Origin of the sequence: Lysinibacillus canaveralius (genome assembly GCF_047301505.1) — a bacterium.
In the GTDB taxonomy this organism is placed as follows: domain Bacteria; phylum Bacillota; class Bacilli; order Bacillales_A; family Planococcaceae; genus Lysinibacillus_B.
This window is the reverse complement of sequence record NZ_CP154840.1, coordinates 4,243,871-4,359,213: the sequence shown is the minus strand read 5'-3', so window position 1 is coordinate 4,359,213 and position 115,343 is coordinate 4,243,871. Positions and strand designations below refer to the sequence as shown.

General features: G+C 41.0%; 112 protein-coding genes, 6 tRNA genes, 3 rRNA genes, 4 pseudogenes and 2 other annotated features (2 of these 127 running past the window's edge). Of the genes and pseudogenes, 110 read left to right on the top strand and 15 right to left on the bottom strand.

The features are described from left to right. The 75 genes and pseudogenes from AA0Y26_RS21970 to AA0Y26_RS21600 all read left to right on the top strand — a co-directional run. Positions 1 to 944, top strand: partial view of an ATP-dependent Clp protease ATP-binding subunit gene (locus AA0Y26_RS21970; protein WP_413364102.1) — the final stretch only. The gene continues 1,513 nt to the left of window position 1, outside the view; the window shows 944 of its 2,457 coding nt (coding positions 1,514-2,457); the start codon falls outside the window, past its left edge; it ends in the stop codon at positions 942 to 944. 274 nt (positions 945 to 1,218) lie between these two features. Next, positions 1,219 to 2,595, top strand: coding sequence for a DNA repair protein RadA (gene radA / locus AA0Y26_RS21965; protein ID WP_413364101.1), 1,377 nt, complete (start codon positions 1,219 to 1,221; stop codon positions 2,593 to 2,595). 310 nt (positions 2,596 to 2,905) lie between these two features. Beyond that, positions 2,906 to 3,985 (top strand): PIN/TRAM domain-containing protein, encoded by a 1,080-nt coding sequence (locus AA0Y26_RS21960; RefSeq protein ID WP_413364100.1) that lies wholly within the window; start codon positions 2,906 to 2,908, stop codon positions 3,983 to 3,985. A gap of 16 nt (positions 3,986 to 4,001) precedes the next feature. Beyond that, positions 4,002 to 4,685: a 2-C-methyl-D-erythritol 4-phosphate cytidylyltransferase gene (gene ispD, locus AA0Y26_RS21955; RefSeq protein WP_413368349.1), complete on the top strand. Its 684-nt coding sequence runs from the start codon at positions 4,002 to 4,004 to the stop codon at positions 4,683 to 4,685. A gap of 10 nt (positions 4,686 to 4,695) precedes the next feature. Further along, positions 4,696 to 5,172 (top strand): 2-C-methyl-D-erythritol 2,4-cyclodiphosphate synthase, encoded by a 477-nt coding sequence (gene ispF, locus AA0Y26_RS21950; protein ID WP_413364099.1) that lies wholly within the window; start codon positions 4,696 to 4,698, stop codon positions 5,170 to 5,172. A gap of 120 nt (positions 5,173 to 5,292) precedes the next feature. Beyond that, positions 5,293 to 6,753 (top strand): glutamate--tRNA ligase, encoded by a 1,461-nt coding sequence (gene gltX, locus AA0Y26_RS21945; RefSeq protein WP_413364098.1) that lies wholly within the window; start codon positions 5,293 to 5,295, stop codon positions 6,751 to 6,753. An 87-nt stretch (positions 6,754 to 6,840) separates the two neighbouring features. After that, positions 6,841 to 7,056: a binding site (T-box leader), on the top strand. Positions 7,057 to 7,329: 273 nt separating this feature from the next. Further along, the gene (cysS, locus tag AA0Y26_RS21940) at positions 7,330 to 8,730 is read left to right on the top strand and encodes a cysteine--tRNA ligase (RefSeq protein ID WP_413364097.1); all 1,401 of its coding nucleotides are present in this window, start codon (positions 7,330 to 7,332) and stop codon (positions 8,728 to 8,730) included. A gap of 4 nt (positions 8,731 to 8,734) precedes the next feature. Further along, entirely contained in the window at positions 8,735 to 9,148 is a 414-nt protein-coding gene (locus AA0Y26_RS21935; protein WP_413364096.1) for a Mini-ribonuclease 3, read from the top strand. 3 nt (positions 9,149 to 9,151) lie between these two features. Beyond that, on the top strand, positions 9,152 to 9,904 hold the full coding sequence (rlmB, locus tag AA0Y26_RS21930) for a 23S rRNA (guanosine(2251)-2'-O)-methyltransferase RlmB (protein ID WP_413364095.1): 753 nt from the start codon (positions 9,152 to 9,154) through the stop codon (positions 9,902 to 9,904). Between the two features lie 5 nt (positions 9,905 to 9,909). Then, positions 9,910 to 10,422 carry an NYN domain-containing protein gene (locus tag AA0Y26_RS21925; RefSeq protein WP_413364094.1) on the top strand — a complete coding sequence of 171 codons (513 nt, stop codon included), beginning with the start codon at positions 9,910 to 9,912 and terminating at the stop codon, positions 10,420 to 10,422. Positions 10,423 to 10,491: 69 nt separating this feature from the next. Continuing rightward, entirely contained in the window at positions 10,492 to 11,139 is a 648-nt protein-coding gene (gene sigH, locus AA0Y26_RS21920) for an RNA polymerase sporulation sigma factor SigH (RefSeq protein ID WP_413364093.1), read from the top strand. Between the two features lie 198 nt (positions 11,140 to 11,337). After that, a complete protein-coding gene (gene rpmG, locus AA0Y26_RS21915) occupies positions 11,338 to 11,487 on the top strand; it encodes a 50S ribosomal protein L33 (protein ID WP_413364092.1) in 150 nt (49 codons plus the stop codon). A gap of 49 nt (positions 11,488 to 11,536) precedes the next feature. Beyond that, positions 11,537 to 11,722, top strand: coding sequence for a preprotein translocase subunit SecE (gene secE, locus AA0Y26_RS21910; RefSeq protein WP_413364091.1), 186 nt, complete (start codon positions 11,537 to 11,539; stop codon positions 11,720 to 11,722). A gap of 125 nt (positions 11,723 to 11,847) precedes the next feature. Beyond that, the gene (nusG, locus tag AA0Y26_RS21905) at positions 11,848 to 12,387 is read left to right on the top strand and encodes a transcription termination/antitermination protein NusG (protein ID WP_413364090.1); all 540 of its coding nucleotides are present in this window, start codon (positions 11,848 to 11,850) and stop codon (positions 12,385 to 12,387) included. 174 nt (positions 12,388 to 12,561) lie between these two features. Further along, complete coding sequence (rplK, locus tag AA0Y26_RS21900; RefSeq protein ID WP_413364089.1) at positions 12,562 to 12,987, top strand: 50S ribosomal protein L11; 426 nt, start codon at positions 12,562 to 12,564, stop codon at positions 12,985 to 12,987. 120 nt (positions 12,988 to 13,107) lie between these two features. Beyond that, positions 13,108 to 13,806, top strand: a complete 699-nt coding sequence (gene rplA, locus AA0Y26_RS21895) for a 50S ribosomal protein L1 (protein WP_413364088.1) — start codon at positions 13,108 to 13,110, stop codon at positions 13,804 to 13,806. A 61-nt stretch (positions 13,807 to 13,867) separates the two neighbouring features. Next, positions 13,868 to 14,010: a sequence feature (ribosomal protein L10 leader region), on the top strand. 32 nt (positions 14,011 to 14,042) lie between these two features. Then, positions 14,043 to 14,543: a 50S ribosomal protein L10 gene (rplJ, locus tag AA0Y26_RS21890; RefSeq protein WP_036151992.1), complete on the top strand. Its 501-nt coding sequence runs from the start codon at positions 14,043 to 14,045 to the stop codon at positions 14,541 to 14,543. A 72-nt stretch (positions 14,544 to 14,615) separates the two neighbouring features. Continuing rightward, positions 14,616 to 14,975 carry a 50S ribosomal protein L7/L12 gene (gene rplL, locus AA0Y26_RS21885; RefSeq protein WP_413364087.1) on the top strand — a complete coding sequence of 120 codons (360 nt, stop codon included), beginning with the start codon at positions 14,616 to 14,618 and terminating at the stop codon, positions 14,973 to 14,975. 266 nt (positions 14,976 to 15,241) lie between these two features. Beyond that, positions 15,242 to 15,841, top strand: coding sequence for a class I SAM-dependent methyltransferase (locus AA0Y26_RS21880; protein ID WP_413364086.1), 600 nt, complete (start codon positions 15,242 to 15,244; stop codon positions 15,839 to 15,841). A 244-nt stretch (positions 15,842 to 16,085) separates the two neighbouring features. Continuing rightward, positions 16,086 to 19,646, top strand: coding sequence for a DNA-directed RNA polymerase subunit beta (rpoB, locus tag AA0Y26_RS21875; RefSeq protein ID WP_413364085.1), 3,561 nt, complete (start codon positions 16,086 to 16,088; stop codon positions 19,644 to 19,646). Positions 19,647 to 19,878: 232 nt separating this feature from the next. Beyond that, on the top strand, positions 19,879 to 23,568 hold the full coding sequence (gene rpoC, locus AA0Y26_RS21870) for a DNA-directed RNA polymerase subunit beta' (protein WP_413364084.1): 3,690 nt from the start codon (positions 19,879 to 19,881) through the stop codon (positions 23,566 to 23,568). A 228-nt stretch (positions 23,569 to 23,796) separates the two neighbouring features. Continuing rightward, entirely contained in the window at positions 23,797 to 24,048 is a 252-nt protein-coding gene (locus AA0Y26_RS21865; RefSeq protein ID WP_413364083.1) for a ribosomal L7Ae/L30e/S12e/Gadd45 family protein, read from the top strand. Positions 24,049 to 24,146: 98 nt separating this feature from the next. Next, a complete protein-coding gene (gene rpsL / locus AA0Y26_RS21860) occupies positions 24,147 to 24,566 on the top strand; it encodes a 30S ribosomal protein S12 (protein WP_004233609.1) in 420 nt (139 codons plus the stop codon). Positions 24,567 to 24,616: 50 nt separating this feature from the next. Then, complete coding sequence (gene rpsG, locus AA0Y26_RS21855; RefSeq protein WP_036151980.1) at positions 24,617 to 25,087, top strand: 30S ribosomal protein S7; 471 nt, start codon at positions 24,617 to 24,619, stop codon at positions 25,085 to 25,087. Between the two features lie 77 nt (positions 25,088 to 25,164). Beyond that, positions 25,165 to 27,246, top strand: coding sequence for an elongation factor G (fusA, locus tag AA0Y26_RS21850; RefSeq protein WP_413364082.1), 2,082 nt, complete (start codon positions 25,165 to 25,167; stop codon positions 27,244 to 27,246). 126 nt (positions 27,247 to 27,372) lie between these two features. Further along, positions 27,373 to 28,560, top strand: a complete 1,188-nt coding sequence (gene tuf / locus AA0Y26_RS21845) for an elongation factor Tu (RefSeq protein WP_413364081.1) — start codon at positions 27,373 to 27,375, stop codon at positions 28,558 to 28,560. Positions 28,561 to 28,681: 121 nt separating this feature from the next. Continuing rightward, the gene (locus tag AA0Y26_RS21840; RefSeq protein ID WP_413364080.1) at positions 28,682 to 29,359 is read left to right on the top strand and encodes a response regulator transcription factor; all 678 of its coding nucleotides are present in this window, start codon (positions 28,682 to 28,684) and stop codon (positions 29,357 to 29,359) included. Next, positions 29,359 to 30,363 carry a sensor histidine kinase gene (locus tag AA0Y26_RS21835; protein ID WP_413364079.1) on the top strand — a complete coding sequence of 335 codons (1,005 nt, stop codon included), beginning with the start codon at positions 29,359 to 29,361 and terminating at the stop codon, positions 30,361 to 30,363. Before AA0Y26_RS21840 ends, AA0Y26_RS21835 begins: the two co-directional genes overlap by 1 nt. 104 nt (positions 30,364 to 30,467) lie before the next feature. After that, positions 30,468 to 31,229, top strand: coding sequence for an ABC transporter ATP-binding protein (locus tag AA0Y26_RS21830; protein ID WP_413364078.1), 762 nt, complete (start codon positions 30,468 to 30,470; stop codon positions 31,227 to 31,229). Beyond that, entirely contained in the window at positions 31,219 to 33,180 is a 1,962-nt protein-coding gene (locus AA0Y26_RS21825; protein WP_413364077.1) for an FtsX-like permease family protein, read from the top strand. Before AA0Y26_RS21830 ends, AA0Y26_RS21825 begins: the two co-directional genes overlap by 11 nt. Positions 33,181 to 33,301: 121 nt before the next feature. Beyond that, positions 33,302 to 34,621 (top strand): Na+/H+ antiporter family protein, encoded by a 1,320-nt coding sequence (locus AA0Y26_RS21820; protein ID WP_413364076.1) that lies wholly within the window; start codon positions 33,302 to 33,304, stop codon positions 34,619 to 34,621. A gap of 358 nt (positions 34,622 to 34,979) precedes the next feature. Then, positions 34,980 to 35,288 carry a 30S ribosomal protein S10 gene (rpsJ, locus tag AA0Y26_RS21815; RefSeq protein ID WP_004233624.1) on the top strand — a complete coding sequence of 103 codons (309 nt, stop codon included), beginning with the start codon at positions 34,980 to 34,982 and terminating at the stop codon, positions 35,286 to 35,288. 47 nt (positions 35,289 to 35,335) lie between these two features. Continuing rightward, positions 35,336 to 35,965 carry a 50S ribosomal protein L3 gene (gene rplC, locus AA0Y26_RS21810; RefSeq protein ID WP_413364075.1) on the top strand — a complete coding sequence of 210 codons (630 nt, stop codon included), beginning with the start codon at positions 35,336 to 35,338 and terminating at the stop codon, positions 35,963 to 35,965. Between the two features lie 26 nt (positions 35,966 to 35,991). Next, positions 35,992 to 36,615 (top strand): 50S ribosomal protein L4, encoded by a 624-nt coding sequence (gene rplD, locus AA0Y26_RS21805; RefSeq protein ID WP_413364074.1) that lies wholly within the window; start codon positions 35,992 to 35,994, stop codon positions 36,613 to 36,615. Then, positions 36,615 to 36,899, top strand: coding sequence for a 50S ribosomal protein L23 (gene rplW, locus AA0Y26_RS21800; RefSeq protein ID WP_413364073.1), 285 nt, complete (start codon positions 36,615 to 36,617; stop codon positions 36,897 to 36,899). The genes rplD and rplW overlap by 1 nt, the downstream gene beginning before the upstream one ends. Positions 36,900 to 36,944: 45 nt before the next feature. Continuing rightward, the gene (gene rplB, locus AA0Y26_RS21795; protein WP_413364072.1) at positions 36,945 to 37,775 is read left to right on the top strand and encodes a 50S ribosomal protein L2; all 831 of its coding nucleotides are present in this window, start codon (positions 36,945 to 36,947) and stop codon (positions 37,773 to 37,775) included. A 60-nt stretch (positions 37,776 to 37,835) separates the two neighbouring features. Then, positions 37,836 to 38,114, top strand: a complete 279-nt coding sequence (gene rpsS / locus AA0Y26_RS21790) for a 30S ribosomal protein S19 (RefSeq protein WP_036151954.1) — start codon at positions 37,836 to 37,838, stop codon at positions 38,112 to 38,114. Between the two features lie 22 nt (positions 38,115 to 38,136). Continuing rightward, positions 38,137 to 38,481, top strand: coding sequence for a 50S ribosomal protein L22 (gene rplV, locus AA0Y26_RS21785; protein WP_036151952.1), 345 nt, complete (start codon positions 38,137 to 38,139; stop codon positions 38,479 to 38,481). Positions 38,482 to 38,484: 3 nt separating this feature from the next. After that, positions 38,485 to 39,141 (top strand): 30S ribosomal protein S3, encoded by a 657-nt coding sequence (gene rpsC, locus AA0Y26_RS21780; protein ID WP_413364071.1) that lies wholly within the window; start codon positions 38,485 to 38,487, stop codon positions 39,139 to 39,141. Between the two features lie 2 nt (positions 39,142 to 39,143). Then, positions 39,144 to 39,578 (top strand): 50S ribosomal protein L16, encoded by a 435-nt coding sequence (gene rplP / locus AA0Y26_RS21775; RefSeq protein ID WP_004233644.1) that lies wholly within the window; start codon positions 39,144 to 39,146, stop codon positions 39,576 to 39,578. Beyond that, positions 39,568 to 39,765, top strand: coding sequence for a 50S ribosomal protein L29 (gene rpmC / locus AA0Y26_RS21770; protein WP_042478642.1), 198 nt, complete (start codon positions 39,568 to 39,570; stop codon positions 39,763 to 39,765). Before rplP ends, rpmC begins: the two co-directional genes overlap by 11 nt. Positions 39,766 to 39,789: 24 nt before the next feature. Continuing rightward, entirely contained in the window at positions 39,790 to 40,053 is a 264-nt protein-coding gene (rpsQ, locus tag AA0Y26_RS21765) for a 30S ribosomal protein S17 (protein ID WP_036151945.1), read from the top strand. Positions 40,054 to 40,106: 53 nt separating this feature from the next. Then, positions 40,107 to 40,475 (top strand): 50S ribosomal protein L14, encoded by a 369-nt coding sequence (gene rplN, locus AA0Y26_RS21760; protein WP_042478646.1) that lies wholly within the window; start codon positions 40,107 to 40,109, stop codon positions 40,473 to 40,475. A 37-nt stretch (positions 40,476 to 40,512) separates the two neighbouring features. Beyond that, positions 40,513 to 40,821, top strand: a complete 309-nt coding sequence (rplX, locus tag AA0Y26_RS21755) for a 50S ribosomal protein L24 (protein WP_413364070.1) — start codon at positions 40,513 to 40,515, stop codon at positions 40,819 to 40,821. A gap of 30 nt (positions 40,822 to 40,851) precedes the next feature. After that, complete coding sequence (gene rplE, locus AA0Y26_RS21750) at positions 40,852 to 41,391, top strand: 50S ribosomal protein L5 (protein WP_413364069.1); 540 nt, start codon at positions 40,852 to 40,854, stop codon at positions 41,389 to 41,391. 22 nt (positions 41,392 to 41,413) lie between these two features. Then, positions 41,414 to 41,599, top strand: coding sequence for a type Z 30S ribosomal protein S14 (locus tag AA0Y26_RS21745; RefSeq protein WP_004233656.1), 186 nt, complete (start codon positions 41,414 to 41,416; stop codon positions 41,597 to 41,599). 31 nt (positions 41,600 to 41,630) lie between these two features. Further along, positions 41,631 to 42,029 carry a 30S ribosomal protein S8 gene (gene rpsH, locus AA0Y26_RS21740; RefSeq protein WP_004233658.1) on the top strand — a complete coding sequence of 133 codons (399 nt, stop codon included), beginning with the start codon at positions 41,631 to 41,633 and terminating at the stop codon, positions 42,027 to 42,029. A gap of 31 nt (positions 42,030 to 42,060) precedes the next feature. Beyond that, a complete protein-coding gene (gene rplF, locus AA0Y26_RS21735; RefSeq protein ID WP_413364068.1) occupies positions 42,061 to 42,600 on the top strand; it encodes a 50S ribosomal protein L6 in 540 nt (179 codons plus the stop codon). Positions 42,601 to 42,632: 32 nt separating this feature from the next. After that, positions 42,633 to 42,992 carry a 50S ribosomal protein L18 gene (rplR, locus tag AA0Y26_RS21730; RefSeq protein ID WP_413364067.1) on the top strand — a complete coding sequence of 120 codons (360 nt, stop codon included), beginning with the start codon at positions 42,633 to 42,635 and terminating at the stop codon, positions 42,990 to 42,992. Positions 42,993 to 43,013: 21 nt separating this feature from the next. Beyond that, positions 43,014 to 43,514, top strand: coding sequence for a 30S ribosomal protein S5 (rpsE, locus tag AA0Y26_RS21725; RefSeq protein WP_036151930.1), 501 nt, complete (start codon positions 43,014 to 43,016; stop codon positions 43,512 to 43,514). Positions 43,515 to 43,524: 10 nt separating this feature from the next. Next, the gene (gene rpmD / locus AA0Y26_RS21720; RefSeq protein ID WP_413368347.1) at positions 43,525 to 43,707 is read left to right on the top strand and encodes a 50S ribosomal protein L30; all 183 of its coding nucleotides are present in this window, start codon (positions 43,525 to 43,527) and stop codon (positions 43,705 to 43,707) included. 34 nt (positions 43,708 to 43,741) lie between these two features. Further along, a complete protein-coding gene (gene rplO, locus AA0Y26_RS21715; protein ID WP_036151926.1) occupies positions 43,742 to 44,182 on the top strand; it encodes a 50S ribosomal protein L15 in 441 nt (146 codons plus the stop codon). Beyond that, entirely contained in the window at positions 44,182 to 45,477 is a 1,296-nt protein-coding gene (gene secY / locus AA0Y26_RS21710; RefSeq protein ID WP_413364066.1) for a preprotein translocase subunit SecY, read from the top strand. The genes rplO and secY overlap by 1 nt, the downstream gene beginning before the upstream one ends. A 77-nt stretch (positions 45,478 to 45,554) precedes the next feature. Continuing rightward, the gene (locus AA0Y26_RS21705; protein ID WP_413364065.1) at positions 45,555 to 46,208 is read left to right on the top strand and encodes an adenylate kinase; all 654 of its coding nucleotides are present in this window, start codon (positions 45,555 to 45,557) and stop codon (positions 46,206 to 46,208) included. Positions 46,209 to 46,473: 265 nt separating this feature from the next. Further along, positions 46,474 to 46,560: pseudogene (locus AA0Y26_RS21700) on the top strand (type I methionyl aminopeptidase); the annotation flags it as partial. 71 nt (positions 46,561 to 46,631) lie between these two features. Beyond that, positions 46,632 to 46,850: a translation initiation factor IF-1 gene (gene infA, locus AA0Y26_RS21695; RefSeq protein ID WP_016839390.1), complete on the top strand. Its 219-nt coding sequence runs from the start codon at positions 46,632 to 46,634 to the stop codon at positions 46,848 to 46,850. Positions 46,851 to 46,887: 37 nt separating this feature from the next. Beyond that, positions 46,888 to 47,001, top strand: coding sequence for a 50S ribosomal protein L36 (gene rpmJ / locus AA0Y26_RS21690; protein ID WP_000868344.1), 114 nt, complete (start codon positions 46,888 to 46,890; stop codon positions 46,999 to 47,001). Between the two features lie 22 nt (positions 47,002 to 47,023). Continuing rightward, positions 47,024 to 47,389, top strand: coding sequence for a 30S ribosomal protein S13 (gene rpsM, locus AA0Y26_RS21685; RefSeq protein WP_036151914.1), 366 nt, complete (start codon positions 47,024 to 47,026; stop codon positions 47,387 to 47,389). Between the two features lie 26 nt (positions 47,390 to 47,415). Next, a complete protein-coding gene (gene rpsK, locus AA0Y26_RS21680) occupies positions 47,416 to 47,805 on the top strand; it encodes a 30S ribosomal protein S11 (protein WP_036151912.1) in 390 nt (129 codons plus the stop codon). A 139-nt stretch (positions 47,806 to 47,944) separates the two neighbouring features. After that, positions 47,945 to 48,883 (top strand): DNA-directed RNA polymerase subunit alpha, encoded by a 939-nt coding sequence (locus AA0Y26_RS21675; RefSeq protein WP_036151910.1) that lies wholly within the window; start codon positions 47,945 to 47,947, stop codon positions 48,881 to 48,883. Positions 48,884 to 48,938: 55 nt separating this feature from the next. Continuing rightward, entirely contained in the window at positions 48,939 to 49,319 is a 381-nt protein-coding gene (gene rplQ, locus AA0Y26_RS21670) for a 50S ribosomal protein L17 (RefSeq protein WP_036151908.1), read from the top strand. Between the two features lie 530 nt (positions 49,320 to 49,849). Beyond that, a complete protein-coding gene (locus AA0Y26_RS21665) occupies positions 49,850 to 50,695 on the top strand; it encodes an energy-coupling factor ABC transporter ATP-binding protein (RefSeq protein ID WP_413364064.1) in 846 nt (281 codons plus the stop codon). Further along, entirely contained in the window at positions 50,671 to 51,540 is an 870-nt protein-coding gene (locus tag AA0Y26_RS21660; protein ID WP_413364063.1) for an energy-coupling factor ABC transporter ATP-binding protein, read from the top strand. The genes AA0Y26_RS21665 and AA0Y26_RS21660 overlap by 25 nt, the downstream gene beginning before the upstream one ends. Then, the gene (locus AA0Y26_RS21655) at positions 51,537 to 52,334 is read left to right on the top strand and encodes an energy-coupling factor transporter transmembrane component T family protein (RefSeq protein ID WP_413364062.1); all 798 of its coding nucleotides are present in this window, start codon (positions 51,537 to 51,539) and stop codon (positions 52,332 to 52,334) included. The genes AA0Y26_RS21660 and AA0Y26_RS21655 overlap by 4 nt, the downstream gene beginning before the upstream one ends. A 9-nt stretch (positions 52,335 to 52,343) precedes the next feature. Beyond that, the gene (gene truA / locus AA0Y26_RS21650) at positions 52,344 to 53,090 is read left to right on the top strand and encodes a tRNA pseudouridine(38-40) synthase TruA (protein ID WP_413364061.1); all 747 of its coding nucleotides are present in this window, start codon (positions 52,344 to 52,346) and stop codon (positions 53,088 to 53,090) included. A 161-nt stretch (positions 53,091 to 53,251) separates the two neighbouring features. Continuing rightward, on the top strand, positions 53,252 to 53,689 hold the full coding sequence (gene rplM, locus AA0Y26_RS21645; protein WP_036151899.1) for a 50S ribosomal protein L13: 438 nt from the start codon (positions 53,252 to 53,254) through the stop codon (positions 53,687 to 53,689). Between the two features lie 24 nt (positions 53,690 to 53,713). Continuing rightward, a complete protein-coding gene (rpsI, locus tag AA0Y26_RS21640; RefSeq protein ID WP_036151898.1) occupies positions 53,714 to 54,106 on the top strand; it encodes a 30S ribosomal protein S9 in 393 nt (130 codons plus the stop codon). 287 nt (positions 54,107 to 54,393) lie between these two features. Further along, positions 54,394 to 55,149 (top strand): hypothetical protein, encoded by a 756-nt coding sequence (locus tag AA0Y26_RS21635; RefSeq protein ID WP_413364060.1) that lies wholly within the window; start codon positions 54,394 to 54,396, stop codon positions 55,147 to 55,149. A gap of 34 nt (positions 55,150 to 55,183) precedes the next feature. Next, the gene (locus AA0Y26_RS21630) at positions 55,184 to 55,756 is read left to right on the top strand and encodes a YdhK family protein (protein ID WP_413364059.1); all 573 of its coding nucleotides are present in this window, start codon (positions 55,184 to 55,186) and stop codon (positions 55,754 to 55,756) included. 224 nt (positions 55,757 to 55,980) lie between these two features. Further along, complete coding sequence (locus AA0Y26_RS21625; RefSeq protein ID WP_413364058.1) at positions 55,981 to 56,130, top strand: hypothetical protein; 150 nt, start codon at positions 55,981 to 55,983, stop codon at positions 56,128 to 56,130. A gap of 170 nt (positions 56,131 to 56,300) precedes the next feature. Next, on the top strand, positions 56,301 to 56,582 hold the full coding sequence (locus tag AA0Y26_RS21620; protein ID WP_413364057.1) for a 2-keto-3-deoxygluconate kinase: 282 nt from the start codon (positions 56,301 to 56,303) through the stop codon (positions 56,580 to 56,582). Between the two features lie 121 nt (positions 56,583 to 56,703). After that, complete coding sequence (locus tag AA0Y26_RS21615; RefSeq protein WP_413364056.1) at positions 56,704 to 58,443, top strand: ABC transporter ATP-binding protein; 1,740 nt, start codon at positions 56,704 to 56,706, stop codon at positions 58,441 to 58,443. Between the two features lie 28 nt (positions 58,444 to 58,471). Continuing rightward, the gene (locus AA0Y26_RS21610) at positions 58,472 to 60,247 is read left to right on the top strand and encodes an ABC transporter ATP-binding protein (RefSeq protein ID WP_413368345.1); all 1,776 of its coding nucleotides are present in this window, start codon (positions 58,472 to 58,474) and stop codon (positions 60,245 to 60,247) included. Between the two features lie 51 nt (positions 60,248 to 60,298). Continuing rightward, the gene (locus AA0Y26_RS21605; protein ID WP_413364055.1) at positions 60,299 to 61,012 is read left to right on the top strand and encodes an N-acetylmuramoyl-L-alanine amidase; all 714 of its coding nucleotides are present in this window, start codon (positions 60,299 to 60,301) and stop codon (positions 61,010 to 61,012) included. A 75-nt stretch (positions 61,013 to 61,087) separates the two neighbouring features. Then, positions 61,088 to 62,149 carry a P-loop NTPase gene (locus AA0Y26_RS21600; RefSeq protein WP_413364054.1) on the top strand — a complete coding sequence of 354 codons (1,062 nt, stop codon included), beginning with the start codon at positions 61,088 to 61,090 and terminating at the stop codon, positions 62,147 to 62,149. Positions 62,150 to 62,226: 77 nt separating this feature from the next. On the opposite strand, the gene gerD is transcribed toward AA0Y26_RS21600, so the two are convergent. Continuing rightward, a complete protein-coding gene (gene gerD, locus AA0Y26_RS21595; RefSeq protein ID WP_413364053.1) occupies positions 62,227 to 62,838 on the bottom strand; it encodes a spore germination lipoprotein GerD in 612 nt (203 codons plus the stop codon). A gap of 146 nt (positions 62,839 to 62,984) precedes the next feature. On the opposite strand from gerD, the gene AA0Y26_RS21590 reads away from it, so the two are divergent. Beyond that, positions 62,985 to 63,659: a KinB-signaling pathway activation protein gene (locus tag AA0Y26_RS21590; RefSeq protein WP_413364052.1), complete on the top strand. Its 675-nt coding sequence runs from the start codon at positions 62,985 to 62,987 to the stop codon at positions 63,657 to 63,659. A 30-nt stretch (positions 63,660 to 63,689) separates the two neighbouring features. Here AA0Y26_RS21590 and AA0Y26_RS21585 read toward each other — a convergent pair whose 3' ends face one another. Continuing rightward, on the bottom strand, positions 63,690 to 64,322 hold the full coding sequence (locus AA0Y26_RS21585) for a hypothetical protein (RefSeq protein ID WP_413364051.1): 633 nt from the start codon (positions 64,320 to 64,322) through the stop codon (positions 63,690 to 63,692). A gap of 255 nt (positions 64,323 to 64,577) precedes the next feature. Between AA0Y26_RS21585 and AA0Y26_RS21580 the strand changes: the two genes are divergently transcribed. From AA0Y26_RS21580 to AA0Y26_RS21495, 18 genes and pseudogenes are all read left to right on the top strand, one after another. Beyond that, positions 64,578 to 66,132: ribosomal RNA gene (locus AA0Y26_RS21580) — 16S ribosomal RNA — on the top strand. A 277-nt stretch (positions 66,133 to 66,409) separates the two neighbouring features. Next, positions 66,410 to 69,338, top strand: a 23S ribosomal RNA gene (locus AA0Y26_RS21575). A 131-nt stretch (positions 69,339 to 69,469) separates the two neighbouring features. After that, a 5S ribosomal RNA gene (rrf, locus tag AA0Y26_RS21570) occupies positions 69,470 to 69,585 on the top strand. Together the 16S, 23S and 5S rRNA genes form the textbook arrangement of a ribosomal RNA operon. Before the next feature lie 1,015 nt (positions 69,586 to 70,600). Then, positions 70,601 to 70,675, top strand: a tRNA-Asn gene (locus AA0Y26_RS21565). Positions 70,676 to 70,840: 165 nt separating this feature from the next. Beyond that, positions 70,841 to 70,915 (top strand) — tRNA-Glu (locus tag AA0Y26_RS21560). Between the two features lie 41 nt (positions 70,916 to 70,956). Beyond that, positions 70,957 to 71,032 (top strand) — tRNA-Val (locus tag AA0Y26_RS21555). A 15-nt stretch (positions 71,033 to 71,047) separates the two neighbouring features. Further along, positions 71,048 to 71,131, top strand: a tRNA-Tyr gene (locus AA0Y26_RS21550). A gap of 16 nt (positions 71,132 to 71,147) precedes the next feature. Continuing rightward, positions 71,148 to 71,222 (top strand) — tRNA-Gln (locus AA0Y26_RS21545). 16 nt (positions 71,223 to 71,238) lie between these two features. After that, positions 71,239 to 71,311: transfer RNA gene (locus AA0Y26_RS21540), tRNA-Lys, on the top strand. 322 nt (positions 71,312 to 71,633) lie between these two features. After that, on the top strand, positions 71,634 to 72,197 hold the full coding sequence (gene sigW, locus AA0Y26_RS21535) for an RNA polymerase sigma factor SigW (protein WP_036152990.1): 564 nt from the start codon (positions 71,634 to 71,636) through the stop codon (positions 72,195 to 72,197). 12 nt (positions 72,198 to 72,209) lie between these two features. Next, positions 72,210 to 72,833: a zf-HC2 domain-containing protein gene (locus tag AA0Y26_RS21530; protein WP_413364050.1), complete on the top strand. Its 624-nt coding sequence runs from the start codon at positions 72,210 to 72,212 to the stop codon at positions 72,831 to 72,833. 477 nt (positions 72,834 to 73,310) lie between these two features. Next, the gene (gene cdaA, locus AA0Y26_RS21525) at positions 73,311 to 74,147 is read left to right on the top strand and encodes a diadenylate cyclase CdaA (protein ID WP_413364049.1); all 837 of its coding nucleotides are present in this window, start codon (positions 73,311 to 73,313) and stop codon (positions 74,145 to 74,147) included. Continuing rightward, the gene (locus AA0Y26_RS21520) at positions 74,140 to 75,132 is read left to right on the top strand and encodes a YbbR-like domain-containing protein (RefSeq protein WP_413364048.1); all 993 of its coding nucleotides are present in this window, start codon (positions 74,140 to 74,142) and stop codon (positions 75,130 to 75,132) included. Before cdaA ends, AA0Y26_RS21520 begins: the two co-directional genes overlap by 8 nt. Positions 75,133 to 75,232: 100 nt before the next feature. Next, positions 75,233 to 76,585 (top strand): phosphoglucosamine mutase, encoded by a 1,353-nt coding sequence (glmM, locus tag AA0Y26_RS21515; RefSeq protein WP_413364047.1) that lies wholly within the window; start codon positions 75,233 to 75,235, stop codon positions 76,583 to 76,585. Between the two features lie 220 nt (positions 76,586 to 76,805). Continuing rightward, on the top strand, positions 76,806 to 77,330 hold the full coding sequence (locus tag AA0Y26_RS21510) for a type 1 glutamine amidotransferase domain-containing protein (RefSeq protein ID WP_413364046.1): 525 nt from the start codon (positions 76,806 to 76,808) through the stop codon (positions 77,328 to 77,330). Between the two features lie 495 nt (positions 77,331 to 77,825). Beyond that, positions 77,826 to 79,625, top strand: a complete 1,800-nt coding sequence (gene glmS, locus AA0Y26_RS21505) for a glutamine--fructose-6-phosphate transaminase (isomerizing) (RefSeq protein WP_413364045.1) — start codon at positions 77,826 to 77,828, stop codon at positions 79,623 to 79,625. Positions 79,626 to 79,911: 286 nt separating this feature from the next. Continuing rightward, positions 79,912 to 81,062: pseudogene (locus tag AA0Y26_RS21500) on the top strand (IS3 family transposase). A 123-nt stretch (positions 81,063 to 81,185) separates the two neighbouring features. Next, on the top strand, positions 81,186 to 81,602 hold the full coding sequence (locus AA0Y26_RS21495) for a hypothetical protein (protein ID WP_413364044.1): 417 nt from the start codon (positions 81,186 to 81,188) through the stop codon (positions 81,600 to 81,602). Between the two features lie 500 nt (positions 81,603 to 82,102). Here the strand turns inward: AA0Y26_RS21495 and AA0Y26_RS21490 are convergent. Beyond that, positions 82,103 to 82,654, bottom strand: a pseudogene (locus AA0Y26_RS21490) (IS110 family transposase); the annotation flags it as partial. A gap of 379 nt (positions 82,655 to 83,033) precedes the next feature. Here AA0Y26_RS21490 and AA0Y26_RS21485 point away from each other — a divergent pair. From AA0Y26_RS21485 to AA0Y26_RS21475, 3 genes and pseudogenes are all read left to right on the top strand, one after another. Then, positions 83,034 to 83,443 (top strand): annotated as a pseudogene (locus AA0Y26_RS21485) (NUDIX hydrolase). 153 nt (positions 83,444 to 83,596) lie between these two features. After that, positions 83,597 to 84,067: a peptide-methionine (S)-S-oxide reductase gene (locus AA0Y26_RS21480; protein ID WP_413364043.1), complete on the top strand. Its 471-nt coding sequence runs from the start codon at positions 83,597 to 83,599 to the stop codon at positions 84,065 to 84,067. Between the two features lie 528 nt (positions 84,068 to 84,595). Continuing rightward, positions 84,596 to 85,054: a YtxH domain-containing protein gene (locus AA0Y26_RS21475; RefSeq protein WP_413364042.1), complete on the top strand. Its 459-nt coding sequence runs from the start codon at positions 84,596 to 84,598 to the stop codon at positions 85,052 to 85,054. 410 nt (positions 85,055 to 85,464) lie between these two features. On the opposite strand, the gene AA0Y26_RS21470 is transcribed toward AA0Y26_RS21475, so the two are convergent. Next, a complete protein-coding gene (locus AA0Y26_RS21470) occupies positions 85,465 to 85,821 on the bottom strand; it encodes a hypothetical protein (RefSeq protein WP_413364041.1) in 357 nt (118 codons plus the stop codon). Positions 85,822 to 86,396: 575 nt separating this feature from the next. Here AA0Y26_RS21470 and AA0Y26_RS21465 point away from each other — a divergent pair. Next, a complete protein-coding gene (locus AA0Y26_RS21465) occupies positions 86,397 to 87,860 on the top strand; it encodes a methyl-accepting chemotaxis protein (protein WP_413364040.1) in 1,464 nt (487 codons plus the stop codon). A gap of 178 nt (positions 87,861 to 88,038) precedes the next feature. On the opposite strand, the gene AA0Y26_RS21460 is transcribed toward AA0Y26_RS21465, so the two are convergent. After that, entirely contained in the window at positions 88,039 to 89,496 is a 1,458-nt protein-coding gene (locus AA0Y26_RS21460; protein ID WP_413364039.1) for an aldehyde dehydrogenase family protein, read from the bottom strand. Between the two features lie 331 nt (positions 89,497 to 89,827). Between AA0Y26_RS21460 and AA0Y26_RS21455 the strand changes: the two genes are divergently transcribed. Then, positions 89,828 to 90,124 carry a hypothetical protein gene (locus tag AA0Y26_RS21455; RefSeq protein ID WP_413364038.1) on the top strand — a complete coding sequence of 99 codons (297 nt, stop codon included), beginning with the start codon at positions 89,828 to 89,830 and terminating at the stop codon, positions 90,122 to 90,124. A gap of 161 nt (positions 90,125 to 90,285) precedes the next feature. Beyond that, entirely contained in the window at positions 90,286 to 90,555 is a 270-nt protein-coding gene (locus AA0Y26_RS21450; protein WP_413364037.1) for a hypothetical protein, read from the top strand. A 260-nt stretch (positions 90,556 to 90,815) separates the two neighbouring features. On the opposite strand, the gene AA0Y26_RS21445 is transcribed toward AA0Y26_RS21450, so the two are convergent. From AA0Y26_RS21445 to fdhF, 3 genes are read right to left on the bottom strand one after another with little or no spacing between them, the layout of a single operon-like run. Next, a complete protein-coding gene (locus AA0Y26_RS21445; protein ID WP_413364036.1) occupies positions 90,816 to 91,865 on the bottom strand; it encodes a P-loop NTPase in 1,050 nt (349 codons plus the stop codon). A 15-nt stretch (positions 91,866 to 91,880) separates the two neighbouring features. Then, positions 91,881 to 92,357 carry a DUF1641 domain-containing protein gene (locus AA0Y26_RS21440; RefSeq protein ID WP_413364035.1) on the bottom strand — a complete coding sequence of 159 codons (477 nt, stop codon included), beginning with the start codon at positions 92,355 to 92,357 and terminating at the stop codon, positions 91,881 to 91,883. 18 nt (positions 92,358 to 92,375) lie between these two features. Then, positions 92,376 to 95,300 carry a formate dehydrogenase subunit alpha gene (gene fdhF, locus AA0Y26_RS21435; RefSeq protein WP_413364034.1) on the bottom strand — a complete coding sequence of 975 codons (2,925 nt, stop codon included), beginning with the start codon at positions 95,298 to 95,300 and terminating at the stop codon, positions 92,376 to 92,378. Positions 95,301 to 95,923: 623 nt separating this feature from the next. Between fdhF and AA0Y26_RS21430 the strand changes: the two genes are divergently transcribed. From AA0Y26_RS21430 to moaA, 3 genes are read left to right on the top strand one after another with little or no spacing between them, the layout of a single operon-like run. Next, on the top strand, positions 95,924 to 96,271 hold the full coding sequence (locus tag AA0Y26_RS21430; protein WP_413364033.1) for a DUF2294 domain-containing protein: 348 nt from the start codon (positions 95,924 to 95,926) through the stop codon (positions 96,269 to 96,271). A gap of 12 nt (positions 96,272 to 96,283) precedes the next feature. Further along, positions 96,284 to 97,093 (top strand): formate dehydrogenase accessory sulfurtransferase FdhD, encoded by an 810-nt coding sequence (gene fdhD / locus AA0Y26_RS21425; protein ID WP_413364032.1) that lies wholly within the window; start codon positions 96,284 to 96,286, stop codon positions 97,091 to 97,093. An 18-nt stretch (positions 97,094 to 97,111) separates the two neighbouring features. Beyond that, on the top strand, positions 97,112 to 98,128 hold the full coding sequence (moaA, locus tag AA0Y26_RS21420) for a GTP 3',8-cyclase MoaA (protein WP_413368344.1): 1,017 nt from the start codon (positions 97,112 to 97,114) through the stop codon (positions 98,126 to 98,128). 48 nt (positions 98,129 to 98,176) lie between these two features. Here moaA and moaC read toward each other — a convergent pair whose 3' ends face one another. Genes moaC through AA0Y26_RS21405 form a run of 3 tightly spaced genes read right to left on the bottom strand, consistent with a single transcriptional unit; the run spans position 98,177 to position 99,733 of the window. After that, complete coding sequence (gene moaC, locus AA0Y26_RS21415) at positions 98,177 to 98,659, bottom strand: cyclic pyranopterin monophosphate synthase MoaC (RefSeq protein ID WP_413364031.1); 483 nt, start codon at positions 98,657 to 98,659, stop codon at positions 98,177 to 98,179. Beyond that, positions 98,652 to 99,242 (bottom strand): molybdenum cofactor guanylyltransferase, encoded by a 591-nt coding sequence (locus AA0Y26_RS21410; protein ID WP_413364030.1) that lies wholly within the window; start codon positions 99,240 to 99,242, stop codon positions 98,652 to 98,654. The genes moaC and AA0Y26_RS21410 overlap by 8 nt, the downstream gene beginning before the upstream one ends. Then, positions 99,239 to 99,733: a MogA/MoaB family molybdenum cofactor biosynthesis protein gene (locus AA0Y26_RS21405; protein WP_413364029.1), complete on the bottom strand. Its 495-nt coding sequence runs from the start codon at positions 99,731 to 99,733 to the stop codon at positions 99,239 to 99,241. Before AA0Y26_RS21405 ends, AA0Y26_RS21410 begins: the two co-directional genes overlap by 4 nt. A 119-nt stretch (positions 99,734 to 99,852) precedes the next feature. On the opposite strand from AA0Y26_RS21405, the gene AA0Y26_RS21400 reads away from it, so the two are divergent. Genes AA0Y26_RS21400 through moaD form a run of 5 tightly spaced genes read left to right on the top strand, consistent with a single transcriptional unit; the run spans position 99,853 to position 103,363 of the window. After that, complete coding sequence (locus tag AA0Y26_RS21400; protein ID WP_413364028.1) at positions 99,853 to 100,869, top strand: thiazole biosynthesis adenylyltransferase ThiF; 1,017 nt, start codon at positions 99,853 to 99,855, stop codon at positions 100,867 to 100,869. Between the two features lie 13 nt (positions 100,870 to 100,882). Next, the gene (glp, locus tag AA0Y26_RS21395; protein ID WP_413364027.1) at positions 100,883 to 102,172 is read left to right on the top strand and encodes a gephyrin-like molybdotransferase Glp; all 1,290 of its coding nucleotides are present in this window, start codon (positions 100,883 to 100,885) and stop codon (positions 102,170 to 102,172) included. Beyond that, the gene (gene mobB, locus AA0Y26_RS21390; RefSeq protein ID WP_413364026.1) at positions 102,136 to 102,660 is read left to right on the top strand and encodes a molybdopterin-guanine dinucleotide biosynthesis protein B; all 525 of its coding nucleotides are present in this window, start codon (positions 102,136 to 102,138) and stop codon (positions 102,658 to 102,660) included. Before glp ends, mobB begins: the two co-directional genes overlap by 37 nt. Next, complete coding sequence (locus tag AA0Y26_RS21385; RefSeq protein WP_413364025.1) at positions 102,657 to 103,133, top strand: molybdenum cofactor biosynthesis protein MoaE; 477 nt, start codon at positions 102,657 to 102,659, stop codon at positions 103,131 to 103,133. The genes mobB and AA0Y26_RS21385 overlap by 4 nt, the downstream gene beginning before the upstream one ends. Continuing rightward, positions 103,130 to 103,363: a molybdopterin converting factor subunit 1 gene (moaD, locus tag AA0Y26_RS21380; protein ID WP_413364024.1), complete on the top strand. Its 234-nt coding sequence runs from the start codon at positions 103,130 to 103,132 to the stop codon at positions 103,361 to 103,363. The genes AA0Y26_RS21385 and moaD overlap by 4 nt, the downstream gene beginning before the upstream one ends. A 142-nt stretch (positions 103,364 to 103,505) precedes the next feature. Here moaD and modA read toward each other — a convergent pair whose 3' ends face one another. From modA to AA0Y26_RS21365, 3 genes are all read right to left on the bottom strand, one after another. Beyond that, the gene (gene modA, locus AA0Y26_RS21375) at positions 103,506 to 104,294 is read right to left on the bottom strand and encodes a molybdate ABC transporter substrate-binding protein (protein WP_413364023.1); all 789 of its coding nucleotides are present in this window, start codon (positions 104,292 to 104,294) and stop codon (positions 103,506 to 103,508) included. 208 nt (positions 104,295 to 104,502) lie between these two features. After that, positions 104,503 to 105,183 carry a molybdate ABC transporter permease subunit gene (modB, locus tag AA0Y26_RS21370; protein WP_413364022.1) on the bottom strand — a complete coding sequence of 227 codons (681 nt, stop codon included), beginning with the start codon at positions 105,181 to 105,183 and terminating at the stop codon, positions 104,503 to 104,505. 354 nt (positions 105,184 to 105,537) lie between these two features. Further along, the gene (locus AA0Y26_RS21365; protein WP_413364021.1) at positions 105,538 to 106,647 is read right to left on the bottom strand and encodes an ABC transporter ATP-binding protein; all 1,110 of its coding nucleotides are present in this window, start codon (positions 106,645 to 106,647) and stop codon (positions 105,538 to 105,540) included. Between the two features lie 565 nt (positions 106,648 to 107,212). On the opposite strand from AA0Y26_RS21365, the gene AA0Y26_RS21360 reads away from it, so the two are divergent. Next, positions 107,213 to 107,881 carry a class A sortase gene (locus AA0Y26_RS21360; RefSeq protein ID WP_413364020.1) on the top strand — a complete coding sequence of 223 codons (669 nt, stop codon included), beginning with the start codon at positions 107,213 to 107,215 and terminating at the stop codon, positions 107,879 to 107,881. Positions 107,882 to 107,929: 48 nt separating this feature from the next. Here AA0Y26_RS21360 and AA0Y26_RS21355 read toward each other — a convergent pair whose 3' ends face one another. Beyond that, complete coding sequence (locus AA0Y26_RS21355) at positions 107,930 to 113,842, bottom strand: collagen binding domain-containing protein (protein WP_413364019.1); 5,913 nt, start codon at positions 113,840 to 113,842, stop codon at positions 107,930 to 107,932. A 474-nt stretch (positions 113,843 to 114,316) separates the two neighbouring features. On the opposite strand from AA0Y26_RS21355, the gene AA0Y26_RS21350 reads away from it, so the two are divergent. Next, positions 114,317 to 115,343 carry the 5' end (the start) of an S-layer homology domain-containing protein gene (locus AA0Y26_RS21350; protein WP_413364018.1) on the top strand. The gene runs 4,004 nt beyond the window's last position, so 1,027 of the gene's 5,031 nt are visible here — the first part of the coding sequence; the start codon lies at positions 114,317 to 114,319; the stop codon falls past the right edge of the window.

Here is a 115,343-nt window from a genome sequence, read left to right as displayed (position 1 = left end):
AAGAACATCTTCATAAGCGTGTAGTAGGGCAAGGCGAGGCAGTAGAGGCTATTTCCCGGGCAATACGCCGTGCACGTGCAGGGCTTAAAGATCCGAAGCGTCCAATCGGTTCATTCATCTTCCTAGGACCGACTGGTGTTGGTAAAACAGAACTTGCTAGAGCACTCGCTGAATCAATGTTTGGTGATGAAGATGCGATGATCCGTATTGACATGTCAGAATATATGGAGAAACATGCAACTTCACGTCTAGTTGGTGCACCTCCAGGCTACGTAGGGTTCGAGGAAGGTGGTCAGCTGACAGAAAAAGTACGCCGTAAGCCATATTCTGTTGTTCTTCTTGATGAAATTGAAAAGGCACATCCGGATGTCTTTAACATCCTGTTACAAGTGCTTGATGACGGGCGTCTAACTGATTCAAAAGGACGTGTTGTTGACTTCCGTAACACAGTGGTCATCATGACGTCTAATGTCGGTGCAGATGCGCTGAAATACCAAAAGAATTTAGGTTTCAGCCTAGGTGATACGGATTCGAAATACAAAGATATGAAAGGAACAATGCTTGAGGAACTGAAAAAAGCATTCCGTCCTGAATTCTTAAACCGTATTGATGAAATGATCGTGTTCCACTCATTGGAGAAAGAACACTTAAAAGAAATCGTTTCGTTCATGGCAAATACGCTAACAAAACGTCTGAGAGAACAAAATATCGAACTGGAACTTACAGAAGCAGCGCTTGAGAAGATTGCACAGGAAGGATATGATCCACAATATGGAGCACGTCCAATCCGCCGCGCACTTCAAAAGCATGTGGAAGACCGCCTGTCAGAAGAGTTATTAAAAGGTACTGTCCTGACAGGTCAAAAGGTTGTTTTTGATTACAAGGACGGCGAGTTTATTGTTCGTGGGAAAGATGAAAAAGTAGAGGAACAGGCTGAAGTATAATAGTCTATAGGGACTGCCCGGAAAGTCGAAACTTTCTGGGCAGTTTTATTTTTATTGAGACATATCCGGGCTTTTGAGGTGGCCGCTCTAAAATGATGAAACTCAAAAAGGGTAAATACTTTAATCAATATTTTCTTCTATGGATTACATGATAGATAATGGTAACTACCAATACCTCAATATGTAAGCAGTATTCGAAATGAACGTTTTGTGTTAGAAGATCTTAGCTGTTTCCTGTACAATAAAAATAAGAACAAACATTTGGGGGAACGATATGGCAAAGAAGAAAACAAAATTTATGTGTAATGACTGCGGCTATGAATCGGCAAAATGGATGGGCCGCTGTCCGGGCTGCGGCAACTGGAATACGATGGTAGAAGAAGTTGAGATTGTAGCAAAAGGACCGCGTGGAGCATTCCAGCACTCTACTTCTACGACGCAGAAAGCAACCCCTCTTATCAATGTAGAAACGATGGAAGAGACGCGTATCACAACAGAAATGGGTGAGCTGAACAGAGTGCTCGGGGGAGGTATTGTCCAAGGGTCCCTTGTACTGATTGGCGGAGATCCAGGGATCGGAAAATCAACGCTTTTATTACAAGTATCTGCCCTGCTTTCAAACAAAGGTCACCGTGTTCTTTATATTTCGGGGGAGGAGTCTGTCCGTCAGACAAAACTGAGGGCAGAGCGGCTTGGGGTTAAATCACCCGAGCTATATATATATTCTGAAACGAATATGGAGTTCCTGCATCAGACTATTGAAGAAGTACAGCCGAAATTTGTGATTGTTGACTCCATTCAAACAGTCCACCACCCAGAGGTGACGAGTGCACCAGGAAGCGTCTCGCAAGTACGCGAATGTACGGCAGAACTGATGCGTATTGCTAAAACAAAAAATATTGCGATTTTCCTTGTTGGTCACGTGACAAAAGAAGGGCAAATAGCGGGTCCGCGTATTTTGGAGCATATGGTGGATACAGTTCTTTATTTTGAAGGAGAACGTCATCACAATCATCGTATTTTAAGAAGTCAGAAAAACCGTTTCGGCTCAACGAATGAGATTGCTATTTTTGAGATGCTTCATGGCGGGTTAAAGGAAGTATTGAATCCTTCTGAAATGTTCCTTCAAGAGCGTTCGCAAGGAGCGCCGGGATCTACGATTGTTGCTTCGATGGAGGGGACACGTCCTATTTTGGTAGAAGTTCAATCACTTGTAACGCCTACAAGCTTCAACTATCCAAAGCGTATGGCAACCGGTGTTGATCAAAATCGGGTCCAGCTGCTGATGGCCGTTCTTGAAAAGCGGATGGGAATGCTGCTGCAGGCACAAGATGCCTATATCAAAGTGGCTGGAGGCGTGAAATTAGACGAGCCTGCTATTGATTTAGCTGTGTTGACGTCCATCGTATCGAGTTTCAAAGACCAAACTGTTCGTGCTACGGACTGCTTCATCGGTGAGGTAGGTTTGACGGGCGAGGTCCGGCGTGTAAGCCGGATTGAGCAAAGGGTCCAGGAGGCCGCTAAACTTGGGTTCAAGCGGGCGTTTATTCCAGCCTCCAATTTAGGGGGCTGGGATTTCCCGGCGGGTATTCAGGTTGTCGGAGTAGAAACAATTGCTGAGAGCCTGCGAGCCTGTTTCAATGATTTGTAGAATGAGTCACAAAAATGCCCAACCTTTCTAAAAAGGCCGGGCATTTTTTCTAACATCAAGGGTATTAACTTGTAGATGCAGAGGTTCTTTCTAAAGAACCTGAACCATTTAGTGAAGATATATTTGGAGGATTTCACAAGACCCTATGTAAAGGGAATCATATCTTTGATAAAAAACAACTGCAATATCATATTGTTATTGTGTTTCGAATGTAAAAAAGTGATCTATTGTAACGTAAATCCCGATTGCTTACCGTCGCTATCATTGGCACAACTATGTATAATGAAAGAAAGGGAGGTGTAGAAAGACAATGTTAAAAAGAATTATTCAAATCGCATTCTTATTTATCGGAGGGGCGTTAGGTCTTGTTTTTTTACCGCCATTATACGAATTCATTAATTTATCATCCAATCCATGGATCAATAATGCCTATGTCTCTGTATTATTAGGTGCACTGCTGCTATTTGTTTTATCATTTGTGCTTTCCGATTATTTTGTCAGACTAATTACTTGGATGGAGGAAGTGTTGTTCAAGCTGCCTGTCGGGGACTTGCTGTTTGGGACAATTGGCTTGATTATTGGGCTGAGTGTAGCATCGCTCATAGGCTTTGCTTTTAATAAAATCCAATTACCGCTTATCTCGGAAATACTTGAAGTACTTCCAATCATTCTTTCGATTGTTTTAGGTTATTTAGGTTTCCGAGTCGGGTTTAATAAACGAGACGAACTGCTGCAATTATTTACACGCACAGGATCGGCCTCAAAGAAGAAGCAAGGTGAGCAGGAAATAAAATTATCTCAGAAGCTGCTCGATACAAGTGTAATTATTGATGGACGCATAGCAGATATTTCAGAAACAGGTTTTGTGGAAGGGATATTAGTAGTCCCTCAATTTGTCCTAACAGAACTGCAGCATATTGCCGATTCTTCGGATACATTGAAGCGTACAAGAGGAAGAAGAGGGCTAGATATCCTAAAAAGGCTGCAGGATGAACGGCAGTCTAAAGTGCTCATTGTCGAGGATGATTTTGATGATGTGGCGGAGGTCGATTTAAAGCTGGTACGGCTTGCTAAACAGATGGATGCACAGATTTTAACAAATGATTTTAATCTTAATAAAGTATGTGAGCTTCATCGAGTAGAGGTATTAAATATTAACGATTTAGCGAATGCAGTCAAGCCTGTAGTTATTCCTGGCGAAGATATGCAGGTCGTGGTAATTAAAGATGGAAAAGAGCACAATCAAGGAGTAGCTTATCTTGATGATGGTACAATGATTGTGGTAGAGGGCGGTCGAGCTTACATTGGTCAAGCAATTACCGTAACAGTTACAAGTGTCTTGCAAACATCTGCCGGGCGTATGATTTTTGCAAAGCCGAAAGAGGAATAGAGTGGGAAGTGAAAAGGTGCAGTATGAAGTAGTATTACCGGCGGCCGGGAGTGGCAAACGTATGGGGGCAGGGCAGAACAAACTGTTTTTACAATTGATGGATAAGCCCATCCTCATTCATACATTGCTTGTTTTCGAGCAGGATGAAGCGTGTTCGGGAATTTGGCTTGCTGTAAAAGATTCAGAACGTGATTATATAAAATCAATGATTACAAAATACAATATTACAAAAATTAAAGGCTTACCTACAGGTGGGGCAGAGCGTCAACATTCTGTTCATTCCTGTATAAAGGAAATGAAAGATGTAGAGATCGTTCTTGTCCATGATGCGGCGCGGCCGTTCATTACCAAGCCGATTATCGCTGAACTTGCGAACACAGCCTACGAAAAAGGGGCTGCTATTGCAGGTGTGCGGGCTAAGGATACGATGAAAATTGTACGAAAAGGAATCATTAAAGAAACTATCGACCGAGATAGCCTTTGGATGATTCAAACCCCGCAGGCATTTCGTTTTGATCTTTTGGTAGAAGCAGAAGATGTGGCGGAGAAGGTTGGCTTTCTAGGCACAGATGAAGCCATGCTCGTAGAGCGCCTTGGTCATGAGGTGCGCATTGTCGAAAGCAATTATGAAAATGTTAAAATGACGACACAGGAAGATTTAATTTTTGGTGAGGCCATTCTAAAGGCAAGAGCCAAGTAGGAGGATATGTATGTTTCGTGTAGGACAAGGATATGACGTCCATGCTTTTGCAGAGGGGCGTAAATTAATTTTAGGTGGAATTGAGATTCCGCATGATCGCGGATTGCTTGGTCACTCGGATGCGGATGTATTGCTACATACAATTACGGATGCAGCGTTAGGCGCGATTGGTGAAGGTGATATCGGCCGGCACTTCCCGGATACAGACCCGGAGTGGAAGGATGCTGACTCAGCAAAGCTTTTACAATATATTTGGAAGATAGTAGAGGATAAAGGGTATGTACTTGGAAATGTAGATGCGACAATCATTGCACAGCGCCCTAAAATGGCTCCTTACATCGAACCAATAAAAAATCGTATTGCTGAATTATTAAATGCAGATCCATCTCAAGTAAATGTGAAAGCTACAACTACAGAAAAGCTTGGCTTTACTGGCCGCGAAGAAGGGATTGCCTCGTTGGCAACAATTTTATTGATCAAGAAGTAATGAAGCAAGCGTGTGTTGGGAAGAATTTCGGCACACGCTACTTTTATTTAATAAATTGCAGTGGTAAAATGGACAAAGTAAATTTTAAGGTCGTCAAGACAGTATTTAGGAGGCAATTTTATGGTAACAGAAGTTCGCGTTCGTTATGCGCCATCCCCAACAGGTTTCTTGCACATTGGTGGAGCCCGCACAGCGTTATTCAACTATTTATATGCAAAACATCATGATGGGAAATTCATTGTACGTATTGAGGATACGGATATTGAGCGTAATGTGGAGGGCGGCGAGGCATCTCAGCTTGATAATTTACGCTGGCTTGGCATCATTCCGGATGAATCAATTGATATCGGTGGCCCTTATGCACCGTATCGTCAAATGGAGCGCCTGGACATCTATAAAAAACATGCAGAAGAATTGCTTGAGCGCGGAGCTGCATATAAATGTTTCTGTACACCTGAAGAGCTTGAGGCTTCACGTGAAGCACAGAAGGCGAAAGGCGTAGCGGCGCCGACTTATGATGGGAAATGCCGTCATTTAACAGCAGAAGAGGTAGCAGCGAAGGAAGCAGAGGGAACTCCTTATACAATTCGAATCCGTGTACCTGAAGGCGTCACATATAAATTTAATGATCTTGTACGCGGTGAGGTATCATTCGAGTCAAAAGATATTGGTGACTGGGTGCTTGTAAAGGCAAATGGTATCCCGACATATAATTACGCAGTTGTGCTTGATGATCACTTTATGGATATTACACATGTATTCCGTGGGGAAGAGCATTTATCAAATACACCAAAACAAATGATGATTTTTGATGCGTTTAACTGGGAATATCCACAATACGGCCACATGACATTAATCGTAAATGAAGAGCGTAAAAAATTATCAAAACGTGATGAGTCAATCATCCAGTTCGTTACACAATACAAGGAACTTGGCTATTTACCAGAAGCAATGTTTAACTTCTTTGCATTGCTCGGCTGGTCTCCTGAAGGTGAAGAAGAAATCTTCTCTCCGGAAGAGCTTGTCAAACTGTTTGATGAAAAACGACTATCTAAATCACCATCTATGTTTGATAAAACAAAGCTTACATGGATGAATAACCAATATATTAAAAAGTTATCGCGTGAGGAAGTAGTAGAGCTGGCTTTACCACACCTTCAAAAAGCGGGACTGCTTCCTGAGGAATTAACAGAAGAGCAGCATGCATGGGCAGCTGATTTAATTGCTCTTTACCATGAGCAAATGAGTTATGGTGCTGAAATTGTTGAGCTATCAAGCCTATTCTTCGCAGACGAAATTGAATACAATGACGAAGCAAAGGAAGTATTAGCAGGAGAACAAGTACCAGCTGTTATGGCAGCGTTTAAAGCTCAGCTTGAAGCATTAGAAACATTTGATGCTGATTCTATTAAGGCGGCGATCAAGGCAGTGCAAAAGGAAACGGGTGCGAAAGGTAAAAACCTATTCATGCCAATCCGTGTTGTGACAACGGGTCAAACACATGGTCCTGAGCTTCCAAATGCGATTGCTTTGATTGGAAAAGAAAAAGTAATTGCCCGCGTAGAAAAGTTTGCTGGTTAAGCAGCAAAACGGTTGATTTTTGAATAATCTTATGTAAAATGAATGTAAATTGAACTGAAATGAATAAACGGGGGATAATCCCCGGTTGAAAAAGCGTAGAAAAGGAGAAGTACACAAAAGAGAAGGGTTTAGTAGAGAGGACTATCACCGGCTGAAAGTAGTCTAACCCTCCTTTGTGGAATGCACCTTTGAGCACTTTGCTGAACATAAGTAGGCAAGTCGAGTTGTTCTCGTTACCGGACAGGAAAGTGGAAGGGCAACCTTCAAGTCAGAGTGGAACCGCGCTATAGAAGCGTCTCTGTCATCAAAAGATGGCAGAGGCGTTTTTTTATTTAGGCATCGTTATCAGGGCTTCACATGGGATTGATCTGGTTCCACTGTGCAAAGCATTCCTTTAGGCGTGCCGCATAAGAAAAAAGAAAATAGCACCTTTTGCTGTATCAAAATTTCCCGAAAAGTGAAAGAGGTAAAAGTACTTGATTCCATACTCTTTGTTCGGACACTTTGCTATGTTAGAAAACCCATGAAAGGTTTACTTAGGATAAGAAATATCATTATAAAAAAGGAGCAGAAACAATGAGTATTCAAATTTTTAACTCGTTAACCCGGCAGAAGGAAGAATTCATCCCCTTAGAAGAGGGAAAAGTGAAAATGTATGTATGTGGTCCAACTGTCTATAATTATATTCATATAGGCAATTCGCGTCCGGTTATCGTTTACGATACGGTCCGACGTTACCTGCAATATGCAGGCTACGAGGTGAAATTCGTTTCCAACTTCACGGATGTGGATGATAAAATTATTAAAGCAGCCAATGAGCTAGGTGAAGAAGTATTTGAATTGACGGAGCGGTTCATTACTGCTTATTTTGAAGATATTACGGCTCTTGGGTGCAAAAAAGCTGATGCTCATCCCCGAGTAACGGATCACATGGATGATATTATTGAGTTTATTCAGGTTCTAATCAATAAAGGCTATGCATATGAATCTCAAGGCGACGTATACTACCGTACACGTAAGTTCGACGGTTATGGGAAGCTTAGTCATCAATCGATTGACGATCTAAAGGTAGGAGCCCGTATTGAGGCGGGAGAGAAAAAAGAAGATCCGCTAGATTTTGCGCTATGGAAAGCGGCTAAACCAGGCGAGATCAAATGGGTAAGCCCATGGGGTGAAGGACGGCCAGGCTGGCATATTGAATGTTCGGTAATGGCCCGGGAGCATCTAGGCGATACAATCGATATTCATGCAGGTGGTCAAGACTTGACTTTCCCGCATCATGAAAACGAAATTGCCCAATCTGAGGCTCATACAGAAAAAACATTTGCCCGATACTGGATGCATAACGGCTATATTAATATTGATAATGAAAAAATGTCTAAATCCCTTGGGAACTTTGTGCTGGTGAATGATATACGTAAACAGATTGACCCGCAAGTGCTGCGTTTCTTCATGTTAAGCGTTCATTATCGTCATCCGATTAACTTTGCTCAAGATTTGGTGGAAGCAGCGCAGGCAGGGCTAGAACGATTACGCACAGCTTATTCTAATGTGCAGCATCGTCTAACGGCGACAGCTGGATTGGGAGAAGTAAGCGACGAATGGCTGTCAAAGATTGCAGAGGTAAGAGAGCAATTTGAAGCAGCAATGAATGATGACTTCAACACAGCGAATGCTATCTCTGCTTTATTTGAACTAGCACGCCTGGCAAACACATATTTGAATGAAAGCAATACAGAAGCCGTTGTCCTTCAGGAATTTATCAATACATTTGATAAACTAGGGGATGTGCTTGGCATTGTACTTGCTTCTGAAGCGGAATTGCTGGATGAAGAAATTGAGGCGCTAATTGAAGAGCGAAACCAAGCGCGGAAAAATCGCGACTTTGCCCGTTCAGATGAAATCCGTGACCAGCTGTTAAGTATGAATATCATACTGGAAGATACTCGTCAGGGAACACGTTGGAAACGAGGATGACAGCATGATGAAACTTCGATCTGAAGATGTAAAGCAATTAAATGCTTTAGCGCTTGCTTATATGGGGGATGCCGTACTCGAACAAAAAATCCGTGAGCATCTTTTATTGGCAGGACGTGTAAAGCCGAATACACTCCATAAAGAAGCAACAAAATATGTATCAGCAAAAGCCCAATCAATCGTCGTCCATCAAATGGTGGAGGAAGGATTTTTGTCGGAGGAAGAGCTGTCTGTCTTCCGGCGTGGGCGTAATGCCAAGTCAGGAACAGTGCCCAAAAACACAGATGTCCAAACATACCGTAACAGTTCTGGGTTTGAAGCGGTATTAGGGTATTTATATTTACTAAAACATATAGAGCGTGCAGAACAAATCATTGATTACGCAATAAATATTATTGAGCAGCAGAAGGGAGTGTAGGAGATGGCGGAACAAAATGGCGAAATGATCGCAGGGAAAAATCCGGTATTAGAAGCGCTTCGTTCAGGTCGTGAAATAAATAAATTATGGGTTGCAGAGGGTGTAAAGAAGGCAGGTATTAATGAACTGCTGGATTTGGCCAGAGAACGTGGTGTTCTTGTGCAGTTCGTGCCAAAGAAAAAGGTTGAACAGCTGACAGATGCAAATCATCAAGGAATTGTTGCGTCAGTTGCAGCCTATCAATACGCTGAATTGGAAGATTTATTTACAGCAGCACAAAAGAAAAAGGAAGACCCTTTCTTCTTAATTTTAGATGAATTGGAGGATCCTCATAATCTAGGATCTATTATGAGGACAGCTGATGCAATTGGGGTACACGGCATTATCATTCCGAAGCGACGTGCAGTCGGCTTGACTGCGGTAGTGGCAAAAGCATCTACAGGCGCCATTGAGCATGTTCCGGTTGTAAGGGTGACAAATTTATCTCAGACGGTGGATGAGCTAAAAGAGCGCGGAGTATGGATTGCAGGTACAGATGCGAAGGGATCAGCCGACTATCGAAAAATGGATGCAACTTTACCTCTTGCCATCATTATTGGAAGTGAAGGGAAAGGAATGAGTTCGCTGCTGAAAAAGAAATGCGATTTCCTTTACCACCTTCCGATGATCGGACATGTGACCTCGCTAAACGCTTCCGTAGCTGCGGCACTCCTAATGTATGAGGTATACCGCAAGCGTCAAGAACAGAACGGATAACGGATATGCAAAATATTTTGCTGGTAGATGGCTACAACATGATCGGGGCGTGGAAGGAGCTGCGCCCTCTGCGAGATGAACATTTCGAGGATGCACGTGACCGATTGGTAGAGCTAATGGCCGAATATAAAGCAGTGAAGGGCTGGCGTGTCATCGTTGTATTTGATGCCCACCTCGTACCTGGTACTGAGCAGTTATACTTACAGCATGAGGTAGAAGTCATTTATACACGGAAAAACGAGACGGCGGACGAGCGTATTGAGAAGCTTTCAAATGAATTAAAGGGCCGTAAAATCCAAGTTCATGTTGCGACTTCAGACATGACCGAACAAAATGTTGTCTTTGGACATGGTGCATTACGGAAATCTGCAAGAGAGCTTGAAATTGAACTTGATATTATTCAGACAAATATTTCTCAAAAGGTTAAAGAAACACAAAGCGGTAGGCCATCCAGCCGTATTCAGCTGCCGGATGATATCGCTTTAACACTAGAAAAGTGGCGTAGAGGTTTAAAATAATTTATTGACCGTTATTTTCCAATTCTATTATACTATTTCTAATGATTCTGGCGTACTGGGGTGAGAATATTGCTTAAAAGCGAAAAATTGCAAGTCGTACAGCACTTTGAAGAACTGTCAGATGAGGAACTTGTGGAACAGGTTCATTTAGGCAATACAGATGCGTTAGATTATTTAATTACGAAATATCGTCTATTTGTGAAAGTGAAGGCACGGTCCTACTTCTTAATCGGAGCGGACAAGGAGGACATTATCCAGGAGGGAATGATTGGGCTTTATAAATCTATCCGGGATTTCCGGGGGGACAAGCTTGCATCATTCCGGGCATTTGCTGAATTGTGCATAACTCGCCAAATTATTACAGCTATTAAGACAGCTACCCGTCAAAAACATATACCGTTAAATTCATATATTTCGCTTGATAAGCCGATTTATGATGAAGAGTCAGAGCGGACGCTGATGGATATTATTATCAGTCCGCTATCTGATAATCCTGAGCATTTGATGATTAATAGAGAAGAGTATAGCAGATTGGAAGGAAAGATGGGCGAGGTACTAAGCGAACTCGAACAGCAGGTACTGGCCCTTTATCTAGAAGGACGTTCCTATAATGAAATCTCTGAACTATTGAACCGTCATGTAAAGTCGATTGACAATGCACTTCAGCGCGTAAAGCGCAAGCTAGAGCGTCATTTGGAATATGGCGAATTGTTTTAACTGCCTTCAGCAGACTCAGACTCTTATAGACAGCTAGATAAATAGCCGTGTAAGTTGCGTATGATTGAGTGTTTGAACAGTTGGTGAAGGAATTAGAAACCTCTGGAGGATGTCGCAGGTTCGGCTTTATGCTTGTTGACAGTACGTATATTAGGTGGTAGTCTTGACTAGACATAATGCCGAAAATAGGTGGTTTAAATGGCTAAGAAAGTCATTTTAAGTTGTGAGAAATGCGGTACTCGAAATTATTCGATGCCGGCGAAATCGAGCAATGAAGCACAGCGTCTGGAACTGAAAAAGTTTTGTTCGCATTGTAATGAGCATACCGTGCACAAGCAAACGTTATAAATTGATTGATAACTTAAAGAAACGATTTGTTCGGAGGTTAAGCTAGAAGATGAGCAAGATTACAAACTTTTTAAGTGAAGTTGGCTCAGAAATGCGTAAAACGAGCTGGCCGAAAAGTAAAGAGTTAACAAAGTATACAGTTGTCGTAATTGTCACTGTTATTTTTGCTGCTTTATACTTTACGGTAGTGGATTTAGGTGTTTCCGAGGCGTTACGTTGGTTCTTGGAACTATAATAATAGTATATTGATGAAATAGCCCGTCTTCGTGAAATAACGGGTTTTTTCATTTGGCGAAAAATTTGTGTGGCAAATGGCATCACAAGGAATAGAGGGAGGGACGGACGAGTAGTCCAGAGTCTATGGAGAAAAATTGGTATGTAGTGCATACTTATTCGGGTTACGAAAACCGAGTGAAGGCGAATCTTGAAAAGCGTGTAGAAACAATGGGCATGCAGGATAAAATCTTCCGTGTGATCGTACCAGAGCATGAAGAAATTGATATTAAAGAAGACGGCAAGAAAAAAAAGGTCATGCGTAAAGTGTTCCCGGGTTATGTTCTAGTGGAGCTGATCATGACTGATGATTCTTGGTATGTAGTACGTAATACGCCGGGTGTAACAGGGTTTATCGGTTCATCAGGCGGAGGTGCAAAACCGACACCGCTTCTTCCGGAAGAGGCAGAGCGCTTACTTGCACAAATGGGCATGAACGAGACTGCAATCGGTGATATTGCTGTAACAGTCGGCGAGGTCGTGGAAGTACTAGAAGGGCCTTTTGCGCACTTCCAAGGTAGAGTAGAGGAAATTGATATTGAAAAAGGCAAAGTGAAAGTAACGGTTGATATGTTTGGCCGTGAAACAAAGATGGAACTTGATTTTGCACAAATTCGCAAAATATAGAATCATTCCTACTTGCATGAATGAAATAAAAGTGTTATCATTTCATAGGTCAGACTGTCAATTTATTCAGTGTGATAGATAAATGTTTAATGTTATCGGATTTAAGCCGACAGACAGATATGAGTGGGAGGGGCAACCCTAAGACCACATCACGGACTTAAGGAGGTGTGTCTCGTGGCTAAAAAAGTAATTAAGGTTGTAAAACTTCAAATTCCCGCTGGTAAAGCTAATCCAGCTCCACCGGTTGGTCCTGCACTAGGTCAAGCAGGTGTAAACATCATGGGATTCTGTAAAGAGTTCAACGCACGTACTGCTGATCAAGCTGGTCTAATCATTCCGGTTGAAATTTCAGTATTCGAAGACCGTTCATTCACTTTCATTACGAAAACTCCACCGGCTGCGGTTTTACTTAAAGTAGCTGCTGGTATCCAATCTGGATCTGGTGAACCAAACCGTAAAAAAGTTGCAACGGTTAAACGTGATAAAGTTCGCGAAATCGCTGAACAAAAAATGCCTGACCTAAACGCTGCATCTGTAGAAGCTGCAATGGCGATGGTTGAAGGTACTGCACGAAGCATGGGTATCGTTATCGAAGACTAATCCCATCTTCAAAGACTTGATGATGCATTTGTTTTTGGAAGGTTGCTGCACTCTTGGGTGCGCAACCTTTATTCGTGGGAGGTTCATTCCGTTACAACCACAATCAAGGAGGAAATTACAATGGCTAAAAAAGGTAAAAAGTTACAAGATGCGGCTAAATTAGTAGACCGTTCTAAATTATACGAAGCGGCAGAAGCAATCGCTCTTGCACAAAAAACAAGCACAGTAAACTTCGATGCAACTGTAGAAGTAGCTTTCAAATTAGGAATCGATACTCGTAAAAATGACCAACAAATCCGTGGCGCAGTTGTGCTTCCAAACGGTACTGGTAAAACACAACGCGTATTAGTATTCGCTAAAGGCGAAAAGCTAAAAGAAGCAGAAGCTGCTGGTGCTGATTATGTAGGCGATGCAGAGTATATCCAAAAAATCCAACAAGGCTGGTTTGACTTCGATGTAATCGTAGCAACTCCAGACATGATGGGTGAAGTTGGTAAGCTTGGTCGTGTATTAGGACCTAAAGGTTTAATGCCAAACCCTAAAACTGGTACAGTTACTTTCGACGTAACAAAAGCAATCGAAGAAATCAAAGCTGGTAAAGTAGAATACCGTGCTGACAAAGCTGGTATCATCCACGCACCTATCGGTAAAGTTTCTTTCGAAGCAGAAAAATTAGTTGAAAACTTCTTGACAGTATTCGATGTAATCCAAAAAGCTAAGCCAGCGGCAGCTAAAGGTACTTACATGAAATCTGTAAACGTTACTACTACAATGGGTCCAGCTGTTAAAGTTGACGCTCAATCTGTAGTTATTAAATAATATAGCTTTTTAAAAAAAGTAGTTGACAACAATCCGCTTACTTGGTAAGATGGATGCTGTTGTGAATCATCCATTTGTACCGTAGACAGTAGGAGTGACTTGTCACTTAATGATCCTACCGAGGACATAGGAGTTCGGATTCTTTTAAGATGATGACTTTCTGCCCTTGTGTCTACCAGACATAAGGGCTTTTCTTTTGTCGGTATAAATGACTCATTCTAATAGGAGGTGTCATCATGAGCAAAGCAATCGAAACTAAATCAGTTCAAGTTCAAGAAATCGCTGGTAAATTCCAAGCAGCTAGCTCTGTAGTAGTTGTTGACTATCGTGGATTAACTGTAGCTCAAGTTACAGAATTACGTAAACAACTACGTGAAGCTGGTGTTGAGTTCAAAGTTTACAAAAACACTTTAACTCGCCGTGCTACTGAAATCGCGGGTGTGGATGGACTTAATGAATTCTTGACTGGACCAAACGCTGTTGCGTTCTCAAATGAAGACGTAGTAGCTCCAGCAAAAATTATCAACGAATTCGCTAAGAAAAACGAAGCGTTGGAAATCAAAGCTGGTATTATCGAAGGTACAATCGCATCTGTTGAAGACGTTAAAGCTCTTGCAGAACTTCCATCACGCGAAGGTCTATTATCAATGCTTTTATCTGTACTTCAAGCTCCAGTGCGCAACTTCGCACTTGCAACAAAAGCTGTTGCAGAACAAAAAGAAGAGCAAGGTGCTTAATAGTAGCCCCGAAACTTCAAAAATTGGCGTAGCCGCCTAAAAATATAAAACATCCAATAGGAGGAAATTAAAATGAACAATGAGCAAATCTTAGAAGCTATCAAATCTATGACAGTTCTTGAATTAAACGATTTAGTAAAAGCAATCGAAGAAGAATTCGGTGTAACAGCAGCAGCTCCTGTAGCTGTAGTTGCTGGCGGTGCTGCAGCAGCTGAAGAAAAAACTGAGTTTGACGTAGTATTAGCATCTGCTGGTGCTGAGAAAATCAAAGTTATCAAAGTGGTACGCGAAATCACTGGTCTTGGCTTAAAAGAAGCTAAAGAAGTAGTAGACAACGCTCCTAAAGCTCTTAAAGAAGGCGCTTCTAAAGAAGAAGCTGAAGCAATCAAAGCTAAACTTGAAGAAGTTGGCGCATCTGTAGAAGTTAAATAATTTAATTTCTATGACATAAGAAAAAGCTCGTCAATGTGACGGGCTTTTCTTTTTAGCGAATAGAAAACGAATTTTTTTGTAATTATATGTATAAGAGAGTGCAAATTTTTGAGTGATAGAAATGTACAGGCATCTGTGCCTGCTAAGAAGACCGCGCAGACTGCAATGTATAAACGTGCCGCAGTTTCTTCTTAAATACCTTTCTAATCAGCGATGACGCATGGAAATGCTTCCTCTAATTCAGAAAGTAAGGGGCGTGTTGTGCTATGTCTGATCATTATTATTCGAATAAACCTCAAACGGAAAGTAAACCACGCCAATGGAAATTTACTTTGCTTGGACACAGTTTTACATTTGAAACAGATGCTGGAGTGTTCAGTAAAAGCGAAGTAGATTTTGGGTCCCGTGTATTAATCGATGCCTTTGACATGCCTGAAGCAGCCGGTGACGTATTAGACGTTGGCTGTGGTTATGGCCCGATTGGGTTGTCGATTGCCAAGGCGAATCCTGAGCGATTTGTCCATATGATGGATATCAATACAAGAGCGATTACGCTTGCAGAGAAGAATGCAAAGTTGAACGGGATTCAAAATGTACGTATTTTTGAAAGTGATGGTCTTGCTGCGGTAGGAGATATACAGGCGGCAGCCATTTTGACAAATCCGCCAATCCGCGCGGGGAAAGAAACGATTTTTAGGTTTTATGATGAGTCTTATGAAAAGCTAGTCGAGGGCGGCGAGCTGTGGATAGTTATCCAGAAAAAACAGGGAGCCCCATCAACAGTCAGTCATCTAGAAGAATTGTTTTCTGAAGTAGAAGTAGTCGAGAAGAAAAAAGGCTACTGGATTATAAAAGCAAAAAAATAATCAACCTCATTAGAAAAGATTGACTTGACAAATCGACTATGATAACATAATAAAATGCAAAATTATTATTTTGAGGAAGTATGCCCTTTTGTATTAAAATGTAATTTGGTAGGGCAGACTGTTCAAAAATAAGTTTAGTTTAACCGAAAATGAGATCAAATGAGCGTCTCGTTTTCTTTTTGTCTTTCGAAATCATACACCATTTGGTTGATTTTGCAAAGACCTATTATCGCTTTATTGAGGGGTGAATGAGTTGACAGGTCAACTAGTTCAGTACGGACAACACCGCCAGCGTAGAAGCTTTGCGCGTATTAACGAGGTGCTGGAGCTTCCGAACTTAATCGAAATCCAAACAGCATCTTATGAGTGGTTCCTTGAAGAAGGATTGCGCGAGATGTTCCACGACATTTCTCCAATCGAAGATTTTACAGGTAATCTTTCACTTGAGTTCGTCGACTATACATTAGGCGATCCGAAGTATGATGTCGATGAGTGTAAAGAACGTGACGTAACGTATGCTGCGCCATTACGCGTAAAAGTACGTTTACACAACAAAGAAACAGACGAGGTAAAAGAGCAAGACGTCTTCATGGGTGACTTCCCATTAATGACGGAAACAGGCACATTTATCATCAATGGTGCTGAGCGTGTTATCGTTTCTCAGTTAGTTCGTTCTCCAAGTGTTTACTTCCATGATAAAACTGACAAAAACGGTAAAAAAGGCTTTGGCGCTACAGTTATTCCTAACCGTGGTGCATGGCTTGAATATGAAACGGATGCAAAGGATGTTGTCTACGTTCGTATCGATCGTACACGTAAACTTCCTGTAACAGTATTGTTACGTGCATTAGGCTTTGGCTCTGACCAAGAAATCATCGATATTATCGGTGATAACGAGTATCTGCGTAATACGCTTGAAAAGGACAACACAGAAAGCACTGAAAAAGCGCTTCTTGAAATCTACGAGCGTCTACGTCCAGGCGAGCCGCCAACAGTTGAAAGTGCGAAAAGCTTACTTTACTCTCGTTTCTTCGACGCAAAACGCTATGATTTAGCGAATGTTGGTCGTTATAAAATGAATAAAAAGCTGCATATCAAGAACCGTTTGTTTAACCAAACGATTGCAGAAACACTGGCAGATCCAGAGACTGGTGAAATTTTAGTTGAAAAGGGCGCGTTAATTGACCGCCGTACATTGGATAAATTAATTCCTTATTTAGAGAAGGGTATTGGCTTCCGTACGCTATCACAAGTTGGCGGCGTATTAGAGGATGATATTACAGTCCAATCAATTAAAATCTATGCACCTAACGATGAATCTCAAAAAGAAATTAATGTTATTTCAAATGCTTATATTGATGAAGAAGTGAAGAATATTACGCCAGCTGACGTATTAGCTTCTGTATCTTACTTCTTCAACTTATTATATGGTGTTGGTAACACGGATGATATTGACCATTTAGGTAACCGTCGTCTACGTTCAGTTGGGGAGCTTCTGCAAAACCAATTCCGTATCGGTTTATCTCGTATGGAACGTGTTGTGCGTGAGCGTATGTCAATCAACGACACTGCTGCCATCGTACCACAGCAATTAATCAACATCCGTCCTGTTATTGCTTCTATTAAGGAGTTCTTCGGTTCTTCTCAGTTGTCGCAATTCATGGACCAAACAAACCCGCTTGCAGAATTAACGCACAAACGTCGTCTTTCTGCATTAGGACCTGGTGGTTTAACACGTGAACGTGCTGGTATGGAAGTACGTGACGTTCACTATTCTCACTATGGTCGTATGTGTCCGATTGAAACGCCAGAGGGACCGAACATCGGTCTGATTAACTCGCTTTCATCGTTCGCCAAAGTAAATAAATTTGGTTTCATTGAAACGCCGTACCGTCGTGTTGATCCTGAAACAGGTCGCGTAACGGATCAAATCGACTACTTAACTGCCGATGAGGAAGATAACTATGTAGTAGCGCAAGCGAACTCGATTCTAAATGCAGATGGCACATTTGCAAATGAAGAAGTTGTAGGCCGCTTCCGTGGTGATAACACTGTATTCAAACGCGATGTGATCGATTACATGGACGTATCTCCGAAGCAAGTAGTATCTGCTGCCACAGCATGTATCCCGTTCTTGGAAAATGACGACTCAAACCGTGCATTAATGGGAGCGAACATGCAACGTCAAGCAGTTCCGTTATTAAATCCTGAATCACCATTTGTTGGTACAGGTATGGAACACGTTGACGCGCGTGACTCAGGTGCTGCCGTAGTTGCAAAATACGATGGAATTGTCGAACATGTTGAAGCACGTTCGATCCACGTACGCCGCATTGAAGTAGTAGACGGCAAGGAAGTTAAAGGCGATTTAACAAAATACAAGTTACAAAAATTCATTCGTTCTAACCAAGGTACTTCTTATAACCAGCGTCCAATCGTAAAGGTTGGCGACCGTGTAAAACCTCGTGATATTTTAGCAGATGGTCCATCAATGGAGCGCGGCGAATTAGCGCTTGGTCGTAACGTACTTGTTGCGTTCATGACATGGGACGGCTTTAACTATGAGGATGCTGTTATTATGAGCGAACGCCTTGTAAAAGACGATGTATATACTTCTGTTCATATTGAAGAATACGAGTCAGAGTCTCGTGATACAAAATTAGGACCTGAAGAAATTACGCGTGATATTCCAAACGTAGGGGAAGATGCGCTTCGTAATCTAGACGAACGCGGAATCATCCGTATCGGTGCGGAAGTTCGTGATGGTGATATTCTAGTAGGTAAAGTAACACCTAAAGGAGTTACAGAGCTTACAGCTGAAGAACGCCTATTACATGCAATCTTTGGTGAAAAAGCACGAGAAGTACGTGATACATCATTAAAAGTACCTCACGGAGCTGGCGGTATCGTTCTTGATGTAAAAGTATTCAACCGCGAAGATGGCGATGAGCTGCCACCAGGTGTTAACCAATTAGTTCGTGTCTACATTGTTCAAAAACGTAAAATCCGCGTTGGTGACAAAATGGCCGGACGTCACGGTAACAAAGGGGTTATCTCTCGTATCTTACCGGAAGAAGATATGCCATTCATGCCAGACGGCACACCGGTAGATATCATGCTTAACCCACTTGGGGTACCATCTCGTATGAACATCGGACAAGTTTTAGAGCTTCATTTAGGTATGGCTTCACGCTACCTAGGCGTACACATGGCTACTCCTGTATTTGACGGCGCTAACGAGGAAGATGTTTGGGAGACAATGGAAGAAGCTGGTATGAACCGTGATGGTAAAACAATACTGTATGATGGACGTTCAGGTGAGCCATTTGATAACCGTGTATCAGTTGGGATCATGTATATGATCAAACTTGCCCACATGGTAGATGATAAGCTTCACGCACGTTCAACTGGTCCTTACTCATTGGTAACGCAACAGCCGCTTGGTGGTAAAGCACAATTCGGTGGTCAGCGTTTTGGTGAGATGGAGGTTTGGGCACTTGAAGCATACGGTGCTGCATATACGTTACAAGAGATTTTAACTGTAAAATCCGATGACGTTGTCGGCCGTGTGAAAACATACGAGGCAATCGTTAAGGGTGAAAGTGTTCCAGAACCAGGAGTACCAGAGTCATTCAAAGTATTAATCAAAGAGCTTCAATCTTTAGGTATGGATGTTAAGATGTTAACAATCAACGATGAAGAAGTAGAGCTTCGCGATTTAGATGATGAAGATGATCTTCAGCCTGCAGATGCATTAAATATTGCACCGATGACAGATGAAGAGCCTGCAGAGTCATTCGAATAAGTAGTATTTCCACGGGCAGGTATTGCCTGCCCGTTTTTTATAATCATTATTTTTTCTGTACAAAAGTTTAATCGGTTTTCGGTTTAAACTTTTTTTGGTGGATAGGTATGAAACTTATCCTTATCTACACAGCGAGGGCGTCATCACAAGTTATGATGCATCTTGCAACCGTTAAATTGTCGAGCTTCGGAAAGAGTCATTAGAGGACTTATACTAAAGGGAGGTAGGCTCCTTGATAGACGTTAATGAATTTGAATATATGAAAATTGGTTTAGCTTCTCCGGACAAAATTCGTTCTTGGTCTTATGGTGAGGTTAAGAAGCCTGAAACAATCAACTACCGTACATTAAAACCAGAAAAAGATGGTCTTTTCTGTGAACGAATCTTTGGACCAACAAAAGACTGGGAATGTCACTGCGGTAAGTATAAACGTGTACGCTATAAAGGTGTAGTTTGTGACCGTTGTGGTGTGGAAGTGACACGTGCAAAAGTTCGTCGTGAGCGTATGGGACACATCGAATTAGCTGCTCCTGTATCACATATTTGGTACTTTAAAGGGATTCCAAGCCGCATGGGTCTTATCTTAGATATGTCTCCACGTGCACTTGAGGAAGTGATTTACTTCGCATCTTACGTAGTAATCGACCCTGCAGGTACAAACTTAGAACATAAACAACTTCTTTCTGAGAAGGAATATCGTGCATACCGTGAAAAGTTCGGCAGCTCGTTTGAAGCAGCGATGGGTGCAGAAGCCATCAAAAAACTTTTAGAGCAAATCGATCTAGAAGTAGAAACAACTACATTGAAGGAAGAGTTGAAAACAGCTCAAGGCCAACGACGCACACGTGCGATTAAACGCCTTGAAGTAGTAGAATCATTCCGTAACTCAGGCAACAAGCCTTCTTGGATGATTTTAGATGTACTACCGGTTATTCCACCAGAGCTTCGTCCAATGGTGCAATTAGATGGTGGGCGTTTTGCAACTTCTGATTTGAATGATCTTTATCGTCGAGTAATTAACCGTAACAATCGTTTAAAACGTTTATTGGACCTTGGTGCACCAAGCATTATCGTACAAAACGAAAAACGTATGTTACAAGAAGCAGTAGATGCACTGATTGATAACGGTCGTCGCGGCCGTCCTGTAACAGGTCCTGGTAACCGTCCGTTAAAATCACTTTCGCACATGCTGAAAGGGAAACAAGGTCGTTTCCGTCAAAACTTACTTGGTAAACGTGTTGACTACTCTGGTCGTTCGGTTATCGTAGTAGGTCCAAACTTAAAAATGTACCAATGTGGTCTGCCAAAAGAAATGGCAATTGAGCTATTCAAGCCTTTCGTTATGAAAGAATTGGTAGAGCGAGGTCTAGCACATAATATTAAATCGGCAAAACGCAAAATTGAGCGCATGCACAATGAAGTATGGGACGTTCTTGAAGATGTCATTCGTGAGCATCCAGTATTGCTGAACCGTGCCCCAACGCTTCACCGTCTTGGTATCCAAGCATTTGAGCCTACATTAGTAGAAGGCCGTGCAATTCGTCTACACCCACTAGTATGTACAGCTTATAACGCTGACTTCGATGGTGACCAAATGGCGGTTCACGTACCTTTATCTGCTGAAGCACAAGCTGAAGCACGTTTACTAATGCTAGCTGCACAAAATATCTTGAACCCGAAAGATGGTAAGCCGGTAGTAACTCCATCTCAAGATATGGTATTAGGTAACTACTACTTAACTCTTGAGCGTGAAGGTGCTCGTGGTGAAGGCTCTATTTTCTACGGCTCAGATGAGGTGTTAATTGCATATCAAACTGGTCATGTACACTTACACACTCGTATTGCTATCCAAGCAGCTTCTTTAAACAACCAGACGTTTACAGAAGAGCAAAACAAAATGTTCTTATTAACTACTGTTGGTAAGGTAATCTTCAATGAAATTTTACCTGAATCATTCCCTTACATTAATGAGCCAACAGATACAAACTTAGAAGACAAAACACCTGAGAAATACTTCGTGAATTTATCAATTGATGAAGAAACACTTGCAGAGCTAGAGGCATCGGAAGAGTATAAAGCTCTATCAGAAGCTGAAAAGATTGAGGCGCAGCGTCAAGCAGTTTTACGTAAGCACTTTGAGTCTATTCCAGCTGTGCCGCCGTTCCGTAAGAAATTCTTAGGAAATGTCATCGCACAAGTATTCAAGATGTTCAAAATTACTGAGACTTCTAAAATGCTTGACCGTATGAAGGATCTAGGATTTAAATATTCAACTCGTGCAGGGATTACAGTAGGGGTTTCTGACATTGAAGTATTACCTGAAAAAGGTGAGATCCTTGAAGATGCACAGGCAAAAGTAGATAAAGTCATGAAGCAATTCCGTCGTGGTTTAATCACTGAGGAAGAGCGTTATGACCGCGTAATCGAGATCTGGTCAAAAGCGAAGGATACAATCCAAGGCAAGCTGATGGACTCATTACAAAAAACAAACCCAATCTTCATGATGTCTGACTCTGGTGCACGTGGTAACGCATCTAACTTTACGCAGCTTGCTGGTATGCGTGGTCTGATGGCCAACCCGGCTGGTCGTATCATTGAGTTACCAATCAAATCTTCATTCCGTGAAGGTTTAACAGTATTAGAGTACTTCATCTCGACTCACGGTGCGCGTAAAGGTCTTGCCGATACAGCGTTAAAAACGGCTGACTCAGGTTACCTGACTCGTCGTCTAGTAGACGTAGCACAAGACGTAATTGTTCGTGAGGATGATTGTGGTACTGACCGTGGTTTAACAATCGGTGCGCTGATGGAAGGCAATGAGATTATCGAAATGCTTGATGAGCGTATCATCGGTCGTTATACGAAGAAAACAATTCTTCACCCAGAAACAGGTGCAGTTATTTTAGAGCGTGACGGCCTAATCACTCAAGACGTAGCAAAAGCTATTGATGAAGCTGGCATTGATCAAGTAACAATCCGCTCTGCATTCACATGTAATACAAAACATGGTGTATGTAAAAAATGTTACGGTATGAACTTGGCAACTGGTGACGAAGTTGAGGTTGGGGAAGCGGTTGGTATTATCGCAGCTCAATCCATCGGGGAACCAGGTACACAGTTAACAATGCGTACATTCCATACAGGCGGGGTAGCCGGAAACGATATTACACAAGGTCTTCCACGTATCCAAGAGATCTTCGAGGCGCGTAATCCGAAAGGGCAAGCGGTTATCTCTGAGATTACAGGTAAAGTAGTGGAAATCGAAGAAATCCGTGAAGGCTTAAAAGAAATTACGATCCAAGGTGACGTAGAAACTCGTAAGTATCAAGCGCCTTACAATGCTCGTCTGAAAGTTCAATTAGATGACATGATTAGACCAGGTCAAATCCTTACTGAAGGTTCTATCGATCCAAAGCAATTACTGAAAGTAAAAGATGTAGCAACAGTTCAAGAGTATCTGTTGAAAGAAGTACAAAAAGTATACCGTATGCAAGGGGTAGAAATTGGTGACAAGCACATCGAAGTAATGGTTCGCCAAATGCTTCGTAAAGTACGTGTAATCGAAGCAGGTGACACAGAATTACTGCCTGGTTCATTACTAGACATTCACCAATTCCTTGAAGCGAATACAGAAGCGGTGTTGAATAGTAAAAACCCTGCAACTTGCCGTCCTGTAATTCTAGGTATTACAAAAGCATCTCTTGAAACAGAATCATTCTTATCTGCTGCATCATTCCAAGAAACAACGCGTGTGTTAACAGACGCTGCAATCAAAGGTAAGCGTGATGAGCTTCTAGGACTGAAAGAAAACGTAATTATCGGTAAACTTGTTCCGGCAGGTACTGGTATGCAACGTTACCGTCAAATCCGTATTGCAGACGATGAGCCTGCAACAGAAGCAGAATTAACGTCATTCGAATAAAATGCAAGGGAAAAGGGCGGCTTTCCCGCTTCCCTCTCCCTGTATAAAGAAGATAAATCCTTGTGGGACTTTCTAGCAGTGGTATGAGCTGCTGCAGAGAAATACATCACCTCGATCCAAGAGGGTCGGGGTATGTTTTTCTGAAGATATTAGTTGACAGTTGGAATTAGGAATGATAATATATTCAAGGTTGATAGTTAACTGTCTGTGCTTTTGGAGGATATGAAAATGTCTTATGAAAAGATTAAACAGGCCAGTCAAACAATCATAGGTACAAAGCAGGCAGTGAAAGCAATGCGTGCTGGACAAGTACTCGAAGTTTTTGTCGCACTTGATGCAGACAGTTGGGTAACCGATCCGGCCATTCTTCTCGCGAAAGAAATCGGGATACCAGTTCATCTCGTCGAGTCAAAGAAAGAACTCGGAAATGCTTGCGGCATTCATGTTGGAGCTGCGATTGTTGCGATTACTGCGATGTAGTTTTTGTGTAGTTGTACACAAAGACTTTGTTTTTACCCAAAAAATGAACCACCTGGATGTGTGGTATTAAAAGGACTCAATGAAGGGAGGAAAAATCGATGCCTACAATTAACCAATTGGTACGTAAGCCTCGTAAATCTAAAATCACGAAATCAAACTCACCAGCGTTAAACAAAGGTTATAACTCATTTAAAAAATCTTTAACTGATGTTAAATCTCCACAAAAACGTGGTGTTTGTACTCGTGTAGGTACTATGACGCCTAAAAAACCTAACTCAGCGTTACGTAAATACGCTCGTGTACGTTTAACTAACCAAATCGAGGTTACAGCGTACATCCCAGGTGAAGGCCACAACTTACAAGAGCACAGTGTTGTTCTTATCCGTGGCGGTCGTGTAAAAGACTTACCGGGTGTTCGTTACCATATCGTACGTGGTGCTCTTGATACTGCTGGTGTAAACGGTCGTATGCAATCACGTTCTCTATACGGTACAAAACGCCCTAAAGAAAAGAAATAATTAAAACGAAAAACTCTTAAATAGATATTTATCTGAAAGGAGGAAAACACATGCCTCGTAAAGGTCCTGTTTCCAAACGTGACGTGTTACCAGATCCACTTTATAACTCAAAGCTAGTAACTCGTTTAATCAATAAAATGATGATTGATGGTAAAAGAGGTACTTCTCAAAAGATTTTATACGGTGCGTTCGAACTTGTTAAAGAACGTTCTGGTCAAGATCCACTAGAAGTATTTGAAGCTGCATTAAACAATGTAATGCCAGTTCTTGAAGTACGCGCTCGCCGTGTTGGTGGTTCTAACTACCAAGTACCGGTTGAAGTTCGTCCAGAACGCCGTACTACTTTAGGTCTTCGTTACCTAGTTAACTATGCTCGTCTTCGTGGTGAAAAAACTATGGAAGAGCGTTTAGCTAACGAAATCCTAGATGCATCTAACAACACAGGTGCTTCAGTTAAGAAACGTGAAGACATGCACAAAATGGCAGAAGCAAACAAAGCATTTGCTCACTACCGCTGGTAATTTCATTCATGCTCTAGCTTGCTAGAGCATGAATTATACTTAACAGTTTTAACCCAATATGGAAGGAGAAATTTCCTATGAAACGCGAATTCTCATTAGAGAATACACGTAATATTGGGATCATGGCTCACATTGATGCTGGTAAAACAACAACAACTGAGCGTATCCTTTATTACACTGGTAAGATTCATAAAATCGGTGAAACTCACGAAGGCGCTTCTCAAATGGACTGGATGGAGCAAGAGCAAGAACGTGGTATTACAATCACTTCTGCAGCGACAACAGCTCAATGGAAAGGGCACCGCGTAAACATCATCGATACTCCAGGACACGTAGACTTCACTGTAGAGGTAGAACGTTCTCTACGTGTACTTGATGGTGCGGTAACAGTCCTTGATGCTCAATCAGGTGTTGAGCCTCAAACTGAAACTGTATGGCGTCAAGCTACAACTTACGGCGTACCTCGTATCGTATTCATCAACAAAATGGATAAAATGGGTGCAGACTTCTTATACTCTGTAGGCACTTTACATGACCGCCTGCAAGCGAATGCACACCCAATCCAATTACCAATCGGTGCTGAAGATGAGTTCAAAGCAATCATCGACTTAGTGGAAATGGATGTAACTTACTACGACAACGAAGAAGGTACAGCATTACGCGAAGGTCAACCAATTCCTGAAGAATATCAAGCACAAGCTGAAGAATACCGTGAAAAATTAATCGAAGCAATTGCTGAAGTTAATGAAGATATCATGGAGAAATACTTCGCTGGTGAAGAAATTACGAAGGAAGAGTTAAAAGCTGCTATTCGTAAAGCTACAATCGCAGTAGAATTCTACCCAGTAATCTGCGGTACAGCATTCAAACACAAAGGTGTACGTAAAATGCTTGACGCAGTAATCGATTACCTACCATCTCCAGTTGATGTACCTGCAATTAAAGGTACTGATGTGGATGGTGAAGAGGAATTAGTACGTAATTCTTCTGATGAAGAGCCATTTGCAGCTCTTGCATTCAAAGTTATGACTGATCCATTCGTAGGTAAATTAACATTCTTCCGTGTGTACTCTGGAACATTAGATTCAGGTTCATACGTACAAAACTCTACTAAAGGTAAACGTGAACGTGTAGGTCGTATCCTTCAAATGCACGCGAACAGCCGTGAAGAAATTTCAAAAGTTTACGCTGGTGATATCGCTGCTGCTGTAGGTCTTAAAGATACTACTACTGGTGACACTCTATGTGATGAGAAAAATCTTGTTATCCTAGAGTCTATGGAATTCCCAGAGCCAGTTATCTCTTTATCAGTAGAACCAAAATCAAAAGCTGACCAAGATAAAATGGGTCAAGCTTTACAAAAACTTCAAGAAGAAGATCCAACATTCCGTGCACATACAGACCAAGAGACTGGTCAAACGATTATCTCTGGTATGGGTGAGCTTCACCTTGACATCCTAGTTGACCGTATGAAGCGTGAATTTAAAGTAGAAGCTAACGTTGGTGCTCCAATGGTATCTTACCGTGAAACATTCCGCGGTTCTGCTCAAGTTCAAGGTAAATTCACTCGTCAATCTGGTGGTCGTGGTCAATACGGTGACGTATGGATCGAGTTCTCTCCAAATGAAGAGGGCGCAGGTTTTGAATTCGAAAACGCTATCGTTGGTGGTGTAGTTCCACGTGAATACATCCCTGCAGTAGAAGCTGGACTTCGTGATTCTTTAGACCGCGGTGTTGTTGCTGGTTACCCATTAATCGACATCAAAGCTAAATTATTCGATGGTTCATACCATGACGTTGACTCCAACGAAATGGCGTTCAAAATCGCTGCTTCTATGGCTTTAAAAGCTGCTGCATCTAAATGTAGCCCAGTAATCTTAGAGCCAATGATGAAAGTAGAAGTTGTAATTCCAGAAGAGTACCTTGGTGATATCATGGGTAACATTACTGCTCGTCGCGGTCGCGTAGAGGGTATGGAAGCTCGCGGTAACTCACAAGTAGTACGTGCAATGGTTCCACTATCTGAAATGTTCGGATATGCAACAACTTTACGTTCAGCAACTCAAGGTCGCGGTGTATTCTCAATGGTGTTTGATCACTATGAAGAAGTACCAAAATCAATTGCTGAAGAAATCATCAAAAAAAATAAAGGTGAATAATTGAATTTTCATCTTGTATCAAGTATAAATAACTTGTAAGCTATGATTGCATGGCTGATAAGGGCCCTTATCGGCCAGCAGTTATAACATAAAAAACTAAAACACATATTTAGGAGGCTTTCTCTAATGGCTAAAGAAAAATTTGACCGTTCGAAAACGCATGCTAACATTGGTACAATCGGACACGTTGACCATGGTAAAACAACTTTAACTGCTGCTATCGCAACAGTTCTTTCTAAAAAAATGGGTGGCGAAGCTAAATCTTACGCTGACATCGATAACGCTCCAGAAGAAAAAGAGCGTGGAATCACAATCAACACTTCTCACGTTGAGTATGAAACTGAAACTCGTCACTATGCACACGTTGACTGCCCAGGACACGCTGACTATGTTAAAAACATGATCACTGGTGCTGCTCAAATGGACGGCGGTATCTTAGTAGTATCTGCTGCTGATGGCCCAATGCCACAAACTCGTGAGCACATTCTTTTATCTCGTCAAGTAGGTGTTCCTTACTTAGTAGTATTCATGAACAAATGTGATATGGTAGACGACGAAGAATTATTAGAATTAGTAGAAATGGAAATCCGTGACCTACTATCTGAATATGACTTCCCAGGTGATGACCTACCAGTAATCAAAGGTTCTGCTCTTAAAGCTCTTGAAGGTGAGCCAGAGTGGGAAGAAAAAATCGTTGAATTAATGAACGCAGTTGATGAGTACATCCCAACTCCAGAACGTCAAACTGACAAACCATTCATGATGCCAGTAGAGGACGTATTCTCTATCACTGGTCGTGGTACAGTAGCAACTGGCCGTGTTGAACGTGGTCAAGTTAAAGTTGGTGACGTAGTAGAAATCATCGGTATCCAAGAAGAAGCTAAATCAACTACTGTAACTGGTGTTGAAATGTTCCGTAAATTATTAGACTATGCTGAAGCTGGTGACAACATCGGTGCATTACTTCGTGGTGTAGCTCGTGAAGATATCCAACGTGGTCAAGTATTGGCTAAACCAGGTTCAATCACTCCACACACAAACTTCAAAGCTGAAGTTTACGTTTTATCAAAAGAAGAGGGTGGACGTCATACTCCATTCTTCTCTAACTACCGTCCTCAGTTCTACTTCCGTACAACTGACGTAACAGGTATTTGTATGTTACCAGAAGGCGTTGAAATGGTAATGCCTGGCGATAACATCGAAATGACTGTAGAATTAATCGCTCCAATCGCTCTTGAAGAAGGTACTAAATTCTCTATCCGTGAGGGTGGACGTACTGTAGGCGCTGGCGTTGTAGCTTCTATCCAAAAATAATTTTAGCTGATGCTAATTTAAAAAACCTTGAGGGGACGCTCTCAAGGTTTTTTTGTGTTTTTGGCCAAAATTAACAATAAAAGGTTTTTTTATAGTATTCTTATTGAGAGGAGGCGAAAAAATGAAAGTATTATTAATAGAAGATGATCCATCAATTTTTGAGCAAATACAGGAGCGTTTTGCCCAATGGTCGATTTTGGTGGTTGCTCCCAGCAGTTTTCAAAAAGTGATGGATGACTTTCTAGCAGAGCAGCCGCAGTTAGTAATTATTGATATTCAACTGCCTGCATTTGATGGTTTCCACTGGTGCCGTGAAATACGCGCCATCTCAAAAGTGCCGATTCTCTTCCTCTCCTCTCGTGATCATCCGATGGATATGGTGATGGCGATGCAGATGGGAGCAGATGATTTTGTACAAAAGCCTTTCCATATGGATGTGCTAATTGCAAAGGTTCAAGCGGTTCTTCGTCGTACATATGACTATAAAGAGCAGCCTACTGAGATCATTCGCTGGAATGAAGCAACCCTTGATTATGACCGAGCGCTTGTTACCTATAATGAGGAACAGATTGAACTGACCAAAAACGAATTGTTTATATTGAAGATTCTTGTGAAGGCGAGTAATCAAATTGTTTCACGAGATGAATTGATGCGAAAATTATGGGATGATGAGAGATTTGTAAACGACAATACGTTAACAGTGAATGTCAACCGTTTGCGTCAGCGGCTTGGAGAGATCGGGCTGGAAGATGTAATTGTGACGAAGAAAGGCCTCGGTTACATGGCGGTGGAGAAATAATGTGGTGGCTATTCCTAAAAGAACACGCAGCTTGGATTGGTTTCTTTCTTATCTCCCTTGTTTGGTCAAATGTAGCCTTTACCCTAGATGCCGGTTTTTCAGGTGTTTCTATTGTTTACTTTAATATCATTCAGTTTGTGATATTGGTTATATTTTTAGGATGGCGCTTTTTCGCTGATCGAAAGGCTATTCGAACGTTGTTAGACAGTACAGTCATGGAGGACATTGAACCAATCGGACTGACAGCTTTCCAGTGCCTGTATATGGAACGGTTTTTGAAAGAGCTGGAAGAAAAAGCACAAATCATTAATGAATTAAGTATCCAAAGGCAGGAGGAATCGGATGATTTGCTTGCATGGGTACATGAGATGAAAGCACCCCTTACTGCTATTAAATTGATGATTGAACAAGTGAAAGAGGATAAGCTGCGTTCTAAGCTGGAGCAGGAGTGGCTTCGGATCTATTTACTGCTCGATCAGCAGCTTCATCAAACACGGCTGCTGACAATCGAGCAGGATAATCGCTTAGAGCAGGTAGAAATCCGGCAAATCGTATACAAAGAGATTCGAGATTTCCAATCTTGGTGTATGGAGAAAGGAATCGGCTTTGAGGTGGAAGAGCTCGATCAAGTTGTCAAAACAGATGCCAAATGGCTGGGATTCATTGTAAGGCAAGTACTATCGAATGCTATTAAATATAGTCCTGCTAATGAAATGATTCATATAATGAGTTATGAAGATAGTGATGGCCATCCGGTTCTGCAAATCCAGGATTTTGGACCAGGTATCAAAGCAGAAGATCTCCCGCGTATCTTTAAGAAGTCTTATACAGGGACCGTTGGGAGAGAATCATCAGCCGCTACGGGTATGGGCTTGTACTTGGCCAAAAGTGTAGCAACCAAATTAGGCATTAGCCTAAAGGTAGATTCCATGGTAGGGAAAGGGACAAGTGTCACCATCCAATTTCCTTGTGAAAATGCATATGATCAATCTTACGGTATGTGACGAAATTGTCATGTACCGTTTGTTTTTGTCATGTAAAACGCACGAAATCAAACAGATGTCCTTGTAAAATGAAGATACAAGTTATGAAAGAGAGGGGTTTTTAGATGAGCATTTTAACAGCGCGGAAAGTGCGTAAAGTATATGGCAAGAAGTCAACAGCCCAAGAAGTATTAAAGGGTATAGACTTAGATGTAGAAAAAGGTGAGTTTGTAGGAATTATGGGAGCATCAGGTTCCGGTAAGACAACACTGCTTAATGTGCTGTGTTCGATTGATCAGGTGACGGAAGGTATTGTAGAAATCAATGGGCAGCACCTTCAAAGAATGAAAGAGAGAGAGCTGGCAAACTTCCGAAGAGACGAACTAGGGTTTATTTTTCAAGAGTATAATTTACTTGATACATTGACAGTAAAGGAAAATATCCTGCTGCCGTTATCAATTAAAAAAATTCCGAGAGCAGCTGCAGAATCGAGATTCCGGGAGCTTGTTCGTATTTTGGATATTGAGGGAATTGCAAATAAGTATCCGAACGAAATATCAGGCGGTCAGAAGCAGCGTACTTCTGCTGCCAGGGCATTAATTACAAAGCCGTCCATCGTCTTTGCCGATGAACCAACAGGAGCGCTAGATTCAAAGGCAGCTACAGCGCTGCTGAAAAATCTGGAGGATATCAATAACCAACAGCAGGTAACGATCATGATGGTAACGCATGATGCGGTTGCAGCGAGCTTCTGCTCTCGGGTTCTGTTTTTAAAGGATGGAGCGTTGTATACGGAGCTTTACCGCGGGGATAAGGCGCGTAATGAGTTTTTCCAGCAAATTTTAAGTACGCAAAGTGTGCTGGGTGGTGACGGCTATGAGTCTTAGCCAATTAGTTTTCCGAAGCATGCTAAAAAATATGAAGCAATACTTTTTGTATTTCTTTGCGCTTATTTTCAGCGTTACACTGTATTTCTCATTCGTTACCCTGCAGTACAATCAAGCAGTAATCGAACAGACTTCCAATAGCGGGACCGCTTCTGCGGGCTTTGAGGCAGCTACTTATATGCTGTACTTCATCGTCCTGTTCTTTGTACTATACGCAAATCATTTATTTATAAAGCGCCGCAGTAAAGAAATTGGTATGTATCAGCTGATCGGGATGACAAAGACCCTGATCTTCCGTTTAATTGGGCTTGAAAATATCGTGTTATTTGCAGGAGCGGTATTAAGTGGGATGGTCTTTGGCTTTTTGAGCTCTAGACTATTCGCTATGATCCTGCTGAAATTGCTAGAACAAAATGTAGTAGTGGAAATGACATTCAGCAAGGAAGCTGTAATTAAAACAGCTGTTGTGTTTACTATTTTGCTGCTGATCATTCTAATCCAAATGGCTTGGATGATTCGACGAGTCACACTGCTTAACTTATTCACTGCTTCAAAACAGGCGGACGAGCGTGTTAAACGGTTTAGCCCTGTTAAAATGGTTATTGGAGTAATTGGCATTGGGCTGATTGCATATGGTTACTATGCATCGACAAGGTTGTTTGATATTGAAAGTAGCAATAACTTATTTTTAAACATGTTAATCATTTTAGCGACAACGATTGGAGGAACATTCCTCGTCTTCCGTTTCTCTGTTTCATTTGTAATGAATTTAATTCGTTTAAAGAGAAATGGACATTTAAATATAGTTGATGTTCTGGCGGTTACACCGATTATGCACCGAATGAAGGGGAATGCAAAATCGCTGACACTCATCACTGTGTTAACGGCAGTATCATTAGGGGTTACAACACTTTCTTATATTTCCTATTACTCAACGGATAGCGCTGTCCAGCAGAAAGTACCGGCAGATTATATATTGACGAATTCGAAAATGGATGAGTTTTTAACAGCGCTAGAGGAAGAAAATATCGAATATGAAATGGACTTTTATAATGTTTCCTATGTAGAGGTGCCAATGAAGGAAGTCGTAGCAATTCCTGCAGCGGGTGATGTATATACAAAGATATTCATTATTCCATTAAGTGATTATCGACAAATCGATGAGGCAATTACATTGCAGGAAAATGAGGTAATGATCGAGAGTCATGCCGGCTATCTAGCTGAGATGTTCCCGATAGAAAAAGGAAAAGAACTTACTGTAAAGCTCGGAACAGAAGAAAAGCAAGCAACAGACAAAGTTAAAGTGAAAGAAGTTAGGGAAGAGCCGATCCTAAGTTGGGCGACAACAACAGGAGGCGGACCGATTTTTGTAGTGAGTGATGAGAAGTTTAAGGAGTATAAACAATACGCTGCTGATCCGTATAGAGAGTATCAAAAATCCATCTTCCTAAAAAATAAAAATGATATCGAACGTGCAGAGCAGCTTCATAAAGAATATGGACAGGAAACGAAAGATGGAACTGCCCATTATTTCGCAAATCCTACACAAGAAGAGACTCGCCAGGATTATTTAGGAACGCTTGGTGTTACAATTTTCACGACTGCCTTTTTAGGACTGGCGTTTTTACTGGCAACTTGCAGCATTTTATATTTCAAGCAGACAGCAGAAGCAGACGATCAGAAAGATTCATTTACGATTATGCGTAAAATTGGCTTCTCTGAACAGGAATTAATGCGTGGGATTTATGCGAAGCAGCTTTTCAACTTCGGTGTTCCTCTATTAATTGGTTTACTGCATAGTTATTTTGCGGTGAAATCAGGCTGGTTCCTATTCGGTTCAGAGCTAGTAGCGCCAATGATAATTACGATGGCTTTATATATCGCTATGTATATCGTATTCGCGCTTCTATCCATCAGTTATTACAGAAAAGTGATTCGGGGTACATTATAAATCATATTAAAATCAGACCATCAATTTTTTTAAAATTGATGGTTTTCTTATTGACTTCACTATCTCAATATAGTAACTTTAACACATTAGTAATTTAGCATATGAAAGTGAAGTGTCATAGATGAATGCAGTATTAGTAGCCGTAGGTATTATGCTAGTGTTAAGCCTACTTCGAATAAATGTAGTACTATCTCTAACAATCGGAGCCATTCTCGGTGGACTTGCCGGCGGACTTCCAATTATAGAGACAATTGATGCGTTTGTCGGCGGCCTGGGTGGCGGTGCGACAATTGCCCTTAGTTATGGTTTACTTGGCGGATTTGCACTAGCTATCTCGCGTACAGGTATCCCGGAAATATTAGTCGGTGCAATTTTAAAGCTGGTACAGCGGGAGGGAGATTCTCAGAAAAAAGGGCTGGCGAAGGTATTGATCTTTTTTGTACTGCTGACATTGGCAGTTATGTCGCAAAACTTGATCCCGGTACACATTGCATTTATTCCGTTAATCGTTCCACCGATGATTAAAGTAATGAACATGCTGCAAATCGACCGTCGCTTAATTGCATGTATTTTAACGTTTGGGCTGATTACGCCATATATGTTTCTGCCATATGGCTTTGGTCTAATCTATCAGGATATCATTGTTACTCAAATGGATTTAGCGGGCCTTACAGTAGAGCTGAGTGATGTTCCTAAGGCAATGGCTATCGTAGCGTTAGGAATGGTGGTAGGGCTTGCAGCAGCGTTTATCACGTATCGCAAACCAAGAAAATATGAAATGGTAGAAATAGAAGGTACACAGCAGCTGGAAAAGGAGATTAAGCCTCGTAATATTGTTTTTGCGGCATTGGCGCTGATTGCTTCTTTAGCAGTGCAAATTCCAACTGAATCAATGATTATTGGTTCGCTTGTCGGGATTGCTATTCTATATATAACGGGTGCTTTAAAGGTGAAGGAAGCAGATGCAGTGTTGACAGAGGGGATGCGCATGATGGCATTCGTCGGCTTTGTTATGATTTCTGCTAATGGCTTTTCAGCAGTCATTAATGCAACAGGAGATGTGGAGCCGCTAGTAGCAAATGCCATGGACCTTTTTGGGGGCAGCGTTAGTATTACTGTTTTTGTAATGCTTGTCGTGGGATTGATCGTGACGATGGGGATAGGTTCTTCCTTTGCAACCATTCCAATTATTGCAGCGATTTTTGTTCCACTTGCTGTAGAGCTGGGCTTGAGTGAACTAGCGATCATTTGTTTAATAGGTACAGCAGGTGTATTGGGGGATGCCGGATCACCAGCATCAGATTCCACACTGGGACCGACTGCAGGGTTAAATGTAGATGGACAGCACAATCATATTTGGGATACTTGTGTGCCGACTTTTATTTTCTATAATATTCCGCAGATAATTTTCGGATGGTTGGCCGTAGTTTTCTTCTTATAATAATAGTAGTAGTCACCTTCAGCAATGAGGGTGGCTTATTTTAATGGAATAGTATTCTGAATATTTGATTTTACAATATTTAAGCCCTTTAGGGTTGCTTTCCCCTACACTCTCTTATATACTAGAAAACGGCTCAGAAAGAGCGAATGTATCCAAAGATATAACATTATAGTCCTGGGAAAAAGAATTTTGCTGAAATACTTGCGAACTTCTTTTTTATTGTATATAATGTTGAATGTTGGTCTTTGACTGCGATGAAGCGAGAGGTTGCCGACACACACGGCCGCTTTGCCATGGCGAGTGTGTGGGAAATTTTCGTGGAGAATGTCTAGAAAATAGGCGAGAAGGAGGGAAAATTATGGCAAAACAAAAGATTCGTATCCGTTTAAAAGCGTATGATCACCGTATCCTTGATCAATCTGCTGAGAAAATCGTGGAAACAGCTAAACGTTCAGGTGCAAGTGTGTCAGGTCCGATTCCACTTCCAACTGAGAAGTCTGTGTACACAATCTTACGTGCTGTTCACAAGTACAAAGATTCTCGTGAACAATTCGAAATGCGTACGCATAAACGTTTAATCGATATCGTTAACCCAACACCACAAACTGTTGATGCGTTAATGAAACTTGACTTACCATCTGGCGTTGATATTGAAATCAAACTTTAATGGTAAAAACAAATATAACTTTTTAAAACTTATAGGAGGTGTGACGAATGGCTAAAGGAATCTTAGGTAGAAAAATTGGCATGACTCAAGTTTTCGCTGAAAATGGCGACCTAATCCCAGTAACAGTTATTGAAGCTTCTCAAAACGTAGTACTTCAAAAGAAAACTGTTGAAACTGACGGTTACGAAGCGATTCAAGTTGGTTTCGAAGACAAGCGTGTAAAACTTGCTAACAAACCGGAACAAGGTCATGTAGCAAAAGCAAATACTGCTCCTAAGCGCTTCATTCGTGAGTTCCGCAATGTAAACGTGGAAGAGTACGAAGTTGGTCAAGAAGTCAAAGTAGAGATTTTCGCAGAAGGCGATGTAGTTGATGTAACAGGTGTTACAAAAGGTAAAGGTTTCCAAGGTGTTATTAAACGCCACGGACAATCTCGTGGTCCTATGGCCCACGGTTCTCGTTACCACCGTCGTCCTGGTTCAATGGGTCCAGTTGCTCCGAACCGCGTATTCAAACAAAAGAAATTACCTGGTCAAATGGGTGGTCATGTTGTGACAATCCAAAACCTTGAAATCGTTAAGGTTGATACAGACCGCAACTTATTACTAGTTAAAGGTAATGTTCCTGGTTCTAAAAAAGCTCTTGTTGCAGTAAAAACTGCAATCAAATCTAAATAATTCTCTGAAGAAAGGAGGACACAGGAATGACAAAGGTATCTGTACTTAGTCAAACAGGTGCTTCAGTTGGTGAAATCGAATTAAACGATGCGATCTTCGGAATCGAGCCAAATGAAGCTGTATTATTCGACGCTGTAATCGCTCAACGCGCTTCACTACGTCAAGGTAATCATAAAGTAAAAAACCGTTCTGAAGTTGCTGGTGGTGGTCGTAAGCCATGGCGTCAAAAAGGAACTGGTCGTGCACGTCAAGGTTCGATCCGCTCTCCACAATGGCGCGGTGGTGGTGTCGTATTCGGTCCAACTCCACGTAGCTATTCTTACAAATTACCGAAGAAAGTTCGTCGCTTAGCTCTTAAATCAGCTTTATCAGCAAAAGTTGTAGAACAAAACTTCGTAGTTCTTGATGCATTAACTCTAGATGCACCAAAAACAAAAGATTTCGCTGCTATTTTAAAAGCATTAGAAATCAACAAAAAAGCTCTTTTCGTAACAGCTGAGCTTAACGAAAACGCAGCTTTATCTGCACGTAACATCCCTGGTGTTACTGTTCTAACTGCAAACGGAATCAACGTTCTTGATCTTTTAGGTCACGATAAAGTTGTATTCACACAAGATGCAGTAAAAAAAGTTGAGGAGGTGCTTGGATAATGGAAGCACGTGATATCATCAAACGTCCGGTCATTACTGAGCGTTCTTCTGAAATTATGGCAGAGAAAAAGTATACTTTCGAAGTAGACACTCGCGCTAACAAAACACAAGTGAAGCAAGCAGTAGAAGAAATCTTTGGTGTTCAAGTTGAGAAAGTAAACATCATGAACTACAAAGGTAAATTCAAACGCGTTGGTAAATTCGGTGGTTTCACTAACAAACGCCGTAAAGCAATCGTGAAATTAACTGCTGATTCAAAAGAAATCGAATTATTCGAAATCTAATCCGATTCGGATTTAACTTGAACAATACAAAAGGAGGGAAAACACATGGCGATTAAAAAGTATAAACCAACCTCAAATGGTCGTCGTAACATGACGTCATCTGACTTTGCGGAAATCACAACTAATAAACCTGAAAAGTCTTTATTAGAGCCAACGAAACGCAAAGCTGGTCGTAACAACCAAGGTAAAATTACTGTTCGTCATCATGGTGGTGGTCATAAGAAGCAATACCGCGTAATCGACTTCAAACGTCTTAAAGACGGCATTCCAGGACGCGTTGCTACTATCGAATATGATCCAAACCGCTCTGCGAATATCGCATTAATTAACTACGCTGACGGTGAAAAGCGTTATATCCTAGCTCCGAAAGGTCTTGAAGTAGGTCAAACGATCGTTTCTGGTCCAGAGGCTGACATCAAAGTAGGTAACGCATTACCATTAGCAAACATTCCAATGGGTACAACAATCCACAACATCGAGTTGAAACCTGGTAAAGGTGGACAATTAGTACGTTCTGCTGGTACTTCTGCTCAAGTACTTGGCCGTGAAGGTAAATACGTAATCGTTCGTCTTCAATCTGGTGAAGTTCGCCTAGTATTAGCTACTTGCCGTGCTACAATCGGTCAAGTTGGTAACGAACAGCACGAACTAATCAACATCGGTAAAGCTGGTCGTTCTCGTTGGTTAGGTAAACGCCCAACTGTTCGTGGTTCTGTAATGAACCCTAACGATCACCCACACGGTGGTGGTGAAGGACGTTCTCCAATCGGACGTAAATCTCCAATGACACCATGGGGTAAACCAGCTCTTGGTTATAAAACACGCAAAAAGAAAAATAAAACTTCTAAGTTTATTATTCGTAGTCGTAAAAAATAATGTGATTGAACTACGGTTCGTATCGAGAGCCGTGGTCGAATCACGGAGGGAGGTTCCTAAATGGGTCGCAGCTTAAAGAAAGGACCTTTTGTAGATGACCACTTAATGAAAAAAGTGGAAGCACAAGAGGCTTCTGAGAAAAAACAAGTTATCAAGACTTGGTCTCGCCGTTCAACTATCTTCCCGAACTTCATCGGTTTAACGATCGCTGTATACGATGGACGTAAACATGTTCCTGTATACGTGACAGAAGATATGGTAGGTCACAAGCTTGGTGAGTTCGCACCGACACGTGCTTATAAAGGTCACGGTGCAGATGACAAGAAAACAAGACGCTAATTTTGAGAGGAGGTAAATCCTAATGACACAAGCTAAAGCTATCGCTCGTACAGTTCGTATCGCTCCTCGTAAAGTACGTCTAGTTGTAGACTTAATCCGAGGTAAGCAGGTTGGTGAAGCAGTTGCAATTTTACGTCATACTCCAAAAGCGGCGTCTCCAGTCGTTGAAAAAGTATTAAAATCTGCAGTTGCTAACGCTGAACACAACTATGAGTTAGACATCAACAACCTAGTTGTTTCTGAAGTTTTTGTTGACGAAGGTCCAACATTAAAACGTTTCCGTCCACGTGCTCAAGGACGTGCAAGCGCAATTAACAAACGCACAAGCCACATCACTGTAGTGGTATCTGAGAAGAAGGAGGGTTAATCCGTGGGTCAAAAAGTACATCCAATAGGACTACGCGTTGGTGTTATTCGTGACTGGGAGTCAAAATGGTACGCTGAAAAAGACTATGCTGATCTTTTACACGAAGACATCAAAGTTCGTAAATATATCGAGACTTCACTGAAAGATGCATCTGTATCTAAAGTTGAAATCGAACGCGCTGCAAACCGCGTAAACATCACAATTCACACTGCGAAACCAGGTATGGTAATCGGTAAAGGCGGTACGGAAGTTGAAAACTTACGTAAATACCTTGGCGAGTTAACTGGCAAGCGTGTACACATCAACATCGTTGAAATTAAGAAAGCGGATTTAGACGCTCGTCTAGTAGCTGAAAATATCGCTCGTCAACTTGAGAACCGCGTATCATTCCGCCGTGCTCAAAAACAAGCAATCCAACGCACAATCCGCGCTGGTGCAAAAGGAATCAAAACACAAGTATCTGGTCGTTTAGGTGGCGCTGATATCGCGCGTGCTGAACACTATTCAGAAGGAACTGTTCCACTTCATACTTTACGTGCTGACATCGATTATGCACACGCTGAAGCTGACACTACTTACGGTAAGTTAGGTGTTAAAGTATGGATCTATCGTGGTGAAGTCCTTCCTACTAAGAAGAACTCTGTGGAAGGAGGCAAATAATAATGTTATTACCTAAACGCGTAAAATATCGTCGTGAACACCGTGGTAACATGCGTGGCGAAGCGAAAGGCGGTAAAGAAGTAACTTTCGGTGAGTGGGGTCTACAAGCTCAAACTGCATCTTGGATTACTAACCGTCAAATCGAATCTGCCCGTATCGCTATGACTCGTTACATGAAACGTGGCGGTAAAGTTTGGATCAAAATCTTCCCGCATAAGCCTTATACGAAAAAGCCTCTAGAAGTCCGCATGGGTTCTGGTAAAGGTTCTCCAGAAGGCTGGGTAGCAGTAGTAAAACCAGGAAAAGTAATGTTCGAAATCGCTGGCGTATCTGAAGAGGTAGCACGTGAAGCACTTCGTTTAGCATCACACAAACTTCCTGTTAAATGTAAGATCGTAAAACGTCAAGAAACTGGTGGTGAATCTAATGAAAGCTAATGAAATCCGTGACCTTGCCACTTCTGAAATTGAATTAAAAGTGAAATCACTGAAAGAAGAGCTTTTCAACCTTCGCTTCCAATTGGCGACTGGTCAATTAGAAAACACAGCTCGCATCCGCGAAGTTCGTAAAGCGATTGCGCGTATGAAAACTGTGATTCGCGAAAGAGAAATCAGTGCACAATAATACTGATAAAGGAGGTTTTCAGGCATGACTGAGCGTAACCAACGCAAAGTTTACACTGGCCGTGTTGTTTCTGACAAAATGGACAAAACTGTTACAGTTTTAGTTGAAACTTATAAGAAGCACAAATTATACGGTAAGCGTGTAAAGTACTCTAAAAAGTTCAAAGCTCATGATGAGCTAAACACAGCGAAAATCGGTGATATGGTTCGTATCATGGAAACTCGCCCGCTATCAGCTACTAAACGCTTCCGCGTAGTGGAAGTTGTAGAAAAAGCGGTTATTATCTAATAACTATTTCGGAAATTTCGTAAGTAGCCAAATTCCGAAGGGAGGTAACCTAAGTGATCCAACAAGAAAGTCGTATGAAAGTTGCTGACAACTCAGGTGCACGTGAAGTATTAACAATTAAAGTACTTGGTGGTTCTGGTCGTAAGACTGCTAACATCGGCGATATCGTCGTATGTACAGTTAAGAAAGCAACACCAGGTGGCGTTGTCAAGAAAGGTGACGTTGTTAAGGCTGTTATCGTTCGCACTAAATCTGGTGTACGCCGTAAAGACGGTACTTATATCAAATTTGACGAGAACGCTTGCGTAATCATCAAAGATGATAAGTCTCCACGCGGAACTCGTATTTTCGGACCTGTTGCACGTGAATTACGTGATAGCAACTTCATGAAGATCGTTTCTCTAGCTCCAGAAGTTCTTTAATTTCATGACAGTACCAATCAAGGAGGTGCGACACATAATGCATGTTAAAAAGGGCGACAAAGTAAAAGTAATTACTGGTAAAGATAAAGGTAAAGAGGGCGTAATCTTAGCTGCTTTCCCAAAACAAGACCGCGTTCTTGTTGAAGGTGTAAACATCGTTAAGAAACACGTTAAACCTAACCAACTTAACCCACAGGGTGGTATTGTATCTCAAGAAGCTGCAATCCACGTTTCGAACGTAATGCTAATCGATCCAAAATCTGGCGAGCCGACTCGCGTAGGTTATAAAATCGAAGACGGCAAAAAAGTTCGTGTTGCAAAAAAATCAGGTGTAGTAATCGACTAATAGCAAATAGAAGAAGGGAGGTAAAACTACATGAGCCGCCTAAAAGAAAAATATTTAAATGAAGTTTCTCCTGCTCTTATGAGCAAGTTTGAATATAAATCAGTTATGCAATTGCCAAAAGTTGAGAAAATCGTAATCAACATGGGTGTTGGTGACGCAGTTCAAAACTCTAAAGCTTTAGATGCAGCTGTAGAAGAATTAACTATTATCACTGGTCAAAAACCAGTAGTAACAAAAGCGAAAAAATCGATCGCAGGTTTCCGTCTACGTGAAGGTATGCCTATCGGTGCTAAAGTTACACTACGCGGTGAGCGTATGTATGAATTCTTGGATAAATTAATCTCAATCGCACTTCCACGTGTACGTGACTTCCGCGGTGTTTCTAAAAAAGCATTCGACGGTCGCGGTAACTACACATTAGGTGTGAAAGAACAATTGATTTTCCCTGAAATCGATTACGATAAAGTTTCGAAAGTACGCGGTATGGACATCGTGATCGTAACGACTGCGAATTCTGATGAAGAAGCTCGCGAGTTATTGACACAATTCGGTATGCCGTTCCAGAAGTAATTAAAACAAGGAGGGCGAAAACGTGGCTAAAAAATCAATGATCGTTAAACAACAACGTAAGCAAAAGTTTAAAGTACAAGAATATACACGTTGTGAACGCTGTGGCCGTCCACACTCTGTATATCGCAAATTTAAACTTTGCCGTATTTGTTTCCGTGAACTTGCATATAAGGGACAAATTCCTGGCGTTAAAAAAGCCAGCTGGTAATCCCCTAAATTTGGGAAGGAGGTAAATTTTCATGACAATGACTGATCCGATTGCAGATATGCTTACTCGCATCCGTAATGCGAACATGGTTCGTCACGAGAAATTAGAAGTTCCAGCTTCTAATGTAAAAAAAGAAATCGCTGAAATCTTAAAGCGTGAAGGTTTCGTCCGTGACGTAGAGTACGTAGAGGACAACAAGCAAGGTATCATCCGTATCTTCTTAAAATACGGTAAAGATAACGAGCGTGTTATCACTGGCTTAAAACGTATTTCTAAACCGGGTTTACGCGTATACGCAAAAACAAACGAAGTACCTAAAGTATTAAACGGTCTTGGTATCGCTTTAGTATCAACTTCACAAGGTTTATTGACTGATAAAGAAGCTCGCGCTAAACAAGTTGGCGGAGAAATCTTAGCATACGTTTGGTAATTAGCAATAAAAAGAATGGAGGTGCAACTAAATGTCTCGCGTAGGTAAAAAGATTATCGAGGTACCTGCTGGCGTTACTGTAGCTGTTGAAGCAAACAACACAGTAACTGTTAAAGGTCCTAAAGGCGAATTAACTCGTCAGTTCCACAAAGATATGAAAATCGAGCAAGAAGGCAACATCATCTCTGTTGTTCGTCCTTCTGAATCTAAAGAACACCGTACTAACCACGGTACAACACGTGCGTTACTAGCTAACATGGTAACTGGTGTATCTGAAGGCTTCACTCGCTCTCTAGAACTTATCGGTGTAGGTTACCGTGCTCAATTACAAGGCAAAAAGCTAGTATTGAACGTTGGTTACTCTCATCCAGTAGAGTTCACACCAGAAGAAGGTTTAGAGATCGAAGTTCCTTCAAATACAAAAGTAATTGTTAAAGGTATTTCTAAAGAGCGTGTAGGTGCATTAGCATCTAACATCCGTGACGTTCGTCCACCAGAGCCTTACAAAGGTAAAGGGATCCGTTACGAAGGCGAATTCGTTCGTCGTAAAGAAGGTAAAACAGGTAAATAATGCTGCATAAGCATTAGAAAGGAGTGACCTCTATGATTACGAAACAAGATAAAAATCAAGTTCGTAAGAAACGTCATGGGCGTGTTCGTTCTAAGATCTCAGGTACTGCTGAGCGTCCACGTTTAAACGTATTCCGTTCAAACAAGAACATCTATGCACAATTGATCGATGACGTAGCTGGCGTAACTTTAGTTTCTGCTAACACTCAAGAAAAAGATTTCGAGGGTGCAGGCTCAAACGTAGAAGCAGCTGCTAAAATCGGTGAAATCATCGCAAAACGCGCTGTTGAAAAAAATATTACTGCTGTGGTATTTGACCGTGGTGGTTACTTATATCATGGACGTGTAAAAGCTTTAGCTGAAGCTGCACGTGAAAACGGCTTAGAATTTTAATAAGAAGGAGGGACATACTTCATGAGTCGCATTGACGCAAACAAATTAGAACTTGAAGAACGCGTAGTTACGATTAACCGCGTTGCTAAAGTTGTTAAAGGTGGTCGTCGCTTCCGCTTCACAGCACTTGTTGTTGTAGGAGATAAAAACGGTCATGTAGGTTTTGGTACTGGTAAAGCTCAAGAGGTTCCAGATGCAATTCGTAAGGCTGTTGAAGACGCGAAGAAAAACTTAATCGAAGTACCACGCGTGGGTGGAACTACTCCACACTTAGTGCAAGGTCGCTTCGGTGCAGGTTCAATCTTAATCAAACCTGCTGCTCCTGGTACAGGGGTAATCGCTGGTGGTCCAGTACGTGCTGTACTAGAACTTGCTGGTATTACTGATATTCTTTCAAAATCTCTAGGTTCAAACACACCAATCAACATGGTGCGTGCAACTGTAGCAGGTTTATCTGAATTGAAACGCGCAGAGGAAGTTGCAAAACTACGCGGTAAATCAGTGGAAGAATTATTAGGATAAGGGGGGAATTATAATGGCTAAATTACAAATCACCCTTACAAAATCTGTGATCGGTACTAAACCGGCACAACGTAAAACTGTTGAAGCTCTTGGCTTACGTAAAACAAACCAAACTGTGGAACATGCTGATAACGCAGCTATTCGCGGTATGTTAACAAAAGTAGCTCACTTAGTTACTGTAAAAGAAATCTAATTTCAACAACATTGAACAAGGAGGTGCCACCATAATGAAACTTCATGAGTTAAAACCAGCAGAAGGCTCACGTAAAGAGCGTAACCGTGTTGGTCGTGGTATCGGTTCTGGTAACGGTAAAACTGCAGGTAAAGGTCATAAAGGTCAAAACGCTCGTTCAGGCGGCGGCGTTCGCCCAGGATTTGAGGGGGGTCAAAACCCACTTTTCCGTCGTTTACCGAAACGCGGCTTTACGAACATCAACCGTAAAGAATACGCTATCGTTAACCTTGACGCACTTAACCGTTTCGAAGATGGTGCAGAAGTAACACCTGCATTATTATTAGAAACTGGTGTAGTAAGTAACGAGAAAGCTGGCATTAAAGTTTTAGGTAATGGAACTTTAAATGTTAAGCTTACTGTGAAAGCTCACAAGTTCTCAGCTTCAGCTAAAGAAGCAATCGAGAACGCTGGCGGAACAACTGAGGTGATCTAATGTTTCAAACGATCTCTAACTTTATGCGCGTTCGAGATATACGAAATAAAATCATCTTTACTCTTTTAATGTTAATCGTTTTTCGTATCGGGACTTTCATCCCGGTACCAAACGTTGACGCAGATGTATTAAAGGCAACTGACGAGTTCAACCTTGTCGGCTTCCTCAATACATTTGGCGGTGGTGCACTAGCAAACTTCTCGATCTTCGCGATGGGGATTATGCCGTATATCACTGCTTCAATCATCGTTCAGCTACTGCAAATGGACGTTGTACCGAAATTTGCAGAATGGGCTAAGCAAGGTGAAGTGGGCCGACGCAAACTCGCTCAATTCACTCGTTACTTTACGATTGTGCTAGCATTCATCCAATCATTTGCTATGTCATTTGGTTTTAACCAATTCTATGGCGGATCATTGATTACAGATACTAGTGTTGGATCTTATTTAACTATTGCGATTGTCTTAACTGCAGGTACATCATTCCTGCTTTGGTTAGCTGAGCAAATTACTGCACATGGTGTTGGTAACGGTATTTCTATCATTATCTTCGCTGGTATCGTCGCGGCGATTCCAAACGCAGTCAACCAAGTATACGCACAACAAATTGAAGGTGCTAAAGACCAATTATTTATTAATATTGCTATTTTGGCGCTTTTAGTGTTAGTGTTGCTAGCTATTGTTGTTGGTGTTATTTACGTACAACAAGCTTTGCGTAAAATCCCGATTCAATATGCAAAACGAGTTGCTGGTCGTGGTCAAGCGGTTGGTGGACAACAAACGCATTTACCGTTAAAAGTAAATGCTGCAGGGGTTATTCCGGTAATCTTTTCAGTAGCGTTCCTTGTAACACCACAAACACTTGCTACATTCTTTGGCCAAAATAGTGTAACAACTTGGATTACTAATAATCTGCAGTATACGCAGCCTATCGGTATGATCGTTTACATTGTTTTGATCATAGCATTCACATACTTCTATGCATTCATCCAGGTGAATCCGGAAAATGTGGCTGACAACTTGAAAAAACAAGGTGCCTACATTCCAGGGATCCGTCCTGGTAATGATACGCAAACTTATTTAACAAAAGTACTTTATCGTTTAACTTTCGTAGGTGCATTATTCCTTGTTGCCATCTCTGTTATACCGATTCTCTTTACAAACTTTATGAACCTTCCTGCATCCGTGCAGATCGGCGGTACAAGTTTGATTATCGTAGTCGGGGTAGCGCTAGAGACGATGAAACAATTGGAATCACAGCTAGTGAAACGTCACTATAAAGGCTTTATGAAATAATGCAGGTTTAGGGAAACGCTCAAGTTTCCTTAATCCAGCTGTTTAGATAGATAAGTTTTGAGGGGGAGTAATTACGTATGAATATCGTTTTGATGGGTTTACCTGGCGCTGGTAAAGGTACTCAGGCAGAGAAAATTGTTGAGAAGTACGCAATCCCTCATATTTCTACAGGTGACATGTTCCGTGCAGCAATCAAAGAAGGTACTGAGCTGGGGCTAAAAGCGAAGGCGTTTATGGATGAAGGAAAATTAGTTCCGGATGAAGTAACGATCGGTATCGTGCGCGAACGACTCAGCCAGCCAGACTGTGAAAAAGGATTCTTATTAGATGGGTTCCCACGTACAGTTCCTCAAGCGGAAGCTTTAGACAGCATCCTTGAAGAGCTTGATCGTCCGGTTGAACACACGATCAACATCGAAGTTGAAAAAGAAGAATTAATCGCACGTTTAAGCGGCCGTCGTATTTGTAAAACTTGCGGCGCTTCTTATCACTTAATTTTCAATCCACCAGCTGTGGAAGGAAAATGTGATAAAGACGGCGGAGAGCTTTACACTCGTGCAGATGATAATCCTGAAACGGTAGCAAACCGTCTGGAAGTAAATATGAATCAAGCACAGCCTTTGCTTGATTTCTACCAAGCTAAAGGTGTTTTAACAAATATTGATGGACAGCAGGATATTAATAAAGTATTCGCTGATCTTGACGCTCTATTACAGGGCATCCGCAGCTGATACCTGACCGGGCGCGAGAATAGCTTCCGTCGGATATTGTGCGGAGGCAACAGAGAACGAATTTTTTGAGAGTTGCAAAAGCATATTGTGCCCGGTATATACTTTTATGGACGAATTTGAGCGCTTCGGTGTGATGACACTTCGGAAAAAAGGTATAATGGGTTTCGTGGAAGCATCTGTGTAAACGGGTGGGTAGCCCATCCGGAGACATTCCGGCTATCGTGTTAACATGAGGAATACAGCTTTCCTTAACGGGTTCTGTACATTCCGTGGATTGTGTGAAGCGAAACCAGACGAGCGTCTTTCGAACATCTCTCATACAATCCAAACATATGTTGAGACGTATTGCTTCTTCTAGAAGAGAACAATTGCTTTGGTTCTCAAGGGAATCAAAAATTGCATATAGAAGGGAGTTAAGGGTTGATGGCGAAAGACGATGTAATTGAAGTCGAAGGAACAGTTGTTGAGACTTTGCCAAACGCGATGTTTAAGGTAGAATTAGAAAATGGGCACACTGTGCTCGCACACGTTTCTGGAAAGATTCGTATGCACTTTATCCGTATCCTACCGGGAGATAAGGTTACTATCGAGTTATCTCCTTATGATTTAACTCGCGGTCGTATCACATACCGTTTTAAATAATCTTTTGCACTCCGGACTATTAAGGAGGTTAGGTTAGATGAAAGTGAGACCATCTGTGAAACCGATCTGCGAAAAATGTAAAGTAATTCGCCGACGCGGTAAAGTAATGGTAATCTGTGAAAATCCTAAGCACAAACAAAAACAAGGTTAATTTTAAGGAGGTGCACACGTAGATGGCACGTATTGCTGGTGTTGACATTCCTCGCGACAAACGCGTGGTAATTTCATTAACTTACATTTACGGTATTGGTAAAACTACATCTCAAAAAGTATTAGCGGCAGCTGGTATTGACGAAAATATCCGTGTACGCGATCTTACTGAAGATCAATTAAACCAAATCCGTGAACAATTAGATTCATACAAAACTGAAGGTGACCTACGCCGTGAAGTTTCTTTAAACATCAAACGTTTAATGGAAATCGCTTCATTCCGTGGTATCCGTCACCGTCGTGGTTTACCAGTTCGTGGTCAAAATACGAAGAACAACGCTCGTACGCGTAAAGGTCCTCGTAAGACTGTAGCGAACAAGAAAAAATAATTAAGTAAAGGAGGTTCCTTCTTATCATGGCTCGTAAACAACAAACTCGTAAACGTCGTGTGAAAAAGAATATCGAATCTGGTATTGCACACATCCGTTCTACATTCAACAATACAATCGTAACGATTACAGATATGCAAGGTAACGCTGTTTCTTGGTCTTCAGCTGGTGCTCTTGGTTTCCGTGGTTCACGTAAATCAACTCCATTCGCTGCTCAAATGGCTGCAGAAACTGCTGCGAAAGCATCCCTTGAACATGGTCTGAAAACGTTGGAAGTAACTGTTAAAGGTCCTGGTGCAGGTCGTGAAGCTGCTATCCGTGCGCTTCAAGCTGCTGGTTTAGAAGTAACTGCTATTAAAGACGTTACTCCAGTTCCTCATAACGGTTGCCGTCCGCCAAAACGTCGTCGCGTGTAATGGGTGCAGCTTAAGGGGATACCTTTAAGTACATCATTTCTTGTGCAAAAGGCTTGTGCAATTTTAAACGGTCAATCTAGATCGACAACTATGATGGTATGAACCTATACATTCGATGTTTTGAAGGAGGGTAAATTGAATGATCGAAATTGAAAAACCAAAGATTGAGACGATCAGCGATGATGCCAAGTATGGCAAGTTTGTTGTAGAACCGCTTGAACGCGGATATGGAAACACTTTGGGTAATTCACTACGTCGTATCCTTCTGTCTTCACTACCGGGGGCGGCTGTAACATCAATTCAAATTGATGGCGTATTACACGAATTCTCAACAGTAGAAGGCGTTGTAGAAGATGTTGCATCAATCATCTTAAACGTGAAAAAGCTTGCTTTAAAAATCTACTCTGATGAAGAGAAAGTGATTGAAATCGATGTGAAGGGTGAAGGCGTAGTTACAGCTGCGGACATCACACATGACAGCGATGTAGAAATTTTAAATCCAGATCTATATATTGCAACAATCGCTAAAAACGGTCACCTACGCATGCGTATGTATGCACAAAGAGGCCGTGGTTACACTCCTGCTGATCAAAACAAACGTGAGGATCTTCCTATCGGCGTGATCCCGATCGACTCTATTTACACTCCAGTTTCACGCGTCAACTTCCAAGTAGAGAACACTCGCGTTGGACAAAATTCTGACTACGATAAGTTATCACTTGATGTGTGGACAGATGGAAGCATCGGTCCAAAAGAGGCGATTTCGCTTGGAGCGAAAATCTTAACAGAGCATTTAAACATCTTTGTAGGCATGACAAACGAGGCACAAACTGCTGAAATCATGGTCGAAAAAGAAGAAGATCAAAAAGAAAAAGTTCTAGAGATGACTATCGAGGAACTGGACCTTTCTGTTCGTTCTTACAACTGCTTAAAGCGTGCTGGTATCAACACGGTATTAGAGCTTGCTAATAAGTCAGAAGACGACATGATGAAAGTTCGTAACCTTGGACGTAAGTCTTTAGAAGAAGTTAAGGCGAAGTTAGAAGAGCTTGGTTTAGGATTACGTAAAGAAGACTAAGCGACATTTACAATATATAAGCTAGATCAGATATTTATAAAGGAGGGAAACATCCATGGGTTACAGAAAACTTGGCCGTACAAGTTCTCAACGTAAAGCGATGTTACGTGACTTAGCTACTGACTTAATCATCAACGAGCGCATCGAAACGACTGAAGCTCGCGCGAAAGAAGTTCGTAAAGCTGTTGAAAAAATGATTACTTTAGGTAAACGCGGAGATTTACATGCTCGTCGTCAAGCGGCTGCATTCATCCGTCGTGAGCTAGTAACAAAAACTGATGAAGAAGGTAACGAAACAACTTCATTCGCACTTCAAAAGTTATTTGATGAGGTTGCTCCACGTTACGCTGAGCGTCAAGGTGGTTACACTCGCATCCTTAAAGTAGGTCCTCGTCGTGGAGACGGCGCACCTGTAGTTGTGATTGAATTAGTTTAATCTTAACTTAAGGTTTAGGGGGTGCCTAGTTCACCTGTTGAACGGCACTCCCTTTTTAAATAAAGGTGCACTTTCGCACTTTTATATCTAGGCTAAAACGCTGCACGCTCGAGGTCGCTTCACCTTCCTTCGGTGCATGCTCGTCGAAAGGTTCCAGCGCTTGCCGCGTGCGAACGAGCGTTTTAGCACTTTTATTTCAAGATTTATACGACAATAATTAAGCTGAGCGTTACGATGAGCGGGTCACATGACAGCGTCTCGTCTAGCTCTCGCACCTCATTCATACGAACAAACGGAAATGAGCAGCCGTGCGTTCAACCTAATGTAGTGAAAAGCGCATTTCTCTGAATGGGGTGCGCGCTTTTTTATTCTTTTGAAAAAGTGCAGCTTTCTACATATATGGAAATAAAGTACGTTTAAGTAAACGTGCTTTATTTTTATATATGTCATTCGTTTTTTCAAAAGAGTGGCGTTGAAAGATAAAACAGTGTAATTTTAGTAGGAGAGCAGAGAATTGAGGAGCGGAGAATATGACAGAAATTTTATCATTCAATCATGTAACATTTTCATATACACCAGAAGTTCCTGAAACGAGAAATGCCGTAGAAGATGTGACATTTGCGGTGAATGAGGGAGAATGGATTGCGATTGTTGGCCATAATGGATCTGGAAAGTCTACACTCGCTAAATTAATGAGCGGGCTGCTGTTTCCCAAAGAAGGAGAAGTACGCATTATGCGCAATGTTTTGACTGAGGAAAATCTATGGGAGATGCGCTCACAAATCGGTATGGTGTTTCAGAATCCTGACAATCAGTTTGTTGGGGCTACAGTACAAGACGATGTGGCTTTTTCCCTTGAAAATAACGGAGTGCCTTATAAAGAGATGGTAGAGCGCGTACATGAATCTTTGCAGCAGGTAAAGATGGATAACTTCCTTAACCATGAACCGCATCATTTATCAGGCGGACAAAAACAGCGTGTCGCCATTGCTGGAGCACTAGCGATGCAGCCGAAAATCTTGATTCTAGATGAAGCGACCTCCATGCTTGATCCGCAAGGGCGGGAAGAGGTACTGCAGACAGTGCAATCTCTCCGTGAGAAGACAGGTTTAACCGTTCTCTCAATCACGCATGATTTGGAGGAAGCAATGCTTGCGGATCATGTTTTATTTATGAATCAGGGCAAAAAATACGCGGAAGGGACACCAGAAGAGATTTTTACGCTTGGAGACAAGCTGGTGGACCTTGGACTAGACCTGCCATTTGCAATGAAGATGACGAAGCTGCTGCAGGCACAAGGGGTACAGCTGGCAGGACAACATATGACGGAAGAAGAGCTGGTGAATGACTTATGGACATCAAACTTCAACAAGTAAGCTATGCATACGCCAAAGGAACGCCATTTGAAAAGTATGCGTTATTCGATGTAGATGTAGCAATTGTATCAGGCACATATCAGGCGATTATCGGACATACGGGTTCCGGAAAATCCACTATTCTACAGCATTTTAATGGGCTGCTGAAACCATCGAAAGGCCAGGTACAGATAGGTGACCGGATAATAGAGGCAGGTAAGAAAGCGAAAGAATTAAAGCCAATCCGACAGAAAGTGGGCATTGTCTTTCAGTTTCCTGAGCATCAGTTATTTGAAGAGACAGTTCTCAAGGACATCATGTTTGGACCGATGAACTTTGGTGTCTCACAGGAGGAAGCGGAGCACCGTGCACGTGAGCTTGTACAGCTTGTCGGTTTACCGGAAGGTGTGCTTGAAAAGTCACCGTTTGACTTATCAGGGGGGCAGATGCGGCGTGTGGCCATTGCAGGAGTGCTAGCGATGGAGCCGGAAGTTATTGTCCTTGACGAGCCGACAGCTGGGCTTGACCCGCGCGGCCAGAAGGAAATCATGGATATGTTCTACACATTACATAAGGAACGTGGATTGACGACAATTCTGGTTACCCACAGTATGGAGGATGCAGCACGCTACGCAGATGAGGTAGCGATTATGCATGAAGGACGCTGCGTAATAACAGGGACACCACGTGAGTTATTTAGTGATGCAGAGACTTTGAAGCAGTATCGTTTAGAACTGCCGCGCATCGTTAGATTCCAGCATCGGATAGAGAAAATGATGAATATAAAGCTGCCGAAAGTATGCTTAACAGAGGAAGAACTGGCCGCAGAGGTTGCGCTTGCTGTAAAGGGGCGTGATCAGGCATGATGGAGAAAATGATTTTTGGGCGGTATATTCCGGGGGACTCCTTTGTTCATCGATTAGATCCGCGGTCGAAACTGCTGTTTGTCTTCGCCTTTATTGTGATTGTATTTTTAGCGAACAATGCAGTTACATACGCTTTGCTGCTTGCTTTTACACTTGGCGTTATCTTACTCAGCCGCATTAAGCTGTATTTCCTGATTAACGGTTTAAAGCCTGTGATCTTCTTGATGGTCTTCACCTTCCTTATTCATATTCTCTTTACAAGGGAGGGGGCTGTACTAGTCGATTTTGGCTTCCTGAAAATTTATGAGGAAGGCCTAAAACAGGGGATTTTCATTTCAATTCGTTTTCTTGTGCTAGTCTTCATGACGTCGGTATTAACACTGACAACATCGCCTATTTCAATAACAGATGGCGTAGAGACATTATTGAATCCTCTTAAGAAAGTGAAGCTTCCTGTTCACGAGCTGGCCCTTATGATGTCTATTTCTCTACGATTCATTCCAACGCTTATGGATGAAACGGATAAAATTATGAAGGCACAGATGGCTCGTGGATCGGATTTAAGTGCCGGGTCTCTCAAAGATCGCCTAAAGGCAGTTGTGCCGCTTCTGGTACCGCTATTTGTCAGCGCGTTTAAGCGTGCAGAGGATTTAGCAACAGCGATGGAAGTAAGGGGCTACCGAGGCGGAGAAGGGCGTACACGCTACCGCCAATTGAAATGGGATTTAGGTGATACACTGGCGCTTGCTTCCCTTGTTGTGATGCTGGTATTGCTTGTGTATTTCCGTAACTAGAGGTGTTTTATGAGAAGATTAAAAGCGACAATTAGTTATGACGGGACAAGTTTTGCAGGCTATCAGGTGCAGCCTGGCGAGCGAACAGTACAGCTGGAGCTCGAAAAGGTGCTGTCGGTTATGCATAAGGGAGAGCAGGTCAAGGTGACGGCGAGCGGTCGTACGGATGCACGTGTTCATGCAACAGGGCAGGTCATCCATTTTGATACGCCGCTCATGATTCCTTGTGAGAAATATATGAAGGCATTAAATGTACAATTGCCGCGTGATATTCGTGTGTTGGCTGTAGAAGAGGTGCCAGATGGTTTTCATGCCCGCTATAGTGTAAGCGGCAAACGCTACCGTTATATTTGGAGCTGCGAAACCATCCAAAGCCCGTTCCGTCGTCATTATACAGTAGAAACGAATGGTATAAAGCCGGACGTAGAAGCGATGAAAGAGGCAGCCAAGGCTATTATCGGGACACACGATTTTTCCTGCTTTTGTGCAGCAAATACAAGTGTAGTAGATAAGGTTCGCACTGTCACAAAGCTTGATCTTATATGGCATGGTGATGAGCTGCATATGACCATTGAAGGTAATGGCTTTTTATATAATATGGTGCGTATCATCGCGGGGACGCTTTGGGAAGTCGGAATCGGAAAAAGAGAAGTAGAGAGTTTAGCTAAAGTTATCGCGGACGGTGAACGCGGAAATGCGGGAAAAACCGCACCAGCACACGGTTTGTACCTTGAAAAAGTGCATTATGAACTCTAGTACAACTTCTCCAGGTGTTTAATTAAATCTCTTGACTTATAATCTGATTCGTTATAAGATGATGTATGGTATTTTCATTACCACCACAAATAAGCCCCGAAACTTATAGTGTAGACTAATGAAAAATAACGGTAATAATTATCGATTAGGAGGATATATTCATGCGTACAACATTCATGGCTAAAGGCCACGAAGTAGAGCGTAAATGGTTAGTAGTTGACGCAGAAGGCCAAACTCTTGGACGTTTAGCTTCTGAAGTAGCTGCAATCTTACGCGGTAAACATAAACCAACTTTCACACCAAACGTTGACACAGGTGATCACGTAATCATCATCAACGCTGACAAAATCCATTTAACTGGTAACAAACTTGAAGGTAAAATCTACTACCGTCACACTCAATTCGCTGGTGGTTTAAAACAACGTACAGCTGGCGAAATGAAAGAGAAATACCCAACTCAAATGATCGAGTTAGCAGTTAAAGGCATGCTTCCTAAAAACTCTTTAGGTCGCAAAATGTTCGGTAAACTAAACGTTTACGCTGGAGCAGAGCACCCACACGCTGCACAAAAACCAGAAGCTTACGAGCTACGTGGATAATTAAAATAATAGGAGGATATTACCTTGGCACAAGTTCAATATATCGGCACAGGTCGTCGTAAAAGCTCAACTGCTCGTGTACGTCTAGTACCAGGCGAAGGCAAAATCGTAATCAACAACCGTGAAATCGGTGATTACTTACCATATGAAACTTTACACTTAATCATCAACCAACCATTAGTAGCAACTGAAACTAAAGGTTCTTACGATGTACACGTTAACGTTAACGGCGGTGGCTTCACAGGTCAAGCTGGTGCAATCCGTCACGGTATCGCTCGTGCATTACTACAAGTTGACCCAGACTTCCGTCCAGCTTTAAAAGCTGCAGGTCTACTTACTCGTGATGCTCGTATGAAAGAGCGTAAAAAACCAGGTCTACGCGGCGCTCGTCGTGCACCTCAGTTCTCAAAACGTTAATCAATCGATTATACAATTTGCGAATCCCAACCCTCTCCCTTGTGGAGAGGGTTTTTTTGTATATAAATTGCATTCTTTTATTTTATGAGAGAAGCTGCACTGAATGAAATATATTATTGTAAATAGAGGAAGAGGTAATTTCCTGAAAATTATCTAATGCATTTCTTCTAATAAAGAACCTTCTTCTAATTTGTTTAGTTTTATAATTTACTATTCATTAAAACTTAATGCTTTATTTATGGTTTTTAGAGAGTAAAGAAGGGAAAAAATAAGAAGAGGTGTTGCACGTGAAAAAGCGTTGTTTGATTACTCTATTGGGCATTGCTTCCATTCTGGCTGCATGTAAAGAGCAGCCAGCTGCTGAAAATCAGGGAGAGCAAGAACAAGTTGAACAGATAAAGGAACCACAGGAGACAGAGCAGCAGGGTAGCAAGGAAAAACAAGTACCTCCAATTACGGAACAGCTGAAGAAACGCCTAACAGACTGGAACCTTGCTTTCCCGTTATGGACGGATGAAGAGAGCAGACATATAGGAGCAGCAGTTACAGAAGAGGTAAATCAAGTGAATATACAGTTCTACAAGACAGAAGAACCGGTGATGCTGAATGATCCGGCGCTTGCGAGCTCGCAGAAGGCGGTATTACTCACAATTCAGCGGTTTCATTCTACCGAAGCAGCGAATGAACAAATCGGCTTTCAGAACTATGAGGAAGCTGGCGGAGGGCAGATAGACCTTGGTCATAACATCATAGGTTATCAGGATGCCGGAGCAGGTTCATTGTTTACAAGCTGGAATGAGGGGCGCTGGGCAATTGCCGTTCGCACAACAACAGATGCCCCTAAAGAAGGAGAGCAGCTGGCACGGCAGACAGTTTCTTTTTTGGAAGAGCATACATTACCGATTCCACATGTACATGGCTCCTTGCATCTTGATGTTTATGAACAGGGAAGTCTTGTAAAGTGGCAGAAGGAGGAACTCGTGTACGGGCTAACAGCTGCTGCGAATGAAGATCTTTTGGAATGGGCAGTATTATTTAAATAGGAATTATTTTATGAAGGTCGAAGGAGGATAATCCATGAACAGGAAATGGAAAATGGGTGTAATCTCTTTGACAGCTTTTTTAGTGCTTGCTGCATGCAAAGATGAAAGTGGAAAAGATGTTACCCATGAAGAAACAATGGGGGAGGAAACAGGGGAAAGTACCGAGCATGCCCAGATGAATTCTTCTGCGTCAGGGGAACTGCCAGAGAATTTGAGAGAGGCAGAAAATCCAAAGTTTCCAGTTGGCAGTAATGTGTTGATTAACGCAGAGTATACAGATGGTAAACAAGTGGTCGAAGGTATAGTTGCCGGAGCCTATGAGACGGCAGCCTATATGGTTTCCTATGAGCCTTCTAATGGAGGGGAGAATGTAGAAAACTATAAATGGGTCATTCATGAGGAAATAGAGGAAGCGGGCCCAGATTTATTTGCACGCGGAGAGAAGGTCGTGTTAAATGCATCGCATATGGCAGGTATGCATGGAGCGAATGCCTACATTGAAGCAGTTGAGGCAACGACTGTTTATATGATTGACTATCCCTCCTCATCGGGAGAAAAAACAGCGAATCATAAATGGGTCATAGAAGAAGAATTGTTGGAAAGATAACCGAATGATAAGCCGCCTAAGGACATCTTGGGCGGCTTATTTTATGCTAAAACATTGGCGCCTTCAGAAAGAAGCAGGTATATGAGTACGTGAACTGATTAGAGGTGCGGCAGCATTAGTTGATAACGCATGTACGGAAAAGATGGATACAATCATTAGGGCAAGAACAATATACAAACGGATTATAAAAATATCCTTGGCGAGTTCCTTTATACAGGTTATGAATGATCAAGCAGAAGATAGGCAAGCATAATCTTCATTTCTTCTCTGTATTGCTTGGAGATGATAAGCCGCTGCTTAAAGGGGCGATGAATGAACAGACGATGACATCAAAATGTTACTCGCTTCAATCAATCTGTAAAACTTCTTTATAAACTGCATAAGGAATAAAAGAAGCCTAAAAATGGAATTGCTGCTATTTGGGGCTCGTTTTTTTATGAAGAGCGCCGGCTTTTTTAGTGAACACACCTATCGTCCGGTTCATGTAGCAAAAGGATTGTATAAGTGTATACTTTTGTATACAATTGTATTCAAGAGGTGATGAATGATGGATAAAGAGAAGAAACATAGTCTGAGAGAGGATGGACGCAGGCGTGGAGGGAGAGGAAGGAGCGGAGCCCAAACATTTAGAAGGGGAAGGGCTCTTGCTTTTTATCAACAGCTGATCATTAAAAGAGATACATTGAAGGTTCAACTGGAATCAACAGAATTGCAGTCGATCCATCCTGTTATAGCCGGTGAATTGAAAGCAACAGAAGCTATTATGAATGATTTTAAGGCTGCCTTTGAATTGGCTGAAATTACCGAAGGGGAGACAGATGAATAAACAGGTATTAGCTAGAAAGTAATCATGTTCAATTCTGCAAGTAACTCCTAAAAAGGAGAAAAGGGAACAACATCATCACAGCGATTACTTGTGATGTTTGAATAGGAAGAGAGGTACATAGATGCAGGCGGTAGGAAAACTAATTAAGTATCTGAAGCCGTATAAGGCATTTGCCATCATTGCACCATTAATGATGCTGTTTGAGGTATCGATGGATTTAATCCAGCCGACGATTTTGCAGATGATTATCGATAATGGAATCGCCGAAAACGATACACCATACATCATCCGTATGTTTGTAATGATGATTGGAGCTGCTTTGCTGGGCTTGCTGGGCGGCGTAGGCTGCTCCATTTATGCATCAAGGGCAGCAGTCAATTTTGCCACAGACGTACGGCACGATTTATATAAGACTATTACGTATTTTTCAACAAGCAGCAAAGATAAATTTACACTGGGTAAGCTTATAACTAATTTGACAAGTGATATCGAGATGCTGCAGCGAGCGCTGACAATGCTGCTAAAAGTATTTGTCCGCGGACCAATGATGTTCATAGGGGCAGTCGTTATGGTATGGTTTACAGCCCGCGAGCTGTTTTCCATTTTACTTATCGTCATCCCAATTTTGGCATTGTGCGTCTATTTCTTTACGATGATGTCTGGGAAGCTATTTCATAAAGTACAGAAGATAGTTGATCAGGTAAATACAAAGGTACAAGAAAATCTGGCGGGCATCCGCGTGATTAAGGCATATAACCGGAAGAAACATCAGATTGATCAATTTACGGAAGTCAATACCCGGCTGATGAAGCGTAATATTACAGCTGACCAAATAGTTGGTATCCTGGCTCCGCTGTCGATGTTCGTTATTAATCTGGGTATTGTAGCGGCATTATGGATGGGTGCCATTAAAGTAGAGAATGGGACACTTGAAATTGGCGTTATTCTTGCCTTTACAAATTATTTAATGATGGTAATGAACGGCTTGATGAGCTCTTCGATGGTACTCGTACAGCTTGCCCGCGCTATCCCAAGTGCTGAGCGGATTGTGGGGGTTCTAGAGGAAAAAACAGATGTAGTAGGTCCCGACATTGGAGCGGGCCATCACATTCACGGGGATATCGCATTTGAAAATGTGAGTTTTTCTTATATTAAGGGAACAGAACCTGTTCTAAAAAATGTGTCCTTTTCAGTGAAAGCCGGGGAAACGGTCGGGATTATCGGGATGACGGGAAATGGAAAATCTACGTTAGTGAAGATGATTCCACGCCTATTTGACCCGGACGAGGGAGTAATCAAAATTGACGGAACTCCGGTTCAGCAATATGACTTGCAGCAGCTTCGTGAGTCGATTGGATTCGCTCCTCAGAAGGCAACGCTTTTCTCGAAGACAATTGCGGAAAATATTCGTTATGGGGATGAAATGGCAACACAGGAACAAATAGCAGAAAGTCTCCTTGCGGCTTGTGCTGCAGAGTTTGTTGAGAAGCTGCCGGCAGGGACGGATCATCGACTGACACAGGGAGCTACGAACTTATCAGGCGGCCAAAAGCAGCGGCTGGCTATGGCCCGTGCATTTGTCCGCAAACCGCCTATCCTCATCTTAGATGATGTAACAAGCGCAGTCGATAGCATCTCTGAAAAGAAGATTCAACGAGCAATTCATACGCAGTTTGCAGCGTCTACAAAGTTTATCGTATCTTCGAAAATATCCTCTATTCGGGACGCTGATCTTATCCTTGTAATGGATGATGGCAGAATTGCGGCAGCTGGCAGACATAAAGAGTTATTGAAGTCGAGCCGGCTTTATCAAGAAATGGCCGCGACCCAAGCAGAAAAGGGGGGGACGTTAAGTGAATAAACCATCAACTGAGGGACCGCCGCTACCAATGAGGCATCCGGGCGGGAGATTCACAGGTCCAGTCGTCAAGCCGAAAAACCAAAAGGAAACATTGCTGCGTATCTGGCGTTATATGAGACAGCAGAAACTAGGTATGATTGCTGCACTATTTTTTGTCGTCGTGGCTTCGCTGCTCAGCTTGATAGGCCCCTATTTAATCGGTGTTATTACAGATGATTATATTTTAAAGCTGGATGTAAATGGTGCTATTCGTATGGCTGTTGTATTGGCAGCTGTCTACACGGTCTATTCATTATTTACGTGGCTGCAGTCCTTTGTCATGATCAGGGTAGCGCAGAAGACCATCCGCACACTGCGGCAGGAGCTGTTCGAAAAGCTTCAATCCTTGCCGCTTTCGTTTTTTGATAAGCGTCAGCAAGGCGATTTGATGAGCCGCATGACAAATGATATCGATAATTTGAATGCAGCGCTTTCACAAAGCATTGTGCAGATCATGTCCTCACTTCTGACGATTATTGGTACGGCATTCGCTCTATTTTATCTAAACTGGGTGCTCGCCCTGGTAACATTGACAGTGATTCCGGTAATTGTCTGGGCAACCAAGCAAATTATCAAGAGGAGCAGCGTGAATTTTGTTGCCCGGCAGCGAGATCTTGGGCGATTGAATGGATATATAGAAGAAACCATTTCAAACTCGGACATCACGACTTTGTTTGGTAAAGAGAAACAGACGCTGGAGGAGTTTACCGAATCAAATGAACAGCTCCGTTCATCAGCCATGCGGGCAGACATCATTTCAGGCTTCATGGGACCAATCAATAACTTTATGAATAACCTCGGGATGGGATTGGTTATTGGTGTGGGAGCAATCATGGCTGTACAAGGGTATGTCACAATTGGGGTGATTGCAGCTGTTGTTACCTATACACGCCAGTTTTTCCGTCCGATCAATCAACTTTCCAACTTGCTCAATACCTTCCAGTCGGCAATTGCCGGATCTGAGCGCGTGTTCGAAATATTGGATGAAAAAGAAGAAGCAGCGGACCAAGCAGGAGCAAAAGAAAAAGAACATTTCTATGGAGAGGTAGCGTTTGAACAGGTAGTGTTTGCATATGAGGAAGGAAAGCCTATTCTGCGTGGGATCGACTTTAAGGCACGTGCCGGTGAAACAGTGGCTATCGTTGGTCCGACCGGGTCAGGAAAGACGACAATCATCCAACTCCTGACGCGCTTCTATGATGCAACAGGAGGGCGTATTCTGCTGGACGGACAACCGATTACCGATTATCGAATGACGAATGTGCGTGATCATGTCGGTGTCGTACTCCAAGACACCTATTTATTTTCAGGAACCGTCCGAGAAAATATTCGGTTCGGTAAGCTGAATGCCACAAATGAGGAAGTAGAGGAAGCAGCGAAGATTGCCTATGCGCATAACTTTATCAAATACTTGCCGCAGCAATATGATACGATGCTGAGTTCCGGCGGGATGAATTTAAGCCAAGGACAGCGACAACTGATTGCTATTGCCCGTGCTATTTTAGAAGACCCCGATATTCTGATTTTGGATGAGGCAACATCAAGTGTTGATACAATGACGGAAGTGCATATCCAGAAAGGGCTTAATAACCTAATGAAGGGCCGCACAAGCTTTGTGATCGCTCACCGTCTGAAAACGATTGAAAGTGCAGATACAATTCTTGTCGTCAAAGATGGAGAAGTATTAGAATCAGGTAATCATGATTCACTGATGAAAAAGGGCGGCTTCTACGCAACTCTGCAAAACAATCTCACAATGGAATAATGCATAGACTCGCTCTCCTCGACGTATAGTATGGAAAGGAGAGTGGGACATGTGCGACGTTGGTTGGCATTATTTGTACTGCTATGTACATGCATGATTGTTGTTGTCTATGAGACAAGCGCATCGGACAGAAGTTATTTCTTACCTGAGCCTCTAGGAGGAGTGACGATTGTGCTTGACGCAGGACACGGCGGAATAGATGGCGGTGCATCACAAGGTGATGTCATTGAAAAGGAGATTACACTGGCAGTCACTGAAAAACTGGAGAGGCAATTGAAACGCCTAGGTGCCGAAGTAATCATGACACGCACGACAGATGGTGATGTCATTAGTGAGCATAAACCGGATATGGAGTTTTCCTCAAACCGCGAACGCAAAAAAGAAGATATATTCACGCGGCAAGCAATCGTAGCAGAGAAAAAACCGGATATGTTCATTACAGTTCATGCTAACGCTATTCCAGATAGTAAGTGGCGTGGTGCCCAAGTGTTTTATCATAAAACGGGACATGAAGAGAGCCAATATTTGGCGAAGTCCATTCAGGCATCAATTAGAGAAGATTTGGGCAATACTGACAGGGAAGCATTAGCAATTGAACGTGTATATTTATTAAAGAAAACAGAGGTACCGGCAGTTTTAGTGGAGACAGGCTTTATTAGCAATCCGGAGGAGCGTGCCCTGCTTGCCGATAAAAACTATCAGGACAAGATGGCGATTGCTATTGCGCGGGGTGTAGAAGACTATTTTGCATTGGCATATCAGTGAAGCAACTCATAACACTACTATAAGCTGTGTGTGATATACTAACAATGGACATAAAATATGGGGGAGTGTATGAATTTGATGAATGAACAACAAGTCCGAGAACTATTAGGTCAATTAGAAGATCCTTTTTTACATAGAACTTTAGAGCAAACAGGCGGAATTATAAACGTATCAATTAAAGAAGAAAAACAATTTGTCAGTGTAAAAATTGCAATTGCAAAAACAAACACGCCCGAACAAATGACGCTTCAAATGAAAATTGTAGAAATTTTAAAAGAAAACGGTGCAGCCTCAGTCGGAATTCGTTTCGAAGAACTGGCTCCGGAAGTATTGGATTCGTTCCGCGGGCAAGCAACTGAATCAGAAGCACAGGATATTTTATCGCCGTTATCAAAAGTACAATTTATCGCAATTGCTTCTGGTAAAGGGGGAGTAGGGAAATCCACTGTCTCTGTCAATATGGCAGTAGCACTTTCGCGCCTTGGCAAAAAGGTTGGTTTGATTGATGCTGATATCTACGGCTTCAGCGTCCCTGATATGATGGGTATTCAAGAAATGCCAGTAGTAAAGGATGACCGTATCTATCCTGTAGACCGTATGGGTGTAAAAGTTATTTCAATGGGCTTCTTTGTAGAAAATAATGCACCGATTGTATGGCGTGGACCAATGCTTGGAAAAGTATTAGATCAGTTCTTCCGTGATGTAGAGTGGGGCGATTTAGATTACCTATTACTAGATTTACCACCAGGTACAGGTGACGTAGCGCTCGATCTTCATCAAATGCTGCCTGCTTCCAAGGAAATCGTTGTTACAACGCCACATCCGACAGCAGCCTTCGTAGCTGCTCGAGCAGGGGCAATGGCGTTACAAACAAACCATGAGATTCTAGGGGTAGTAGAAAACATGGCTTGGTTCCAGTCGAAACTGACTGGCGAGCGCGAATATGTTTTTGGCCGCGGTGGTGGTCCGAAGCTTGCTGAAGAGCTGCGGACAGATTTACTTGGACAAGTTCCGCTGGGCCAGCCAGACTGGGAGGATGAAGATTTCGCTCCTTCCGTATATGCAGAAGACCACCCAACAGGTAAGTTATATTTAGAAATGGCCCAAAAAGTCGTTGAGAAATTAGCGAAATCATAAGTAGAGCAAGTTACAAAGGGTTGTTTCTTATTTATAGGAAAAAGACGATTCCCGCATCATTGCAGGAATCGTCTTTTCTATTGACCGCCGGCACCGCCGCCGCCTTCTCCGGATTTGCCTTCTTCAGATTTGCCGCCGCCTTCTTTCCCTGTAGAAGCTGCAGCTTCACCGCTTTTTCGAATTAGCTCTTCCCATTTGGTTTGCAACAATGGATTTTCAATTGTCTCCATTGTGACCTCTTCCATTTGTTTGCGAAGGGCTGACCCTTTAAGGATGGATTCAAACTGCTTCTGCATATCAGGCTGGTCAAAAAACTTAGTTAACTTTTCCTGATATTCAGCATCTGCCATGAGGGCTTTCATTACATCCTCTTGCTGCTCCTTCATACCCTTGGCAAGTGTTTCTTTGAACTTAGGGTCGTCGAATGTTTTCTTCCAAAACTCCTCTGCGTCTTGCGAAAGCAGGGTTGTCTTCATTGCTGTTTCTACTTCGTCATGCTCGAGTACTACTAGGTCACGGAAGCTCTGATCAGTTAAAAGCTCACGTACCGCCTTTTTACCGTCCTCGGTTTGAAGTGCATCCACCATAATTTTTTTTATTTCGTCGTATGAAAGCGTCGACGTTTTCTCATCATTATTACAACCAGCGAGCAGAACAGCAAAACCTAACACGATTAAAAGTCGCCGCATAAGTTCATTCCTTTCCACATAGGCTCTTTCAATTATTGTTCACAATTCCGCGTATTCTATGTATCGAATCGTATCACCATTAGCTTTTTTATAAAACGATTGTTAAAATAAGATGTGGATATTGAGAAAATGGGGGACAATTTGTTGTGACGATACGGAATTGGATTAAATTTTTTGTAATGACAATGCTTATAGGCGGCGGAGTCACAGCAGTGGCTAGCCTTTTTATACGTTGGGATTTCTTCCAGCCTTATTTAGCAGCAGGAGAGTTTGTTGAATTTATTGCTGCATTAGCATGGATGGTTTTATTAGGATTTACAATGAGTGTAATTGCCCAAGCAGGATTCTTTGCGTATTTGACACTTCACCAGGTGGGAGTGGGTGTATTCAAGACACTCACATTATGGAATTGGGTGCAAATGCTGCTGATTATTGTGGTTCTTTTCGACTTAATCATTTTCCGATTTGCACCGGATGCTGAGAGCGCTGGTGACTGGCTGTTCTACATCGGACTATTGATTGTACTAGTAGGTGCTGCCATTGCGACAGCAATCAAAAAAGTGAAAATGACAGGGAAAAAACATGTGTTAATTTCTTCGATGTTCTTTATGATCGTCATTACCTCATTGGAATGGATTATTGCTCTTATGGGACGTCAGGATAATATTAATATTTATGTCGCACTGTTATTATTCCCACTTTTAGCGGTGAATGCATACCAGCTTTTAATGTTACCGAAGTATAATGAAAAATCGGATCAAGATCGTAAGAAACTAGAGGAACGCCGAAAGGCACGTAAGCAAGCAGTGCAACAATCCTAAAAGAACCTGGCTCTCGAGCCAGGTTCTTTTTTAAGGAGATTTTTTTGTTTTAATGGAATAACCAAATAGACTTTCTTCTATAGAAATAAATTGATATTTTTTCATCCAATTAGAAAGTGATTTAAACTCTACTTTATTTTCTTTGTAGAGCGGCAAGGATAGAATATCTCCTTTCTCTATTTTTTTTGGAAAACTATTATTTTTGATTGTTAAAGTGGGAACAAGCATATTGATCTGTTGACTAAATAGAGTTTGTCTTAATTCATCCGTATACGTGTAGCCTTGAGGCATGTACCAAAGAGGCTTTTGCTTGAATGTTTGCTCATACACAGCAATTTCCTGCTGGATGTTTTCTGGTGAACTGCCGAGTAAGCCTGTTGCACGCTGTTTAGATTGCAGTAGTTCTAAAAGATGATCAGCACGTTTGATTAAATCGGGATCTAATAGAAAAAGAATATTACGGCTCTGATCAGAGTTGATAAAGTCTATGAGCCCATCATGTTCGAAATGTAACTCTACTAAAAAAACATGTCCGTTATGACCTTTTGCTACAACGTTTGGCTTTTCAGTCATTAAAAATACAGGTAATTGCTTGTTAGTGTAAGAGTAATAAACGGCGAAAAGAATAGTCGTTAAACCTAGTAATATCAATACTTTTCTCATTTTCTGCATACTCCTTTTTTGAGGGCTTTGTAGAGAAAAAAGGGTTTTCTCAAAAAAACTTATGAAATAAGGTTGACGGATATGAATAATCGGTGCTATTATAAGTAAGTCGCCAAGAGATGACGCGACATTGAAACAAAATGAACTTTGAAAACTGAACAAGCAAGACGTTAACAATAATTTTCTTTCTTAATTGAAAGAGACAACTTGACTAAAACAATAGTCAGCAACATTTTGAGCTTAACTCAAACTACTTTTATGGAGAGTTTGATCCTGGCTCAGGACGAACGCTGGCGGCGTGCCTAATACATGCAAGTCGAGCGGACGTTTTGTTGGTGCTTGCACCGACTTAACGTTAGCGGCGGACGGGTGAGTAACACGTGGGCAACCTGCCCTGTAGTCTGGGATAACTCCGGGAAACCGGGGCTAATACCGGATGATACTTTCTACCTCATGTTAGAAAGTTGAAAGATGGTTCTGCTATCGCTACAGGATGGGCCCGCGGCGCATTAGCTAGTTGGTGAGGTAACGGCTCACCAAGGCGACGATGCGTAGCCGACCTGAGAGGGTGATCGGCCACACTGGGACTGAGACACGGCCCAGACTCCTACGGGAGGCAGCAGTAGGGAATCTTCCACAATGGACGAAAGTCTGATGGAGCAACGCCGCGTGAGTGAAGAAGGATTTCGGTTCGTAAAACTCTGTTGTAAGGGAAGAACAAGTACAGTAGTAACTGGCTGTACCTTGACGGTACCTTATTAGAAAGCCACGGCTAACTACGTGCCAGCAGCCGCGGTAATACGTAGGTGGCAAGCGTTGTCCGGAATTATTGGGCGTAAAGCGCGCGCAGGCGGTCCTTTAAGTCTGATGTGAAAGCCCACGGCTCAACCGTGGAGGGTCATTGGAAACTGGGGGACTTGAGTGCAGAAGAGGAAAGTGGAATTCCAAGTGTAGCGGTGAAATGCGTAGAGATTTGGAGGAACACCAGTGGCGAAGGCGACTTTCTGGTCTGTAACTGACGCTGAGGCGCGAAAGCGTGGGGAGCAAACAGGATTAGATACCCTGGTAGTCCACGCCGTAAACGATGAGTGCTAAGTGTTAGGGGGTTTCCGCCCCTTAGTGCTGCAGCTAACGCATTAAGCACTCCGCCTGGGGAGTACGGTCGCAAGACTGAAACTCAAAGGAATTGACGGGGGCCCGCACAAGCGGTGGAGCATGTGGTTTAATTCGAAGCAACGCGAAGAACCTTACCAGGTCTTGACATCCCATTGACCACTGTAGAGATACAGTTTTCCCTTCGGGGACAACGGTGACAGGTGGTGCATGGTTGTCGTCAGCTCGTGTCGTGAGATGTTGGGTTAAGTCCCGCAACGAGCGCAACCCTTGTTCTTAGTTGCCATCATTTAGTTGGGCACTCTAAGGAGACTGCCGGTGACAAACCGGAGGAAGGTGGGGATGACGTCAAATCATCATGCCCCTTATGACCTGGGCTACACACGTGCTACAATGGACGGTACAAACGGTTGCCAACCCGCGAGGGGGAGCTAATCCGATAAAACCGTTCTCAGTTCGGATTGTAGGCTGCAACTCGCCTACATGAAGCCGGAATCGCTAGTAATCGCGGATCAGCATGCCGCGGTGAATACGTTCCCGGGCCTTGTACACACCGCCCGTCACACCACGAGAGTTTGTAACACCCGAAGTCGGTGAGGTAACCTTTTGGAGCCAGCCGCCGAAGGTGGGATAGATGATTGGGGTGAAGTCGTAACAAGGTAGCCGTATCGGAAGGTGCGGCTGGATCACCTCCTTTCTAAGGATATTTTTCGGAAGTATATCACTCGGTGATATACGTTAACGTTCTTGCTGTTCAGTTTTGAAAGTTCATACTTTCAAAACTTGCTCCTGCGGTTACTCGTCGCAAATGTGCGAAGAAGTAGACACAGGTAGCACACTTGTTCTTTGAAAACTGGATAAAACGACATTGAAAGCAAACACAAATTTCTATCTTTAAATAGATATGAGTCAAACAAGTCAAGCAATTGACGTGTAAACTGAAGTCTAACTCTTCGAGTTAGCGTTAACTTATTGGTTAAGTTAATAAGGGCGCACGGTGGATGCCTTGGCACTAGGAGTCGATGAAGGACGGCACTAACACCGATATGCCTCGGGGAGCTGTAAGTAAGCTTTGATCCGGGGATTTCCGAATGGGGGAACCCACTGCGTTTAATCGCGCAGTACTTTCGCGTGAATTCATAGCGCGTTAGAGACAGACCCAGGGAACTGAAACATCTAAGTACCTGGAGGAAGAGAAAGAAAATTCGATTCCCTGAGTAGCGGCGAGCGAAACGGGAAGAGCCCAAACCAAGAGGCTTGCCTCTTGGGGTTGTAGGACACTCTATACGGAGTTACAAAGGAATGATTTAGGCGAAGCGACTTGGAAAGGTCCGCCAGAGCAGGTAAAAGCCCTGTAGCCAAAAAGTTATTCCCTCCAGAGTGGATCCTGAGTACGGCGGAACACGTGAAATTCCGTCGGAATCCGGGAGGACCATCTCCCAAGGCTAAATACTACCTAGTGACCGATAGTGAACCAGTACCGTGAGGGAAAGGTGAAAAGCACCCCGGGAGGGGAGTGAAAGAGAACCTGAAACCGTGTGCCTACAAGTAGTTAGAGCCCGTTAATGGGTGATAGCGTGCCTTTTGTAGAATGAACCGGCGAGTTACGATTACGTGCGAGGTTAAGTTGAGAAGACGGAGCCGCAGCGAAAGCGAGTCTGAATAGGGCGAAATAGTACGTGGTCGTAGACCCGAAACCAGGTGATCTACCCATGTCCAGGGTGAAGGTGAGGTAACACTTACTGGAGGCCCGAACCCACGCACGTTGAAAAGTGCGGGGATGAGGTGTGGGTAGCGGAGAAATTCCAATCGAACTTGGAGATAGCTGGTTCTCTCCGAAATAGCTTTAGGGCTAGCCTCGTGATTGAGAATACCGGAGGTAGAGCACTGTTTGGACTAGGGGGGCATCTCGCTTTACCGAATTCAGACAAACTCCGAATGCCGGATATTTATACACGGGAGTCAGACTGCGAGTGATAAGATCCGTAGTCAAAAGGGAAACAGCCCAGACCACCAGCTAAGGTCCCAAAGTAATCGTTAAGTGGAAAAGGATGTGGCGTTGCTTAGACAACCAGGATGTTGGCTTAGAAGCAGCCATCATTTAAAGAGTGCGTAATAGCTCACTGGTCGAGTGACGCTGCGCCGAAAATGTATCGGGGCTAAACGATTCACCGAAGCTGTGGATTGACATCTTTGATGTCAGTGGTAGGAGAGCGTTCTAACTGCGTTGAAGTCAGACCGGAAGGACTGGTGGAGCGGTTAGAAGTGAGAATGCCGGTATGAGTAGCGAAAGACGGGTGAGAATCCCGTCCACCGTATGACTAAGGTTTCCTGAGGAAGGCTCGTCCGCTCAGGGTTAGTCGGGACCTAAGCCGAGGCCGACAGGCGTAGGCGATGGACAACAGGTTGATATTCCTGTACTACCTCCCCACCGTTTGAGAAATGGGGGGACGCAGTAGGGTAGGGTAAGCAGAGCGTTGGTTGTCTCTGTTCAAGCAGTAAGGCGTGTGTGTAGGCAAATCCGCACACTGTAACGTTGAGCTGTGATGACGAGTCCGTATGGACGAAGTTCCTGATCTCACACTGCCAAGAAAAGCCTCTATCGAGGTGGGAGGTACCCGTACCGCAAACCGACACAGGTAGTCGAGGAGAGAATCCTAAGGTGTGCGAGAGAACTCTCGTTAAGGAACTCGGCAAAATGACCCCGTAACTTCGGGAGAAGGGGTGCTCTGGTAGGGTGAAAGCCCGAGAGAGCCGCAGTGAATAGGCCCAGGCGACTGTTTAGCAAAAACACAGGTCTCTGCAAAACCGTAAGGTGACGTATAGGGGCTGACGCCTGCCCGGTGCTGGAAGGTTAAGAGGAGCGGTTAGCGCAAGCGAAGCTGTGAATTGAAGCCCCAGTAAACGGCGGCCGTAACTATAACGGTCCTAAGGTAGCGAAATTCCTTGTCGGGTAAGTTCCGACCCGCACGAAAGGCGTAACGATCTGGGCACTGTCTCAACGAGAGACTCGGTGAAATTATAGTACCTGTGAAGATGCAGGTTACCCGCGACAGGACGGAAAGACCCCGTGGAGCTTTACTGTAGTTTGATATTGAATTTTGGTACAACTTGTACAGGATAGGTAGGAGCCAGAGAGCCCGGAGCGCCAGCTTCGGAGGAGGCGTCGGTGGGATACTACCCTGGTTGTATTGAAATTCTAACCCATGCCCCTTATCGGGGCAGGAGACAGTGTCAGACGGACAGTTTGACTGGGGCGGTCGCCTCCTAAAAGGTAACGGAGGCGCCCAAAGGTTCCCTCAGAATGGTTGGAAATCATTCGTAGAGTGTAAAGGCACAAGGGAGCTTGACTGCGAGACCTACAAGTCGAGCAGGGTCGAAAGACGGGCTTAGTGATCCGGTGGTTCCGCATGGAAGGGCCATCGCTCAACGGATAAAAGCTACCCCGGGGATAACAGGCTTATCTCCCCCAAGAGTCCACATCGACGGGGAGGTTTGGCACCTCGATGTCGGCTCATCGCATCCTGGGGCTGTAGTCGGTCCCAAGGGTTGGGCTGTTCGCCCATTAAAGCGGTACGCGAGCTGGGTTCAGAACGTCGTGAGACAGTTCGGTCCCTATCCGTCGTGGGCGTAGGAAATTTGAGAGGAGCTGTCCTTAGTACGAGAGGACCGGGATGGACATACCGCTGGTGTACCAGTTGTTCTGCCAAGGGCATCGCTGGGTAGCTATGTATGGACGGGATAAGTGCTGAAAGCATCTAAGCATGAAGCCCCCCTCAAGATGAGATTTCCCATTACGCAAGTAAGTAAGACCCCTGAAAGACGATCAGGTAGATAGGTTCGAGGTGGAAGTATGGCGACATATGGAGCTGACGAATACTAATCGGTCGAGGACTTAACCAAATTTTGTGTGCTGCACAATGAAACGTTTATCCAGTTTTGAAAGAACAAACTTCTTTCAGCTATATAAAGGAACTTCTGCTAAAAGCGCAACATCGTGTTGCAGCGCAGAAGTCAGCACATCCATGTGCAAGTCTAGTGATGATGGCAGAGAGGCCACACCCGTTCCCATACCGAACACGGAAGTTAAGCTCTCTAGCGCCGATGGTAGTTGGGGGCTTCCCCCTGTGAGAGTAGGACATCGCTGGGCGCAAAAAGTCGCTGCTAACTAGGTTAGTAGTGGCTTTTTTTATTTCTATCTTCTTTTATAAACATTTCAATATAGTAAGCGTTAATTCTTAACAAAGAATTAACGCTTTTTAATTGTTTGTTATTATAACTTTGTCTGGCGTTTGTTAGAGGATGATTATAGAGGAGAAGAGCATATACTTGAACGATATACATAGGATGTAAAAAAGCCAGCAGCTTTTACTCAACTAGATGATCATTTTTCATTTATTTACCATATTAATTATAGGAAGAGAATTCGGTAGTAAAGTTAAGGCAACGTATAAGGCTTCTTTCTTCCTCCAGTCCTGCCAGTCCACGGAAAACGAAGATTCAACAGCAGTTAGCTGAGAGTTAAATGAGGAAGCAGTATATGGTGTAAGTAACATACCTCATATCAACCTCCAGCTCCCTTTAAAGGCCCATATTATCTCTTAAGTAGTTAGTTATATTCACATCTAACATCTAGTTCTTCATTGGGCTGAACACGTCCATATTAATGATCCAGCGCCCTCTACATATAACAAGTAATCAGAAATGGAAGAAGAACTTTGGAAACAGGAAATGAACAGTATTTAGAAGGAAGCTGTACTTTCTTTTTTATGGTTTATATGTATCTTAAATAGACAACGATTTATTAGAATGACAAAAGCGGGTCGGCCCTTACAGAAAGCTTTGAAACAAACAATAACAGGATTTAAAGGATAATCGGTCTGCTTGTACCCAAGATATGAGGGAGCATCCATTTATAAGTTAATCACAAGTGCTCAAGGGATAACTTATATCTAGTCTTGGCTTTCCTGTAAATAAGAAAGCATGAGATGAATACACTGATATAATTCCTACCTTATGGTAATTTTATTTGTATAAATTCTGAATAAAATAAGGAGCATAAAATTTTGAAAAATCCTTTGGAATTTTTAAAAAAATACTTGTATATTTTTTTGCAATTGTTATAATAATAAATGTACAAGGCAAGCATAAATAAATAATAATGTTCCGAAGTAGCTCAGTGGTAGAGCAACCGGCTGTTAACCGGTTGGTCGTAGGTTCGAGTCCTACCTTCGGAGCCATTTTTTTTGCCTTTTTCATGTGAAAGAAAATTATTTCACTATCGGTTTAATTTCCATAATAGTTAATTTTTATACATAAAAAATATTTTTTCAAAAAAGCACTTGCAAAGTATAAAAAACGATGATATTATAAATCTTGTCTTCTTAAGGAAAACATAATGATTTGGCCCGTTGGTCAAGTGGTTAAGACACCGCCCTTTCACGGCGGTAACACGGGTTCGAATCCCGTACGGGTCACCACTTAAAAACAAATAATAATACATAACACGCAACCAGATTATGGAGGATTAGCTCAGCTGGGAGAGCACCTGCCTTACAAGCAGGGGGTCGGCGGTTCGAGCCCGTCATCCTCCACCATAAGTGTTATATGTCGGAGGGGTAGCGAAGTGGCTAAACGCGGCGGACTGTAAATCCGCTCCTTAGGGTTCGGCGGTTCGAATCCGTCCCCCTCCACCATCTTTTATAAAATGATTGGGGTATAGCCAAGCGGTAAGGCAACGGATTTTGATTCCGTCATGCCTAGGTTCGAATCCTAGTACCCCAGCCATTTTTTTTGTTTTTATGAGCCATTAGCTCAGTTGGTAGAGCATCTGACTTTTAATCAGAGGGTCGAAGGTTCGAGTCCTTCATGGCTCACTTTTATTTTTATAACAATTCATCCTTTACTCAGAGCGGGTAAAGGATTTTTATTTTTAATGAACGAGATGACAGGAGTGCCGCTAAATCTTACTACTTAACAAGCAGTGAATCGCAAGGAAATGCATGAAAAAGTAATTTTTATAGGGTATTTATCAAAAAAATCATATTGTAACAATGGACAGGTAAATTTTACAATAAACGTAAAGAGCAATTTCATGTTTTTGATCATGTAACAAAAAACATTTTGCTATAATGAAAAAGTGAAACTTTAACTGAATTCATTCGTAAAATATATAGTAGAAGGTGGAGAGGGTAGACAATGGATGCGTTAGTTAACAAAAGAATAAAGCAAGTGCTTAAAGGTGATCAAAACGCATATGCAGACATTGTAAACCTCTATCAGCACAAACTATACCAAATATGTTATCGGATGCTCGGTAACAAACAAGAGGCAGAAGATATTGCACAAGAAGCCTTTGTGCGGGCCTTTATCAATTTACATTCCTATGATCAAAAGAGAAAATTTTCGACCTGGTTATACCGAATTGCAACCAACCTTTGTATCGATAGGATCCGAAAAAAGAAGCCGGACTATTATTTAGATGCGGAAGTAGCGGGGACAGAAGGTTTAGATATGTACTCGCAAATTGCGGCAGACGAGCAGCTTCCAGAAGAAGCAGTGGAGCAGATGGAGCTGCAGGAACGTGTTCAGTATGAAATCAGTCGATTACCTGATAAATACCGTTCTGTCATTGTCCTTAAATACATTGAGGAACTATCGCTTCAAGAAATCAGTGAAATTCTTGATATGCCAATTGGGACGGTAAAAACCCGAATACATCGTGGTCGTGAAGCGCTGCGAAAACAGTTGAATAATTTATAGGAGGGATTTCGCATGAGTACGTGTCAAAAAAATTATGTAGAATATATGCACGATTACTTAGATGGCGATATTAGTCGTGAGCATGAGCAAGAGCTGAAAAAGCATTTGCAAAACTGCTCTACATGTCAGCAACATATGCATGAGCTAAGTGACACAATTGCGTTCATTAAAAGTGCTACGCACATTACGGCACCTCCTAGCTTCGAGGCAAATGTAATGAATCGCCTGCCAAAACGAAAAAATACAGTCGGTATTCAGAAATGGCTGCGCAAACATCCTATTATTGTTGCAGCGGCTGTCTTCTTCATATTTATGAGTACTGCTTTATTAGGAAGCTATCCAAATGACAATCAATTTTCTGTAACCAAGCAGCCAAACATAATCGTCGACGGACAAACGGTAACTGTTCCAGCTGGAGAAGTGGTAAAGGGTGATATTGTAGTAAAAAACGGGACCATTGTCATTGAAGGTGAAGTAGAGGGTAATGTAACAGTGATTAATGGAGAATACATGGCTTCTACTGCAGTCGTCAGCGGCCAAATTGAGGAAGTTGACCAGGCTTTTGAGTGGCTGTGGTATGAAATGAAACAGATGTTTAATAGTTTTATTTCACTTTTTGAATCTACAGATGAATAACTAATGGAGAGCTGAGGGAATTTCCCCCAGCTTTTTTAATGGGGAAAAAGTGGACAATTTCTGCATGAATTGGGTATAGATTAAAGCATGATCCTCTTTCTGCGGCAGTCTGCAACCTATTTATGCAATAGGCTTTTTAATGCTTTTTATGAATAAAGAAAAGGATAAATGTGCAAATATAGGATAGAGGGAAACTGTTACCCACATTTGGAGAATCGATCCGAAATTGATTTTCCATTAAAAAAGTATGCGACAGGCGGATCATAGAAATAAATGAGCCTTTCGCCATCCTTTACCGTAGTAAACAAATATGTATATTTTTTATTCTGGAACTTTCCCCAGAAAATGACGTCCTATAGAAAATGACCGAGTCTACTCGATTGGGTGGACTTTTTTCTCTTTGGAAAAGTCAATTGTAACGCAAATATGATATACTTGAGTCGTATATGGATTAGCTAGAAAAGTGGGGGATGCCACGTGCAGATAATCGAGCAATTTACAGATTTGACGCCTGTAAGTGTTATTTTTAACTTCTTAGATGTACTGCTTGTATGGTACGTTATGTATAAAACTTTGACCCTCATTAAAGGAACGAAAGCGGTTCAATTATTGAAAGGGATCTTTGTCATTATTGTTGCAAAAATTGCAACTGAAATATTTGGGCTGAATACGCTCGATTGGCTCTTGGAGGAAATCATTGACTGGGGTTTCCTAGCCATCATTATTATATTCCAGCCGGAAATTCGCAGGGCTCTTGAACAGCTCGGGCGCGGAAAGCTGTTCCAGCGTACGACGAGTCAACAGGATGAGGAACAGGCACGCTTAATTGAAGCGATGAAAAAGTCAGTGAGCTATATGGCGAAACGCCGCATTGGTGCGTTAATTTCGATTGAAAAGGAAACAGGTTTAACAGAGTATATAGAAACGGGTATAAAGATGAATGCGGAAATTTCTTCCGAGCTGTTAATCAATATCTTTATTCCCAATACCCCGCTTCATGATGGGGCAGTTATTATGCAGCGAGATAAAATTACAGCAGCAGCCTGCTATTTGCCGCTTTCTGAAAGTGCTTTTATTTCAAAAGAACTAGGGACACGACACCGTGCCGCACTAGGTTTGAGTGAGGTAACCGATGCAATCGTTGTCATTGTGTCAGAGGAAACAGGAGCCATCAGTATTGCTGCAAATGGGAAAATTGACCGGAATCTAACGATCGATGAATTTACGCTAAAGTTGCGTAATTTATGGTTCGGACCAGGGCAAGAGTCCAACTTAGCCTCTAAGTTAAGCTGGGGAGGTAAAAAGAATGGATAAATTATTCGATAGCTACTGGGCGCTTAGAATCATTGCATTTGTACTGGCATTAGCCTTATTCTTTTATGTAAAGTCGGAAATTGATACGGGGCGGGAAACAGATACTTCTCCAGAAGTGGATATTTTATACAATGTACCACTCGAAGTATATTACGATGATGAGAATCTACTTGTGACAGGTCTGCCAGATACGGTTGATGTGACGATCAGCGGTTCATCACAGCTGATTATGCAAACGAAGATGAGACAAGATTATAAAGTGTTTGTCGATTTGAACTCTCTCATGATTGGTGAGCACCATGTAACAATCCAGAGTGAGGGCTTTTCGGAAAAGCTGGATGTGTCTATCGAACCAAGATCAGTTAGCGTCGACATCGAGGAGCGGGTCACAAAAGAGTTCAAGGTAGAGCCTGAAATGAGTAACCGCCTGCTAGCAGAGGATTACGTAGTGAAGGAGATGACGGCTAGCCCTTCCACTGTTAAAGTGACTGGAGCAAAAAGCGTTATGGAGTCCATTAATTATGTAAAAGCAACGGTTGCAAGTGAGCAGGGAATCAGAGAGTCATTTGAGCATGATGCAAACGTGAAAGTACTCAATGCCGACCTTAACCGCCTTGATGTATCAGTCCAGCCGGAAAAAGTAAAGGTGAATGTAGAGATTGAAGAATATAGTCGTGAATTACCGATTACAATTAAACAAACAGGACAATTGAAGGAAGGTATTTCACTGGATCAAATCTCCACTGAACAGACAAAGCTGAAAGTATATGGGAAAAAAGCTTTGATTGACGAGCTGAAGGAATTAGTCGTAGAATTTGACGTATCAGGCTTGGAAGAATCGGGATCGCATGAAGCCAAGCTTACACTACCAAAAGGTGTAACTGTAAAGTCAGATGTGATTACCATTCAGACGGAGGTCAGCGGTGAACCTGTTGCTCCTGCAGAAGACTCGAAAGAGAAGACAGAAGCAGATAGCGCGGAATAGCTTTAGCCGCTATGAGACAGAACGTTTGCGAAACTAAAAATCCTATAGGATGACATAGGCATAAGAGCAAGGGATGTCTAGTATTGAAGGAGAGAACAAAATGGGTAAATATTTCGGAACAGATGGCGTCCGTGGAGTCGCTAATAGTGAATTGACGCCGGAGTTTGCATTCAGACTTGGACGTGTTGGTGGATACGTATTGACAAAAGATGCAAAAGAGCGCCCGAAAGTCTTGATTGGAAGAGATACACGTATTTCCGGGGAAATGCTGGAGGGAGCATTGGTAGCGGGACTTTTATCAATCGGCGCAGAGGTTATGCGTCTTGGTGTTATCAGCACACCAGGGGTTGCCTACCTGACACGTGTAATGAATGCACAGGCAGGTGTAATGATTTCGGCATCGCACAACCCTGTAGCAGACAATGGCATTAAATTCTTTGGTCCGGATGGCTTTAAACTGACTGATGCACAGGAGGCAGAAATCGAAGCGCTTCTTGATGCAGCAGAAGATACTTTACCACGCCCTACTGGAGGAGATATCGGTTCAGTAACGGACTACTTCGAAGGCGGACAAAAATATATTTCATACTTAAAACAAACAGTGGATGAGGAGTTCCTTGGTGTCCATGTAGCACTTGATTGTGCACACGGTGCAACGAGCCAGCTCGCTACTCACTTATTTGCTGACCTGGAGGCGGACATTTCAACGATGGGTGCTTCACCAGACGGCTTAAATATCAATGAGGGTGTCGGCTCAACTCATCCAGAAAAGCTTGCTGCATTTGTCTTGGAGCGTGCAGCAGACGCAGGTCTTGCATTTGACGGTGATGGCGACCGCCTGATTGCCGTAGATGAGAAAGGCCAAATCGTTGATGGCGACCAAATTATGTTCATCATCGGTAAATACTTACATGCTAAAGGCCGCTTGAAAAAGGGCACTGTTGTTTCCACAGTCATGAGTAATATGGGCTTCTATAAAGCATTAGAAGACAATGGCATGACAAGTGTGCAAACGGCTGTGGGCGATCGTTATGTGGTAGAGGAAATGCGAGCGCACGACTACAATGTCGGCGGTGAGCAATCAGGACATATCGTCTTTTTAGATTACAATACAACTGGTGACGGCTTGCTGACAGGCATTCAGCTTGTAAACATCATGAAGGCCACTGGCAAACGTTTATCAGAGCTTGCAGGTGAGATGACAATTTTCCCGCAAAAGCTAGTAAATGTACGTGTAACGGATAAACATGCCGTGACACAAAATGAAAAAGTAGCTGCTGTTATTGCGGAAGTGGAAGCAAAAATGGCCGGAAATGGCCGTGTTCTTGTTCGTCCTTCTGGTACAGAGCCGCTTGTACGTGTCATGGTGGAAGCACCTTCTGCAGAAGCGTGCGAGGAATATGTAAACCGCATTGCGGATGTAGTAAAAGCAGAAATGGGCTTAACAGAGTAAGACAATGGACCGCCTTCGAGGAGAAGGCGGTTTTTTGTGTATTTGAAAATTTCTATGACAAATTTATGAACGGCACTTTGTATCCCCGAGGAATAGCTTGATACGCCCAGAAGCTTTGGCATTGTATTAGGTCCTAAGCTGGTTTCTATTACTTTTTCGTTTATCTGAGCAACCAGCTGGGTACAGTACTTAAGAATCTCCAAACGAAAGGGTGTTAAGAATGGCAAAAGTTGCAGTAGTAATTACCGATATGTTTGAGGATAGTGAATATACGAGCCCGAGAGAAGCACTTGAGGCTGCGGGGCATATACTAGTAACAATCGAGAAAGAAGCTGGCAAGGAAGTAACAGGGAAAAACGGTGACGCAGCCGTTACGATAGATAAAGGAATCGATGATGTAAGCCCGACAGATTTTGATGCGCTTTTCATCCCAGGTGGGTTCTCACCGGATCAGCTTCGTGCGGATGAGCGTTTCGTATCCTTTGCCAAAAGCTTCATGGATGAAAAGAAACCTGTCTTTGCGATCTGTCATGGACCACAGCTGTTAATTACAGCGAAAGCCCTTGAAGGCCGTGATGCAACAGGTTATAAATCCATCCGCGTCGATATGGAATATGCAGGTGTAAACTTCCATGATGAAGAGGTATTTGTATGCCAGAAGCAACTGGTAACGAGTCGTACGCCGGATGACCTGCCTGCGTTTAATAGAGAAATAGTTAACCTACTAGAAGAAAAGGGATTGTAAGGAAAACCCGCTAGTACGTTACGTACTAGCGGGTTTTTAGTGATCATTTGACGAATGTCCGACATTTATGTATGATGAGTATGCTTGCGACAGTAGCTTATAAAAAAAGCAGGAAAACGCTAGGCATGCGCGTAGAAAAGGAGGAAAGGAAACGCGCGTTATAAATGACAGGAAGACAATTATAGCGCCTGAGCTAAGGAAATCGGACGGACAACAATCCTTAGTTGACGAGGTGGAGGTTTATCGAACATTCGGCGGATGCCTCCCGATCGCCAGTGCCCGATTGTAACATTCGTTTTAAAACAGCAAAGCAATTTGCTGCACAAAAAAATGGATAGGCACCCAAAACTAAAAATAAAAAAAGCTACAAGGCCTATTTTGCGCGTTAGACAGAACGACAAAAATAGGTTCACCCGTAGTTTGGTTTTCTATTGCCTTTTTAAGAGATTATCAAATGAATGACGGGTGTGAGGTAGCGGACGGAGGAAAAGAAATATGTGTGGAATTGTAGGATATAACGGAGTAGTAGACGCAAAGGAAATTTTATTAAAAGGCTTAGAGAAGCTGGAATACCGTGGTTATGATTCGGCGGGAATTGCTGTACACAACGAAGAAGGCGTAACAGTATTTAAGGAAAAAGGACGTATTGCTGACCTTCGCCAAGCAGTAGATGGTGATGTAGAAGCTCAGATTGGAATCGGTCATACACGCTGGGCAACACATGGTGTACCGAATAAATCAAACGCCCACCCTCACCAATCTGCAACAGGCCGCTTTACGCTTGTACACAACGGAGTTATTGAAAACTATCACCTGCTGCAAAAAGCGTATTTAAAAGATGTAACAATGCAGTCTGATACAGATACAGAAGTAATTGTTCAATTGGTGGAGTATTTCTCGAAAGAGGGCTTATCAACAGTAGACGCATTCCGTAAGACACTGGGTCTTGTACACGGTTCATACGCACTGGCTTTACTTGATAATGAGGATCCGGAAACAATCTATGTAGCGAAAAACAAATCGCCGTTATTAGTAGGCGTAGGGGCAGAATTTAATGTTGTTGCTTCTGATGCGATGGCAATGCTGCAAGTAACAGATCAGTTTATCGAGCTTCATGATAAAGAAGTAGTTATCGTGAAGAAAGACAGCGTAGTGATCACGACACTAGAAGGCCAAACAGTAGAACGTGCGCCATTTACAGCTGAGCTAGATGCAAGCGATATCGAAAAAGGTACGTACCCTCATTACATGCTAAAAGAAATGGATGAGCAGCCAGGCGTTGTTCGTAAAATCATTCAAGCATATGAGCAGGATGAAGAACTAGTCATCGAGCAGTCAATTTTAGATGCTATTACGGTTTCTGACCGTATTTATATTATTGCAGCAGGCACAAGCTACCATGCTGGTCTTGTAGGGAAACAATATTTTGAGAAAATTGCGGGTATCCCAGTAGAAGTGCATATTTCAAGTGAATTCGGCTACAATATGCCGCTGCTTTCCGAAAAACCATTGTTTATCTTCATCTCGCAATCAGGCGAGACTGCTGATAGCCGTCAAGTACTTGTGAAAATCAAGGAGCTTGGCCACCCAACACTAACAGTTACAAACGTACCGGGCTCTACGCTTTCTCGTGAGGCAGACCATACGCTATTATTGCATGCAGGTCCTGAGATTGCTGTAGCATCTACAAAAGCTTATGTAGCGCAAGTAGCGGTTCTTGCTATCGCAGCTTACGTAACAGGTAAAGCAGCAGGCAAAGCAATCGACTTCGACCTGAAACAAGAGCTTGCAATTGCAGCAAACGGTATCCAGTCTATCGTGGACTCAAAAGATGTGATGGAAGAAATCGCAGCAGATTATTTAAAAACTGCCCGCAACGCATTCTTCATCGGTCGTAACCTGGACTTCTGCTTAAGCATGGAGGGTGCATTGAAATTAAAAGAGATTTCCTACATCCAGGCAGAGGGCTTTGCAGGCGGCGAGCTGAAGCACGGTACAATCGCCTTGATTGAAGAAGGAACGCCGGTATTTGCCCTTGTGACACAGGAGCAGGTAGCACTGGGCATCCGTGGAAACGTGAAGGAAGTTGTAGCACGTGGTGCAAACGCATGTATTATTGCAATGGAAGGGCTAGAAGAAGAAGGCGATACACTGATCATCCCTCGTGTTCATACACTGCTTACACCACTTGTAGCAGTAGTGCCATTACAGCTGATCAGCTACTATGCTGCCCTGCACCGCGACTGTGACGTTGACAAACCACGTAACCTTGCGAAATCGGTAACGGTTGAGTAATAAGATAAATTTACGGCTTTAGTTGTAGCTTTGAAATAAAGTTGCGATGTTTATAAAAAAGATACGATGTTTAAAATAAAGTCGCGATGTTTATAAAAAAGTTGCGATGAAAAACCCCTTTAGATTATAGTTGCACTGACCTAAATAAATGAGACAATTTAAAAACACCTTACGTTGAAAACGGGTATTGAATGAACTGACCCCTTCGGGTTAGACAAAACAAAAAAGCATCTTCAATTGAAATTAGGGTATTGTATCCTAAAATCTTTTGGAGGTGCTTCTTTTTATGGGGACAAGAGTTAGTTACCCTGCTGAGGTGAAATTAAAAGCAGTTGAAATGAAATTACAAGGTATACCGACGAAAGTCATACTGGAGGAATTGAATATTCGAAATGATACACAGGTTGAAACATGGACTCGTTGGTATAAAAATGGAGAAATGCATCGATTTACACAACCAGTGGGGAAACAATATACATTTGGAAAAGGACCAGAGAATCAGTCTTCTATTGAACAGCTTCAGCTAGAAAATAAATTTTTAAAGCAACAAATTGAAGTGCTAAAAAAGTACGCCGAATTGGAAAGGAAGTGGTTGGACAAGTAGTACTCGAAATGGTTGAATCCTTAAAAGGCCAAATGACAATTCAACAGCTTTGTACCATATTCAATATTCCTCGATCCACCTATTATAGATGGCGAAAAGAGTCAAATCGAAATAAAGGTACGTACCTATTAGAGAAGCGTATTGGCGAAATCTGTAAAACTAATAAGTATCGTTATGGGTACCGTAAAATCACAGCCATTCTTAGACAAGAACAAGTTGTAAACCATAAAGTTGTTCAACGTATTATGCAAAAGTATAATTGGCAATGTCGAGTGAAAGTCAAAAAGCGCAAACAAACTGGTCAGCCTTATTATATAGCCAACAATTTGATGAATCGTGAATTCTTAGCTCAAAACCGTTTTGAGAAGCTCGTTACAGATATTACTTACTTGCCTTTTGGTGGAAAGATTTTATATCTTTCGAGTATCCTTGATTTATTCAATGGTGAAATACTCGCTTATACAATTAGTGATCGCCAAAATATTGACCTTGTATTAGATACACTTGACCAGTTACCGAATTTACCTGAAGGGTGTCTTTTACACAGCGACCAAGGGTCTGTATATACTTCAGCAGCATATCAACAAGCGGTCAAAGGAAAAGGCATTACCATGAGCATGTCCCGTAAGGGAACGCCCGCTGATAATGCCCCGATTTAATCGTTTCATGCGACGCTCAAGTCAGAAACGTTCTATCTCGACGGATTAACTCGAACTACAACGGCAATTGTAGATCAAACCGTAAGAGATTATATTACCTATTATAACAATACTCGAATTCAATTGAAATTAAACAACCAGTCTCCGATAAATTATCGGAAACTGATTGGATAATGCTTTTTTGAGACTGTCTCACATATAGGGTTAGTCCCACTTTATTTTATTTAGAAAAGAACTTTTTTTATATTTGTCATTTATACAAAAAATTTATATTCTCAATTTGAAAGAGGGGAAAAAATGAAAAAATCGTATCTTATAATAGTACTGATAATAATTTTTGTAGGAATTATTTATTTTGCTTTTTCAACTCCTAGTTTGAAAGGTACTTCAGATGATGGCACATGGAAAGTAGTTTATAAAAAAATTAAGGAAGCTGAAGCTGGAGGAGCATGGTTAGTATCTGTTACACAAGTAGATGATAAAGAAGTAAATGTGAAGAAACTTCAATTTATAGAAAATGATAAGTTGATAACAGACAGAGATGAATTTTTTGAGGGTAGAGATACTGATGATACTGTATATACTTTACATCCTTTTTCTTACCCTAGACTATATTTTGGAGAACCACCAAATGAAGATTCTACTTATTTCGTAGTCATTATATGGGAGGATGAAAAGGGTAAAACACATGAGGACAAAATAGAATTAAGATAATAGTAAAAAACAAGAGCTAAAAGGTGTCTCAATTGTAAAAGTGCTAGTCGGTACATTTATATTTACTTTTAATAGCTCTATATACTATTAATTGATAAGAAAGACAGAGTAGATACTTCTTCACTAAATGTTGCGTTCGTTGAAGATTAACAATAGGAAATGATAAAACTTTTAAATAAAAATTGTACATTGTTTCTAAAAAAAGAACCCGTTTTGATAAAACATTTTTCAAAACGGGTTCTTTTGTAGATTTGAAATAAAGTTCCGATGTTTATAAAAAAGATGCGATTTTTAAAATAAAGCCGCGACATTTATAAAAAAGTTTGATTGAAAATCCTGTGTTAATATACAGTTTTTTTATTCAACAAAACCAGCTAATAGTTGTCAAGTTTTTTCAATAAAAAAATTAAAACCTAGATGATATACTAAAAAAGGGTACATCAAATAAGCTTTCCTCTTTAAAAATGGAAGATCTTGTTTAATGTACTTAGGTATAGTTTTTAAACCGCATTTTGGAAGGATTCTTTCCTTTTTAGTAAGGCATATATCCAATGTAAAAGCTTATTAGCACATGCAATAATGGCTACTCTAAAAGGTTTTCCTTCTTCGCGTTTTTTATCGTAGAACTCTCTCAATTTCTTATTTCTAGGGATTATTTCTTCATTTGTTTTTTGCTTACGTGCATCTCTTATACCGCATTGTACAGCCATAAACAACGCTTGCCTTAACCTGCTAGAGCCTCTTTTATTTATACGGTTTATTGAAGCAGTAAACCTCCCAGAAGAGTATACGCTAGGATCTATCCCAGCGAATGCTACTAGCTTTTTAGGATGGTTAAACCGCTCTATCTCTCCAATTTCAGAGATGATTGTTGCCGCAATCTTTTCTCCAATACCAGGGATAGACTGGATTAGCTCATATTCTTCAATTTCTTTAGCGAGGGCATCTATTTCTGCTGCTAACTTTGATAGATACTCTTGATATTGAAGAACAATGTCAATAAACATCCTTAGGTTAAAGATATGGCTTTGATACAAGTATGTTGCTTTGAAATAAAGTTGAACTGTTTATAAAAAGTCGTACCGTTTTGAAAAAGTTTAACTGTTTATAAAAAAGATGAACCGGAATTTCCTATCTCTATAAAGAAGGGATTTCGGTTTTTCTCGTGGTTTAAGAACCTGTTAAGTGATAATAAAGTTATTCTATTAAAGGGCCATTTAATTGAATAACTCCTGATAAAAAATCTATAATTGGGAGGTTTTTTATTGGTTGTATAGAAAAGAGTGGGAAATATAATTATTGAAAAATTACTTTACTTCAATTTTGTGGTAGCACCATTTTCTTTAACTAACGCAACAAGAGTGTTATTTAACTTATGATAAGCTTTACATAAAAAAGGGGGCAGTTATTTTAGAACAAAATCAATCACATATTTACACACCTTCTAAACACTTTGTTTCGGCTGCAGCTATCGTACTCAACGATCAAAGGGAAATTTTGCTGATTAAAGGTCCTATAAGAGGTTGGAAATGCCAGGTGGAATAGTTGAGGAAGGTGAGTCTCTGAAAGAGGCTGCAATAAGGGAAACTAAAGAGGAATCAGGCATTGATATTGAAGTTATCAAATTCTGCGGAGTCTTTCAGAATGTGAATAAGTCAATTTGTAATAAGCTCTTTTTAGCGAAGTCAATTGGTGGTAAATTAACAACTTCTGCAGAAAGTTTAGAAACGGGTTTTTTCCCTATAGAGAAGGCTTTGAAAATGATAACTATTGAAAATTTTAGACAAAGAGTAGCGTACTGTCTTGATGGCAGTAAACAACCATTTTATGTTGAATTTTGAGCCCTGTAGAAATTAGTAATAACGGTATTGTTATTTTATTAACTACGGGTGCTAGGTGAATTGAAAGAGTAATATGATCTTCAACAATCGAATAAAAACTGGACTTCATTCCGGGATTGTTGGGCTAAATGGCTGCATAGGGGAGAGAACAATATGGAAATAGTATATTTTGCAGGTGGATGTTTATGGGGAGTACAAGCTTTTGTAAAAACTTTACCTGGAGTTAAGTTTACGGAAGCGGGGAGAGCTAATGGAACAAGTCAGACACTTGAGGGTGATTATGATGGTTACGCCGAATGTGTAAAAACAGGATTTGATCCAACGGTGGTAACTATCCGGGAATTAATGGGGTATTTTTTTGAAATAATTGATCCATACAGTTTGAATAAACAAGGACAGGATATTGGTGAGAAATACAGAACAGGAGTATATAGTGAAAAGCAAGGCCACTTAAAAGAAGCGAAGGCATTTATTGATGAGAGAAATGATTCTAACCTTGTAGTTGTTGAAGTATTACCTCTTACAAATTATGTGAGAAGTGCAGAAGAACATCAAGATAGGTTAGCTAGATGTCCAAACGATTATTGTCATATTCCAGAAGAAATATTAAGTAGATATAAGTAGGGTAGAATATTAAAAGATGTTTACTTTAGAATTCAACAATCTGATAGATAAGCTCTGCGCTCTTACTTGCACCAGCGCTATGGCCAATGATTTCATGATTGAAAGGCCGAAAAATAAACAAACATAATGTCACCTAGTTCCAACACGGATGTATGTTACATCACTCACAATAACAGCCAATAGCTCTTTTTGTTTAAATTGCCGCTGTAATTCATTCTTTACGGGTGCTTTATTGCACGCTCCCTTTAATCGATATTCTAAGTTTACAAGCCTTTATTTATCTGTCCAACTCAGTGTAGCCTATCCAATGCATGAATAATCGGAGCAGCGCTTTACTAGTTATGCTAACTATACTTTAAATACAGGAAGGAGGCATGATGGGAAAGCGGTCGTCATTATTTTTCTTCATTCACAGAGACTGTTGAGTAGCTGGTAAAAAAGAAATTGCTTAAATAGTTTAAATGAGAAAAAATCGGGCACCTAAGGAATAAGATTACAAATTCAGAAAACATGAAGGAGGAATTAATTATGACACCAACTACTACTTATAACAATGTATCGACAACTAACGAAAGTGAAGAAAATGGAAAAATCCTAAAATGTATGGTGATAGGGGCTGTTATTGGAGGTGCGCTTGCATTGCTTGACTCAAATACAAGAAACAAAGTAACCGCCACAACAAAAAACATGAAAGATTCAACAATGGATATGTACAGCCAAGTCAAAAACAATCCTTCAGATGTGAAGAACGACTTACAAGAGCGATTGAAATCCGCTTCTTCAGTTCTGAAAGAAGCAATAAGGGATGCTCAAAATCTTTATGAAAAAGTAAACGAGAACATTATTGTCCCAGTTAGTATAGTAAAGGAAGAATCAAGTGAGATTCTTTCCAGTGCCAAAGAAGCCACGACTGATTTAAAGGAAATCGGCGGGAAAGTAAAAGAAGCTGGCGAAGAAGTGATAGATGGCAGTAACGGGCAAAGCTAATGTGCTTAAAATTATGACGCTTCCATCCCTAAGACCACAGCTGCAACTACTATGCTGGGAAAATTAGATTAATATAAAAAATTGGTTTAACCGTGTTTTTTTCTACTTATATCCATTAAAATATACTACTTCAAACAGTTATGGAGAGCGGTAACATGGCACTTTATAAAGCATAATCGTTATAGAAATGGATTTTTAGTATACTGAATTGGAAACATTGATCTTCAATAAAAGGGCGCAATTCAAAGAAGAATTGTGCCTTTTTCAGCAATAGGGCCATAGTATTGAATAATATTCTTTTATAAAAGATTATCAAACGGCGGTTTGAGAGCTTATCGGTTCATTAACACCTAAAAATAGAAACTATAAAAAGCCAAGAATTGTTCACTTAATAAATCCCTCGGCTTTCATTACTTATTATCGAATACCGTTATTTCTTTAGCTGTGAATGTTAGCCCTTCTGAATCGGCACTTGATGTTGTTGGCTCTTCAAAATATACCGAGACCATATTATTTTTGTTTAATCCATTAAATGTTAATTCATCACCAGCTTGAGTCTTAATAATCGTGTCCTCAGTTATTTTAATAGCACAGGAATAACCTATATCATCTTTAATAGGACTCTTATCCAATTTTCTAACTAAATCTGAACATTCAACATAGATGTTATCTTCTTCTATAGAATTTATTTCTCCGTAAATAGAATATGTTTCATTTGAACAAGCAGTTAAAAAGATGAAACTAAATATTAAAACTAATTTCTTCATACCCAAACACCTCCTTATGCTTAATATTTTGGATAAATATTCTTATTATCCTTCATTTTTATAAAAAATTCGAAATGAAAAGAGAAAGTGAATTTATGGCAATTTATATAAATAAGTGGAGAAACTTAAAAGCTGAAGCACAGCAGCAAGTAAAACCGACTTCAAATTCGATTGATACATTTATTTAAGTTATACAAACATATACAAATAAACGTTCTCAAATAAAAGTTTGAGGACACAGAAAACCACTCTTCCACAATCAAGCGCTAGTGTTGCATAAACCTTATATTTTTAACGGATTTTTTAATAGGTTTTTGAGGTCAATGAAATATCGTACGCCAAAATTAAAATTATATGTTTAACCCCGACCTAAATATAGAACGGGGCTACGCTTGTTTGGTCTTTTAAAATTAAATAACTTTATTGTTTTTGTACAATACAAAGATTTATATGCAATTTGTGCGTAACTAGTTTCTCTATTTCCAACTTTCACTAAATTTATTCTACAAAAGTTCTATTTAAAGTTATTATCCTGACGATATATATAAGGATAAAAGGAAAAAGGAGGGTATTTTATGGAATCCATTGATTCAGTAATGCTAAAAGATACGTACCGGAAAAATTTATTGATGACAGTAACAATGGGAATATCCTTGTTGGCAGCATTCTTGCTGGCAGTTACCACTAAAAATCAAGACAATGCGATACTGTATGGCATTGACTTGGCGCTGTTGATCGGATTTTATGTGCTTTTTAACCATATAATAAAAAAGCCAAACATTTTCGCTTATATTGCGATTATTCAGGTCTACTCAGTTGCCATTGTCGGAAATCTACTTTTTGGAAGCAATCTACAAACGATTTTGATATTACTGTTTTTGATTGCATTCTCTGCGGTCCAGTTGAAGTTGAGGGTATTCATGATCGGGTATACATACGGTTTCTTACTGCTTATATTGAACCATATAACGAGTGAAGATCAAATAGTAACCGATATATTCAGCTACGCCATACTGCTGTATGCTTTACTGGGAGTCATCTTCTTTGTGATTATTCGGATGACAAATGAACAATTTAAGACTGTCATTTCTCATTTGATTGCCAATGAAAAAGAAGCAGCTAATAAACAAATAGAAAAAGAGCAGCTTGAAAAAAGCGTTTCAAGCATTACCGAAAACATCTCACATGTAAATGAGAGAGTTCAGCAAAATATGTTTTCTCAAGAAGAGATGTCTAAAGCAGTTATGCAAATGGCCGGAGACAGCCAAGTTCAATCTTCGAAAATCAGCCATATAGCGCAAAATGCTACTTCATTGAAATCTGGGATGCACTCACTATTTGAGACCTCTCAGCAGCTGAAAAAAGAATCAGAAGACGCAAGTAAAATTGCCAAGGAAGGAAAGAAAGAAATTGATTCCTTGACATCGGATATGAATTCCTTGAAAGAAAAAATTGCTGAACTCAATGAAACCTACATTGAGTTATCAAATAAACTTGAGGAAACAAATGGATTTGCTGAATCCATTCAGGGAATTACAGAGCAAACCAATTTGTTAGCGTTGAATGCCTCGATTGAAGCCGCAAGAGCAGGAGAAGCTGGAAAGGGTTTCGCTGTGGTCGCCGATGAAATTCGTAAGCTTGCTGAAGTTACGAATCAGACAACCGCAAAAATCAAGGATAACTTGATAGGACTTAATAAAAGTAACACGGTTGCATTCGAGAAGATGAAAGATAGTACAGAAACAATTAATAAAAATGCCGCAACAACAATTGAAGTATCGAATCATATTACAGATGTAACCTCCACCCTGGATGAGCTTGATCAAGGTTTACTTGGATTTTTAGAATCTGCTTCTACAATGATTGGTCAATCATCGGAAATAGAAGATGCCACGAATAATCTTGCAGTCATCATAGAGGAGAACTCTGCCAGCCTGGAAGAAATGAGTGCGACGATTGAGACACTTACACAGGATAGCCAGTTGATTGCATCAAACATGGGAGAAACAGCAGCGAAAGCAGCATCATTAGTTCATTGATTCCAATAGGATCAGCAAAAACAATATGAGTGCATCTTGTGCATTACATTGCCAAGACTGAAGCAGCTTACAGTCATTTATAGATAATTTTAGCAGTAAAGAAAAGAGGAAGAGCACAATCAGCTCCTCCTCTTTATTTTCATTAAAAATAGTTACTGTCTACTCACTGCCATGGATTCTAGAATGGATATTCACGCGGTACTTTTTGTACAGAAATCCATTTTGTATCCGTGAATTCATCCACAATCCAGGGGTTGCCGAAGCGGCCGACACCGGACTGGCGCATACCACCGAACGCTGCGCGTGTTTCATCATTTACGGTCTGGTCATTAATATGGGTCATACCGAATTCAATCTCCAGTGCATATTCCCGGGCCTTTTCTTCATTGCCGGAGAAGATGGCCGAACTTAAGCCGTAAATAGTATCATTCGCAAAGCGGATTGCTTCTTCATCCGATGAAGCTTTAATGATCGGCGCAACAGGGCCAAAAATTTCGTTTTGCGCCAAATCGCTGTCGTTGCTTACATTGCCGAAAATCGTCGGTGTAATGACATTGCCGACTACTTTCCCTTCAAGTAATATCTCTGTATTTTCTGCTTTTGCTTTATTAATAATCTCTTCAATTTTCTTTACTTGCTGGTTATTAATAATCGGACCGATAATGACTTTATGATCACGTGGATCGCCACACGGAATCCGCTTCACATGCTCCACAAACTTTTCGACGAATTCATCATATAGATTTTCATGTACGATCATACGGTTGGTAATCATACAGATCTGGCCCTGATGCAGAAACTTGCCAAATACAGCCGCTTTTACTGCCTGGTCCACATCGGCATCCGCCAATACAACAAACGGCCCGTTACCGCCGAGTTCGAGGGCCACCCGCTTGAATAAGCCGCCAGCTATATTACCTATACGGCGTCCCACTTCGGTCGATCCTGTAAAGCTTACAAGGCGGACCACAGGATGCTCAACCATGACATCTCCAATAATTGATGACTTTGTTAGAATACTTTGGAACACCCCAGCCGGAATACCAGCTTCTTCAAAAGCTTTTGCAATCACAGAACCGGAAGCAAGGCTCACCTGTAAATCTGCTTTATGCACGACTGCATTCCCAAGAGCCAAAGCCGGAGCAATCGTACGCATCGATAAATACAATGGGAAGTTAAATGGCGCAATGGAGCTTACCACTCCGAGCGGCAGGCGGTGCATTTCATTGATTTTACCTGGAATAACAGATGGCTCTGTGCGGACTTCATAAACACGGTCCACCATTGTTAATGCTTCCTTCAGCACTGCAATTGTATTGGCTGTTTCTACGCTTGCCTTTATAAAACTGGAGCCGGATTCAATGATCAATAATTCAATAATTTCCTCACGGTGCTCTTCGAAGTAGGCAATCGCCTTTGTCATGACATCCCGGCGCAGCTCTGCATCCTTTGCCCAAGCACGGTAGGAGGTATGTGCAATATCGAATGCTTCTTCAACCTGCGATAATGTAGCAAGTTTCACTGTAGCTAATACTTCTTCATCGAATGGATTTGTAATATCAAATGTTCGGTCTGACAGGCCGTCCACCCAATGACCGTTTATATAATTTTTGTTGAGCTGTGTATACGTTGACATATCCTTTCCTCCTTATATAGTAGGTTTGCAGAAATACAATTCACTTCTAGTGCTGCTAATGTGAACTGAACCCCGAATAGTGTCTCTTTTTAAAGGAGATTTAAAAAGCATGACATTGCTTCCATACCCATCTATGTAGATTAAAATCATTTTATCAGTATAAAAAATGTCTTATTACCTTCATAGACAATCCAGTACCATCCTCATAAACTATTAGTTACCTATAAACATTATGAAATTACTTTCTAGGAAACGAGATACGTGAGAAGACTAGAAGTAAGCGGTATAATAAATAGGGTGAACCAAATAGATAGAAGGATGGATATTAATAATGGATGAGCAATTAGTAGATTGGATTACACGTTTTCAAAATAAGAAGGATATCGAGGCTCTTGCACATTTAAAAGAATATTGCTACGAGATGATTGAACCCTTAATTATAGAATTTACTGAGAAGTATGGCGAAGATGCAGGAGAATTATTACGTTTAAAATGGGATAAAAGATTTTATTTTATTTTTACGAAATATCAATTGAATGTAGGTCTGCCATTAGATAACTTTGTTAAAAATACGTATCGCTTTTATTTTATGCAAGTTTTAAAAAAAGCTGGTTATATAAATAAATAGATAATAGACTTGTGCGGGTGACATACACTCCGCATAAAAACCTATTTTACTTTTTGTGGACCTGTACAAAAATTCAGGCCAATAAGAAAGTAAATTCGATTGTATCGAGGATTAGTTCCGCACTGACCTAAATAAATGAGACAATTTAAAAACATCTTACGTTGAAAACGGGTACTGAATACCAGAAAATCAATGTGGAGATGTTTTTTTCTATGGCTTTAAAAGTAAGTTATCCAGCTGAAGTTAAAATGAAACCGATTGAAATGAGAGCAGCAATCATTCTAGTGAAACAGGTCATGGATAAGTTGAATAAGGGAAGCAAATTACAATTAACGACTTGGATGAAAAGGTGCAAAAATGGAGAGATGCAACGCTTCTATCAATCAGCGGTGAAGCAATATCCCTTAGATAAAGGACGGCAATATGATTGATTCAGAAAAAGTTTACTTACAAGTTGAAAAGGGTATCTAAAACAACAAATCGAAATATTAAAAAGGTCACAGAATTGCGGAGAACACGGTTATAGAGGCAGCTGTTCGGTTAGTGGAGACATTCATAAAAATAACTGTGTGATAGGTCTATTTAAATACACGAAAAAACCAGCCGTAGTGTAAAACCTACAGCTGGCTGAATAAATCTTTTTTTACTCTGTTTTATAGATGAGGTCACCCCTGTAAACAGATCGTTTTTATTATTGATAAATAATATCCTCTGCTAAATGGGTAAATGCCTCCCCAACAACAGAATCTTCGTCATAAACCGAAGAACCTGTATTTTCTTCCGGCTTAGCAAATGGTACGCGGGCAAGAACATTTGTATGAAGTTCATCTGCTAATTTTTCCGCTCCACCTTGACCAAGTAGATAATGTTTTTCACCATTTTCATTTTCAAAGTAAGCCATATTTTCGATAACACCTAAAATCGAGTGTTTTGTATGTTGAGCCATTGCGCCTGCACGTGAAGCCACATGTGAAGCAGCGTTATGCGGTGTTGTTACGATAATTTCCTGGGCTTGTGGAATCATTGCCGCCACATCGATGGCAACATCTCCTGTACCAGGTGGTAAATCTAGTAGAAGATAATCTAAATCATCCCAATGTGTGTTGACAAGGAAATTACGAATCCATTTGTTCAGCATTGGGCCACGCCACATGACGGGCTGATTATCTTTTGAATAGAAGCCCATCGACATGACCTTCACGCCATTGCTCTCAACCGGAATAGCCGTTTGGTCAATCATTGTTGGTTTTTGATCAATCTTCATCATAGCTGGAATACTATAGCCATAAATGTCTGCATCGACAATACCAACTTTTTTTCCAAGACGGGCAAGGGCTACTGCTAAATTAATTGTAACAGTCGACTTACCGACACCGCCTTTACCACTCGTAACGGCAATAAATTTGACGCCGGAATCGGGTTTTAGCATTTTAGGCATACCTTGTTCTGTTACATTTTGAGCTTTTAAAGTAGCTGTTAAATTTCGACGCTCTTCATCTGTCATTGAACCAAATCGAAGGGAGACGCTTGCAGCACCAAGATTCCTTAAAGCTTGTTCAATATCACTTTGAATTTTAGCTTTTAGCGGACAACCAGAAATCGTTAAAATCACGTCAAGGGAGATATGAATACCATCAATAATTTTTATATTGCGAACCATATTTAACTCAACTATGCTTTTATGAAGTTCCGGGTCTTCAACATGCTTTAGTGCATTTAACACACTCTCGTTTGTTAACATTTCATAAACTCCATTCTATTTTAATCCTTGACCAAGTCCCTTTAAGAAGTGAATGCCGAAGTTCATGGCACGATTCACATCAGGATCATTCAGCATTTTAGCAAGCTTGAAGACACTGACTTTTTCATCAGTGTCCACCGCTTTGTTTGCTTCATCTAAGCCAGTAGTTAAACTTTCGATAAGTTTTGTTGTTTTTTCTGGGTCCATTGCTGTTAAAGCACCTGCAGCACCCATTAAGTTATTGATGAGATTCGTAACTGGTTTACGAGTCAACTGACCTAGTGCAATATGGGCAACATCTTCTTTTGCTTCAAGAAGTTTTGTGGCAGCTTCTAGAGCGCCGATATCATTTAGCTCGGCCATGATAGTAAACACTTGATTTACTGTGTCTTCATTTTCGGAAAGCAGCTGTTTTAAATTTTCCAGCTTTTGTTCTTTTATTTGTTCTTCTGTTAATTGTTGCTTTTTAATGGTTTTAATTGGTGAAGCCATACATGTCACTCCCTTCCATTAGTTTGTTGTTAAGTGAACGTAGCCAGGACGATTCCATTTGCGTTGTACTTCGACACCGTTTTGTGGATGACGCTTTTTGTTTCTTGGATTTGTTCTAGGAAGTGGTGATTTACCTTTTGCTTTCAATACTTCCACTCGTACTTTTGTTTGTTTGTATGCCGGTGTCATTGTATTCACATCAGAACCTCCACCAGTCAAGAAGTTGATTGCTGAATCTTTGCTAGTAGAGTTCATTGGTAAGAATAGTTCGTTACCTTGTACACGGTCTGTTACAAGGGCATTTAATTTTAATGCACCAAATGGAGACACTAAACGTAATAACGTTCCATCTTCAATGCCTCGTTCTTTCGCTAATTCTGGTGATACTTCTACAAAGATTTCAGGTACTTTTGATTGAATACCTTTCGATTTATTTGTCATATTTCCTTCATGGAAGTGTTCTAACATACGTCCATTGTTAATATGACAATCATACTGTGCTTCGAATTCAAGAGGTTTTACCCAATCGTTTAAAGCAAAACGAGCTTTTTTGTCAGGGAAGTTAAAGCCATCTACGTATAGTAATGGTGTATTTGTACCATCATGGCTGCCCCACAGGAAGCTGCCCCAATCTTCTAATACATCGTAGTTATTTCCAGAGAAAATTGGAGAGAGACTAGCCATTTCATCATAGATTTCACTAGGGTGGCTGTAATTCCAATCTGCTCCTAAGCGACGAGCAACTAATTGAAGGATTTCCCAATCCGCTTTTGATTCACCAAGTGTTGGTAAAACTTGATATAAGCGTTGAACACGACGTTCTGTATTCGTAAATGTACCTTCTTTTTCAAGAGATGGTGCTGCCGGTAAAATAACATCTGCATATTGAGCTGTGCGTGATAAGAATACATCTTGTACAACAAAGAAGTCTAAAGATGAAAGAACTTTATCTACGTGGTTCGCATCTGCATCTACAAGAGCCATATCTTCACCAACTAAATACATAGCTTTCATTTTACCTTCCATAATCGCATCCAACATCTGCGGATTTGTACGACCTGGTTGTGGTTGAATTTCAACGCCATATGCTTTTTCAAACTTAGCACGTGCCTCGTCATCTGTTACTTTTTGATAGCCTGGTAATAGGTTTGGTAATGTACCCATGTCACAAGCACCTTGTACATTGTTGTGACCACGAAGAGGATAGGCACCTGCACCTGGACGGCGATAGTTACCAGTAGCTAAAAGAAGATTTGAAATAGCTGCTGAAGTATAAGAACCACCTGTATTTTGTGTAACACCCATACCCCAAAGAACACATGTACCGTCTGCATCACGAATCATTTCCGCAACATTGATCAACGTTTCTTTCGAAATACCTGTTGTTTCTTCTGCATAGTCAAGAGTGTATTTTTCAAGGACATCTTTAAAAGCATCAAAGTCATGAACATTCTCTTTAATGAAGGCTTCATCATGCCAGCCTTGATCGATCATGTATTTTGTAACAGCCATTAACCAAACTTGGTCAGTACCTTGTTTTGGACGCATGAAGATGTCAGAGCGTTCAGCCATTTCGTGCTTACGAACATCGGCAACGATTAATTTTTGACCATGTAACTTGTGGGCACGTTTTACGCGAGTCGCTAAAACAGGGTGACCTTCTGTAGGGTTTGCCCCAACAATAATAACAAGACCAGCTTTCGCAATATCTTGGATTGTTCCTGCATCACCGCCAAAACCAACTGTGCGCAATAAGCCGTCTGTAGCTGGAGATTGGCAATAACGTGAACAGTTATCAACGTCGTTTGTGCCAAATAATTGACGTGCCATTTTTTGAATTAAGTAGTTTTCTTCATTTGTAATTTTTGAAGAAGAGATAAAACCGACAGAACCAGGGCCGAATTCTTTTTGAATCCCGCCAAGTTTTGAAGAGATTAAATCTAATGCTTCATCCCATGATGCTTCAACAAATTCTTCGTTTTTGCGAATCAATGGTTTAGTAATACGTTCTTCAGAGTTGACGAAGTCCCAGCCGAATTTCCCCTTGATACAAGTAGAAACAGCATTTACAGGGCCATCAGAAGGCTGTACTTTTAAAATTTTGCGGTCTTTTGTCCATACTTCAAACGAGCAGCCTACACCACAGAACGTACAAACTGTTTTTGTCTTTTTCGTACGTTTACTACGCATAGCAGCTTCGACTTCAGAAACAGCAAAGATGCCGCTATATCCTGGTTCAACTTCTTTGATTAAGCTAATCATTGGATCTAATGTTTCTTGCTTAAGACCAGTCATGAAACCAGCTTCTCCAAGCATCGATTTTTCCATTAAAGCGTTACATGGACATACAGTTACACATTGTCCGCAGCCTACACAAGAAGATTCATTAATGCTCACGCCTTCATCCCAAATAATACGAGGTCTTTCAGCTTCCCAATCCAGCGATAATGTTTCGTTAACCTGTAAGTTTTGGCAAACCTCTACACATTGTCCGCAAGCGATACATTGATTAGGGTCATAACGGTAAAATGGGTGTGACATGTCCACTTCATGTGGCTCTACTTTTGGTTCATAAGGATATTTTTGATGCTCAATTTCCATCATTTCTGCTGTGTTATGTAGCGTACAGTTCCCATTGTTGTTATCACAAACCGTACAGTACAATAAGTGATTTTCCAGTAGACGGTCCATTGCTTCTGTTTGGGCAGCTTTCGCTTTGCCGGAAGCTAGCTGGATATCCATGCCATTCATTGCTTTTGTTGAACAAGAACGAACCAGTTGGCCATCAACTTCAACGATACATGTATCACAAGTTTGGATAGGATCCACTGATGGTACATAGCAGATTTGGGGATGTTCAATGCCATTTTGATTAATGACTTCAAGAATTGTAGCGCCTTCTGGAACTTCATACGGTACGCCATTAATGTTAATTTTAGTCAAGGTAGACTCCTCCTTTTGCTTTTTGACAAGTATATGACAACAGGTTAATGCTTATGGTAAAGCGAACTAGTACGTTGCGTTGATTATTCAGAACAGTAATCATCTTCTTATGCTATGTTAAGACAGTCCTGTTGGCGCTATTCCAAATTTATCGAATCCCCATACAAGAGTAGTAGAGGGAATATACATTAACGAAGTTCTCATATTGTTGACATGTGTAAAAAATAAAAAAATCCACCATGAAACGGCATGGTTCTCACATGCTGATTATTCATGGTGGATAAAATTTTTAACAGGTCGTGCTAAAAACTCAATCTACTTTTATTTTTTTAGGTTTAACAATAGAACTCAAATATTATGAATCAATATGCGGATAGTTCAACCTGAGTGGGTAAAACTAAGATATACGTATCAAAATACATCAATCCCATTTGTAATAATTCTTATTATAGCGTTTACATTTAAAATGGACAATATTTATCATAAGTTTTGAACAATGTAATAATTATCAAAAATATTTTCGCTTTAATTTTTTTAAAAGTTGCTATATTATTAACAAACTGTAAGGGTGCCCTCAAGAAAAATAAAATAAAAAGTTTAATTAGGTTGGGAGAATCGTCAAAATGTCAAAAAAAGTACATGAATTTAACGACATTATTCGAAAGCTGCGCAAAGATTTATTTGGTAAAGGACCCGAACGTATTCATACTGTTTTTGTAGAGAACATGGCCGTTTCGACTTTATATGGCAATCTTACACCAACAGAAAGATTTATTGCGAGTAATCCAGAAGGTCAAAAAATGGTTCATGCTGCCCGTACAAGTATGATTCAAGATTTGTATTCTAAAGCAGTTCCAGAAGGTATGGAAGAATTGATGGGCACAAAACTGCTCCATTTATTTACAGATATCAAAATTGAAGAGGATTTTGCTATTTCTGTATTTATTTTCGAGGATAAAATTAGTGAATAAAGAGGATGCCTTATGAAAAAAGCAGTCACACGAGAGATTGTACGTGTTGAAAACAATAAATTTAAAGAAACAGCCGATATGGTTGTCACAGAATATGCTGTCACAGTCAAGATTAATCAGCAAGAATTCGTTACAATGGTTTGCACACCGGAATATGTAGAAGATATGGTAATGGGCTATTTAGCCTCGGAGCGAATAATTCGTAGTTTTGAAGATATTGAAGAGATTTGGTATCAAGAAGAAGAAGGCTTTGTGCATATTAAAACAAAGCAAATCAATCCTTTCTATCAACAAATCCAAAATAAACGTTATATTACCTCCTGCTGTGGGATGAGCCGCCAAGGTTTCGTCTTTGCCAATGATGCCCTGGCAGCTAAAAAAATGGAAGATGTTCATGTGCGTCTTACAACAGATGATTGTTTTCGCTTAATGCGGGATATGCAGGACTCGGCTTTAACATTCCAAGAGACTGGCGGTGTTCATAATGCAGCGCTATGTGATGTGAACGGTATTGTCTTAAGCCGTATGGATATTGGACGTCATAATGCATTAGATAAGATTTATGGATATTGTTTACGAAATAACATTAGCATCCGAGATAAAATTATTGTCTTCAGCGGAAGGATTTCATCAGAAATTTTACTGAAAGTATCAAAAATTGGGTGCGAGATCGTTCTATCTAAATCAGCGCCAACAGAATTGGCATTGCAATTGGCCGAGCAGCTGGGGATTACGACAGTCGGTTTTATCCGTCAAAATACATTAAATATTTATACACATAAAGAGCGCATTCAATTACCAACAAATGAAATGGACCAATAGGAAAGAAGGAGAGTAAAAATTACTAATCTACAGGATCAATTGCACAGACCGTTGAGAGATTTAAGGATATCAGTGACAGACCGCTGTAACTTTCGCTGTCAATATTGCATGCCGGCAGAAATATTTGGCCCGGATTTCGCTTTTTTACAGCCCGATAAAATATTGAGTTTTGAAGAAATCGAGCGATTAGTAAAGATTTTTGTCTCATTAGGTGTGAAAAAAGTACGTATTACAGGTGGCGAGCCTTTACTCCGTCAAGATCTGCCAAAATTAATTGAACGTATTCATCGTATAGATGGCGTAGAGGATATTGCTTTAACAACCAATGGCACTTTATTGAAAAAATATGCCCATGATTTAAAAAGGGCGGGATTATCAAGAGTATCTGTTAGCCTCGATTCGCTAAATGAAGAGCGTTTTTTTGAGATGAATGGCGGGCGGGGAAAAGTGAAGACAGTGCTGGAAGGCATTGAGAAAGCCGCAGAAGCCGGTTTGCTAGTAAAAATCAATATGGTTGTTCAAAAAGGGAAAAATGAACAGGATATTGTTTCGATGGCAGAATATTTTAAAGACAAAAAGCAGATTCTTCGTTTCATCGAGTATATGGATGTAGGCAACTCAAATGGCTGGAGACTGGATGACGTGGTAGGGAAGAAAGAAATTATTGAACAAGTTCATCAAATTTCTCCGTTGGCTCCCGTTGAGCCTGCTTATAAAGGAGAAGTAGCTACCCGTTATCAATATCAAGATGATGCAGGTGAAATCGGTATCATATCATCTGTAACAGATTCTTTCTGTTCAAACTGTTCACGTGCCCGTATTTCAGCTGAAGGAAAATTGTATACTTGTTTATTTGCAACAGAAGGAACAGATTTAAGAGAACTATTAAGAAGCGGAGAAGATGATGCATCAATCATCAGATGCATTTCGGATGTCTGGGAAAACAGAAAAGACCGCTATTCCGATGAACGCAATGAACGGACGATGGAAAAAAGGAAAAAATCAAAAATCGAAATGTCGCATATCGGTGGTTAAAGAAAAAAACAGAAAAAAATCGGCAAACTATTGCCGGATTTTTTCTGTTTACTTATGCACAAATGTGCCGCTTTTTCCGCCCGTTTTTTGAACAAGATACGTTTCTTTAATCACCATATTTTTATCGACGGCTTTACACATATCATAAAAAGTGAGTGCGGCAATGCTCACAGCAGTTAATGCTTCCATTTCGACGCCTGTTTTGCCGCTGCATTTCACGGTTGCCTGAATGTGGAGTTCATATCCAATAGCTGCTTTTTTGTATTCAAATTGGAAATCCGTTCCTTGGAGCATAATCGGATGGCACATTGGGATAATATCCGCTGTTTTTTTTGCCCCCATAATCCCTGCGATTTGCGCTACTTGTGTAGGATCACCTTTTTTTATGCCGCCTTGTTGGATGGCCTCATAGATTTCATTGGATAAAGTAATCGTACTGCGGGCGATGGCTGTACGTTCGGTAATTTCTTTTTCTGAAATATCGACCATTTTGGGACGTCCTTCTTCGTTCCAGTGTGTAAAGTTATTCATAGGTAGACTCCTTTTTAACTGTTTGTGTCCAATCTAGTTGAGTATTGATATTGACAAATGTAGAGGTTTCTTCTTCAAATGCAACGTAGCACACTTGAAGTTGCTCTAACAGGACCTTCATACTTCTTTTGTTTTGCTGGAGTAATAAATTTGCTTTTGGTAAAGCAGTGCGTCGATATAAGGAAGCAAGAGGCTGTAATCTGGAAGCCTGTTTAGGAACAATTGCATCATAGCGATCATCGATAAATGTAAGCATAGTTTGGACAAAATCTGCATTCATATAAGGCATGTCACTAGCGACTACAAAAAACCACTCAACATCCGGAAAAATCTCCATTATGGTTTGTAATGCAGCCAGAGGTCCTTGATGAGGCTGCTTTTCAATTACCATTTGGATTTTTTCTTCTGAAAACTTCGATTGCAAGCTGGCATTAGTCGCGATAATTAAAGGCTGTAATCGATTTTTTTGTAAAGCAGTAAGGCTGTTTTTATATAAAGGCTGGCCATCAAACAATTCAAACATTTTCGGCTGCCCATACCTAGAAGATTGACCGCCAGCTAAGACAACACCGGCAATCTTCATATGCGGTTCAGCTCACCGACAAAATGTTGAACAGTAGGAAGAATTAACTTTGTCATAGCAAGTGTCACTGCGTTAACGGAACCTGGCAGCACATAGATGGCGGTTTTATCGCGGCTGCCTGCTGTGGCACGACTAAACATAGCTTTTGGGCCGATTTCTTCATAGCTTAATGACCGAAACAATTCCCCAAAACCCGTCATTTCTTTTTCAAAAAGAGGGGCAATGGTATCGTAGGTTTGATCTCTTGGTGTAAACCCTGTACCACCAGTGACAATGATCGTATTGATGGTTTGATTCTCACACCATTCTTTTACATGCTTTGCTATCTCAACAGGCTCATCTTTTGAAATTTGGTAGTCTATTACTTCAAATGAGGCCTTTTGGAGAAATGATTGAATTTGTTGCCCACCAAAATCATCCGCCTTTGTGCGTGTGTCAGTCACTGTTAAAATGGCGGCTCTTATAGGAAGTTGATGATGTGTAGGGTGCAAGATAAAGGACCTCCTTTACTAGAGTTGAATCCGTTTTTTAATGAAAAACATTGCTTTTATTATAATGCTATATATGAAAAGGTCAAACTGAAATTCATAGAAAGAAAGGCAAAAAAATTATGCATAATAGATATTCTAGACAGCAATTATTCAATCCAATTGGAGAAAAAGGGCAGCAGCTGCTAAAACAAAAGCATGTCCTTCTCATAGGTGTCGGGGCGTTGGGCAGTGCTAACGCAGAAGCTCTTGTAAGAGCAGGTATCGGCAGATTGACGATGATTGACCGCGATTATGTAGAGTGGAGTAACTTACAAAGACAGCAACTGTATACTGAACAAGATGCACAGGAAAAAGTACCGAAAGTAATTGCTGCAAAAAAGAGACTCCAAAGTATTAACTCTGAAGTGGAAATTAATGCATTGATTCTTGATGCTTGTACAGATAGGTTACTCGGACTCCTTGAAGATGTAGATCTCATGATAGACGCAACTGATAACTTTGATGTTCGCTTTATGATGAATGATCTTGCGCAAAAGTATCAAATTCCATGGATTTATGGATCTTGTGTTGGCAGTTATGGTGCTACTTATACGATTGTGCCGGGCAAAACACCTTGTTTGCATTGTCTGCTGAAAGCGGTGCCTAATACAGGGATGACTTGTGATACAGTGGGAATTATAAGTCCAACTGTCCAAATCGTGGCAGCCTATCAAGCCGCTGAGGCATTGAAGCTTCTAGCAGGCGATGAAAAAGCCAGACGGAAATCATACTTAACCTTTGATGTTTGGCAAAATCAGCACTATGAAATAAATGTAGATAAAATACGCAAAGATGATTGTCCATCATGTGGTAAAAATCCCACATATCCATATTTATCCTATGAAAATCAAACAAAATTGGAGATACTATGTGGTCGTGATGCTGTACAAATTCGTCCGCCTAAACCGATTCACTATGATTTAAATCAGCTCGCTGTTCAGCTTCGTCCTTATGGTGATATTCAAAAAAATCCTTATTTACTATCCTGCCAAGCATCGGATTATCGATTGGTGATTTTCCAAGATGGACGTGTATTGATCCATGGTATACAGGATATACAAGAAGCTAAAAGTATTTATTATCGGTTATTAGGGTAAAGGGGGGCTCCAGATGTTAGAAAAAAGAAAACCAATAGCAGTAGGGGAAGCTGTTCAACGTGTTATGGAATTTGCATTCCAAGAAAAAAGAGAGTTCGTATCGTTGCTGCAAGCACATGGGCGTGTTCTTGCAGAAGATGTGGCAGCAGATTACGATGTACCAGCTTTTAATCGCTCACCTTATGATGGATATGCCATTCGCTCAATTGATAGTCAGGAGGCACGATCAGAAAATCCGGTAACCTTTAAAGTCGTAGGAGAAATTGGTGCGGGCTATATATTTGAAGAAGAAGTAGGTTATCGACAAGCAGTGCGGATTATGACAGGCGCACCGATTCCAAAAGGATGTGATGCAGTTGTCATGCTGGAATTGACCCACACGTTTGAAGAAAATAATCAAATGTATATGTCCATTAAACGGGCGTTTGAAGCAGGGACTAATATTTCATACAAGGGGGAAGACGTTCAAAAAGGGACAATCCTTTTGGAAAAAGGGCAGTATATTAATCCGGGTGTTGTCGCTTTACTTGCTACTTTTGGCTATGATCAAGTTCCTGTTTTTAGAAAAACAATTGTAGGTGTCATTGCAACAGGCAGTGAATTGCTGGAGCCGGGCGAACCTTTACAGCCCGGCAAAATTCGCAATAGTAATGCATATATGATCATGTCACAAATTGAACGTGCAGGGGCAACCGTCAAATACTACGGTAAATTTAGTGATGACATGAATGTATGTATTGATGTGGTCAAAAAAGCCTTACAGGAAGTAGATATATTGATTACCACAGGAGGCGTTTCCGTAGGTGATTATGATTACTTACCAGCTATTTATGAAGCCATTGATGCAAAAGTATTGTTTAATAAGGTAGCAATGCGGCCAGGGAGTGTAACAACTGTTGCGGCCAGGGACGGTCAATTATTATTTGGGCTTTCAGGCAACCCATCGGCTTGTTACGTTGGTTTTGAACTATTTGTTCGACCTATTATTCAAACGGCATTTGGTAATAAGCAGCCACACCTTCGAAGAGAGCTGGCTGTTTTAGGAGCCGATTTTAAAAAGGCAAATCCGTTTACCCGCTTCGTACGTGCTCTTGCTTTATATGAAAATGGCCAATTAGTTGCAGTTCCTTCTGGTTTTGATAAATCCAGTGCAGTGTCTTCCTTAGCAAAAGCCAATGCTTTTATTGTTTTGCCTGGAGGATCACGCGGATACGAAAAAGGAATGCAAGTAGCTGTCTTATTGTTAGAAGATTTACAAGGAAGTGAGTGGCCTTGGGACAACATCGCAAAATCCTACAAATAGTAGGCTATCAAAATAGTGGAAAGACAACGTTAATGGAACAACTTATTACACAGGCCACTGTTGAAGGTTTACGTGTAGGAACGATCAAGCATCATGGGCATGGCGGTATCCCTATGGGAGACAATTCAAAAGACAGCTTTCGTCATGAGCAGGCTGGGGCAAGTGTGACAGCAGTTGAAGGAGAAGGTACTTTACGTATGAGTATTCATCAAAGCAGCTGGCAGCTTGATGAGATTCTAGCTATTTACGCTTCTTTTAAAATGGATATTGTCTTGATTGAAGGATATAAGAACGAAAGCTATTCGAAGGTGGTCCTTTTGCGGACACCAGAAGATCAGGCTTTGCTTCAAAAAGTGTCCAATATCATCTGTGTAATCTATTGGCCAACCTATACATTAGAAAAGCCATTAGAATATCCGGCTTTTTCAATCGATGAGCAGACAAAGTATAGGGAATTTTTAATGACAGAAATGAGGGAAAAATTATGAATGCATCGCTTTTTGAAATCGTGGATAAACCAATTGACATAGAGGAAGTAAGGCGAAAAGTAGAGAGCCGAAACGCTGGTGCTATTACTGTTTTTATCGGAACAGTACGTGAATTTACTAAAGGTAAAAAAACACTGCATTTGGAATATCAAGCCTATCCCGATATGGCAATTAAAATGTTTGAACAAATTTCTAAAGAGATACAAGAGCGCTGGCCGGAAGTTAAAGTGGCCATAACGCATCGTGTTGGTCATTTGAAAATTTCGGATGTTGCCGTTGCAATTGCGGTATCATCACCTCATCGTAAAGTTGCTTACATGGCTAATGAATATGCTATTGATCGTATTAAACAAATTGTTCCGATCTGGAAAAAAGAATTTTGGGAAGATGGTACTGAATGGATTGGCGACCAGTTAGAAAATGTCCCCTATCCAAAAGGAACTCCACCCATCAAGAAAGGAGAACTTTCATGATTAGGATATTATTATTTGCTCACCTGCAAGAAGCAATCGGTGAATCAGAATTAAGCGTAGAGCTGTCAGGTTACAGTGTTGTTCAAATTAAAGATTGGATGGAAAAGCAATATCCCCAGCTTTCTTTACAAAAAATGATGACTGCTGTAAATGAAGAATTTGCAACAGATGATATGATCGTAAGAGATGGAGATACACTTGCCTTTATTCCACCTATTAGTGGAGGATGAAAAAAAGATGTAGTTGGTACAGGCCAGTCTGAACCAACTACATCTTTTTATTTGATTATGCCTTTAGGAGGGAGGTAACTTCTAGTAAGCTTGCCTATTTGTAAGCGGGCGTCCGTGCAGTCTGAACAGAATCAGTCCCCATTTATTTTTCCGCTCCTTTAAAACCATGCTCCGTAAATATCTTCATTGCTTCATCACTTTGCAAGAAATTATAAAACTCCTCTGCTTCCTTTACAGACTTGCTATTCATTATAATCCCCATAGGATAAGTAATAGGGGTATGTGCATCCTCGGCTGCAGTAGAAATAACTTCGACTTTATCGGAGGAAATGGCATCTGTTTTATAGACTATCCCTGCATCAACATTTTCAGTTTCTGTGTAAGTGAGCACTTGACGTACATCTTTTGTATACACCAATTGCGATTTTATATCTTCCCAAATTTGCATACTTTTCAAGGTTTCCATGCCGTACTGACCAGCGGGAACCGTTTCAGGTGTACCTAGGGCAATCTTTCTTGCTTGTGTTAAGTCTTCAAAGGATTGAATATTTTTCTTGTTACTTTTTGGAACGATTAATACTAATTCGTTAGTTAAAAGATTTGTTTGGTGTTTTTGGTCGACTATCCCTTTTTCAACTAAAATATCGAATTCCTCATCCGATGCTGAAAGGAAAAGGTCTACAGGGGCTCCCTTTACTATTTGTTGCTGCAATGTTCCTGAACCACCAAAATTGTACCTGATTTTAATGACAGGATGCTCTTTTTCATAAGTTTTTTTTAGTTCTTCTAAGGCTCCTTGTAAACTAGCCGCTGCAGAAATCGTTAATTTAACTTGTTCATTGTCGCTGTTAACATTTTCTTGTTTACTACAGCCCGCTAATATGCTGATAAGCAATACAGCTGCAGCAAACAAACGATAAAATTTTTTCAATTTGATTTAACTCCTTTTTATAACTCCTTATAGCAAGACGTAACTAATTATAATTATTTATAAGCGGAATTGAAATTAAAACAGGTGTAGAAAACAATTCGCTTTCTGCACCTGTTTCAATAGAGGGGGCTATGGGGCAGCCCCTTTTTTGATTGGTTAATCATTTATATATCCCTGATCCGGGTGCTAATTTAATTCCCCAATCCTATTAGTTTTGTTTTGACCGGACAGTAAGCAGCATTAAAAAGGAAAGAATCACAATTGAAATAACCCACATCCATGCCATTTTCATATTACCAGAATCCATAGCTATATAGATGGCTGTAGGGATAGTCTGTGTTTCTCCAGGAATATTACCTGCGAACATTAAGGTAGCACCAAATTCCCCTAACGCCCGGGCGAAGCTTAATATACTTCCGGAAATAAGGGACTTTGAAGCTAGAGGAATAGAAATAAATAAGAAGACTCTCCATTCACTTGCACCATCTACTCTGGCTGCCTCTTCAATGTCAAGGTCCACTCCTTGAAATCCTGATTTTGCAGACTGATACATAAGTGGAAATGCGACAACTGTTGAAGCGATGACAGCAGCCCACCAAGTAAATATAATGGGTTGGTTAAAAATCCATTCGATAGCCTGTCCAACCATACTGTTATTTCCAAAAATGATAATAAGAAAAAACCCAATAACTGTAGGAGGGAGCACTAGCGGAAGCATGAGAATGGTTTCTAAAACAGCCTTTCCTTTAAAAGACTTTCTAGCAAACATTCGCCCAACCAATGTTCCAGTCAAAATCACTATCACACCTGATATAGCAGCTATTTTTAATGACAACAAAATGGGGCTCATAAATTCTAGCATAAAATCTTTATTTAACAGTAAATCCATATTTCTCAAATACCTTTATCCTTTAATACATCGTCGCTTTGCCGATACTTATAAAATTCTTTTGCTGCTGAAATGTTTAATTCCACATTTTCCCTGCTTTCGGATGCTAATTGTGTTTCCTTCTCGTCTGAAAGGCAAACTGTACTCCCGGTAGTGGAACATGCTATCGCAAACTTAAGTAAAAATAAGAGAACAATGAAGAATTTAAAGTGTTTTCATGTTTCCATCCTACCTATTGGAATCATTATTTAGCATCGTTTTTATTTTATTATGATTCATTATGAAAACGAATAAATGTCGTCATGCTTTTAAAGAATTCACCCATGGAAAATATAAACCGGTGAAATTTTCTTGTTATTCATCTAAGTGAATACGATTTTTCGTCTTACAATCAAAAAAATGCACTTTCTTCATATCCAATGCGAGTTTGAAAAATTGTCCTTGTTTAGCATCAGATTGTGTATCGAGTCGAGCAGTGAACGGCTGATTGACGATTTGTGAGTGTAGAATATTTTCAGCACCTAATAATTCAATTACTTCTATTTTCACATCGATAGCAGCATCTACCGCAGAAGTTTTAGGAAAAACGGATGCATCGTGAAAATTCTCCGGGCGGATACCCATTATGATTTCTTTATTTAAATATCCTTTCTTGCGTAAAGACGTCATTTTTCTCTCTGGAATTGGAATTGAAATATGACCAATAAGGATTTCCCCATCTAAAAGGGTACCCGAAAAAAAGTTCATTGGAGGTAAGCCGATAAAGCCCCCAACAAAAACATTTTCAGGTTTTTCGTATACTTCTTTAGGCTCGCCGACTTGTTGGATGATTCCGTTGTCCATAACAACTAAGCGCGTTGCCATGGTCATTGCTTCTGTTTGGTCATGGGTCACGTAAATGGTTGTTGTTTGTAAACGCTGATGAAGTTTTATAATCTCAGTACGCATTTTAGTACGAAGCTTTGTATCCAAGTTGGAGAGCGGCTCATCCATTAAGAATAATTTTGCATCTCGAACAATGGCACGACCTAATGCTACACGCTGGCGCTGCCCGCCTGAAAGCGACTTGGGTTTGCGATCTAGATAGTTTTCAATATCCAGCATATGTGCAGTGTCTTTTATACGACGATCAATTTCGTCCTTCGGGAATTTACGGCTTTTTAATCCAAATGCCATGTTATGGTACACATCCATATGAGGGTAAAGAGCGTAGTTTTGGAAGACAAAAGCAACATCGCGATCCTTTGAAGGAACTTCGTTCATGCGTTTTCCATCCATTACAATAAGGCCCTGTGAGGGAGTCTCTAGGCCGGCTACTAGACGTAAAAGCGTAGATTTACCGCAACCTGAAGGCCCAACCAAAACAAGAAATTCTTTATCTTTAACATCAAGATTGAAATCTTTTACTGCTTGTATATCTTTATTGTAGGTTTTATAAATATTTTGTAGTCTTAATTCAGCCATAAATACCATCCTTTTAAAAAATATAACATCCTGCTAGTAGGTTCAGAAGATAAATAAGCATAGTCTTACCTATACACATTATAGGATCATATCATTTATAACTGTTTATACCTTATTATAATATAATTCGATTGATAAGTATTTTCTTTTAAAAGCATAATAAAAACAAAAGCTGCTCTTATTCCGTATCATTCTTTATTTCTGTATTATTAAATTAAGCATATTCAGATAAATAAGCTTCTCCTTTATGCAGGAACAAGACTATTGAAAGATTTAATCTTACTCATTCAATAAACCGAATGAGAGAAGTAAGTATTAGCCTGATCGATATTCCAAGAAGGGCTGTACAAGCTGGAAAAGCGAATGGGGGATGAAGGAAAGTACGAATAGATGTAGAGGATATTTTTTATTGATTAGGATGGACAGGGGAACGTTTAGAGTTGTGGTAGAGCCAATTAAACGATGGCAAGGGGGAGTCATTGCTTCTCCGTTATAGCGATTGGTCGGAATGTATCATCAGATTTAATAGAGAATCTAATTTCACTACTAGGATGTGATAAATGGAATGAATAAATTTAGACTAGCTTTAATCATTTGTGTACTTGTTATTGGCCTTTTACTTATTTTTGTTAACCCTATTCAAAATGCAATCATTGCTCATTTAAGTAACAAGTTAAACACTACTGAATACAGCGCAGAAGATATCGAAAAGAACAATCAAGCTGATGCAGACTTTGAGTTTGATGCTGTACAGTCTCTTTCCATTGCAGAAGTATTAAAAGCACAAACCGTGACAGATAAAATACCTGTCATTGGCAGCATTGCTGTCCCTAGTGTAAATATGCAGCTGCCTATCGTCAAAGGAGTCGGAGATGCTGCTCTTGCAGCTGGAGCAGGTACGATGAAACCAACACAAAAAATGGGGCAAGGAAACTATGCCCTAGCTGGTCATTATTTTGAGGGAAAAGATATTTTGTTTAGCCCGCTGTATGATACAAAGATCGGTGACACGATTTATATAACAGATATCACAACTATTTATGAATACAAATTAACAGCAAAAACTATCATTGCTGCAACGGATGTCTATATAATCGATGACATTCCGAATAAAACTGTTCTAACACTCATTACTTGTGCTAGTAATGGTACAAAAAGGCTTGCGCTTCAAGCGGACTTTATCGCACAGTATCCATTTGATGATGCGCCAGCACAGCTTGCCAATACTTTTTAAAATAGAAGAAACCCCAAGATGCTTTAATCTTGGGGTTTCATGCTGTAATTATTTGAATGATTCACGACGGCGTAATACATAACATGCGCCGAGAACAAGAATTGCACCAAGCAGTGTAAGAGCGGTTTGATCTGCCCCATCTGTCTGTGGTAGTTTACCAGCTTTGTTCAACTGTGATTCCAGTTGTTTAGCAGCTGCCTTAATTTTATCGATATCTAAAGATTTTGCTATTTCCGCCTGTTCCTCTTTTGTTAAGGAATTAAATTTATCCAGGAAATCCTTATAAGCATCTAACGTATCTTTCGTTGCTGTAGAAGGGTTATATGACGGTAAGTTTTTGCCTTGGTCAATGATATCCTTAACAGATGGTTTAGAAGACTCTGTTTTTCCAGGGTTTACTGGATTATTGGAATCCGTTGTTGGATTCTCTGGATTGCCTGGCACTTCTGGTTCTGTTGCTGGATTGTTCGAATCAACCGGTTTCTCCGGATCAGGAGTAGGGTTGTTCGGATCAACCGGTTTCTCTGGATCAGGAGTCGGTTTGTTTGGATCAACCGGTTTTTCCGGATCAGGAGTCGGTTTGTTTGGATCAACTGGCTTTTCCGGATCAGGAGTAGGGTTGTTCGGATCAACCGGTTTCTCCGGATCAGGAGTAGGGTTGTTCGGATCAACCGGTTTCTCTGGATCAGGAGTCGGTTTGTTCGGATCAACTGGCTTCTCCGGATCAGGAGTTGGTTTGTTCGGATCAACTGGAGTTCCTGGATCAGGAGTCCATCCACCGCCTCCACCTGTGTAAGAAGGTTTAGCTAATGCTGCACATCCATCTGTTACAATAATTGTCGCTATTAATAGATTTCCGTCATACACACGATAAGTACCAGGTTGAACCGTATAAGGAATTGTTCCGATACCTTGCTCGTTTGTTTTACCAGCAGCAATCGTATTATTTTGTAAATCTTTAATCGTGAATTCTACATAAGGACGATTAGTGCCATATATATCTTGGATTGTTAGGGTGAAGATTGGGCAGGCATTATATGGAATTTGCACGACTGCGCCGCAAACATTATCCACATAGCTTACTGTAATATCACCTAATTTAATACCTGCTTCGTTATATACTGCATAATTTTGTCCCTGCTGAAGCTTCATCTTATCTTCAAATACAATTTTACCTTCTGTATTTGTTAAGCCGGATGTAACAACTTCTCCAGCCTGATCTTGAATCGTTACTTTAACATTTGCACCAACTGGTTTTAAGTTGTTGTCATTTACCGTTAAAGTATAAATTGGACAAGCATTTTTCTGAACTTCGCTTTTACAGTTATCTGTATAAGTAACTTTCACTTCTCCAATCCTGTCACCTTTTGTTTCACTATTTGTTACTTCATAAACAGTGTACATACCTGGTTCTTGGTTTTGTGGTAAAAGAATTTCGCCATGTGCATCTGTTTGACCAGTAGTTGTCACAACATTTCCGTTGCTGTCTTCGATGATTACCTTTGTATTTTCTTTCAAGCTGCCGTCTGAATCTTTTACAATGATTGTGAAAATATCGCATGCCCGCGGTTTTTCAACTATATCAGCACATGGACCTGCATAGGTTACATCAAATTCACCAAGGAGTTTCCCGGATGCTGTAACTCTAACTTCGTACTTTCCTGAAGGTGTTGTTGATGAGAATGCCACTTCACCATTTTCTCCAACTGTTTCCTTAAATGAACTAGCTGTGTCTGTGTTCGTAATCGTTACTTCTGTTCCTTCTGGTAAAATACCATCTTCATCTTTCACTGTCAGTGTGAATATCGAACATGCTGGTAACGGCTGAACCGTTGCTTCACAGTCTGTACCAACTATGAATTCTCCGATTATCTCATTGTTTTCATGTACTTCATATTCACCTGGTGGAAGATTCGTAATTGTTACCTTACCATCTGCATCAGTTATACCATTAGGTTGTGGAACAGCAACAGCTGGATTGTTCTTGTCCTTAAGTTCTACCATCACGCCTTGATTTGGCTTACCATCTACATTCTTCACAGTTAACGTGAATACTTCACATGTTGGTGCCTGTATAATTTCAGCATGACAATTTCCATTTTGGTAGGTTACAGTTACAGTCCCTAAGAAAATGGTACCTTCGTAAAGTTTATACGTACCTGCTGGAGGTGGTGTTGTCATCATAAACACACCATCATTGTCTGTTTTTCCTGTAGCAATATCAGTATTGCTTGCATTTTTCACCGTCACTGTCACATTTGGCCGTGGATTCTTATTCTCATCCTTCACAATAATAGTAAATACTGAACAAGAATTTGCTGGCTGAATTTCACCATGACATTCATTTTGGCCGTATTTCACGATGACAGTACCTAATTTGTTACCACCGGCATCCGTCACTGTATACTCACCAGCTTGAACCGATGTACCTGGACCATTTGCACCTGGACGTTTAATGTCTGATACTTTCCCTGAAGCATTTGTCGTGCCTGTGTATTTTTGGACACCGTTGCTATCCACTAATTTAATTGCTGTATTAGCGACTGCATTGCCGTCAATGTCTTTCACTGTTAATGTGAAATTCGGGCAGGCGTTTGCCGTATCAACTTGTTCATTATTCACAAGTTCAATAACTTTAGCAGTATTGGCATCCAACTTTGTATCAGTCGTTGCATCTAACTTAATTGCATAGTTTGCCATTAGTTCATAGCCTGTCGGTGCAGCTTTTTCTCTCACAAGATAGTTCGCATAATTAACGTCCTCGAATATTACATTGCCATCTGTGTCAGATGTCGCTGTTGCTACAATGTAAGGTGTTCCCTTTACCATTTTGACTAATTCAAATTCTACATTTGCTAATGGTTGTTTAGCAGCCGTTAACGTATTTAGGCCAACCTTATTAAATTTCATATTTCCTTTTGTTAACGAGAAATCTGCATCTGATGCACTAAAGCTAAACTTGCCGTTATATTTTGCTTCTGTTTCCTGATTATCAGCAGTTGCAAAATCGAAGTCAATTTTAGCTTCGTTATTATAAGGGTCACCCGCTTTACCAAGCACTAATGTTTGATATTGGATTTGATAACCCTCTTTGTTCAACTCCCCAAAGTCGATTTCAAATCCACCTGTTGCTGGGAACGTTACGGTAAAGTTTAAATCAGCGGGATCTACCCATGCTTCACCAGGAACAGATGGACCAGTATTTGCATTCACAGCATATTTTTTTACTTTAATAGTGTCTTTTAATAATAATTGATTTTCTGAAGGTACATCGCTGACTTTAGCAGCCCCCAGTGTAGAAAGTGAACGATTGATATTCAGCGTCCACGTTAATCTTTCTGTAGTGGAATTACTGCCTGGAGCACCTTTTGTAATTAATTCGTTTGTATAGCTTGGTGTCACAGATGTGGCAGGTAAATTGTAAACTCTCGGGCTTCCACCTACATTTGTTGTAAAGATTGCCGTGTTAGTATACGGTTTATTCTTCTCAGCTTTCGTAGTAGATTCAATCCCAACGATGTTGTCAGAATCCTTTGTTTGATATTTAACAATATATACTTTATTGTTTGCAGCCCCTAAATCACCTGCAAACGTAACAGTAAAGCTTTTATTATCTGGTGCAGTAGTTAATGTGTACAAACTAGAATCTAAAACAGCACCTTCAGTCCCGATTTCATCATCATTTGGTGTAGTTAATGTGAATTCTTTTATCTCGAAGGTACCCGGCACGATTTCATGGCCTTCTCCAATTGTATCTTCTAAGACGGCATTATTAATATTTTGCTTGTTAATATTGACCTTAATATTCCAGTTGAAAACTTGTTCAATGTAATCGTATGCCCCTTGTTTTCGTCCATTATTAACGGAGTTACTTTCTGGTCGATAGTGGGCTGTTTTCGTAATAGAATATGGTTTATCAGTCGTCCAGCTGGCTGCTGCTGTATTACCGTAGCCTTGCTCATAGATTGAGCCATCCGGCAGGATTTCGTAAGCTGTCTTATAGGTAATAACCGCTGTTTGTCCTTTTGCCACTACACCACCAGTAAGCGTAAAGCCATTAGCATCAATAGAAATAGTCTGCCCTGTCATATTCGCTACATTGATATCAGCAGCATCTATTGTACCGTCATTATTTGCATCCACTAATTTATGCGGCGCATTGTAAGATCCTTCTGTAAATGTATCAGCAATTGTTAAACCTTTAATATCTGTTCCAGTACTCGTCCCATTGTCTGCTTTTACAGTAATTGACCATGTAATCTCTTTTTTATCTGTGTCCACTGTTCGGGATTTTGATAAGATGCCTTCTGTCAGTGTGTGTGTTGCTGTTTTAGCGGTTGATACAGTGCCGCTGATAACAGAATTTGTCATTGTCTCTGAAGAGGAGTTACTGTAAAAATCAGCCGGCAGCTTTGCATCATATGTGATGCGATATGCTTTAGTAATATCGTTAGTAAAAGTTAATTTAAAGCCAGTCGCTGTATCATCAACAGTATAATTTCCCGCATTCACTTCGGTACCAGCGCCAGTTGCCGTACCCGTATCATTCACCGTCATTTCATATACTTTAATAGTAGATGTATCAATGACATGCCCAGTCGGCAGCGTGTCCTCTATCCAAGCATCTGCTTGGTCAATAGCAGCCTGATTATAGTTGTAGCGGACTTCCCATGAGGATACATAGTTATTGCTTGTTTTTGAGCTGTCCTTGCTTTTTTCTAATGCCTTGCCGTACATAGTAGTTGCTGTTTTACTATCCGAGGATCCATAAGCAGGGTCAATTAATGTGAGGGTATTCGTAAAGGTTTTTTGCCCTTCCTGCTCAGCAATTGGTAAGTTAACTTTTGTCTGATATGTGATTTTGTACGCATTTTTACCGTTGAGAGTAATATCTTCGAAGTTTTGATCAGATTGTGTATCTATAGCGGTTGCTGCTACACCATTTAAGCCTACTTCATACGTCTCATACGTAACAGAACCTGGCACAACTTCATGTCCAGCACCTGGTGTATCTTGCACTTTTGCGCCCGTAAGATTTTTACCTGCTCTATTAATCCATACTTCCCAATCAATAATACGCTCACCATTCCTGATTGTTACACCTTTACTTTCTTTAGAAACCATCTTCTCCCCGCTGGAAGATGGCAGGAATGTAAGCTTCACATTGTCCGTTCCGCCACCAGCTTTTGGAATTTCTAAGTCCTGCTCTAAACTATTGCCATAAAGGTTGAAACCTGATGTAAAGTTCATTTCAAATCCAACATCGGTAGAGCCCGCAATATCAGGAGAGGGATCTTCCATTAGCGTGACTGTTACTAAGTTTCCGACAGTACTCCAACTAAATGCTGGGGATCTAGGAGTCGAATCTTTTTGCCCATTAAATGCATTATTAAAATCAATTAACGAAGCCGGTAGTGAATAGGTGAAAAAATCCCCAGCTTTCACATCCCCTGATAAATCAGCCTTAAATACAAACTTTCCTTGTGCTTGCTGACTTTGTTCTAATTCCTTTTCAAATGTCGGGGGTACTACATCGCTACCATTAATTTTTAATTCGAATACATCTAATCGTACCGAATCAGATAAATCGACAGGAGGTAATGCTGCTGCCTCAGGAGTTATTGTTGACTCCGTTTGATCAGACCCATCATCTGGACTGTCGGTTGAGCTATCTGTGTCTCCCGTATCAACAGGGTCATTTCCTTCTTCTTCAGGGACCGTGGGTGATGGTGCCGATGGTTCATCACCGTCATCAGAACCGGTTCCTGTCCCTTCTTCAGATGTAGCCGGTGGTGAAAGTTCACCTTCATCACCAGAATCAGTCGTAGTTCCAGCATCTTCACTAGTTTCAGTTGGAGGTGTCGATATAGGCTCGGCTACGTCGGCAAACACCGAAATCGGCGATATGATGGTTTGGAATACGAGTAGCAATGTAATGATTGCTAAATTAAACTTTTTCATGTTTCTCTCCTTTTCTAAGTCCAGAGAGATACCTGATGCTGTTTGCTGACGACGATTGCATCCTTTAGCATTTTAAGAAAGGTATGCTGCAAACAATCGGTTGCTCCCTCTTTCTTTTAATTAACTTGTCGTCATTGTAGATACAGATGAACCTTATTCCACTACAGGAGATAGTTTCCTATAGAAGATTTCTCCCCATTCAACTGGATCTTTCCTGCTTTTCAATACTACAAATAATAAATTCCACCCCCTTCTAGAATTCCGGCTTTATTATAATTTTTGATACTGAACAAAATCTAAACAATTATATTATTTTCCTATAAAAACCTTAAAATACCAGAAATGTATATAAACATATTAAAGAGAGTGGTATCTAACACAAGTGATTAGAGGTTTGTTCAGATTTTGTTTAGTGGCCATTGTTAAAGTATCTAAGGATTTTACTAAATTGACCAAAAGAGGAGAAAATACTAGATGGTAAAAAGCACAGCACATTACGAAAAAATATTTAAAACAGCAATGGCTACGGCAATGGCAGCGAGTGCAATTGCTGTTGTAGCACCAGACTCGATAAAAGCGAGTGCAACCGAGGAAGTTTTTACAGATGTTAAAACATCTTCTGACTATTATGAATATGTGAATGAATTATTTGAGCGTGGCTTTGTTAGCGGGTATAAAGATGGTTCTTTCAAACCAACAGGGCTATTAACACGTGCACAAGCCTCAAAAATTCTAGCGCTTAATTTAGGGTTAGATGTTAATAAATCATTTAATCATACGTTTACGGATGTTCCGAAGAGTGACTGGGCCTACCCATACATAGCAGCATTAAAAGAAGCAGGCATTATTGATGGATATCAGGATGGTACATTTAAGCCTGGTTCACCTATTACACGCAATCAAATGGCGAAAATTCTCGTAAATGGATATGGTCTGGAGCCGGCAGCTGATATTACTCTACCATTTACAGATGCGCAGAAAGACAATTGGGCAGCGCCGTATATTCAGACATTATTCGATTTAGGTATTACAATAGGCCAAACGGCAACAACGTATGGTGGAAATTCAACAGTAACCCGGGCTAATATGGCCGCCTTTGCCATTCGTTCAGAAATTAAAACAGATTACCGGGAAAACCGCCGGCCAGATGAAAACGTTATTTCATCCATTAGTGAAAATACAATTACCCTTGATGGCAACGTCTATTATATTAAGAAAGAGTTGCAGCCGTTACTTCATAAACGGAATCTAGCTGTATTAAATGAAGCCAATTTAGATTTCATCAAAATAGGTACAAAGATTGTAGGAATTCGTAATCTTGAATTACTTAATGATGGAGCGGCAGATAAACAACTGACATTAGATTTAGCAGGCGGCAAGGTTGATGCAAACATTACGATTGCTGGTGACTATATCAAGATAGTGAATGCAAATATAACAGGCGATATTACGATTAAAAAAGGGAATCAAAAGGACATTGAGCTAAGCGGTCTTGATTTGA

What these genes read in the sequence shown, in the direction of transcription:
- rplF (WP_413364068.1), top strand. Translation starts at nt 42,061, where the DNA reads ATGTCTCGCGTAGGTAAAAAGATTATCGAGGTACCTGCTGGCGTTACT.
- AA0Y26_RS21820 (WP_413364076.1), top strand. Translation starts at nt 33,302, where the DNA reads ATGAATGCAGTATTAGTAGCCGTAGGTATTATGCTAGTGTTAAGCCTA.
- AA0Y26_RS21960 (WP_413364100.1), top strand. Translation starts at nt 2,906, where the DNA reads ATGTTAAAAAGAATTATTCAAATCGCATTCTTATTTATCGGAGGGGCG.
- AA0Y26_RS21475 (WP_413364042.1), top strand. Translation starts at nt 84,596, where the DNA reads ATGACACCAACTACTACTTATAACAATGTATCGACAACTAACGAAAGT.
- modB (WP_413364022.1), bottom strand. Translation starts at nt 105,183, where the DNA reads ATGGATTTACTGTTAAATAAAGATTTTATGCTAGAATTTATGAGCCCC.
- rplM (WP_036151899.1), top strand. Translation starts at nt 53,252, where the DNA reads ATGCGTACAACATTCATGGCTAAAGGCCACGAAGTAGAGCGTAAATGG.
- AA0Y26_RS21830 (WP_413364078.1), top strand. Translation starts at nt 30,468, where the DNA reads ATGAGCATTTTAACAGCGCGGAAAGTGCGTAAAGTATATGGCAAGAAG.
- rplR (WP_413364067.1), top strand. Translation starts at nt 42,633, where the DNA reads ATGATTACGAAACAAGATAAAAATCAAGTTCGTAAGAAACGTCATGGG.
- AA0Y26_RS21445 (WP_413364036.1), bottom strand. Translation starts at nt 91,865, where the DNA reads ATGTTAACAAACGAGAGTGTGTTAAATGCACTAAAGCATGTTGAAGAC.
- secY (WP_413364066.1), top strand. Translation starts at nt 44,182, where the DNA reads ATGTTTCAAACGATCTCTAACTTTATGCGCGTTCGAGATATACGAAAT.
- rpsQ (WP_036151945.1), top strand. Translation starts at nt 39,790, where the DNA reads ATGACTGAGCGTAACCAACGCAAAGTTTACACTGGCCGTGTTGTTTCT.
- AA0Y26_RS21935 (WP_413364096.1), top strand. Translation starts at nt 8,735, where the DNA reads ATGATGAAACTTCGATCTGAAGATGTAAAGCAATTAAATGCTTTAGCG.
- rplV (WP_036151952.1), top strand. Translation starts at nt 38,137, where the DNA reads ATGACACAAGCTAAAGCTATCGCTCGTACAGTTCGTATCGCTCCTCGT.
- AA0Y26_RS21465 (WP_413364040.1), top strand. Translation starts at nt 86,397, where the DNA reads ATGGAATCCATTGATTCAGTAATGCTAAAAGATACGTACCGGAAAAAT.
- secE (WP_413364091.1), top strand. Translation starts at nt 11,537, where the DNA reads ATGAGCAAGATTACAAACTTTTTAAGTGAAGTTGGCTCAGAAATGCGT.
- rplL (WP_413364087.1), top strand. Translation starts at nt 14,616, where the DNA reads ATGAACAATGAGCAAATCTTAGAAGCTATCAAATCTATGACAGTTCTT.
- AA0Y26_RS21400 (WP_413364028.1), top strand. Translation starts at nt 99,853, where the DNA reads ATGCATAATAGATATTCTAGACAGCAATTATTCAATCCAATTGGAGAA.
- rplQ (WP_036151908.1), top strand. Translation starts at nt 48,939, where the DNA reads ATGGGTTACAGAAAACTTGGCCGTACAAGTTCTCAACGTAAAGCGATG.
- glmM (WP_413364047.1), top strand. Translation starts at nt 75,233, where the DNA reads ATGGGTAAATATTTCGGAACAGATGGCGTCCGTGGAGTCGCTAATAGT.
- tuf (WP_413364081.1), top strand. Translation starts at nt 27,373, where the DNA reads ATGGCTAAAGAAAAATTTGACCGTTCGAAAACGCATGCTAACATTGGT.
- rpmJ (WP_000868344.1), top strand. Translation starts at nt 46,888, where the DNA reads ATGAAAGTGAGACCATCTGTGAAACCGATCTGCGAAAAATGTAAAGTA.
- rplO (WP_036151926.1), top strand. Translation starts at nt 43,742, where the DNA reads ATGAAACTTCATGAGTTAAAACCAGCAGAAGGCTCACGTAAAGAGCGT.
- AA0Y26_RS21360 (WP_413364020.1), top strand. Translation starts at nt 107,213, where the DNA reads ATGAATAAATTTAGACTAGCTTTAATCATTTGTGTACTTGTTATTGGC.
- AA0Y26_RS21835 (WP_413364079.1), top strand. Translation starts at nt 29,359, where the DNA reads ATGTGGTGGCTATTCCTAAAAGAACACGCAGCTTGGATTGGTTTCTTT.
- AA0Y26_RS21880 (WP_413364086.1), top strand. Translation starts at nt 15,242, where the DNA reads ATGTCTGATCATTATTATTCGAATAAACCTCAAACGGAAAGTAAACCA.
- rpsL (WP_004233609.1), top strand. Translation starts at nt 24,147, where the DNA reads ATGCCTACAATTAACCAATTGGTACGTAAGCCTCGTAAATCTAAAATC.
- AA0Y26_RS21620 (WP_413364057.1), top strand. Translation starts at nt 56,301, where the DNA reads ATGATGGATAAAGAGAAGAAACATAGTCTGAGAGAGGATGGACGCAGG.
- ispF (WP_413364099.1), top strand. Translation starts at nt 4,696, where the DNA reads ATGTTTCGTGTAGGACAAGGATATGACGTCCATGCTTTTGCAGAGGGG.
- radA (WP_413364101.1), top strand. Translation starts at nt 1,219, where the DNA reads ATGGCAAAGAAGAAAACAAAATTTATGTGTAATGACTGCGGCTATGAA.
- AA0Y26_RS21440 (WP_413364035.1), bottom strand. Translation starts at nt 92,357, where the DNA reads ATGGCTTCACCAATTAAAACCATTAAAAAGCAACAATTAACAGAAGAA.
- truA (WP_413364061.1), top strand. Translation starts at nt 52,344, where the DNA reads ATGAGAAGATTAAAAGCGACAATTAGTTATGACGGGACAAGTTTTGCA.
- rplX (WP_413364070.1), top strand. Translation starts at nt 40,513, where the DNA reads ATGCATGTTAAAAAGGGCGACAAAGTAAAAGTAATTACTGGTAAAGAT.
- rpsG (WP_036151980.1), top strand. Translation starts at nt 24,617, where the DNA reads ATGCCTCGTAAAGGTCCTGTTTCCAAACGTGACGTGTTACCAGATCCA.
- rplE (WP_413364069.1), top strand. Translation starts at nt 40,852, where the DNA reads ATGAGCCGCCTAAAAGAAAAATATTTAAATGAAGTTTCTCCTGCTCTT.
- AA0Y26_RS21455 (WP_413364038.1), top strand. Translation starts at nt 89,828, where the DNA reads ATGGATGAGCAATTAGTAGATTGGATTACACGTTTTCAAAATAAGAAG.
- AA0Y26_RS21365 (WP_413364021.1), bottom strand. Translation starts at nt 106,647, where the DNA reads ATGGCTGAATTAAGACTACAAAATATTTATAAAACCTACAATAAAGAT.
- rplW (WP_413364073.1), top strand. Translation starts at nt 36,615, where the DNA reads ATGGAAGCACGTGATATCATCAAACGTCCGGTCATTACTGAGCGTTCT.
- AA0Y26_RS21510 (WP_413364046.1), top strand. Translation starts at nt 76,806, where the DNA reads ATGGCAAAAGTTGCAGTAGTAATTACCGATATGTTTGAGGATAGTGAA.
- rplA (WP_413364088.1), top strand. Translation starts at nt 13,108, where the DNA reads ATGGCTAAAAAAGGTAAAAAGTTACAAGATGCGGCTAAATTAGTAGAC.
- AA0Y26_RS21825 (WP_413364077.1), top strand. Translation starts at nt 31,219, where the DNA reads ATGAGTCTTAGCCAATTAGTTTTCCGAAGCATGCTAAAAAATATGAAG.
- AA0Y26_RS21630 (WP_413364059.1), top strand. Translation starts at nt 55,184, where the DNA reads ATGAACAGGAAATGGAAAATGGGTGTAATCTCTTTGACAGCTTTTTTA.
- AA0Y26_RS21470 (WP_413364041.1), bottom strand. Translation starts at nt 85,821, where the DNA reads ATGAAGAAATTAGTTTTAATATTTAGTTTCATCTTTTTAACTGCTTGT.
- cysS (WP_413364097.1), top strand. Translation starts at nt 7,330, where the DNA reads ATGAGTATTCAAATTTTTAACTCGTTAACCCGGCAGAAGGAAGAATTC.
- fusA (WP_413364082.1), top strand. Translation starts at nt 25,165, where the DNA reads ATGAAACGCGAATTCTCATTAGAGAATACACGTAATATTGGGATCATG.
- AA0Y26_RS21665 (WP_413364064.1), top strand. Translation starts at nt 49,850, where the DNA reads ATGACAGAAATTTTATCATTCAATCATGTAACATTTTCATATACACCA.
- nusG (WP_413364090.1), top strand. Translation starts at nt 11,848, where the DNA reads ATGGAGAAAAATTGGTATGTAGTGCATACTTATTCGGGTTACGAAAAC.
- AA0Y26_RS21925 (WP_413364094.1), top strand. Translation starts at nt 9,910, where the DNA reads ATGCAAAATATTTTGCTGGTAGATGGCTACAACATGATCGGGGCGTGG.
- rpsM (WP_036151914.1), top strand. Translation starts at nt 47,024, where the DNA reads ATGGCACGTATTGCTGGTGTTGACATTCCTCGCGACAAACGCGTGGTA.
- rpsS (WP_036151954.1), top strand. Translation starts at nt 37,836, where the DNA reads ATGGGTCGCAGCTTAAAGAAAGGACCTTTTGTAGATGACCACTTAATG.
- AA0Y26_RS21655 (WP_413364062.1), top strand. Translation starts at nt 51,537, where the DNA reads ATGATGGAGAAAATGATTTTTGGGCGGTATATTCCGGGGGACTCCTTT.
- fdhD (WP_413364032.1), top strand. Translation starts at nt 96,284, where the DNA reads ATGAAAAAAGCAGTCACACGAGAGATTGTACGTGTTGAAAACAATAAA.
- AA0Y26_RS21625 (WP_413364058.1), top strand. Translation starts at nt 55,981, where the DNA reads ATGATCAAGCAGAAGATAGGCAAGCATAATCTTCATTTCTTCTCTGTA.
- AA0Y26_RS21585 (WP_413364051.1), bottom strand. Translation starts at nt 64,322, where the DNA reads ATGAGAAAAGTATTGATATTACTAGGTTTAACGACTATTCTTTTCGCC.
- glmS (WP_413364045.1), top strand. Translation starts at nt 77,826, where the DNA reads ATGTGTGGAATTGTAGGATATAACGGAGTAGTAGACGCAAAGGAAATT.
- rplP (WP_004233644.1), top strand. Translation starts at nt 39,144, where the DNA reads ATGTTATTACCTAAACGCGTAAAATATCGTCGTGAACACCGTGGTAAC.
- sigW (WP_036152990.1), top strand. Translation starts at nt 71,634, where the DNA reads ATGGATGCGTTAGTTAACAAAAGAATAAAGCAAGTGCTTAAAGGTGAT.
- AA0Y26_RS21865 (WP_413364083.1), top strand. Translation starts at nt 23,797, where the DNA reads ATGTCTTATGAAAAGATTAAACAGGCCAGTCAAACAATCATAGGTACA.
- AA0Y26_RS21410 (WP_413364030.1), bottom strand. Translation starts at nt 99,242, where the DNA reads ATGAAGATTGCCGGTGTTGTCTTAGCTGGCGGTCAATCTTCTAGGTAT.
- AA0Y26_RS21480 (WP_413364043.1), top strand. Translation starts at nt 83,597, where the DNA reads ATGGAAATAGTATATTTTGCAGGTGGATGTTTATGGGGAGTACAAGCT.
- rpsJ (WP_004233624.1), top strand. Translation starts at nt 34,980, where the DNA reads ATGGCAAAACAAAAGATTCGTATCCGTTTAAAAGCGTATGATCACCGT.
- AA0Y26_RS21660 (WP_413364063.1), top strand. Translation starts at nt 50,671, where the DNA reads ATGGACATCAAACTTCAACAAGTAAGCTATGCATACGCCAAAGGAACG.
- rplC (WP_413364075.1), top strand. Translation starts at nt 35,336, where the DNA reads ATGGCTAAAGGAATCTTAGGTAGAAAAATTGGCATGACTCAAGTTTTC.
- AA0Y26_RS21705 (WP_413364065.1), top strand. Translation starts at nt 45,555, where the DNA reads ATGAATATCGTTTTGATGGGTTTACCTGGCGCTGGTAAAGGTACTCAG.
- rplB (WP_413364072.1), top strand. Translation starts at nt 36,945, where the DNA reads ATGGCGATTAAAAAGTATAAACCAACCTCAAATGGTCGTCGTAACATG.
- glp (WP_413364027.1), top strand. Translation starts at nt 100,883, where the DNA reads ATGTTAGAAAAAAGAAAACCAATAGCAGTAGGGGAAGCTGTTCAACGT.
- AA0Y26_RS21675 (WP_036151910.1), top strand. Translation starts at nt 47,945, where the DNA reads ATGATCGAAATTGAAAAACCAAAGATTGAGACGATCAGCGATGATGCC.
- AA0Y26_RS21530 (WP_413364050.1), top strand. Translation starts at nt 72,210, where the DNA reads ATGAGTACGTGTCAAAAAAATTATGTAGAATATATGCACGATTACTTA.
- rlmB (WP_413364095.1), top strand. Translation starts at nt 9,152, where the DNA reads ATGGCGGAACAAAATGGCGAAATGATCGCAGGGAAAAATCCGGTATTA.
- AA0Y26_RS21460 (WP_413364039.1), bottom strand. Translation starts at nt 89,496, where the DNA reads ATGTCAACGTATACACAGCTCAACAAAAATTATATAAACGGTCATTGG.
- rpsK (WP_036151912.1), top strand. Translation starts at nt 47,416, where the DNA reads ATGGCTCGTAAACAACAAACTCGTAAACGTCGTGTGAAAAAGAATATC.
- rplD (WP_413364074.1), top strand. Translation starts at nt 35,992, where the DNA reads ATGACAAAGGTATCTGTACTTAGTCAAACAGGTGCTTCAGTTGGTGAA.
- gerD (WP_413364053.1), bottom strand. Translation starts at nt 62,838, where the DNA reads ATGCGGCGACTTTTAATCGTGTTAGGTTTTGCTGTTCTGCTCGCTGGT.
- AA0Y26_RS21355 (WP_413364019.1), bottom strand. Translation starts at nt 113,842, where the DNA reads ATGAAAAAGTTTAATTTAGCAATCATTACATTGCTACTCGTATTCCAA.
- gltX (WP_413364098.1), top strand. Translation starts at nt 5,293, where the DNA reads ATGGTAACAGAAGTTCGCGTTCGTTATGCGCCATCCCCAACAGGTTTC.
- moaC (WP_413364031.1), bottom strand. Translation starts at nt 98,659, where the DNA reads ATGAATAACTTTACACACTGGAACGAAGAAGGACGTCCCAAAATGGTC.
- moaD (WP_413364024.1), top strand. Translation starts at nt 103,130, where the DNA reads ATGATTAGGATATTATTATTTGCTCACCTGCAAGAAGCAATCGGTGAA.
- rpmG (WP_413364092.1), top strand. Translation starts at nt 11,338, where the DNA reads ATGGCTAAGAAAGTCATTTTAAGTTGTGAGAAATGCGGTACTCGAAAT.
- infA (WP_016839390.1), top strand. Translation starts at nt 46,632, where the DNA reads ATGGCGAAAGACGATGTAATTGAAGTCGAAGGAACAGTTGTTGAGACT.
- AA0Y26_RS21495 (WP_413364044.1), top strand. Translation starts at nt 81,186, where the DNA reads ATGAAAAAATCGTATCTTATAATAGTACTGATAATAATTTTTGTAGGA.
- AA0Y26_RS21840 (WP_413364080.1), top strand. Translation starts at nt 28,682, where the DNA reads ATGAAAGTATTATTAATAGAAGATGATCCATCAATTTTTGAGCAAATA.
- rpsH (WP_004233658.1), top strand. Translation starts at nt 41,631, where the DNA reads ATGACAATGACTGATCCGATTGCAGATATGCTTACTCGCATCCGTAAT.
- AA0Y26_RS21430 (WP_413364033.1), top strand. Translation starts at nt 95,924, where the DNA reads ATGTCAAAAAAAGTACATGAATTTAACGACATTATTCGAAAGCTGCGC.
- rpsE (WP_036151930.1), top strand. Translation starts at nt 43,014, where the DNA reads ATGAGTCGCATTGACGCAAACAAATTAGAACTTGAAGAACGCGTAGTT.
- rpmC (WP_042478642.1), top strand. Translation starts at nt 39,568, where the DNA reads ATGAAAGCTAATGAAATCCGTGACCTTGCCACTTCTGAAATTGAATTA.
- AA0Y26_RS21385 (WP_413364025.1), top strand. Translation starts at nt 102,657, where the DNA reads ATGAATGCATCGCTTTTTGAAATCGTGGATAAACCAATTGACATAGAG.
- AA0Y26_RS21610 (WP_413368345.1), top strand. Translation starts at nt 58,472, where the DNA reads ATGAGGCATCCGGGCGGGAGATTCACAGGTCCAGTCGTCAAGCCGAAA.
- AA0Y26_RS21615 (WP_413364056.1), top strand. Translation starts at nt 56,704, where the DNA reads ATGCAGGCGGTAGGAAAACTAATTAAGTATCTGAAGCCGTATAAGGCA.
- rplJ (WP_036151992.1), top strand. Translation starts at nt 14,043, where the DNA reads ATGAGCAAAGCAATCGAAACTAAATCAGTTCAAGTTCAAGAAATCGCT.
- AA0Y26_RS21520 (WP_413364048.1), top strand. Translation starts at nt 74,140, where the DNA reads ATGGATAAATTATTCGATAGCTACTGGGCGCTTAGAATCATTGCATTT.